Annotated in this window: 105 protein-coding genes, 1 tRNA gene and 2 pseudogenes (2 of these 108 running past the window's edge); 44 read left to right on the top strand and 64 right to left on the bottom strand. The window is 41.3% G+C overall.

Going from position 1 to position 115,343, the window contains the following annotated elements; translation table 11 throughout:
* From ACMX3D_RS25480 to ACMX3D_RS25440, 9 genes are all read right to left on the bottom strand, one after another.
* A protein-coding gene (locus ACMX3D_RS25480) for a cytochrome c oxidase subunit II (protein WP_482748573.1) crosses the window boundary here: on the bottom strand, positions 1 to 295 show its start. It extends 623 nt beyond the left edge of the window; only the first 295 of its 918 coding nucleotides appear in the window; it begins with the start codon at positions 293 to 295; its stop codon lies off the left edge, out of view.
* Between the two features lie 74 nt (positions 296 to 369).
* A complete protein-coding gene (locus ACMX3D_RS25475) occupies positions 370 to 975 on the bottom strand; it encodes a DUF2231 domain-containing protein (RefSeq protein WP_482748572.1) in 606 nt (201 codons plus the stop codon).
* A complete protein-coding gene (locus tag ACMX3D_RS25470; RefSeq protein WP_482748571.1) occupies positions 972 to 1,472 on the bottom strand; it encodes a DUF2231 domain-containing protein in 501 nt (166 codons plus the stop codon). The genes ACMX3D_RS25475 and ACMX3D_RS25470 overlap by 4 nt, the downstream gene beginning before the upstream one ends.
* 635 nt (positions 1,473 to 2,107) lie before the next feature.
* The gene (locus ACMX3D_RS25465; protein ID WP_482748570.1) at positions 2,108 to 3,952 is read right to left on the bottom strand and encodes an ATP-dependent nuclease; all 1,845 of its coding nucleotides are present in this window, start codon (positions 3,950 to 3,952) and stop codon (positions 2,108 to 2,110) included.
* Positions 3,953 to 4,099: 147 nt separating this feature from the next.
* Positions 4,100 to 5,071 (bottom strand): malate dehydrogenase, encoded by a 972-nt coding sequence (gene mdh / locus ACMX3D_RS25460; RefSeq protein WP_482748569.1) that lies wholly within the window; start codon positions 5,069 to 5,071, stop codon positions 4,100 to 4,102.
* 338 nt (positions 5,072 to 5,409) lie between these two features.
* The gene (ndhO, locus tag ACMX3D_RS25455) at positions 5,410 to 5,625 is read right to left on the bottom strand and encodes an NAD(P)H-quinone oxidoreductase subunit O (RefSeq protein ID WP_482748568.1); all 216 of its coding nucleotides are present in this window, start codon (positions 5,623 to 5,625) and stop codon (positions 5,410 to 5,412) included.
* 184 nt (positions 5,626 to 5,809) lie between these two features.
* Positions 5,810 to 6,646, bottom strand: coding sequence for a DNA-formamidopyrimidine glycosylase (locus ACMX3D_RS25450; protein ID WP_482748567.1), 837 nt, complete (start codon positions 6,644 to 6,646; stop codon positions 5,810 to 5,812).
* A 239-nt stretch (positions 6,647 to 6,885) separates the two neighbouring features.
* Entirely contained in the window at positions 6,886 to 7,098 is a 213-nt protein-coding gene (locus ACMX3D_RS25445; RefSeq protein ID WP_015111814.1) for a photosystem I reaction center subunit IV, read from the bottom strand.
* 295 nt (positions 7,099 to 7,393) lie between these two features.
* The gene (locus tag ACMX3D_RS25440) at positions 7,394 to 7,978 is read right to left on the bottom strand and encodes a PAP/fibrillin family protein (protein WP_482748566.1); all 585 of its coding nucleotides are present in this window, start codon (positions 7,976 to 7,978) and stop codon (positions 7,394 to 7,396) included.
* Positions 7,979 to 8,230: 252 nt separating this feature from the next.
* Here ACMX3D_RS25440 and ACMX3D_RS25435 point away from each other — a divergent pair, with 252 nt between their 5' ends.
* Both ACMX3D_RS25435 and mraY read left to right on the top strand, forming a co-directional pair.
* Positions 8,231 to 8,473 carry a DUF3134 domain-containing protein gene (locus tag ACMX3D_RS25435; protein WP_482748565.1) on the top strand — a complete coding sequence of 81 codons (243 nt, stop codon included), beginning with the start codon at positions 8,231 to 8,233 and terminating at the stop codon, positions 8,471 to 8,473.
* Between the two features lie 78 nt (positions 8,474 to 8,551).
* A complete protein-coding gene (gene mraY / locus ACMX3D_RS25430) occupies positions 8,552 to 9,658 on the top strand; it encodes a phospho-N-acetylmuramoyl-pentapeptide-transferase (protein ID WP_482748564.1) in 1,107 nt (368 codons plus the stop codon).
* 130 nt (positions 9,659 to 9,788) lie between these two features.
* Here the strand turns inward: mraY and ACMX3D_RS25425 are convergent.
* Together ACMX3D_RS25425 and ACMX3D_RS25420 are read right to left on the bottom strand one after the other, a co-directional pair.
* Positions 9,789 to 10,320, bottom strand: a pseudogene (locus ACMX3D_RS25425) (DnaJ C-terminal domain-containing protein); the annotation flags it as partial.
* Positions 10,321 to 10,490: 170 nt separating this feature from the next.
* Entirely contained in the window at positions 10,491 to 11,084 is a 594-nt protein-coding gene (locus ACMX3D_RS25420; protein ID WP_482748563.1) for a hypothetical protein, read from the bottom strand.
* A 172-nt stretch (positions 11,085 to 11,256) separates the two neighbouring features.
* On the opposite strand from ACMX3D_RS25420, the gene ACMX3D_RS25415 reads away from it, so the two are divergent.
* Positions 11,257 to 13,359: a S8 family serine peptidase gene (locus tag ACMX3D_RS25415; protein ID WP_482748562.1), complete on the top strand. Its 2,103-nt coding sequence runs from the start codon at positions 11,257 to 11,259 to the stop codon at positions 13,357 to 13,359.
* Between the two features lie 365 nt (positions 13,360 to 13,724).
* Complete coding sequence (locus ACMX3D_RS25410; RefSeq protein ID WP_482748561.1) at positions 13,725 to 14,366, top strand: hypothetical protein; 642 nt, start codon at positions 13,725 to 13,727, stop codon at positions 14,364 to 14,366.
* A 238-nt stretch (positions 14,367 to 14,604) separates the two neighbouring features.
* On the opposite strand, the gene ACMX3D_RS25405 is transcribed toward ACMX3D_RS25410, so the two are convergent.
* The 6 genes and pseudogenes from ACMX3D_RS25405 to tkt form a co-directional block, all read right to left on the bottom strand.
* Complete coding sequence (locus ACMX3D_RS25405; RefSeq protein WP_482748560.1) at positions 14,605 to 15,399, bottom strand: lysophospholipid acyltransferase family protein; 795 nt, start codon at positions 15,397 to 15,399, stop codon at positions 14,605 to 14,607.
* Between the two features lie 85 nt (positions 15,400 to 15,484).
* Positions 15,485 to 15,997 carry a tRNA adenosine(34) deaminase TadA gene (gene tadA / locus ACMX3D_RS25400; RefSeq protein WP_482752426.1) on the bottom strand — a complete coding sequence of 171 codons (513 nt, stop codon included), beginning with the start codon at positions 15,995 to 15,997 and terminating at the stop codon, positions 15,485 to 15,487.
* 121 nt (positions 15,998 to 16,118) lie between these two features.
* Positions 16,119 to 18,539 carry a CHAT domain-containing protein gene (locus tag ACMX3D_RS25395; protein WP_482752425.1) on the bottom strand — a complete coding sequence of 807 codons (2,421 nt, stop codon included), beginning with the start codon at positions 18,537 to 18,539 and terminating at the stop codon, positions 16,119 to 16,121.
* Positions 18,528 to 19,340, bottom strand: a pseudogene (locus ACMX3D_RS25390) (tetratricopeptide repeat protein); the annotation flags it as partial. The pseudogene ACMX3D_RS25390 and the gene ACMX3D_RS25395, both read right to left, overlap by 12 nt.
* A 100-nt stretch (positions 19,341 to 19,440) precedes the next feature.
* Complete coding sequence (locus tag ACMX3D_RS25385) at positions 19,441 to 19,992, bottom strand: hypothetical protein (protein ID WP_482748559.1); 552 nt, start codon at positions 19,990 to 19,992, stop codon at positions 19,441 to 19,443.
* 112 nt (positions 19,993 to 20,104) lie between these two features.
* The gene (gene tkt / locus ACMX3D_RS25380; protein ID WP_482748558.1) at positions 20,105 to 22,117 is read right to left on the bottom strand and encodes a transketolase; all 2,013 of its coding nucleotides are present in this window, start codon (positions 22,115 to 22,117) and stop codon (positions 20,105 to 20,107) included.
* Between the two features lie 34 nt (positions 22,118 to 22,151).
* On the opposite strand from tkt, the gene ACMX3D_RS25375 reads away from it, so the two are divergent.
* Positions 22,152 to 22,307 carry a hypothetical protein gene (locus ACMX3D_RS25375; RefSeq protein WP_482748557.1) on the top strand — a complete coding sequence of 52 codons (156 nt, stop codon included), beginning with the start codon at positions 22,152 to 22,154 and terminating at the stop codon, positions 22,305 to 22,307.
* A gap of 138 nt (positions 22,308 to 22,445) precedes the next feature.
* Here the strand turns inward: ACMX3D_RS25375 and fabF are convergent, their stop codons facing one another.
* Positions 22,446 to 23,693: a beta-ketoacyl-ACP synthase II gene (gene fabF, locus ACMX3D_RS25370; protein WP_482748556.1), complete on the bottom strand. Its 1,248-nt coding sequence runs from the start codon at positions 23,691 to 23,693 to the stop codon at positions 22,446 to 22,448.
* Positions 23,694 to 23,837: 144 nt separating this feature from the next.
* Positions 23,838 to 24,089, bottom strand: coding sequence for an acyl carrier protein (locus tag ACMX3D_RS25365; RefSeq protein WP_482748555.1), 252 nt, complete (start codon positions 24,087 to 24,089; stop codon positions 23,838 to 23,840).
* A 333-nt stretch (positions 24,090 to 24,422) separates the two neighbouring features.
* On the opposite strand from ACMX3D_RS25365, the gene ACMX3D_RS25360 reads away from it, so the two are divergent.
* On the top strand, positions 24,423 to 25,328 hold the full coding sequence (locus ACMX3D_RS25360; RefSeq protein ID WP_482748554.1) for a CoB--CoM heterodisulfide reductase iron-sulfur subunit B family protein: 906 nt from the start codon (positions 24,423 to 24,425) through the stop codon (positions 25,326 to 25,328).
* 209 nt (positions 25,329 to 25,537) lie between these two features.
* Here ACMX3D_RS25360 and lpxD read toward each other — a convergent pair whose 3' ends face one another.
* The 5 genes from lpxD to ACMX3D_RS25335 form a co-directional block, all read right to left on the bottom strand.
* A complete protein-coding gene (gene lpxD / locus ACMX3D_RS25355) occupies positions 25,538 to 26,572 on the bottom strand; it encodes a UDP-3-O-(3-hydroxymyristoyl)glucosamine N-acyltransferase (RefSeq protein WP_482748553.1) in 1,035 nt (344 codons plus the stop codon).
* 201 nt (positions 26,573 to 26,773) lie between these two features.
* Positions 26,774 to 27,847: a hypothetical protein gene (locus tag ACMX3D_RS25350; RefSeq protein WP_482748552.1), complete on the bottom strand. Its 1,074-nt coding sequence runs from the start codon at positions 27,845 to 27,847 to the stop codon at positions 26,774 to 26,776.
* A 210-nt stretch (positions 27,848 to 28,057) separates the two neighbouring features.
* Positions 28,058 to 29,314 (bottom strand): BaiN/RdsA family NAD(P)/FAD-dependent oxidoreductase, encoded by a 1,257-nt coding sequence (locus tag ACMX3D_RS25345; RefSeq protein WP_482752424.1) that lies wholly within the window; start codon positions 29,312 to 29,314, stop codon positions 28,058 to 28,060.
* A gap of 105 nt (positions 29,315 to 29,419) precedes the next feature.
* On the bottom strand, positions 29,420 to 29,584 hold the full coding sequence (gene rd, locus ACMX3D_RS25340) for a rubredoxin (protein WP_482748551.1): 165 nt from the start codon (positions 29,582 to 29,584) through the stop codon (positions 29,420 to 29,422).
* Between the two features lie 225 nt (positions 29,585 to 29,809).
* Positions 29,810 to 30,004 (bottom strand): hypothetical protein, encoded by a 195-nt coding sequence (locus tag ACMX3D_RS25335; protein ID WP_482748550.1) that lies wholly within the window; start codon positions 30,002 to 30,004, stop codon positions 29,810 to 29,812.
* Positions 30,005 to 30,274: 270 nt separating this feature from the next.
* Here ACMX3D_RS25335 and ACMX3D_RS25330 point away from each other — a divergent pair, with 270 nt between their 5' ends.
* Positions 30,275 to 30,829, top strand: a complete 555-nt coding sequence (locus ACMX3D_RS25330; protein WP_482748549.1) for an SRPBCC family protein — start codon at positions 30,275 to 30,277, stop codon at positions 30,827 to 30,829.
* A gap of 66 nt (positions 30,830 to 30,895) precedes the next feature.
* On the opposite strand, the gene crtO is transcribed toward ACMX3D_RS25330, so the two are convergent.
* Both crtO and ACMX3D_RS25320 read right to left on the bottom strand, forming a co-directional pair.
* Positions 30,896 to 32,590, bottom strand: coding sequence for a beta-carotene ketolase CrtO (crtO, locus tag ACMX3D_RS25325; protein WP_482748548.1), 1,695 nt, complete (start codon positions 32,588 to 32,590; stop codon positions 30,896 to 30,898).
* A 105-nt stretch (positions 32,591 to 32,695) separates the two neighbouring features.
* On the bottom strand, positions 32,696 to 33,454 hold the full coding sequence (locus tag ACMX3D_RS25320) for an LmeA family phospholipid-binding protein (RefSeq protein WP_482748547.1): 759 nt from the start codon (positions 33,452 to 33,454) through the stop codon (positions 32,696 to 32,698).
* A gap of 466 nt (positions 33,455 to 33,920) precedes the next feature.
* On the opposite strand from ACMX3D_RS25320, the gene ACMX3D_RS25315 reads away from it, so the two are divergent.
* Both ACMX3D_RS25315 and ACMX3D_RS25310 read left to right on the top strand, forming a co-directional pair.
* Positions 33,921 to 36,134: a phosphoketolase family protein gene (locus ACMX3D_RS25315; protein WP_482748546.1), complete on the top strand. Its 2,214-nt coding sequence runs from the start codon at positions 33,921 to 33,923 to the stop codon at positions 36,132 to 36,134.
* A gap of 91 nt (positions 36,135 to 36,225) precedes the next feature.
* The gene (locus tag ACMX3D_RS25310; protein WP_482748545.1) at positions 36,226 to 37,893 is read left to right on the top strand and encodes a DUF4435 domain-containing protein; all 1,668 of its coding nucleotides are present in this window, start codon (positions 36,226 to 36,228) and stop codon (positions 37,891 to 37,893) included.
* A gap of 88 nt (positions 37,894 to 37,981) precedes the next feature.
* On the opposite strand, the gene ACMX3D_RS25305 is transcribed toward ACMX3D_RS25310, so the two are convergent.
* Both ACMX3D_RS25305 and ACMX3D_RS25300 read right to left on the bottom strand, forming a co-directional pair.
* The gene (locus ACMX3D_RS25305) at positions 37,982 to 38,713 is read right to left on the bottom strand and encodes a ParB N-terminal domain-containing protein (RefSeq protein WP_482748544.1); all 732 of its coding nucleotides are present in this window, start codon (positions 38,711 to 38,713) and stop codon (positions 37,982 to 37,984) included.
* Complete coding sequence (locus ACMX3D_RS25300; RefSeq protein WP_482748543.1) at positions 38,713 to 40,077, bottom strand: ParA family protein; 1,365 nt, start codon at positions 40,075 to 40,077, stop codon at positions 38,713 to 38,715. Before ACMX3D_RS25300 ends, ACMX3D_RS25305 begins: the two co-directional genes overlap by 1 nt.
* Positions 40,078 to 40,388: 311 nt before the next feature.
* Between ACMX3D_RS25300 and ACMX3D_RS25295 the strand changes: the two genes are divergently transcribed.
* Positions 40,389 to 41,273, top strand: a complete 885-nt coding sequence (locus ACMX3D_RS25295) for a ParA family protein (RefSeq protein WP_482748542.1) — start codon at positions 40,389 to 40,391, stop codon at positions 41,271 to 41,273.
* Between the two features lie 249 nt (positions 41,274 to 41,522).
* Here the strand turns inward: ACMX3D_RS25295 and ACMX3D_RS25290 are convergent, their stop codons facing one another.
* Positions 41,523 to 42,128 (bottom strand): Uma2 family endonuclease, encoded by a 606-nt coding sequence (locus ACMX3D_RS25290; RefSeq protein WP_482752423.1) that lies wholly within the window; start codon positions 42,126 to 42,128, stop codon positions 41,523 to 41,525.
* A gap of 77 nt (positions 42,129 to 42,205) precedes the next feature.
* The gene (gene ileS, locus ACMX3D_RS25285) at positions 42,206 to 45,112 is read right to left on the bottom strand and encodes an isoleucine--tRNA ligase (protein ID WP_482748541.1); all 2,907 of its coding nucleotides are present in this window, start codon (positions 45,110 to 45,112) and stop codon (positions 42,206 to 42,208) included.
* A 155-nt stretch (positions 45,113 to 45,267) separates the two neighbouring features.
* On the opposite strand from ileS, the gene ACMX3D_RS25280 reads away from it, so the two are divergent.
* Positions 45,268 to 45,567, top strand: coding sequence for a type II toxin-antitoxin system HigB family toxin (locus tag ACMX3D_RS25280; protein WP_482748540.1), 300 nt, complete (start codon positions 45,268 to 45,270; stop codon positions 45,565 to 45,567).
* A 157-nt stretch (positions 45,568 to 45,724) separates the two neighbouring features.
* A complete protein-coding gene (locus ACMX3D_RS25275) occupies positions 45,725 to 46,123 on the top strand; it encodes a helix-turn-helix domain-containing protein (protein WP_482748539.1) in 399 nt (132 codons plus the stop codon).
* Positions 46,124 to 46,367: 244 nt separating this feature from the next.
* Here the strand turns inward: ACMX3D_RS25275 and ACMX3D_RS25270 are convergent, their stop codons facing one another.
* Positions 46,368 to 47,468: a DUF7453 family protein gene (locus ACMX3D_RS25270; RefSeq protein ID WP_482748538.1), complete on the bottom strand. Its 1,101-nt coding sequence runs from the start codon at positions 47,466 to 47,468 to the stop codon at positions 46,368 to 46,370.
* 486 nt (positions 47,469 to 47,954) lie between these two features.
* Complete coding sequence (locus tag ACMX3D_RS25265; protein ID WP_482748537.1) at positions 47,955 to 48,656, bottom strand: Ycf66 family protein; 702 nt, start codon at positions 48,654 to 48,656, stop codon at positions 47,955 to 47,957.
* Positions 48,657 to 48,970: 314 nt separating this feature from the next.
* Here ACMX3D_RS25265 and gndA point away from each other — a divergent pair, with 314 nt between their 5' ends.
* From gndA to ACMX3D_RS25250, 3 genes are all read left to right on the top strand, one after another.
* Positions 48,971 to 50,401 (top strand): NADP-dependent phosphogluconate dehydrogenase, encoded by a 1,431-nt coding sequence (gene gndA, locus ACMX3D_RS25260; protein ID WP_482748536.1) that lies wholly within the window; start codon positions 48,971 to 48,973, stop codon positions 50,399 to 50,401.
* 285 nt (positions 50,402 to 50,686) lie between these two features.
* Positions 50,687 to 53,593 carry a GAF domain-containing sensor histidine kinase gene (locus ACMX3D_RS25255; protein ID WP_482748535.1) on the top strand — a complete coding sequence of 969 codons (2,907 nt, stop codon included), beginning with the start codon at positions 50,687 to 50,689 and terminating at the stop codon, positions 53,591 to 53,593.
* A gap of 217 nt (positions 53,594 to 53,810) precedes the next feature.
* Entirely contained in the window at positions 53,811 to 54,440 is a 630-nt protein-coding gene (locus ACMX3D_RS25250) for a response regulator (RefSeq protein WP_482748534.1), read from the top strand.
* Positions 54,441 to 54,446: 6 nt separating this feature from the next.
* Here the strand turns inward: ACMX3D_RS25250 and ACMX3D_RS25245 are convergent.
* From ACMX3D_RS25245 to hisF, 3 genes are all read right to left on the bottom strand, one after another.
* Positions 54,447 to 54,519, bottom strand: a tRNA-Ala gene (locus ACMX3D_RS25245).
* A 96-nt stretch (positions 54,520 to 54,615) separates the two neighbouring features.
* Positions 54,616 to 54,807: a hypothetical protein gene (locus ACMX3D_RS25240; protein WP_015113328.1), complete on the bottom strand. Its 192-nt coding sequence runs from the start codon at positions 54,805 to 54,807 to the stop codon at positions 54,616 to 54,618.
* Between the two features lie 105 nt (positions 54,808 to 54,912).
* Positions 54,913 to 55,686, bottom strand: a complete 774-nt coding sequence (hisF, locus tag ACMX3D_RS25235) for an imidazole glycerol phosphate synthase subunit HisF (protein WP_482748533.1) — start codon at positions 55,684 to 55,686, stop codon at positions 54,913 to 54,915.
* 156 nt (positions 55,687 to 55,842) lie between these two features.
* Here hisF and ruvB point away from each other — a divergent pair, with 156 nt between their 5' ends.
* The 3 genes from ruvB (at position 55,843) to ACMX3D_RS25220 (ending at position 58,373) form a co-directional block, all read left to right on the top strand.
* The gene (ruvB, locus tag ACMX3D_RS25230; RefSeq protein WP_482748532.1) at positions 55,843 to 56,943 is read left to right on the top strand and encodes a Holliday junction branch migration DNA helicase RuvB; all 1,101 of its coding nucleotides are present in this window, start codon (positions 55,843 to 55,845) and stop codon (positions 56,941 to 56,943) included.
* An 83-nt stretch (positions 56,944 to 57,026) separates the two neighbouring features.
* Positions 57,027 to 57,431 carry a DUF4351 domain-containing protein gene (locus ACMX3D_RS25225; RefSeq protein WP_482748531.1) on the top strand — a complete coding sequence of 135 codons (405 nt, stop codon included), beginning with the start codon at positions 57,027 to 57,029 and terminating at the stop codon, positions 57,429 to 57,431.
* A 135-nt stretch (positions 57,432 to 57,566) separates the two neighbouring features.
* On the top strand, positions 57,567 to 58,373 hold the full coding sequence (locus ACMX3D_RS25220; RefSeq protein WP_482748530.1) for a tetratricopeptide repeat protein: 807 nt from the start codon (positions 57,567 to 57,569) through the stop codon (positions 58,371 to 58,373).
* A 10-nt stretch (positions 58,374 to 58,383) separates the two neighbouring features.
* Here the strand turns inward: ACMX3D_RS25220 and ACMX3D_RS25215 are convergent, their stop codons facing one another.
* Both ACMX3D_RS25215 and ACMX3D_RS25210 read right to left on the bottom strand, forming a co-directional pair.
* Positions 58,384 to 59,688: a phthiocerol/phthiodiolone dimycocerosyl transferase family protein gene (locus tag ACMX3D_RS25215; protein WP_482748529.1), complete on the bottom strand. Its 1,305-nt coding sequence runs from the start codon at positions 59,686 to 59,688 to the stop codon at positions 58,384 to 58,386.
* 104 nt (positions 59,689 to 59,792) lie between these two features.
* Positions 59,793 to 60,584 (bottom strand): TIGR01548 family HAD-type hydrolase, encoded by a 792-nt coding sequence (locus tag ACMX3D_RS25210; RefSeq protein WP_482748528.1) that lies wholly within the window; start codon positions 60,582 to 60,584, stop codon positions 59,793 to 59,795.
* A gap of 194 nt (positions 60,585 to 60,778) precedes the next feature.
* Between ACMX3D_RS25210 and ACMX3D_RS25205 the strand changes: the two genes are divergently transcribed.
* Positions 60,779 to 61,078, top strand: a complete 300-nt coding sequence (locus ACMX3D_RS25205) for a 30S ribosomal protein PSRP-3 (RefSeq protein WP_015113334.1) — start codon at positions 60,779 to 60,781, stop codon at positions 61,076 to 61,078.
* 375 nt (positions 61,079 to 61,453) lie between these two features.
* Positions 61,454 to 62,242, top strand: coding sequence for a hypothetical protein (locus tag ACMX3D_RS25200; protein ID WP_482748527.1), 789 nt, complete (start codon positions 61,454 to 61,456; stop codon positions 62,240 to 62,242).
* 43 nt (positions 62,243 to 62,285) lie between these two features.
* Here the strand turns inward: ACMX3D_RS25200 and psb29 are convergent, their stop codons facing one another.
* On the bottom strand, positions 62,286 to 62,993 hold the full coding sequence (gene psb29 / locus ACMX3D_RS25195; protein ID WP_482748526.1) for a photosystem II biogenesis protein Psp29: 708 nt from the start codon (positions 62,991 to 62,993) through the stop codon (positions 62,286 to 62,288).
* A 176-nt stretch (positions 62,994 to 63,169) separates the two neighbouring features.
* Between psb29 and ACMX3D_RS25190 the strand changes: the two genes are divergently transcribed.
* The gene (locus ACMX3D_RS25190) at positions 63,170 to 63,787 is read left to right on the top strand and encodes a CpcT/CpeT family chromophore lyase (RefSeq protein ID WP_482748525.1); all 618 of its coding nucleotides are present in this window, start codon (positions 63,170 to 63,172) and stop codon (positions 63,785 to 63,787) included.
* Positions 63,788 to 63,847: 60 nt separating this feature from the next.
* Here the strand turns inward: ACMX3D_RS25190 and ACMX3D_RS25185 are convergent, their stop codons facing one another.
* Both ACMX3D_RS25185 and hemF read right to left on the bottom strand, forming a co-directional pair.
* Positions 63,848 to 64,216 (bottom strand): STAS domain-containing protein, encoded by a 369-nt coding sequence (locus ACMX3D_RS25185; protein WP_193894915.1) that lies wholly within the window; start codon positions 64,214 to 64,216, stop codon positions 63,848 to 63,850.
* A gap of 400 nt (positions 64,217 to 64,616) precedes the next feature.
* Complete coding sequence (gene hemF / locus ACMX3D_RS25180) at positions 64,617 to 65,660, bottom strand: oxygen-dependent coproporphyrinogen oxidase (RefSeq protein ID WP_482748524.1); 1,044 nt, start codon at positions 65,658 to 65,660, stop codon at positions 64,617 to 64,619.
* Between the two features lie 441 nt (positions 65,661 to 66,101).
* Here hemF and ACMX3D_RS25175 point away from each other — a divergent pair, with 441 nt between their 5' ends.
* The 3 genes from ACMX3D_RS25175 to grxD all read left to right on the top strand — a co-directional run bounded on the left by ACMX3D_RS25175 (position 66,102) and on the right by grxD (position 67,411).
* Entirely contained in the window at positions 66,102 to 66,626 is a 525-nt protein-coding gene (locus ACMX3D_RS25175; RefSeq protein ID WP_482748523.1) for an SRPBCC family protein, read from the top strand.
* Between the two features lie 128 nt (positions 66,627 to 66,754).
* The gene (locus tag ACMX3D_RS25170) at positions 66,755 to 67,012 is read left to right on the top strand and encodes a BolA family protein (RefSeq protein WP_482748522.1); all 258 of its coding nucleotides are present in this window, start codon (positions 66,755 to 66,757) and stop codon (positions 67,010 to 67,012) included.
* Between the two features lie 75 nt (positions 67,013 to 67,087).
* Positions 67,088 to 67,411, top strand: a complete 324-nt coding sequence (gene grxD, locus ACMX3D_RS25165) for a Grx4 family monothiol glutaredoxin (protein ID WP_482748521.1) — start codon at positions 67,088 to 67,090, stop codon at positions 67,409 to 67,411.
* A 322-nt stretch (positions 67,412 to 67,733) separates the two neighbouring features.
* Here grxD and ACMX3D_RS25160 read toward each other — a convergent pair whose 3' ends face one another.
* Positions 67,734 to 67,982 (bottom strand): DUF6761 family protein, encoded by a 249-nt coding sequence (locus ACMX3D_RS25160; protein WP_062296854.1) that lies wholly within the window; start codon positions 67,980 to 67,982, stop codon positions 67,734 to 67,736.
* A gap of 85 nt (positions 67,983 to 68,067) precedes the next feature.
* Between ACMX3D_RS25160 and ACMX3D_RS25155 the strand changes: the two genes are divergently transcribed.
* Both ACMX3D_RS25155 and ACMX3D_RS25150 read left to right on the top strand, forming a co-directional pair.
* Positions 68,068 to 68,268: a hypothetical protein gene (locus ACMX3D_RS25155; RefSeq protein WP_482748520.1), complete on the top strand. Its 201-nt coding sequence runs from the start codon at positions 68,068 to 68,070 to the stop codon at positions 68,266 to 68,268.
* A 275-nt stretch (positions 68,269 to 68,543) separates the two neighbouring features.
* Positions 68,544 to 69,311, top strand: a complete 768-nt coding sequence (locus tag ACMX3D_RS25150) for a response regulator transcription factor (RefSeq protein ID WP_062296855.1) — start codon at positions 68,544 to 68,546, stop codon at positions 69,309 to 69,311.
* Positions 69,312 to 69,358: 47 nt separating this feature from the next.
* On the opposite strand, the gene ACMX3D_RS25145 is transcribed toward ACMX3D_RS25150, so the two are convergent.
* The 4 genes from ACMX3D_RS25145 to ACMX3D_RS25130 all read right to left on the bottom strand — a co-directional run bounded on the left by ACMX3D_RS25145 (position 69,359) and on the right by ACMX3D_RS25130 (position 71,842).
* The gene (locus ACMX3D_RS25145) at positions 69,359 to 70,129 is read right to left on the bottom strand and encodes an ABC transporter ATP-binding protein (RefSeq protein WP_482748519.1); all 771 of its coding nucleotides are present in this window, start codon (positions 70,127 to 70,129) and stop codon (positions 69,359 to 69,361) included.
* Positions 70,130 to 70,205: 76 nt separating this feature from the next.
* A complete protein-coding gene (locus tag ACMX3D_RS25140) occupies positions 70,206 to 70,763 on the bottom strand; it encodes a hypothetical protein (protein ID WP_482748518.1) in 558 nt (185 codons plus the stop codon).
* A 62-nt stretch (positions 70,764 to 70,825) separates the two neighbouring features.
* Positions 70,826 to 71,287 (bottom strand): DUF4079 domain-containing protein, encoded by a 462-nt coding sequence (locus tag ACMX3D_RS25135; protein ID WP_482748517.1) that lies wholly within the window; start codon positions 71,285 to 71,287, stop codon positions 70,826 to 70,828.
* A gap of 177 nt (positions 71,288 to 71,464) precedes the next feature.
* Entirely contained in the window at positions 71,465 to 71,842 is a 378-nt protein-coding gene (locus ACMX3D_RS25130) for a DUF1830 domain-containing protein (protein WP_482748516.1), read from the bottom strand.
* A 563-nt stretch (positions 71,843 to 72,405) separates the two neighbouring features.
* On the opposite strand from ACMX3D_RS25130, the gene ACMX3D_RS25125 reads away from it, so the two are divergent.
* The 4 genes from ACMX3D_RS25125 to ACMX3D_RS25110 all read left to right on the top strand — a co-directional run bounded on the left by ACMX3D_RS25125 (position 72,406) and on the right by ACMX3D_RS25110 (position 76,522).
* Complete coding sequence (locus tag ACMX3D_RS25125) at positions 72,406 to 73,998, top strand: photosystem II high light acclimation radical SAM protein (protein WP_482748515.1); 1,593 nt, start codon at positions 72,406 to 72,408, stop codon at positions 73,996 to 73,998.
* Positions 73,999 to 74,082: 84 nt separating this feature from the next.
* Positions 74,083 to 75,480, top strand: a complete 1,398-nt coding sequence (locus ACMX3D_RS25120; RefSeq protein WP_482748514.1) for a DICT sensory domain-containing protein — start codon at positions 74,083 to 74,085, stop codon at positions 75,478 to 75,480.
* Positions 75,477 to 76,115 carry a pentapeptide repeat-containing protein gene (locus tag ACMX3D_RS25115; protein ID WP_482748513.1) on the top strand — a complete coding sequence of 213 codons (639 nt, stop codon included), beginning with the start codon at positions 75,477 to 75,479 and terminating at the stop codon, positions 76,113 to 76,115. Before ACMX3D_RS25120 ends, ACMX3D_RS25115 begins: the two co-directional genes overlap by 4 nt.
* A 143-nt stretch (positions 76,116 to 76,258) precedes the next feature.
* Positions 76,259 to 76,522, top strand: coding sequence for a hypothetical protein (locus ACMX3D_RS25110; protein ID WP_482748512.1), 264 nt, complete (start codon positions 76,259 to 76,261; stop codon positions 76,520 to 76,522).
* A 120-nt stretch (positions 76,523 to 76,642) separates the two neighbouring features.
* Here ACMX3D_RS25110 and ACMX3D_RS25105 read toward each other — a convergent pair whose 3' ends face one another.
* Both ACMX3D_RS25105 and clpS read right to left on the bottom strand, forming a co-directional pair.
* Positions 76,643 to 77,479, bottom strand: a complete 837-nt coding sequence (locus ACMX3D_RS25105) for a CPBP family intramembrane glutamic endopeptidase (RefSeq protein ID WP_482748511.1) — start codon at positions 77,477 to 77,479, stop codon at positions 76,643 to 76,645.
* A 65-nt stretch (positions 77,480 to 77,544) separates the two neighbouring features.
* Positions 77,545 to 77,826, bottom strand: a complete 282-nt coding sequence (gene clpS, locus ACMX3D_RS25100; RefSeq protein WP_062297100.1) for an ATP-dependent Clp protease adapter ClpS — start codon at positions 77,824 to 77,826, stop codon at positions 77,545 to 77,547.
* Here clpS and ACMX3D_RS25095 point away from each other — a divergent pair.
* The 3 genes from ACMX3D_RS25095 to ACMX3D_RS25085 all read left to right on the top strand — a co-directional run bounded on the left by ACMX3D_RS25095 (position 77,810) and on the right by ACMX3D_RS25085 (position 79,107).
* Positions 77,810 to 78,034 (top strand): hypothetical protein, encoded by a 225-nt coding sequence (locus ACMX3D_RS25095; protein WP_482748510.1) that lies wholly within the window; start codon positions 77,810 to 77,812, stop codon positions 78,032 to 78,034. The two genes, clpS and ACMX3D_RS25095, sit on opposite strands and share 17 nt — an antisense overlap.
* Before the next feature lie 122 nt (positions 78,035 to 78,156).
* The gene (locus ACMX3D_RS25090) at positions 78,157 to 78,591 is read left to right on the top strand and encodes a pentapeptide repeat-containing protein (protein ID WP_482748509.1); all 435 of its coding nucleotides are present in this window, start codon (positions 78,157 to 78,159) and stop codon (positions 78,589 to 78,591) included.
* Between the two features lie 165 nt (positions 78,592 to 78,756).
* A complete protein-coding gene (locus tag ACMX3D_RS25085; RefSeq protein WP_482748508.1) occupies positions 78,757 to 79,107 on the top strand; it encodes a hypothetical protein in 351 nt (116 codons plus the stop codon).
* 186 nt (positions 79,108 to 79,293) lie between these two features.
* Here ACMX3D_RS25085 and ACMX3D_RS25080 read toward each other — a convergent pair whose 3' ends face one another.
* The gene (locus ACMX3D_RS25080) at positions 79,294 to 80,466 is read right to left on the bottom strand and encodes an LL-diaminopimelate aminotransferase (RefSeq protein WP_482748507.1); all 1,173 of its coding nucleotides are present in this window, start codon (positions 80,464 to 80,466) and stop codon (positions 79,294 to 79,296) included.
* Between the two features lie 173 nt (positions 80,467 to 80,639).
* Complete coding sequence (locus tag ACMX3D_RS25075) at positions 80,640 to 80,843, bottom strand: hypothetical protein (protein WP_482748506.1); 204 nt, start codon at positions 80,841 to 80,843, stop codon at positions 80,640 to 80,642.
* 457 nt (positions 80,844 to 81,300) lie between these two features.
* On the opposite strand from ACMX3D_RS25075, the gene ACMX3D_RS25070 reads away from it, so the two are divergent.
* The 4 genes from ACMX3D_RS25070 to ACMX3D_RS25055 all read left to right on the top strand — a co-directional run bounded on the left by ACMX3D_RS25070 (position 81,301) and on the right by ACMX3D_RS25055 (position 87,740).
* Positions 81,301 to 81,633 carry an STAS domain-containing protein gene (locus ACMX3D_RS25070; RefSeq protein ID WP_482748505.1) on the top strand — a complete coding sequence of 111 codons (333 nt, stop codon included), beginning with the start codon at positions 81,301 to 81,303 and terminating at the stop codon, positions 81,631 to 81,633.
* 141 nt (positions 81,634 to 81,774) lie between these two features.
* Positions 81,775 to 84,432, top strand: a complete 2,658-nt coding sequence (locus ACMX3D_RS25065) for a TIGR03960 family B12-binding radical SAM protein (RefSeq protein WP_482748504.1) — start codon at positions 81,775 to 81,777, stop codon at positions 84,430 to 84,432.
* A 561-nt stretch (positions 84,433 to 84,993) separates the two neighbouring features.
* Positions 84,994 to 87,066, top strand: coding sequence for a ribonuclease E (gene rne, locus ACMX3D_RS25060; RefSeq protein WP_482748503.1), 2,073 nt, complete (start codon positions 84,994 to 84,996; stop codon positions 87,064 to 87,066).
* Positions 87,067 to 87,074: 8 nt separating this feature from the next.
* The gene (locus ACMX3D_RS25055; protein WP_482748502.1) at positions 87,075 to 87,740 is read left to right on the top strand and encodes a ribonuclease HII; all 666 of its coding nucleotides are present in this window, start codon (positions 87,075 to 87,077) and stop codon (positions 87,738 to 87,740) included.
* 59 nt (positions 87,741 to 87,799) lie between these two features.
* Here the strand turns inward: ACMX3D_RS25055 and ACMX3D_RS25050 are convergent, their stop codons facing one another.
* Positions 87,800 to 88,387 (bottom strand): DUF1997 domain-containing protein, encoded by a 588-nt coding sequence (locus ACMX3D_RS25050; protein ID WP_482748501.1) that lies wholly within the window; start codon positions 88,385 to 88,387, stop codon positions 87,800 to 87,802.
* Between the two features lie 386 nt (positions 88,388 to 88,773).
* Here ACMX3D_RS25050 and ACMX3D_RS25045 point away from each other — a divergent pair, with 386 nt between their 5' ends.
* The 3 genes from ACMX3D_RS25045 to ACMX3D_RS25035 all read left to right on the top strand — a co-directional run bounded on the left by ACMX3D_RS25045 (position 88,774) and on the right by ACMX3D_RS25035 (position 93,222).
* On the top strand, positions 88,774 to 90,429 hold the full coding sequence (locus ACMX3D_RS25045; protein WP_482748500.1) for a glycosyltransferase family 39 protein: 1,656 nt from the start codon (positions 88,774 to 88,776) through the stop codon (positions 90,427 to 90,429).
* Between the two features lie 108 nt (positions 90,430 to 90,537).
* Positions 90,538 to 91,416 (top strand): prephenate dehydratase, encoded by an 879-nt coding sequence (gene pheA, locus ACMX3D_RS25040; protein ID WP_482748499.1) that lies wholly within the window; start codon positions 90,538 to 90,540, stop codon positions 91,414 to 91,416.
* A gap of 612 nt (positions 91,417 to 92,028) precedes the next feature.
* Complete coding sequence (locus ACMX3D_RS25035) at positions 92,029 to 93,222, top strand: DUF7453 family protein (protein WP_482748498.1); 1,194 nt, start codon at positions 92,029 to 92,031, stop codon at positions 93,220 to 93,222.
* 258 nt (positions 93,223 to 93,480) lie between these two features.
* Here the strand turns inward: ACMX3D_RS25035 and ACMX3D_RS25030 are convergent, their stop codons facing one another.
* The 9 genes from ACMX3D_RS25030 to ACMX3D_RS24990 form a co-directional block, all read right to left on the bottom strand.
* Positions 93,481 to 94,131: an LON peptidase substrate-binding domain-containing protein gene (locus ACMX3D_RS25030; RefSeq protein ID WP_482748497.1), complete on the bottom strand. Its 651-nt coding sequence runs from the start codon at positions 94,129 to 94,131 to the stop codon at positions 93,481 to 93,483.
* A 179-nt stretch (positions 94,132 to 94,310) separates the two neighbouring features.
* A complete protein-coding gene (gene rpsJ / locus ACMX3D_RS25025; RefSeq protein ID WP_015113498.1) occupies positions 94,311 to 94,628 on the bottom strand; it encodes a 30S ribosomal protein S10 in 318 nt (105 codons plus the stop codon).
* 149 nt (positions 94,629 to 94,777) lie between these two features.
* Positions 94,778 to 96,007, bottom strand: a complete 1,230-nt coding sequence (gene tuf / locus ACMX3D_RS25020) for an elongation factor Tu (protein WP_482748496.1) — start codon at positions 96,005 to 96,007, stop codon at positions 94,778 to 94,780.
* A gap of 22 nt (positions 96,008 to 96,029) precedes the next feature.
* Complete coding sequence (gene fusA / locus ACMX3D_RS25015) at positions 96,030 to 98,108, bottom strand: elongation factor G (RefSeq protein ID WP_482748495.1); 2,079 nt, start codon at positions 98,106 to 98,108, stop codon at positions 96,030 to 96,032.
* A 138-nt stretch (positions 98,109 to 98,246) separates the two neighbouring features.
* Entirely contained in the window at positions 98,247 to 98,717 is a 471-nt protein-coding gene (gene rpsG, locus ACMX3D_RS25010) for a 30S ribosomal protein S7 (RefSeq protein WP_482748494.1), read from the bottom strand.
* Positions 98,718 to 99,123: 406 nt separating this feature from the next.
* Complete coding sequence (gene rpsL, locus ACMX3D_RS25005) at positions 99,124 to 99,510, bottom strand: 30S ribosomal protein S12 (protein WP_066377879.1); 387 nt, start codon at positions 99,508 to 99,510, stop codon at positions 99,124 to 99,126.
* Between the two features lie 227 nt (positions 99,511 to 99,737).
* Positions 99,738 to 100,082, bottom strand: a complete 345-nt coding sequence (locus ACMX3D_RS25000; protein WP_482748493.1) for a HesB/IscA family protein — start codon at positions 100,080 to 100,082, stop codon at positions 99,738 to 99,740.
* 324 nt (positions 100,083 to 100,406) lie between these two features.
* Positions 100,407 to 100,826 (bottom strand): phosphomannose isomerase type II C-terminal cupin domain, encoded by a 420-nt coding sequence (locus tag ACMX3D_RS24995; RefSeq protein ID WP_482752422.1) that lies wholly within the window; start codon positions 100,824 to 100,826, stop codon positions 100,407 to 100,409.
* 291 nt (positions 100,827 to 101,117) lie between these two features.
* Positions 101,118 to 103,133 (bottom strand): phosphodiester glycosidase family protein, encoded by a 2,016-nt coding sequence (locus ACMX3D_RS24990; RefSeq protein WP_482748492.1) that lies wholly within the window; start codon positions 103,131 to 103,133, stop codon positions 101,118 to 101,120.
* A gap of 752 nt (positions 103,134 to 103,885) precedes the next feature.
* Here ACMX3D_RS24990 and gltB point away from each other — a divergent pair.
* Positions 103,886 to 108,559 carry a glutamate synthase large subunit gene (gltB, locus tag ACMX3D_RS24985; protein ID WP_482748491.1) on the top strand — a complete coding sequence of 1,558 codons (4,674 nt, stop codon included), beginning with the start codon at positions 103,886 to 103,888 and terminating at the stop codon, positions 108,557 to 108,559.
* A gap of 247 nt (positions 108,560 to 108,806) precedes the next feature.
* Here gltB and ACMX3D_RS24980 read toward each other — a convergent pair whose 3' ends face one another.
* The 3 genes from ACMX3D_RS24980 to ACMX3D_RS24970 all read right to left on the bottom strand — a co-directional run bounded on the left by ACMX3D_RS24980 (position 108,807) and on the right by ACMX3D_RS24970 (position 110,631).
* Positions 108,807 to 109,511, bottom strand: a complete 705-nt coding sequence (locus ACMX3D_RS24980) for a Holliday junction resolvase-like protein (RefSeq protein ID WP_482748490.1) — start codon at positions 109,509 to 109,511, stop codon at positions 108,807 to 108,809.
* A 158-nt stretch (positions 109,512 to 109,669) separates the two neighbouring features.
* A complete protein-coding gene (gene grxC / locus ACMX3D_RS24975) occupies positions 109,670 to 109,981 on the bottom strand; it encodes a glutaredoxin 3 (protein WP_482748489.1) in 312 nt (103 codons plus the stop codon).
* A gap of 101 nt (positions 109,982 to 110,082) precedes the next feature.
* Entirely contained in the window at positions 110,083 to 110,631 is a 549-nt protein-coding gene (locus tag ACMX3D_RS24970; RefSeq protein WP_482748488.1) for a DUF981 family protein, read from the bottom strand.
* A gap of 423 nt (positions 110,632 to 111,054) precedes the next feature.
* Here ACMX3D_RS24970 and glpX point away from each other — a divergent pair, with 423 nt between their 5' ends.
* Positions 111,055 to 112,092 (top strand): class II fructose-bisphosphatase, encoded by a 1,038-nt coding sequence (gene glpX / locus ACMX3D_RS24965; protein WP_482748487.1) that lies wholly within the window; start codon positions 111,055 to 111,057, stop codon positions 112,090 to 112,092.
* Between the two features lie 108 nt (positions 112,093 to 112,200).
* On the top strand, positions 112,201 to 113,487 hold the full coding sequence (locus ACMX3D_RS24960) for a glutamyl-tRNA reductase (protein ID WP_482748486.1): 1,287 nt from the start codon (positions 112,201 to 112,203) through the stop codon (positions 113,485 to 113,487).
* Positions 113,488 to 113,680: 193 nt separating this feature from the next.
* On the opposite strand, the gene ACMX3D_RS24955 is transcribed toward ACMX3D_RS24960, so the two are convergent.
* Positions 113,681 to 114,328: a Uma2 family endonuclease gene (locus tag ACMX3D_RS24955; RefSeq protein WP_482748485.1), complete on the bottom strand. Its 648-nt coding sequence runs from the start codon at positions 114,326 to 114,328 to the stop codon at positions 113,681 to 113,683.
* Between the two features lie 315 nt (positions 114,329 to 114,643).
* Positions 114,644 to 114,859 (bottom strand): helix-turn-helix domain-containing protein, encoded by a 216-nt coding sequence (locus ACMX3D_RS24950; RefSeq protein WP_482748484.1) that lies wholly within the window; start codon positions 114,857 to 114,859, stop codon positions 114,644 to 114,646.
* A 174-nt stretch (positions 114,860 to 115,033) separates the two neighbouring features.
* On the opposite strand from ACMX3D_RS24950, the gene ACMX3D_RS24945 reads away from it, so the two are divergent.
* A protein-coding gene (locus ACMX3D_RS24945; RefSeq protein ID WP_482748483.1) for a DUF2087 domain-containing protein crosses the window boundary here: on the top strand, positions 115,034 to 115,343 show its 5' portion. The gene runs 281 nt beyond the window's last position; 310 of the gene's 591 nt are visible here — the first part of the coding sequence; the start codon lies at positions 115,034 to 115,036; the stop codon falls past the right edge of the window.

Here is a 115,343-nt window from a genome sequence, read left to right as displayed (position 1 = left end):
CTGTCCAGACAACTTCTAGGGTGACGTTACCTTCAATGTGGGGGCCATCGCTGAAGTCGTCTTTCTTGGCGCGATGGAACATCACAGAGTACATTAAGGTGCTAGTGACACCAAGGAAAATAAACGCACCTAATGTGACTAAGAAGCTAATCAAATCATCAATCAGATGAGATTCGGCTGCTGCTTGGGGAGGTAGCCAAGTATAAGCTTGTTTACCTATCCACATACTGGTGACGCTAATAGCGATCGCACCAGTAATCAAGGTTAATATGTTTAAAATCTTTGAGAGTTTCATGGGTTTTGGTCAAGAGTCAAGAGTCAATGGTCAATAGTCAAAATTCAATACTTTAGACTTTTGACCTTGGACAGTTATTTGAGCATTGTGTTCAAGTCTTCGCCTAATTTCAGTAATCTATCTGCGGTGTTGTGAACACCAAATTCGGCAGCTAGTTGCGCTCCTAATGTGCCGTGGAGGAACATCACAAACATAATTGCAATTCCCGCCAACAAATAGCTCCACTGCACTTCTACTTCGGCATCTTGGCTCCAAGCAAAGCGCTGCCATCCTCTCCACATGGTCATCCCGACAAATAAAGCGAGGATGACGACACCACCAATACCGTGCCAAAGCATGGTTTCCATTGCTGGCATTCCCCATGCGCTCTTAACATCTGTTGGTGGGGATGCTAAAAGCATTTCGTAAAAGCCCGCTGCAACTGTAAAAAAGGTGATGGCAGTTGCGGCAACCATGTTGTACCAACCCACATCAAAGAAGTTGGCACGTTCCACTGTAATTGCCAAAAATTTGAACACCCATTTCTGAATGGGAAACAGAACACCGACAATATCAAAGGTAATGCCAATGATAAATAGACCGATGGTGAGATGCACTAAATTAGGGTGAATAGGCAGAGTATAAGGCAGTCCGTTAGCACCCAGTTCTACGTTTAATTGATTAATTAGTTCTGAATTCATGGCAGCATCCCATCCTTTACAGCTTCAACAACGGGTACTGTGTGCAATCCATATACCCAAACTAATTCATCACCGAAATACACTTGTACGCCGACAATTCCTACTAAAATCAATCCGGCTGCTAAATAATGAATTGGTAATTTTTGTGGGTTGCGCGAACGAATTACATAGCGCCATGCTGTGATGGCCGCAATGATGCCAGAAAGTGACCAACCAATCAGTGTATGGATATTTAAAACTGATTTAGCTACGTCGTAGGGGTGGGCTAAACCTGCTTCAAATTGTCCAAAAATAATCGCTACAAAAATTGCGATCGTAGCGACAAACATATTCCACCAACTCACCTCAAATAGGCGAACTTTGCCAGTAAAATAACCTACAACATCACAGAAAAACGCAAATAATACCATCGCAATTACAAAGTGAACAACGATGGGATGCAGCGTGTCTGGATAAGGTAGATTATGGTCGTTCAATGATGTAAAAAAATCAAGCATAGTTTACTGCACCTCAGCCAATGTTTAAGAATTAACAGACAAGCATTACCATCAATACAAACATTCACACCTGATTGGATTATTTTTATAACCGCGCAGCGAAATCCAATAAATCAGGTATTAGCTTTATTTCAACTAAATTGGTTGAAGTTACTATTTATGTTCAATGATCAAGTTCAATTCATTTGTTCATGCTGATACTTTATAACGACGATTTTGAATTTACCTCACAAAATCGCAGTTATTTGGTTGATAGTTGGTCACCTATCTATTAGCTTAAGGATTTTTTTAGTAGTTGTCAAAAGAAATATGTTAAAGGTTCTAAATTGGCGCTGCTAACAGAAAAACTATTATGATGGTGTAGCTTATCTACCTTTTATTTTGAGATATTGCACATGAAAAAATATTTGTATATGCAATTTTATACAATTTTCAAATATGTATTTGTAATTAAGATGACAAAATTAACGCAGAGATAAGTTGTGTAATAACAAAAAATAAATAAATTTCATGTTAAAATGAGGAAATGACTCAAATAATTATTTAGTTTTTGATTTTAATTCGCATTGATAGAGAAAATTATAACCCCAACTTCTCAAAGAAGTCGGGGTTATTTTTGTTGACACATATAGTTATCAAGATAATACTTTCTCTAACAGTTCAGATAACTCAGAAAGTTGCTCAGGAGCGTTATCTACTAACCACTGGGTAAGCTTGAAAGAATGTGTTGTCTTTGAAAAGACTAATCGTGTTTCACAAAAATATTCAAATAACTTTTTCAGAAGATTAGCGCTATCAACCTTGGATAACCATTCATTATCTGAAATTGTCTCAGTTTCTAAACCTTTTGGAAGATAAGCATTTTCTTGCTTCTTCTTTTCGAGCCATTGCTCAATCTTTACTACAGTAATTGGTACGTCTCGATTTTTATCAGCCTCATTGATAACTGCTGCGATCGCCTCTGGATAAAGTAGATAATTCTCATACATACGTCGAGGTAGAAATTCTACAGGGTTTTGACTTCTTCTCTTCAAGTCCTGTATTTTCGTTTCTGATTTTCCCTCACTATCAAATATAAATCCGATAGCTGGTGGAAATAAACTGGCTCCACCACTGAGCTTATCGTATATTTCAAAGATAATCTCAGCTCGTTTACCATCTAAATCACCAGTATTCTTAACCGAGAGAATTGTAGTACCTCTCAATGGCTTCTTCGCAACTTTCTGTAGTATTAGTGGGAAACATCTTTCTTCAGTTGGGCCTTCTACCCAGAGAATATTATCAGCACCAAATACATCTGATAAATTGGCCCCAACCTCTGCTAGAAGAGACCGTTGTTCTGTTGTCTCTTTTGCATCTAATTCTGAGGCTTTTGTTTCACTATCTTCATAGCGTAATATCACAATTTTAGAAGGATTAGCGGCAGAGATAATTGTAGGTGAATGAGTAGCTATAAAATATTGATGTTGTGGAAAGTCTTTTAAAATTTCAATAAGTTTTTTTGCTGCTCCAGGATGTAAAAATGATTGTGGTTCATCAATGATAATAGTTCTTGGATCTTGTGAGTTAAGAACTACATAAAGAATAGCCAAGACTTGACCAATCCCAGTCCCACATGATGATAGTGGAAAAGCTAAATCATCCCTTTCTGTTGAAGTATCTATATGCCAGACCATAATTTCAACCTGATTATTAGGTCTAGGTTGAAGAGCAATTCTTTTAATCTGAGGCAAAATTACAGATACAAGTTTATTAAATCTTTCAAAACGGCTGGGATTACTTCCTTGCAACACACCTAGAACTTCAGCCAGGTTAGAAGCATTTTGATTTAATTCAGAATTATATCCAACACTGCAAATTCCAACATTTAAGCGTTCAGCATAGAATCTATAAATTTTAGGTTTGATAACATTTAATATATTGAAAGCTAGATTATCATTCAAATTATTATTAGGAAATGAACCATAATAATCAAAAGGACTATCTATGGTATTTTTTATGGACATTAAAAGAAGTGGAATTTGTGGTTCATATATCCCAAAAGTTAAGTCGCTACTCGTTTCATATGTTTCCCAAAAGGTATTTCTGTTTGTTATGGATAAATTCAACTCTACAGGATGAGGAGAATTTATCCAGTCTTGGAATTTATAAGCAGTTTCATGTTCTGTAATAGTATGCTGTGCTGGATGCGGAACCTTAATTGGATACGTCATTAAATCTAAAAGAGATATAAATTCATCTTTGTTTATGAAAAATGAAACTCTAGCCCATGATTTTTCCTTTAACACTGAAGATTTTGTAGGTAATGTTTTAATACTCTTATGTGGAGTATGCTCGAAGTTAAGTGTTAAAGCTTCCAGCAGTGCTGTCTTACCTGCATTATTTTGACCAACAATAATATTTATACTCGGAGTAAATTTTAATAGTCCTGAATCTATAAAAGATTTATAGTGAAAGACTTGAAATTTAGAGATATACATATGATATAAACCAGTGTAAATTATGAGGAAGTTATTGCCTAAAAATAACTAAGATATATAAATTAGTATACATAATTTTAACATATATAAAATAGCTCCTCTTGTTCAAGGAACAAAGGATTTAACATATAATTAATAAATAAGATTTTAATTCATCAAGCTACGAGTTAAAATTTCTTGCGATCGCTCGATATTTTTCCGCACAGATTGAGCAGAAGTATGCAAAGCTTCTCTTTCACTATCACTTAAATTTAATTCCAAAATACTTTCAATACCACTGCAACCTAAGCGACAAGGCACACCAATTACCACATCATCTAAACCGTATTCACCTTTTAAATAAGTTGCTATTGGTAACAAGCGTGATTGATTTAATAATATTGATTCCACCATCACACTTGTTGCAGAAGCAGGAGCAAAAAATGCACCACCTGTCTGCATTAATTCCACAATTTCTGCGCCACCGTTGCGGGTTCTTTCTATTAAACGATCAATTGTCGGCGCGTCTAATAATTCTGTGATGGGAATGCCGTTAACTGTGGCATAACGTGATAGCGGAACCATTAAATCGCCATGACTACCTAACACCATCGCTTTCACATCCGCAGGTAAAACGCCCAATTCTAAAGCGATGAAAGTTTCAAAGCGGGCTGAGTCTAAAACGCCAGCCATACCCATGATGCGATCGCGTGGTAAACCTGTAGCTTGCCAAGCTAAATAAGTCATCACATCTAAAGGGTTAGTGACAACAATAAAAATAGCATTGGGAGAATGAGCGATCGCATTTTTCGCTGCTTCGACTACTATCTTGGCGTTGGTTCTCAGCAAATCATCCCGACTCATCCCTGGTTTACGCGGAAGTCCAGCAGTAATCACGACAATTTCGGAACCAGCCGTATCAGGATAATTATTTGTGCCAATAATCTGACGGTTATGCAGTTCTATTCCTCTAGCTTCCAATAAATCCAAAGCCAATCCTTGCGGCATACCCTCAATGATATCGAGTAACACCACATCTGCTAAATTTTTCTCAGCAATACGTTGGGCGAGAGTGCTACCAACTCTACCAGCACCAACGATGGTGACGCGCGGTAAATGGCAAGAGATATGGGTAGACATAATTAATTCCTAATCCGTCATTTAGGTTTTAGCACTCATTAGGCTAGTAAAACTTGGGGATCACTACTATATATATAGTGAAGAAATGCGATCGCCACTTGTAACTAAAAAGGTGGGCAATGCCCACCTATAATTGTGATTTATGAAAAGCTTCTCAACCACATCCTTTAGTCTGAGGATGAGAAGCTGACTTTGATTAACCTCTCCCCAACCCCTCTCCGACGCGGAAAGGGGCAGACATCTTTCACGTTTTCAACGAAAAAATAAAGCTTTTAAAGCCTCTCTCCCTGTGGGGGAGAGGTTTGGAGAGGGGTTTTTGATATTCGTCGAACTTACGTTTACTTAAATGCTTCTAGTTGATCTAAGCGTAACCAAATATTTGGGGTGGGTACTTGTCCGAACTTCACAAAGGCGTAATCACCTTTAATGTCTACCACTTCACCCTGACTTTCAAACAAGTAAGCTGGAAAACGTGTATCACTGGCTTTTGCTTCGACACTATTTTCTAGCTTTTCGCGGATAGCGCGAACTATGTCTCCTTTTTTGACTGGCATAAATTCCCCTCTCAAGGTTGCAGATTGTCTCATAGAGGATTTTAGCTTGCACCAATATGCCAAATCTCAGAGCGATCGCTTTTACACATTGAATTTATCCATTGGAATTTATATGAAATATTAATAACTCCCCTCTGACTGTTCAGATCACCGACTTCTTGAAGAAGTCGGTGATCTAAATCTACTAACGCTGACACTGCGGACAAAAATGACTAGAACGCCCAGCCAATCGAATTCGCTGGATAACGTTACTACAAACTCGGCAAGGTTCCCCAGCGCGGTTGTAAACCCAGGCGACACCACCATAGTTACCGTTGATCCCCTTAACGTTGAGGAAGTTACTAAAAGTTGTACCGCCAGCTGCAATGCTGGTTTCTAATACTTCAATGATGACTTGGCGTAACTGTTCAATTTGCTCTGATTTTAAATCTGTACACAGAGTTTCTGGTAACACACCACATTTAAATAAAGCTTCATCGGCATAGATGTTACCTAATCCCGCTACTACAGATTGATCTAACAATGCCGTTTTAATGGGACGACGGCGTTTTTGCAGTTTAGCGGCGAGATACTCGACAGTGAATTCTGGTGAAAATGGGTCTGCGGCTAGTTTTGCTAAACCAGTCATTACACTTTCTACCGCAACTTTTGGAGGAACCCACCATATTTGACCAAAGGTGCGTTGGTCAACAAAGCGCAATTCCTGTTGATCCCCAAAAAATATTCTGACTCGTGTGTGTTTGTGCAATGGTTCATCACGATGCAGCCATAATAATTGACCAGTCATCCGCAGATGCACACCCAGGTAGCCAGCAGCAGGCGATAGTTCAGCTAGGAGATATTTACCACGACGGTGCCAAGTCGTAATGGCACTGTCTTTAATTCCATGAATAAACTCGTCAACAGAAAACGGGTAGGCGATGGTGCGATTTAGCAACACATCTCCACCCGTAATGTTTTGATTCAGGGTCAATTGATTTAGACCCCGGCGGACTGTTTCAACTTCAGGCAGTTCAGGCATTGGAACTGATAAGTAAGCAATTTATCTAGGGGTCAGGAAAGATGAGAGGAAGTACTGTACGCACCTATCGGTGGATATCCATTCTCTCGACAAGAAACCGTAAATACCCGCAGGGCAGTTTCTATTACTTAGAGTAGGCTGAGAGGAAGCATGAAAGAATTGAAACTTTACGCTTCGTTCTACATACTTAAAGCTTCCCTTCATCATCCCATTAAAGAATCCCCTTTTGGCTTTGCTGCTTATTTTTTGGCTTTAGCCTTGGGTGCTTCAGTTTCGACTAATTCATCTAAGGCAAAGTTATTGGTATTGATACCAGAGTAATTTACCTTATCAAAACGGACGATGACTGGGTATTTGATGCCGCTTTGATCGATAGAAGCCACGGTGCCGACATCTTGGAACCAGTAGGATTCTGGGCGGAGAATACGTACTTTAGAACCACGTTGAACCATGATTATCTTCCCTTTTAGTTATCAATTGCCGATATATAGGGCTATTTGATTTCACTCTACAACCTGAAGGTCGCTGCTAGAGGGTTTGTTAAGTTATTTGTCATTAGTCATTGGTCAATGGTCAATAGTCAATAGTCAATAGTTGTCATCCCCTGCACTGCTGCACCCTGCTTTATCTCTACCTCACGTTAGGTTCTAAGAGAAAGGCACATACCTAAAATAGGGTCAGACCCTACTTGACAAAGCGTACATGATGGAATAATTTCGTTCGCAAATACACAATTTAAGGAAAAACTTATGTTCTACTTAAAACAAACACACTACCCTCGTTACCCCTGCCAATTCGGAGATCGTCATCTAGATAAGTAATGTCTAACCAGCCTTGTTGGTTTTCGCTATTGATAGGCACGTCAATTCCCGTAAACTTTTTACCTGATTCAATTTGGTGGATAAAATTTTCTGGAGAATTGTAGTTAATTAGACGTTGCAAACTGACGATAGATCGATTAAATTTTACCTGGACACGACGACCGGACACTGGATCAAATTTGGCTGCGACGCTGACTAAGCCTTCGAGATAAGGTAAGCCATAAATTTCAGCAATATTGTAAACGCTGGTAGTTTCTACCCGAATACACTGATAAATTTGACCAAGTTTACATAAAGGTAAACGATCTAGGTTTAAAAGAGCTTTGCTAGTGGTATAAAGTAATCGCCAATTGCCATTCAGCAAGTTACCAGCTTCCACTGGACGTGGTGTTGGATTGAGGTCTTCTAAATTGGCGATCGCAGCTAAAATCGCTTGTTTCTGTGGCTCAGTAGCCAGTAAACCGCGATTTGTTGGAGCGATCGCATTGATTAAAGCCGCCTTTCCCATCATGGTTTATTACCCTCAAATCAAGAATGTGCAAAATTCATCCACCTTAGGTTCAATATTGCTGCCCTATGAAGAAAGCTTTAAAAACTACTAAGAATTTATTTCTATCTGTATTACCAGTATTAAATAAAATATTTTTGCTAACTTACGGATTTCAGCAGGCAACACTTGAATCAATAAATAACTAAATTATTACGTTTCAAGTGATAGACTGCTTAATGTCTGGTAACATAAACACTTTGTTTCTCCGTCGATATGTTGAATTCTCCCTTACGTGAAGAACCCCGCAACCAACGCGCTGCTGTAATTCCATTAAAACAAGAGTCCTCTCTTTTAGACTGGTTGCAATCCCACGGTCGTCTGATAGCGCGTGATGTGCATGAACCTGATTTTTCTGAGGAAGAAAACGAAGAAATCTCAGATTTTCTCGGTGGAGAAGACGGCATTGCTGACTACCTTGATGATGATGACGACGATATAACTATTGACGAAGATTAGCCTTCTGGGGCTAGGGACTTGGTGATAGCTGTCGTCCCTGTAGTTAAATTTTGTAGTGTGGAGTGAAGGGAAGATCCTGTGGACGCTAAATTATCTCCTAACCAAGGATTCAATATTGTTTCTGGTATCGGACTTGCTTCTACCCTAGCCATCGGGCTAGGTGTAGCAGCAGTAATTTGTGATTGGATGGGCAACAGATTGCCTTGGCAAGGTATGTCACTCACCATGCCTTTGTTGTTGTGTGCGGTGATTTCGGCTGCTGTGGGCTATGTAGTAGTACCTCTATTACAAGCACTCAAAACTGGCCAAATTATCCGCGAAGATGGCCCCCAAGCGCATCTCAAAAAAGCAGGCACACCAACAATGGGAGGGATATTCTTCATCCCTGTTGCTGCGATCGTTGCCTGTATAATGTCTAATTTTGCCACAGAGGTTGTTGCTGTCTCCGCATTAACCCTCAGCTATGGCTTTATTGGTTGGATTGATGACTGGCAAATTCTCCGCCGGAAATCAAATAAAGGTATTTCTCCCAAAATGAAACTAGCTTTGCAAATTGGTTTTGCAGCGCTGTTTTGTGTATGGTTAATGTTTAATCAACCTTCTAATATTACAAATATTGCTTTGCCTTGGGTGAGCTTTGCACTGCCTTTAGGTTTCCTGTTTTGGCCGTTGGCAGGGTTTGTGCTGGTGGCAGAGAGTAATGCAACTAATTTAACTGACGGGATTGATGGACTGGCTGGTGGAACTGTAGCGATCGCACTTCTCGCTTTAGGTGCTGTAGTTGCCCCAACTTCCCTACCATTGATGGTTTTCTGTGCAGCTTTAAGCGGCAGTTGCTTGGGTTTCTTAGCACACAACCGCAACCCAGCCCGCGTATTCATGGGTGATACTGGTTCTTTAGCCTTGGGTGGCGCGTTAGCTGCTGTGGCACTGTTAACTAACAGCTTGGTAGCATTATTTATTCTCAGCGGTATCTTCTTTGTTGAAACTTTGTCTGTAATGGCGCAAGTTGCTTATTACAAAGCGACAAAAGGCCCCGATGGTAAAGGCAAACGGTTGTTTAGAATGGCTCCTTTACATCATCATTTAGAGTTAGGCGGCTGGTCAGAATTACAAGTTGTAGCGGTATTTTATGTAATAGCTGCAATGTTAGCCGTAATTTGTTTAGCGATCGCACCCTTCTAAAAATTGTTGAAAAACTGATTTAATAAAAAGAACCCTCGAAACTTCGAGGGTTTTTTATTGTGCATAAAAATTTTCAGCTTTTAACAATAACTGTTACCAAATGGTCGCCTCGACTAGCGGGATTTCCTCAGCGAGGCACACCGCGGTTTTTCAGCTTCATAATCCTATTAGGCCGGGTTTTGGGTGGAATAATAAGTTATACTAGCCCATCTATTGTGTTGACTTTTAAACGGCATCCAGGTGTGCTTGCTGCTGGTCAATTATGATTTCTGAGAGGATGTTAATGCCATCTCGCTTGAACTCCTCATCCTCATTCACAAACAAGTAGATGTACAAATCACCAGGAGTAACACCACGTTGACCAGCATCTCCTTGTTGGGCTATCCGCAAACGCGTACCAGTGTCTACTCCAGATGGAATCTCTATTTTGAGTTTCTTAGTGACTTGATTTCTACCTTTCCCATTGCAAAAGTCACATTCTTCTCCTATTACTTTGCCAGTACCTTCACAAGCTGTACAAGTGAGATGATAATGACCTGATTGAGTGCCAGATCCTTTACAGACTTTACAGGTTTCTAAATGAGAAATGCGAATTTCTTTTTCGCCACCAAATATCGCTTCTCGGAAGTCTAGTTTAAATCTAATCGTAAATCATCTCCTCTAGTTCTATCTCTTATTGTTTTTTCTTCTCCTAAAGTAACAAAAGCGGTCTAACTAACTTCACAATCTATTTTATTCGGCTGTGTTGACGATTTTTTTGCTTTAACTCCCCCTAATTACAAAAAACCTACACCTGTCAGGGGGAGCAGAGCAAATGACAAATGAGCAAGATTTATTTTTGAGAAGTTGAACCGCTACCACCTTGTCTTGGGTAGGGAGTATCAACAAAACCTAATTCAAATAACTGTTGATATGCTTTTTTGCCTAAATCTCGTGTGGGGTTTTGACTTTTAACAATTTGAATTAATAATGGTACGGCTAATTCTGGCTGGTTTTGGGCGCGATGTACCAGTGCTAACTGATAAGTGGCTTCATCTCGTTTTTGGGCAGTTAATAAAGCTTTTTGACGTTGAGAGTCAGATACTCTCAGGTCAATACCAGAAAAGCTAGAGTTTAGTTCTTGATAAAAATTAGATAGCTGATTATAAACTTGCCGTGCTTCTTGAAGTTTTTTGGCAGCTAAGGTGTAGTTTTGGGCGGAAACAGCTGCTTCTGCCTCTTTCATCAGTCGCTCTCCTCCCTCAATGCTTAACAGGCTATTGTTTTGGGTAGCAGGACGGAGATTATTGGGAGCATTGGGGTCAATGGGCTGTGCTTGTTGGCTGTAAAGTTGTACCTGAGCATTTGCAGGTGATAGCAAACTCAAGATGGCGATGACTGATAAGGAACTGAGGCCAATTAAAGGCGCAGTTGCAGCTATTTTCATGGATTAAACGGGTGCGACAAATATATACAAATACTAAGGGAAACTTTGGGTATCTTAACTTTGTTTTCGTTTTAAACAAAACACAGCTATATACTTGGTTTCTTTGTTTTAGACTGAAAATCGGTTTAATAGAGTTCCCAGTGCCTCTGTATACTAATTACCATCGTCCATTATGAGCGATCGCATCAATTCCTCTGATCTTCCAACCACAGGTGTACCAGCAAGCAATTTGGGAGTTGTTTTGCAACGCGGTGGTGAAGAATTAGTGTTAGAAAAAGCTATCGACCGTTTCACCATCCGCCCAGCTACCGATTTTACACCTCAACAATTATCTCAGGTAAGTTGGGGCATTTGGCAGCGAAGTATTCCCCAAGCACAACTAGAATTATTTACGGTTGCACCCGACCAATTACAGGCGGCGATGGCTCAAGCACGCGCAGCAGAAAATGTAGCTTTTGCCAGTCATGTTTACACTATCAAAAGTAATCCTGGCACTTTTGTTTACTTGAGCGACCAAATTACCATTCAATTTGTAGCCGACGTAGAAGCCACCAGAATTAATGCAATAGCCAGCACCTACAGTTTAATTCAAGATAAACCTGTTCTGGGTATACCTAACACTTTCGTATTTTTAGTTAGCAAACAAGCAACAGAAAACCCGATTAAAATTACTAACCAACTGCAAGGATTAAAAGAAGTTTTAGCTGCTGAACCTAACATTATTATTAACAGTGAGACACACTATAAACCCCGCGATGTGCTTTATACACAACAGTGGTACTTAAACCATAATGGCGGTGAGGAATTAGTGTTAGGTTCTCATATCTCTGTAGAAAAAGCTTGGGATATTACTCGTGGTGTACGTTCGGTAGTTGTGGCGGTGGTAGATGATTCTTTTGATTTGAATCATCCTGATTTTCAAGGTTCAGGTAAAGTTGTCGCCCCCAGAGATTTAAAACAAAATGATTTTTTACCTTTACCTGATGCTAAGGAAACTAGCCACGGGACAGCCTGTGCCGGGGTAGCGGTTGCAGAAGAAAATGGTGCAGGGATTGTTGGGGTTGCCCCTGGTTGTGCATTCATGCCCATTAGGACTACTGGCTATTTGGATGATGAATCTGTTGAGCAAATTTTTAATTGGGCAATTGACAAGGGTGCGAGTGTAATTTCTTGCAGTTGGGGAGCTTCGGCTGTTTACTTTCCCTTGTCGTTGCGCCAACGGGCTGCTATTACCCGTGCGGCGACCAAAGGACGTAATGGTAAAGGTTGCGTGATTTTATTTGCTGCTGGTAATGCTAACCGTCCCGTTAATGGGACTGTTGTGGAGCAGAATTGGCCTAATAAAATTTTACAAGGAAAAACTGAATGGCTCAGTGGTTTTGCGGTACATCCTGATGTGATGGCGATCGCTGCTTCTACTAGTATGAATCGAAAAGCGGCTTACAGTAATTGGGGCGATAGTATTGCTTTGTGTGCGCCCAGTAATAATGCGCCACCAGGAATGTCATTTCCAGAAAAGGGTTATGTGTACACTCAACCTGCGATCGCTTCTTATCTTAGCGGACGAGGTGTATTCACCACAGACCAATTAGGAGCCGCAGGCTACGACAAAGGCGATTTTACTAGTAACTTTGGTGGGACTTCTAGCGCTACACCCGTGGTTGCAGGGGTAGCGGCTTTAGTTTTATCGGCAAATCCTGATTTAACTGCCCAACAAGTTAAACGCATTTTACAAGAAACTGCCGATAAAATAGTTGACCCTAATGCTGACCCCCAATTAGGGTTAAAGGGCGGGACATACGATGGTAATGGTCATTCTCCCTGGTTTGGTTATGGCAAAGTCAACGCAGCTAAAGCTGTGCAAACAGCCAAGCAAATGCGAGAAACTGCATCACCGATTAGTCAACAATTGCGGCTAAGCAATACCAACTCCGTAGAAATTCCAGATAACAATCGCCAGGGAGTAAAAAGTGCGATCGCAATTACCCAATCTATCGGTGTTAGAGATATTCAAGTCAGTGTAAATATCAGTCACGAGTTTTTAGGTGATTTAGAAATTTATTTAATAGCACCGAATAATCAGCAAATTTTGTTACAAAGCCGCACTTTAGGCAGACGTACTAACTTGCAGACGAGTTATACTGTGCGATCGCATCCAGCCCTCAAACAGTTGTTATCTTTATCTGGTCAAGGACGTTGGCAATTATGGCTGATAGATTCTGCACCGCAAGACACAGGCAGATTAAATAGTTGGGAATTAGTCATTGGTTATTAATCAACGATTAGTTAATGTTTAGCGCTAAAGCGCAACTACAAGCCAAATACGAAGGACGCACAAGTCACAGAAAAATTAGATTTCCTGGAGATTTTTACGTAAGTTCTGAGTTCTATTAACTACAAAATTTTTACTGGAAATTTGAGCTAAAACAAGCTAATAAAGCGTGGTACATCTCCAAAATATTCGTAATGGCATTAATTTTGGAGCGCATTCTACGTCACACAAATAACATAGATTTTCATCAATACCCTTAAAGGTATGTTGAGAGATTTATAAATTTTCCGCAAACCCAAATATTTTAGTTGAGAGTTTTATGTGAAAAAGTTATGTTGATACATAAAGAAATTAAGGAGAAATACTGAATGATTAAAGCACTTCCACTTTTTGCCTCCTTAGCAATGGTTACTTTCAGTGGTGGTTCAGCTTTAGGGTTTACCTTAGTTGGGTCAGAGCTTAGACTTCGTACTGAGGCACAATCAACTTCAACAAGTCAACTATTTGTGACTTCATTTCCCGCATCTGCGATTATTAGCGAATCAACTGTGGAGTTCCCCAATGTAGCTAGTTTGTTTGACCCAAGTACAGGTGTTCCTCCAGGATTTGCTAGATCTCTTGTAGATGTTTCGATCGATGCTGGTGCGGATTACTTAGCTATTGACTTTGATAACGCAGGATTTAATAGATTTGCAACTGGGTTTCAGAATACTTATGTGTTTACATTCACTGCACCCACAGCTTTGCAAATTACAGATGTTTTGATAGACCCACAAACTACATTAGGTCTAACCGCCGATCGAGTCTCCTTTAACGGAAATGAATTGTTTGTAAATGTCCAAGGGCTGCCCTTTAATCCCAATTCATTTGCCCGTATCAATTTAAGTGGTACTACAGGTACTACAGTTCCACCAGTTCCCGAACCTAGCTTTATGTCTTCGCTGGGCATCGTGGCATTGGCTGGAACTATTCTCAAACGGCGTGCCAAGAAGCGTAAAGCTCTTCAATAGTTTGAGCAAGCTTGAGCAATGGGATGCTGCCAGAGCAATGGGCGGCTGATTGTCTTCATCGCTAGACTACCAACGCTTTTGGTAGTCTGGCACAGGATTAGGATTAGCGATCGCCCATCAAATTGTGATAGAAAATCATGCTGGGGGATCAAAGTAAATTCAAATGTGGGGCAAGGAACATTATTGACAATCAGCTTGCCTGTAAAAGTTTAAAACCCTGTGACTGTGGACAGATTCACTATTGACCATTGACCACTTGCCCTGAGCGTAGCCGAAGGGTTGACCATTGGCCGTCTGTAACTTCTGATTCTTGATGATTTAAGTTTTGCAATGTCTTTGCTAAATCTTCTGTGAGGCGTTTAGCATTTTGTTTTACTGTGCCATTGGTATATTCAGCAACATTAATTGCGTTGCCAATGTTAATACTCACATCTGTACCCCAGTTAGGATAGGGTTCGCTGTAATTAATGCTCATCGGTACAATTTTTACCCCTAGCCCTGGGTAGTTTAGTTCAGCACTCAAGGACAGACGAGCAATTCCTGGTTTTAAAGAATGAACCTCGCCATCACGAAAAATGCCGCCTTCAGGAAAAATTACCAAAGTTTTTCCTTCCTGAAGTAAGGAAACCCCGTGACGTAAAGTAGAAATTGTCGGGTGTTTAGGATCTACCGGAAACCCACCTAAGCGACGCACGAACCAGCCTTGTAGCCCTTGACATTCGCTAATAGTTACCATGAACCGCAAATTTGCACCGATAATCTTAGAAGTAGCATAAGGTACAAGCAAGGCATCCCAACGCGCCCGGTGAGTAGGTGCGAGGATAATAGGCCCTGTTTTGGGAAGATTTTGTTGCCCAGTGATTGTAATTCTGCCAAAAAATAAAGGTAAAACTAAATGCCGTCCCAAGAGATACGCCATCGGCCCTAATAAAGGAGAAACTTGTGAGGTTGCATCAGCCACCTGATGATTTACTACATTCTTTAGTATTGGCTTTGGCTCGTACGTATCTTTGGAAAAGTCAGATTTTATCATGTCGGTAGCTGCGAATTGCCCAGTACAAGGTAACGAAATAGTTATTAGTTCAACCGTAGATTCTCTTTTATAAATTGTGTAGTTGTTATTGGACAGTTTTACTGCTGTCTGTAGTTTTTTGTTGAAGTCTGCGAGTAGCAAACCAAGCTTGCAAATGTTGCCGACAAGCTGATTCTAGAATGCCTCCCAGGACTTGCAGACGATGATTAGAAGCAGCACTATCGGGTATGTTAAGAACAGTCCGAATTGCGCCAGTTTTTGTATCGTCCACTCCGTATACAAGCATTCCTAACCGTGATTGCACGATCGCACCGGCACACATCGGACAAGGTTCTAAAGTTACATATAAAATACAATCATGCAGTCGCCAGCTGTGTAATGTTTGAGATGCGGCTTTAATCGCTACAATTTCCGCGTGGGCTGTCGGGTCTTTGTCCCGCTCTTTGCGGTTTCCGCCCTCAGCAATCAATTTTCCCTTGGTATCAACAATGACAGCACCAACAGGAATTTCACCTGCATCTCCTGCGGTTTGTGCTATTTCTAAAGCACGACTCATCCATTGTCGGTGTGTCCAATATTCGGGCGATTCTATTAACATATCAAATCTAGTTTGACGGTTTGATGGATGCGATCGCTTTTTGTTTGTATTGTTGAGTCTTGATAATTTTAGACTATTCTTCAAAAAACAGAAAATGTAGAGACGTTGCATTGCAACGTCTCTACCAACGCAACGGTGTCCAATTACCAGAAGGGACAAACGCCGCCCAATATTGCGGATGCTGATAGTCTTGACTATTAAGCAAATCCAACTGTGCAGCACGTAAAGCCTCATGTCTTCCCTTACCAGCCTGCAAATTCTGGTAATACTTCACCATCAATTCTTTTGTTGCTTCATCATCCACTCGCCACAGACTTAATACCTGGCTTTGCGAACCAGCCATTACCAAAGCGCGACGCAAACCATAAACACCATCACCAACTTTCACATCACCATTACCAGTATCACAAGCAGACAGCACAACTAATTGATTAGAACGCAAATCTAAACCAGCCACCTCCAACGCCGTCAACACACCATCATCATTGTTATTTGGGGCTTGCTTACGTTGATTAAACCCAGCCAAGGCTAAACCAGAACGCAACAACGGATTTTCCACTTCTATAACTTCTTTTGGACGTGGTGTTAGTTCTAAATCTAGTGAAGCGTTGAGATTTTGTTCTACATCGGTAATGAAGAAACCGTGAGTCGCCAAGTGTAGAATACTAGGACTTTGTAGTTGTTTAACAGCCGTTTCCGTTGCATCTTTACCTAACAGTAACTTGGCATTTGGTAAAACCTTTTTAATCGCTGCTGCTTCCTCTTTAGTATTCTCTAATGGTAGAAATTCCAAAGTCGCCAACTCACCAGAACGGCGATTTTGGGAACCGCGTACACCAGATGGTTTTGCAGAGGCTATAGTTTGGGTTTGGTTGTTGTAGTCAATATCTGCCAACACCACAGGCACAGAAGCATTGTTAATATTGGATTGTAACCGCAACAAATCCCGCCCACTGGTGAGGTAAGAAAAAGCATAATTTTGAATGAGAAATTTATCTTGCTCATCTTTTAATGCTTCAAAGGGAATTAATGTTAATTGCCCATCGGGCGAAATTAAAATATGACGTGTATCACCCAACAAAGGGCGAATGGGTGCGATTAATTTCTCATCTAAAGTGCGGGCGAGTTTTTTAAATGGTCTTCCAGTAGCTAACTCTGCTCTAAAATCTATGGCTAACTTATCAATTTCTGCCGCTTCACCTAAATCAACCCACTTTGGTTCACCAGAAGAACGCAACACCGCCGCTGCATAACGAGGTTTACCGAATTTTTGAGCATCTGTTTTGGCTTTGGCGTTGAATGGTTCATACTGGACAATTTCTACCAAGGCTGCATCTTGAGGTATTTTAGTTTGGATTGCAGCTAACTCTACTGGTTGGGTTTGCTGACGAAACTCAGAGCTTTTACTACTAATTGCGGCTTCTAATTTTTCTCTTTGTGCTTCGAGTTGTTCTAGTTGAGTTTTGGGGTTAGCAGCTTGTTTTTCTGGCTGAGAGTAGATTAATGTTGAGAGTTGCTGTTGTACTTGCAGCCATTGAGCGAATAATTTTTGAGTTTCAGGATTTTTGTCGAGTTGAGCGCGTAAAATTTGGATGCTGTCGGCTATGGCATCTAACACCAGCCCTTTACGGCGAAGTACAGTAGTTAATGCTAGAGATGCAGCTGCTGGATTATTCCGAGCTTCTTGTAGTGATAGGGAAACAGTAGCATTGGTTGTACCTGAAAAAGTTCTAATGTAATCCTGTTTTCTTTGTTCCGAGCCAACAGCAAAAATCAAATTGAGATTTTGTGTTTCAACTTCTAACCCACGCCGTGAGAAATCAACAGCACGAGTGATATCCCCCTGTGCTTGATACAGTGCAGCCAAATTATTCAAGCTTTGGGTGATATCGGGGTGTTTTTTACCCAGCACCTTCTTTTGGATATTCAGAGCGCGGAGATGCAATGGTTCTGCTTGTTGATATTTCTCCTGTGCCTGATACAGTAGAGCCAAATTATTTAAGCTAGTGGCGACAAGGGGATGTTCCTGTCCCAGTACTTTCTCTAAAATAGCCAGAGCGCGGAGAAGCAACGGATCTGCCTGTTGATAATTTCCCTGTGCGCGATATATTGCTGCCAAATTATTCAAGCTTTTAGCGACATCAGGATGTTCCTTACCCAGCACTTTCTCTCTAATAGCCAAAGAGCGGAGATACAAAGGTTCCACCTGTTGATAATTTCCCTGTACTTGATACAGTATTGCCAAGTTATTTAAGCTTTGGGCGACATCAGGATGTTCCTTACCCAGCACCTTTTCTAAAATAGCCAGGGAGCGAAAATACAGTGATTCCGCTTGTTGATAGTTTCCCAGTTCTCGATATAATTCTGCCAAATTATTCAAGCTTTTAGCGACATCAGGATGTTCCTTACCCAGCACTTTCTCTCTAATAGCCAAAGAGCGGAGATACAAAGGTTCCGCCTGTTGATATTTTCCCTGTAACTGATACAGTATTGCCAAGTTATTTAAGCTTTGGGCGACATCAGGATGTTCTCTACTTAGCACCTTTTCTAAAATAGCCAGGGAGCGGAGATAGAGTGATTCCGCCTGTTGATAGTTTCCCAGTTCTCGATATAATTCTGCCAAGTTATTTAAGCTTTTAGCGATATCAGGATGTTCCTTACCCAGCACTTTCTCTCTAATAGCCAAAGAGCGGAGATACAAAGGTTCCGCCTGTTGATATTTTCCCTGTAACTGATACAGTATTGCCAAGTTATTTAAGCTTTGGGCGACATCAGGATGTTCTCTACTTAGCACCTTCTCTTGAATCGCCAGAGCGCGGAGATATAATGGTTCCGCCTTTTGATAGTTCCCCTGTTCTCGATATAATTCTGCCAAGTTATTCAAACTTTGGGCGACATCAGGATGTTCCTTACCCAGCACCTTCTCTTGAATCGCCAAAGCGCGGAGATATAATAATTCCGCTTGTTGATATTTCTTTTGTAAGCTATACAGTGCAGCCAAAATATTTAAGCTTGTGGCGACATTGGGGTGTTCTTTACCTAGCACTTTCTCCCTAATAGCCAGGGAGCGGAGATACAACCCTTCGGCTTGTCAATAATTCCCCTGTGCATAATACAGTACAGCCAAATTATTCAAGCTATTGGCGACATCAGGATGTTCTTTCCCCAGCACTTTCTCTCGGATAGCCAGGGAGCGCTCTGCTAAAGGGATAGCTGCACTGTATTTCCCTTCTTGATATAACTTGAGTATCTGTTGATTCAGTTCATCAGCTTCCTTTAAAGCTGCTTGTTGCTCTGGTGAATATGCAGGGGTTTGCTGTTGCGCTATTCCTGCGACTGGCATACTCAAAACTAACCCTGTTGTCATTGCACCCGCTACCATCCAAGGTACAAGACACATACCCGCAGTATTAATAGCGCTGAATAATTTTTTCACAGTCAACTTACAAGCTTATAGGTTTGGCTATGAAATAAATCATGCCGGACTCAGCACTTTTCGCAAAGCAGTTGTCAAAAAACTCAAAAACTCTCTTCTTTCTCTCCGCGCCTTTGCGCACGCCAGTCGCCTCAACGGGGGGAACCCCCGCACAGCGCTGGCTCCTCTGCGTGAGAAAATTCAACCTCCCACAACACCCAACGCAGAAAATTTCTTGACACTTCCACCTCAAAGTCTCAACGTTTACCCTCAGAACTTCAAAGTTCAAGCAAAAAGCCTCAACGTTTACCCTCTGAACCTCAATGTTCAAGCAAAAAGGCTCAACGTTTACCTTCTGAACCTCAATGTTCAAGCAAAAAGCCTTAACGTTTACCCTCTGAACCTCAATGTTCGAGTAAAAAGGCTCAACGTTTACCTTCTGAACTTCAATGTTCGAGTAAAAAGGCTCAACGTTTACCCTCTGAACCTCAATGTTCGAGCAAAAAGGCTGAAACTTCGCCTTCAGAACTCGAATTTTTATTGTTTGAACAGCAAATGTTGGGTTGCATTGTCGCTTCACCCTCTCCCCAAGCTGGATTTTTCGTTTTTATGCGTAAGTCATATAAAAAACAAAAAAAGGGCGGGTAATTTCCCCACCCTATCAAATTAAAAGCATATGTTGGCTGTTGCGATTAACCCAACAATTGTTTAGCCTTAGCTAACACATTATCAACACTAAAGCCAAACTTCTCTAAACAAACACCACCAGGAGCGGAAGCACCAAAGCGGTCAATTGTCACAGTATCGCCTTCTGTACCAATGTACTTGTGCCAACCAAAGCTAGAAGCTGCTTCTACAGCTAAACGCTTGGTAATAGCTTTAGGTAGAACTGATTCTTTGTAAGCTGCATCTTGTGCTTCAAACAGATCCCAAGCAGGTAAGGAGACTACGCGCACTTTTTTACCTTCAGCGGTGAGTTTCTCAGCAGCGGTGACGGCAAGGCTCACTTCTGAACCAGTAGCAATGATGATTAACTCTGGTGTACCTTCAGAATCGAAAATGGTGTATCCACCTTTTGTTACACCTTCAATTGATGTACCTGCTAAGTTGGGAACGTTTTGACGGGTAAACGCCAACAAAGTAGGATCATTTTGTTTTGCTCTTTCAATCGCTACTTTGTAAGCACCAGAGGTTTCGTTACCATCAGCAGGGCGAATCACGGTCAAGTTTGGAATAGCGCGGAGAGAAGCTAGGGTTTCAATTGGTTGGTGGGTAGGGCCGTCTTCACCTTGACCGATGGAGTCGTGAGTCATTACCCAAATCGCCCCAGCTTGAGACAGGGCCGATAAGCGGATAGCAGCCCGCATGTAGTCAGTGAAGATCAGGAAGGTAGCGCCGTAGGGAATCAAACCTGAACCATGCAAGGCAATACCATTACAGATTGCACCCATTGCATGTTCCCGCACACCAAAGTGAATATTGGGGTTTTGGTATTGTCCTTTTTGGAAGTCGCCCTTACCTTTGATTTCGGTGAGGTTGGAGTGAGTTAAGTCAGCAGAACCACCAATGAGTTCAGGTAGAACAGCTGCCAATTTGTTGAGGCAGGTTTCTGAGTGTTTACGGGTGGGAACGCCTTTATCTTCGGGGGTGTAGGTGGGGAGTACTTTATCCCAACCGTCAGCTAGTTTGCCGCTGAGGTAACGCTCAAATTCAGCAGCTTCTTGAGGATATTTAGCTTTGTAATCAGCAAAGGCTTTGTTCCATTCAGCTTCGTAGCCTGCACCGCGTTCTACTGCTTTGCGGGTATGGTTGAGAACGTCTTGAGGAATAACAAATGGCTCGTGTTCCCAACCCAGATTTTTGCGGGTTAATGCTACTTCATCTCCGCCCAAAGCCGCACCGTGAATTCCAGCAGTGTTGGCTTTGTTAGGAGAACCGTAACCAATAGTTGTTGTCACCTTAATCATTGATGGTTTATCGGTGACAGCTTTTGCTTCTTCAATAGCTTTGTGGATAGCTTCTAAATCGGTGTTGCCTTCTTTGACATGGAGAACATGCCAGCCATAAGCTTCAAAACGCTTAGAAACATCTTCTGTAAATGCCACATCTGTAGAACCATCAATAGAGATGTGGTTGTCGTCGTACAAAGCGATGAGTTTACCTAAGCCTAAGTGTCCAGCTAGGGAGGCAGCTTCACCAGAAACACCTTCCATGTTGCAACCATCACCGAGAATTACATAAGTGTAATGGTCGACAATTTTAGCATCGGGTTTGTTAAATTTAGCTGCCAAATGAGCTTCAGCTATGGCCAAACCGACTCCGTTGGCAATACCTTGTCCTAAAGGCCCGGTGGTAACTTCTACCCCAGCGGTCATGAAGTTTTCCGGGTGTCCAGGGGTTTTGGATTCCCACTGACGAAATTGCTTGATATCTTCGATGCTTACACTGTCATAACCTGTCAGGTAAAGCAGTGCATACTGCAACATTGAGCCATGACCGGCAGACAAGATAAAGCGATCGCGGTTAAACCATTTGGGATTTTTGGGGTTATACCGCATAAAGCGATCCCATAGCACAAATGCCATTGGAGCAGCGCCCATCGGCAGCCCTGGGTGTCCCGATTTTGCCTTTTCTATAGCGTCGACAGCCAAGAAGCGGATTGAGTTAATACACAGTTCTTCGAGGGATTGGGTTGCAACAGCCATAATAAGATTGTTTTTAACGACGGGTTAGCACTCTGTGAGCTTCTCATTTACCGGGGTTGTTCGATTCCCCTACAGTATCCTCATCATCCCATTCCCGATTGTCGATGGACAAGCGGGTTCTCCTGAGTTTCTGGTAATTAATCAAGCTGAGAATTTGGTCATGCTGAACCCTTGGTTCAGCTGGGAATGATTTCTATGATACTTTTGTCTGGCACATCTGAGGAAAAGTATGAAGTGTGAAGTATGAAGTGTGAATTATGAAATCTTAATTTTCAGACTTCTGCTTTTTAGCCATTGACTTCAGTACTCAGCACTCAGCACTCAGTACTCAGTACTTCTTGAAGACTAGGGTGACATTATGGCCACCAAAGCCAAAGGAATTAGATAAAGCTACTTCAATTTTTTGGGCGCGGCTGGTGTGAGGAACGTAATCTAAATCGCACTCAGCATCAGGATTTTCGAGATTGATAGTTGGGGGAATTTTCTCGTTGGCGATCGCTAGTACAGTGGCGACGGCTTCAATCCCACCAGAACCACCCAACAAATGACCTGTCATGGATTTAGTAGAGCTAACTGCTACTTTATACGCATGGTCGCCCAAGGCTGTTTTGATCGCTTTAGTTTCGTTGGAATCATTGGCTGGGGTACTAGTGCCATGCGCGTTGATGTAGGTTACTTGTTCTGGGGTAATGCCTGCATCCTTGAGTGCTAGTTGAATGGCTCTTGCTGCACCTTCTCCACCGGGAACTGGGGAGGTCATGTGGTAGGCATCACAGGTCATACCATAGCCCACAATTTCCCCATAAATACGCGCACCACGACTGAGGGCGTGTTGCAGTTCTTCTAGAATTAAAATTCCCGCACCTTCACCCATGACAAATCCATCGCGATCGCGGTCAAAGGGACGGCAAGCATGAGCCGGATCATCATTACGGAAAGAAAGAGCTTTACACGCAGCAAATCCAGCTACAGATAAGGGTGTAATTGCTGCTTCACAGCCACCGCAAATCATGGCTTGGGCGTACCCGCCTTGAATTAGGCGGAAAGCATCCCCGATGGCGTTGGAACCTGCGGCGCAAGCCGTAACGGTACAGTTGTTTGGCCCTTTCGCACCAGTATGAATTGCTGTTAATCCAGCTGCCATGTTGGCAATCATCATCGGGATCATAAAGGGACTACAGCGATCAGGGCCGCGGTTCAGGTAAACTGTTTGCTGGTCTTCCATTACCTTAATACCGCCTACCCCAGAACCGATAATTACCCCTACCTGTTCGGCGTTTAGCTCATTAATTACCAGTTTTGCATCAGCCAGTGCTTGTTTTGCTGCTGCAACCCCAAATTGCGAAAACCGATCCATGCGCTTCGCTTCTTTGCGCTCTAGATATTCGTGTGGATCGAAGTTTTTCACTTCACCAGCAATACGACAATCATGGCTGGACGCATCGAAATGAGTGATGTAATCAATGCCATTGCGGCCGCTGATCAATCCTTCCCAATATTCAGATGGTGTGTTGCCAATAGGTGTAATCGCGCCAACACCAGTTACAACAACGCGTTTACGTATATAATCTGTCATGACTCAGTTAAAGGTAGCGAGAAAGCTGCAAATTAGAGTGCTGAGTGCTGAGTGCTGAGTTTTTAAGTAGGAATACTAAGTTAAAAAGATTCGCAAAACAATTCTTGACTACTCAGCACTTTCTACTCAGCACTCAGCACTTTCTTATGCGGATGTGGCAACTTGCGTGTTAATGTAATCAACCGCATCTTGAACTGTCAAAATTTTCTCAGCGGCTTCATCAGGAATTTCGATATCGAATTCTTCTTCAAAAGCCATAACTAGTTCTACGAGATCGAGGGAATCTGCTCCCAGGTCATCGATAAAACTAGATTTGGGAGTAATCTTGTCAGCCTCCACACTGAGTTGATCGGCGACGGTTTTCTTGACCTTTTCAAAAGTTTCCGCTTGGCTCATACAATAAAATTCCTTGACCAGTTGCTATTAGCCGCTCTTTATGAGTGACATGGTTTTTGAGCATATACATCTTATCGGAAAGCGCGATCGCCCGTATACTACCGAGGTGTTTTCTTCTAGAAAACTTCTTTCCCTAGCCCCCTAGTGGAAAATAAAGTAGTTGGACAAATTAAGCGCTCGCACACACTGTATAAATGCTTCTGCTTTCCAATTGTTACTATTTTTTTGGCTAATGTCCAAATAAATTCTTAGTGCTGAGTACCGAATGCTGAGTGCTGAGGAGTGATACAACAGTATTGTCGGGGGCAACTACCCCAACTGCAACATAATTTTATGATTTCTCAAACGCTGAAATACGCTTACTTTCCTGGCTGTGTAGCCCAAGGTGCTTGTCGAGAACTTTATCAGTCTACTCAAGCCCTCACCCAAGCATTGGGTATTGAATTAATTGAACTTAAAAAAGCTGCTTGCTGTGGTTCCGGCACATTTAAAGAAGATTCCCAATTACTAGAAGATACCGTTAACGCCAGAAATATTGCCCTAGCAGAAGCATTAAATCTACCGCTACTCACCCATTGCAGTACTTGTCAAGGTGTGATTGGTCATGTCAATGAACGACTCAAAGATTGCCAAAATAGCAATCCGACTTACATTGACAAAGTTAATGGCTTGCTCAACAAAGAAGGTTGCTTACCTTATAGTGGCAGTACAGAAGTGAAACATCTGCTTTATGCTTTGGTAACAGATTATGGTTTGGCAGAAATTACTAAGCGGGTTACGCGTAAATTAACTAATTTAAAATGTGCAGCTTTTTATGGTTGCTATCTTCTCCGCGCCCAAAAATCCATGCCTTATGATGATCCTTTCCAACCTGAAGCAATGGAAAATGTATTTCGGGCTGTGGATGCAACCCCAATTTATTATCGTGGTCGCACTCAATGTTGCGGCTGGCCGCTTTCTAGTTACGCAACTACCGAATCTTTTCAAATGGCTGGAAAGCATATTCAAGAAGCTTTAGCCAATGGTGCTGATTGTTTAGTTACGCCTTGTCCATTGTGTCATTTGAATTTGGATTCTCGTCAACCAGAAGTAGAAAAAGTGATTGGGCAGAAATTAGGTTTGCCTGTACTACATTTACCGCAGTTGATTGCTTTGGCACTGGGAATTAGTCCTCAAGAACTTGGTTTAGACAGGCACATTGTTTCGACAAAACCAGTGTTAGAAAAATTGGGATTTTAATCAAGACAAAAGTAAAAAGGTAAAAGTAAAAAGAATGTAAGACTTCAAAATATAAAAGCCAAAAGTTAGAATTGCTCAGGTTTGCTCATTAGGAATATGAGACTAGGAAAATTTCTATCTAGCAGACTCCTGATTTATTCATACTTCTGACTTCTGACTTCTGAATTCGTACAAAAAAACTTTTACCTTTTTATTTTTTACTTTTAATTTTATTGGCGTTGCAAACGTTTTAATGCTTGATACATATCTGGTAGACGACTAGTAATAGCACTTACCTTGAGATAAATTTTGTGAGGAATGGCTGGAGTACCAGAAACAATTTCTTTGGGAGAAACATCGCTGTGAATACCACTTTGGGCAGAAGCGATCGCCCCATCACCAATTTTGACTTGGTTCGCAACTCCAACTTGACCCGCCAGAATCACGCGATTACCGACTTTGACACCGCCAGCCATCCCAGCTTGACCTGCGATTGCACAACCTGAACCAATTTGGCAACCATGACCAATTTGGACTAAGTTGTCAATTTTGGTATCGCGACCAATCCGTGTTTCGCCTACTGCTGGACGGTCAACAGCACTATTACAGCCAATTTCTACGCCATCTTCTAAAACTGTGTAGCCTGATTGTTCCATTTTGAACCAACCAGTCCTGGTAGGTACAAAGCCAAAACCTTCTGCACCAATAACAGCGCCACTATGAATGACGCAACCTACACCAATTTGAGTGCGTTCGTGAATTGTGCAGTTAGCGTGTAAGGTAGTGCGATCGCCAATTTTGGCATCGGGATAAATCACTACGTTGGGATGAATTACTACATTATTGCCAATTTCGGCTCTTTCTTGTACCACTGCATGAGGGCCAATATAAACATCACTACCAATTTTGGCTGTGGGATGAATCACCGCAGTCGGGTGAATTTCTGGGTTGGGGCGATATGGTTGATAAAAAAGCGTCAGAACTTTGGCAAACAACAGTCTTGGGTCGCGTGTGCTTACCCAAACAATACCCCGTTCTTGTGCTTGAGTCTGTAAAGTTTTATCTTCGGGCAAAATTAAAGCACTGGCGTTTGTCTGACTAATTAAAGATGCAAACTTTCCACCTTCTACATAACTGATAGTCCCAGTTGTGGCTTCATCAATCGCAGCTACCCCTGTGATCTCTATGTCATGGTCTGGGTGGGTTGTTAGGCTGTTATCAGTGGTGATGTCCCCAGATTGGTGGATGATTTCGCTGAATTTCATGTTTGGGTTGATTTAAAATTCGTCAAAGGCAAGATTATTGTCTCTCGTTTTTACCTTTGGCATTCTTTAAGGATAGAAGTGTTTCCCCGACTGGATGAAGAAACGGTGAAACACTACTCTCATATATTTCTATTTAATCGTCAGAAATAAAGTAGCGGGTTTAAATTCCTCACTTATTGATTCTGAATTTTACATTCTTCTTCAATGGCATTCTTCTGGTGATGGAGTTTTGCTGTGGAGATTCTGTCGCAGTAGAATTTTCAGTTGTTGATTATCTTCAGCAGAGATGGTCTCACCATAATGATGTAGTTGGAATAGTTGGCAATAACGATTTTGTTTGGCACAAATTAAACAACCGTAAGCATGATTGCCATTTGTACCGCACAGGCGATGTCCCATCACTGGGCCAAGGGAAATATTTTGTTCACTCGCCACTGTACTGAGAATAGAACGCAGTCGAGACTCAAACTCTGATGACAAAAGTTGCTTGCGTCCTGGTTGTTTACGATCCCATTGCGGCACAATTAATCCCTGTTTTAATAAACTCTCTTCAATTTCTGGCGACATAACAATCCCAGACAAAATTACATGATGGGAAACGTAGGGCAGAAGTGTGCGTGTTAATTCCCACATTAAAGCTTCGTCAAACCATTGTTCAACTAAGGGGCGGAGATACCAACAACAGGGAATACCAAGGTTAACTAAATCTTGTAGCAGCTTGACTCGTCCTTGAATGGAGGCTTGTTCATAGCCTGGTTTCAAGGGTGGTAAACTGACAAAAACTGTGACTCGCAGTGAGTTTGGTTGCGCTAAGGTAGCTTGAAGACGTTCGAGAAATGCTTTACCTGGATGGACTTTGGTTGTGATGTAGACCATGTTGGCTGCTTGACGGTCAATCAGTGCATTGAGGATTGATAGTACCCGTTCCCGATGCGCCCCAATGAAGGGGTCGGAGTAGTCGCATAGGGAAATCGGAAAGCCTTTTTGTCCTTCTGGGGTAGCAAAAATCCGGTCTAATAAACGCTCAAGCAAGTCAGAAGGCGTGAAATTATTCTCAAAGTTTTCTGGATGATGATGCCAATTACGGTCTTGGTGGCAGACACAATAAGCACATTCGACCGGACAACGATTCTGCGCATCTGGAAGAAATGGATTGAGACTGAAGTATTTGACTGCACGTTCTTGATCGGGAATTCCTAATACAGGAAAGTTATGCAGCATATACTGACTGCCCTGCAATGTAATTTCAGACAGAGTAGATTGATAGTTTGACATACACCCTTTAAAAAATAATACAGATGCGAAAAATCGCCTACTATAGGGTGACTGTTATAAATATCGAGTGGCAATGAGAGAAATGCTTGAAAATAAGTATTAACTGTTACTTTAAATATGCTTTATACTGAAGTAATATTGCTATCTCTTCACAGTAGAAAAAAAAATAAAGTATTCAGAATTTCCGCTTTCTGAATACTTTATTTTTTATTAATTTTCTGCCATTGCTAAACCGGCTAAATAAGCTGTTGTCCAAGCACTTTGGAAGTTAAAACCACCTGTAACACCATCAATATCTAAAATTTCGCCGGCAAAGTAAAGACCAGGAATTAATTTACTTTCCATAGTCTTAAAGTTGACTTCTTTGAGGCTGACACCGCCACAAGTGACAAATTCGTCTTTGAAAGCTCCTTTACCATTAACTAAGTATTTTCCCTGAGAAATTTCTTGAACTAGTTGATTGAGGATTTTGTTAGATATTTCTGCCCAACGAACTTCTGTATTAATACTGACACGGCTGATAAAGTATTGCCAAAGGCGGTGAGGTAAATCAACGCCACGATGTAAAGCGATCGCTTTTTTGCCCCATTCATTTTTGACTGCTAAAATCTTTTCCCGGATTTGGTCTTGATCCAAATCTGGTAGCCAGTTAATTAATAAAGTGGCTTGATAGCGGTTGTCATGAAGTATCCTGGCCCCCCAAGCCGAAAGTTTCAACACAGCGGGGCCGCTGACACCCCAATGAGTAATTAACAAAGGCCCAGTTTGTTCCAACACAGGTTTTTCTGGAACCAACAGCCGCAAGCGCACTGGGTTGACGCTAACGCCGCTTAACGCCCGCAAATTAGAATCAGCAATGTTAAAGGTAAATAATGATGGGACTGGCGGTTCAATTTGATGACCGAATTCTTGGGCGATTTTATAGCCTATGGGGTTACTACCTGTGGCTAATAGTAGGCGATCGCACTTTAGAGTTTCTCCAGACTTTAAATGAATTTCAAATTGAGTGCTGAGTGCTGAGTGCTGAGTGTTAAGGGGTAGTGTTTTAACTGAGATAACTGGTGTTCCAGTCCGCAGTTCTACGTCATTGTCTTCGGCTGCATTCATCAGACAGTTCACGATGGTTTCGGAATTATCTGTTACCGGAAACATCCGGCCATCAGCTTCTTTTTTCAGTGGCACTCCGTGATTGGCAAACCAAGATACTGTATCTTTAGCTTGGAAGCGACTAAAAGCACCTCGCAAAGCCTTGCCACCTCTGGGATAATTCGGCACTAAGCCAGCAGGTTCAAAACAAGCATGAGTTACATTGCAACGTCCACCACCAGAAATCCTGACTTTTGCTAGTGGTTGACGACTGGCTTCGAGTAATATGACATGAGCATGGGGGTTGGCATTAGCACAAGCGATCGCACCAAAAAATCCCGCAGCCCCACCCCCAATAACGACAATTGTTAACGGTTGCAATTTTAAAAAGTCTCTTTTGTCAATAGTCAATGGTCATTTGTCCAAAGGTAGGAGGCTAAAGGATAAAATTTCTTTCAGACTTCAGACTTCAGACTTCATACTTTATTAAACTTCCACTGGTTCAAATTGATCTTTGGTTGCGCCGCAAACTGGACACACCCAATCTTCTGGGATATCTTCAAATGGTGTTCCTGGGGTAATTCCACCATCAGGATCACCTACTTCTGGATCATACACGTAGCCACAAACAGTGCATTCGTAAGTTTCCATTGTTTTATCCCCTGATCAGTTATTTGGATGGTTTCTCGATAGCGTTTTGAATGGCAAGTTATAATCAGCACACTTTTACGTTCAAAGAGAAACCAATATCTCTGGGTTTTCTGCTAAAAATTACTAAGGTTTAAAAAAATACCTAAAGTTAGATTTCTGGCAAAGGAATAATCTTAATTAAGTGAGATTACACAATTGGTAAAGTAGGATTATGCTCAGTATAGATCAGAAACGCCACCATGTTCTCTGAGCAAAACTAATAACTCCCAGAGCGATCGCACCTAAAAAAAATAGCCAAATAATGCCTCCTGGCAGAAAGGTGAGAATACCAAAACCTCTGAGAATCCAAATGGCGATACCAATGCCGAGTAGAATACCAAAAGCTTGGGTTAGCCTACGATTTAAAGAAGATTGACTCATTTAATTTGCCTTTGATTCAAAATTTATTACACTTCTATATTAGAAGTAGGGCTATTTTTAGAACGGCTTAAATGTAGATTTTATTAAATGTAATCATAAATACGAATTTAGCAGTGATTTCACAGAAAAATGAACTGAAATGATATCAGTTCCGGAAAATTGAGTTAGAAAAGTGGAACTAAAATTTGAGTGAGCTGATCTAAAGCTTATTCGACGGTTGATGAGTGTCAACTCTGGAAGTGTGGCAAAGTGAGGAGTGAGTGTATTAATATGGCTGCGTCTCATATTTCAGACCCAATTATTGCAGGTTTAGATATGGCTTGGAGCGATGACAAGCGAAGATTGCTGATACAGGGCGAAATTTTGGTAGAAGCGCGATCGCACACGGCGTGGGGTGGTGCAGTTACTGCATGGATGTATGTGCCAATGGTGCGATCGCAGGTATGGCAGCAACTCACAGATTACCCTCGGTGGGTGCAATATTTTCCTGACATCACCAGAAGCGAAGTTTTGCACAGAGGTGAAGTTAAGCGCTTATACCAAGCTGCACAAAAAGCCTTTTTATTTTTCACAGCCCAAGTTGAAATTTACCTCAACGTTGTGGAAGTGATTGGACAACAAATCCACTTCCGCATGGAAAGAGGTACTTTTGATGATTTTACTGCCTGCGTAGATTTGAAAGATTTTGGTAACGGTACTTTGCTGGCTTATAACGTGCAAGCTACACCCAATATTCCCATCCCTTCAATTTTTATTCAACAAGCAATGAATTTTGAGCTACCTGCGAATATGCGTAGAATGCGACAGGTATTGTGTAAGCAGTAATAATTTATTTCACACAAAGGCGCAAAGGTACTAAGAAAAACTTTGCGCTTTTGCGCGAAACTATTCCTAAATAATCCCAAACACAGATCCAACAGTTGATTTAATTGAATCTCTGGCATCCTTCAATGTCTGAGTAATCGGATGCTTGGACTGTAAAAAGACACGCGCACAATTACGTCCTGGCATCCCGGAAATCGAACCACCTGGATGAGTCCCCGCACCAGTTAAAAAGAGATTATCAATGGGGGTTTTGTAGTTAGCGATTTCTGGCAAGGGACGGAAAAATACCATCTGATCTAGCGTCATATCAACGTGGTAGTAATTTCCTTTATACGCGCCTAATCTTTCTCCCAATTCTGCGGGACTTTCCACACGTCGGGCAATGGTAGCTGTTTTAACATTAGGTGCATAAGTAGCTAACTTATCAACTACCTTGTCAGCAACTTGATTTTTCAATTCATCAGTCCAACCAGTACCTTTTAAGCCTGTACCTTCAGCACCTGCAATTTGATAAGGTGCAAAAAACTCAATCCAGACAGTATGTTTGCCTGGGGGTGCTAATGTGGGGTCAAGGTAACTTGGCATGACCACATACATAGATGGATCAGAATCAGGGATTTCTCCCAAGGTACACTTACTATGAGCTTGTTCTACATGAGCAACGGAATCTGCAATTAAGATAGAACCAACAAGATACTCATCTTTGTGCGCGTGGAAAGGAAAGCGCAGTGGTTCATCTAAAGCTAAATCTATTTTGAGGATGGTTTCGTTGTTGTTAACAATGCGACGTTCTAATCTTTCCCACAAATCAGGATCAGCTGAGTCAATATCGCTTTTATCGGTCATTTGCAAGAACAACCGCTTGGCATCAATATTAGAAATTACACCATATTTCGCCCGATATTCTGTGCCACCAGCAACGCGGACACCAACAGCTTTACCATCATCAATCAACACTTTTTCGACGTGCTGATCTGTGAGAATTACACCACCTTTACTAGTAACTAAATTCACCAAAGCTTTGACTAATGCACCAGTCCCACCGCGCGGTCTCGCCATACCAGGATTATGACGCATTGCCATCATAATTGCACCGATCGCAATGGTTTTTTGTGATGGTGGCGCACCTAATTCTGATGCTAATCTTGCTAATGGCGCTTTTAAAAATTCGGAATCAAACCACTCATTGAGTAAATCTTCAGCACTGGTCATCATGTTGCGAATAAAATCCAGTGTTTTATTTGGTGAACCAATCACTGAAAATAAATCTCTGAGTTTGGTAATGTCGTAGTTACCAGCAATATCTATAATTGATTTTGGCGGTGCATTAAACATCGGAATCATTGCTCCGATCGCCCGTTGCCAGTAATCAGTAAATTCGGCATATTTCTTAGCATCTCGTTCGCTATAACGAGCAATTTCTGCACAAGTTTTCTCTAAAGATTTATGTGCTAAGAAATACTTGCCATCGGGATGAGGACAAAACACTACTGGGTCACATTCCAGATATTCTAAACCGTATTTCTTCAGTTCTAATTCTTCAACTACTGGCCCCAAGTGAATAAATTCGTGGTCAATAGCACACAAATTAAATTTAAATCCAGGGGCTTCTTTGGGTAAACATTCTTCAGTTGTTGCTGCACCACCAGGTACAGAACGTTTTTCTAACAGCAGAACGCTATAACCAGCTTTGAGCAAATATGCTGCACAAACTAGGCCGTTATGTCCTGCACCGATAATTACAACATCATACTCTTGCATATTGCTAGTTTAGAATAGAGTGGCTTGCTAATATTACAAAGGGTTAACAGAAATTACAACATTGATTGTGTTTAATCGTCTTCAACCAATATTGTGTTGGATTTTCTAATTAGAAATTTCCGATAGAGAAGCAGGTATTTGTTGCATTTTTGTTTCTATCAAAAGTATCAAATTATGCATTTTTAACTCCATATCGATAATTTTAAATTTAGTTCCTTCCCAAAGAAAATATGGTAAATTAACTAGTTCTTTAACTTTTTGCATCAAGGCTAAAACTAGTTCTAAAGTTACGCCCTCTCCTTGATAGCAATCGAAACTTTCTAGGATGATCGGGGATGAACGAGTTCGTGGGCGAAATCTGGCTGTAAAACCAAGTAGATGAGTAATACCCTTTGCTTTTATTTGTGTCAATCCCTGGAATTGAATTTTGTTATTTCCAGGTAAAGTTAATTGCATATTTTGCATTTCAAAGCTAATAATTTCGCCTTCTACATTCAAGCCGTAATTTTTTGCATAATTCCTTACAAATTCTGAGTTTAATGCTTGATTAATATCTGATTCTGTCATGACAATGCGGGCGATCGCATTTACTGGCTCATTCAGTTCAATCTGTCCAAAAATCGCACTTAAAGGATTTACCGTAATACTATCTGTTTGCAGTTTGATCTCTTGAACACGGATGTTTTCTTTAATAACTAATCCTTGTCCCTTCAGTGAAACTTTATCCGCTTGTCCTTGCACTATCTTGAACAAATCAGTCTGCACATCGACATCAATTTGTTCAGCTTCATCCAGTTGGTTGGATAGCCTGCGTTCGGCTTCCTGTGAGATTAACTGTTCTTCCAACCTGCGTTCTTCTGGCATGAATTTCTTATCTCATAGCGTTCCATAATGGTTACTTTAAACTTTACATAGCCAAAAATGGATCTATAGGATGGTATATACAGGTGGGATGAGAGGGAACAGGTAACAGGTGACAGTAATAGGGAAATTCCAATACTGAATGAAAGGTATTTGGATAATGAGATGAAATTAAAAAAGCAAATATTAACTTCACGAAAGCATAAAATATACGGGTTCAATTTGATTTTTGAATCAGTAAGGGTGAGTTGAAGAATATCATTAATTGCTAAAGATGTTTTTTGTGAACCTTCCTCTCATCTTGCTTTACTGTTTCCTGTTCCCTGTTCCCTATCACCTATAAATCATTTAAACTACTTATCCTGTGGTTGCAAAAATGCAATAAACTGTGACAACCCTAAAGATGTAAAATTTCTGTTAAATTCAACGGGCATCTACAGTTTCACTTCATCCTTATAAGGTATTCAGCATGACAGCAATTACACCAAAGGCATCTTCCGCGCTTCCTGATTTTTGCGAAGGAATTCAATATTTTGGCGAAGCGTTACCAGATTTTGCCACTTATGGTGCTACACCTGCGATAGATTCAGATAAAGTAGCGATCGCATCTCCTACAGATAGCGCAGCCGTATATCAAACTTTACTTGCTGCTGATGCCTTGCGTTACCTGACATTGCAAATCACTGGTAGTAAAGCATCAGGACATCCAGGCGGGTTTGCCAGCCAAGCGGAAGCATACGCAGCGTTAGTCATGCTGGGCTACAAAAATATTATTACGGAAGTCGGACACCACGCCCCTGGATTTTATAGTGCCATGTTTTTGGATCGTTCCTTAGAAGACATGGGCATTTTTACAGTACAACAATTGCGCGATCGCTTCCGCGAAAAGCACGGACTTTTAGGACATCTCTCCGGCTACATTCCTGGCATTCTCGCACCCGCCGGGCCTTTGGGACAAGGGCAACACTTTGCAATGGCGGCTGCACTCCTCCACCGTGACAAACTTTTCCCCTTCACCCTTGGTGATGGTGGACTGGGTGAACCATACATCATGAGTTCAATGGCACACTTTAACACCGCCTATCCCAGCGTCACCAACTTCTTACCTGTGCTGGTATGGAATGGGTACAGCCAAGAACATCACAGTATGGTTTCCCTCAAAACCAACGAAGAGATGAAAGCATACTGGCAAGGTAACGGTTTTGAGGAAGTCATTCTCGTAGATGCCAAAGAATTTGACGACCAAAATCAACCAGGAGACTATGTTGATAGTACCGCCTTTTCCTTTGAGAAACGCCTCGCCTTTACCCAAGCTGTATTAGTAGCTGTCGATAAAGCAGCACGTTCCGCACTTAGCGGTAAACTCACCGTATTTATTATCAAACAACTCAAAGGCGCAGGCGTTCACGCCAGAGGTGCAAAATCTCACAACTTATATCCTAAAGACACCCTAGATGCACCTCACATTGTCAGTGCATTGCAAGCACGCGCCTTATCACCAGAGGCTTGGCAAATAGTCAGAACCAACGCCGAACGTGCTGGTGGCGGCCCCGCAGCTAAAACTGTCGTGACAGAATTTGAATTAGAATTACCAGACTTAGGCGAATTGCCATTAGAAGAATATGCAGTTAGTGGTGAACCCAAAGTTTCCACAACTGCAATGGGAAGATTAGTTGGTATCGTCGGACAAAAAGATAAAAATTTCCTCGTCACCAACGCTGACGGTAACGAAGCATCAGGAATTGGCAACATCAACCAAGCCTTAAAAATTATTCACCCCACAACCGACGACTTATATAATCAAGCACCAAACGGTCAAGTTTATGAACCATTAAGTGAAGATGCTTGTGCAGGTTTAGCCGTTGGTTTATCACTCATGGGTGCGAGAAGTTTGTGGTGTTCTTATGAATCTTTTGCCATCAACGGGTTACCAATTTGGCAAACAGTCACCCAAGCAATGGCAGAATTACGCCGTCAAACTCCCTCAACAATTACATTATTTACTGCTGGCGCATTAGAACAAGGTCGTAACGGTTGGACACACCAACGTCCAGAAATTGAAGCCTACTTTGCATCAATGATGCGGAATGGAAATGTCTTCCCATTATTCCCACCCGATGCTAATAGTATTCAAGCGTGTTATGACTGGGCATTGAAAACAAGAAATAAGGGAATTGTCATTACTGCGAGTAAGTCACCTTTGCAAATTCGCACCACATTAAAACAAACTCAGCAAGGCTTAGAAGATGGTGCAATATTATTGCATGAAATTGCTGGTGATAAGCAAGTTGTCTTTGCTGTTGTTGGCGATATGACATTAATTCCTGTATTTGAAGCAGCAGCTTTCTTAGAAAATGAGGGTATCGGGGTGAAGATAGTTTCTATTATTAATCCCCGTCGTTTATATCGTCCTAATGATGTTGCTTGGGATACTTGTTCAGAAGCCGATGGTGGTTTTATTGATGATGCAAAATTTGCTGAATTATTTGGTGGTGATGTACTAATTGGTGTAACTGGTGGTGCTGCGGCAATGCTAGAACCAATTATGTTAAGAAGTAACAGCAAGCGCGATACTTTTGCCTGGAAACGTGGGGAAACTACAGCCAGTGCTGGTGAGTTGATGGCGTTTAATGGTTTGACTGCTGAGGCGTTGACTAAGCGGGCTATTGAGTTAGTGCATTAAATGTAATACCCCATCTAGGTTGACACTTGGATGGGGATTATAATTAACTAATAAATATTTATTGCATCATTTTGAAATCTTCAATATATTTATGGAAGGAAAATTTAAATTAGAGTTGCCTACAAGGACAGGTGGAAAAGAAGAGTTATCAACTAATAGTAGTTTGTTATTTATAGGTGCTAATGGCTCAGGAAAAACTCGATTAGGCGTTTGGATTGACTCAGAAAATCCAGAAAAGGTACATCGTATTTCAGCACAAAAATCATTATCAATGCCACACACAACAACACCTCTATCTATCAACCAAGCAAAGCTTACTTTGCTGTATGGATATGCAGATGTTAATGATGATAATTTTAGTGAAAGTTACAAATATTATAAACTGAATCAGCGATGGAATGACAAGCCAGCTATTTCGTTACTGAACGATTTTGACAAATTGATGAGTTATCTGTTTTCTGAACAAACGGAGAAGAATGCAGAATACCGGAACGCAGCACAAGCAAGTGAAGAACGTATAGAACCTCCTACGACTAAACTCGATAAAGTCAAAGAGGTTTGGGAGAAAATTCTTCCCCATCGACAATTAATTATTAGTGGTTTAGGAATAAAAACTAAAGTTCGAGACTCCTTAGACAACAGTTATAACTCTTCTGAAATGAGTGATGGAGAAAGGGTTATATTCTACCTGATTGGCCAATGTCTAGCAGCACCTGAAAATGGGATAATTGTTATTGACGAGCCGGAGATTCATTTACACAAATCTATTCAAGCTCCTTTGTGGGCTGAAATTGAAAAATTACGCCCAGACTGTCTTTTTGTATATCTTACTCATGACGTAGATTTTGCCACAGCACAAGAAAGTGCGGAAAAAATATGGCTGAAGTCCTATGATGGTAATAATTGGGATTGGCAACGGATTGAAAAGGTAGATGGTTTACCAGAAGAGTTGCTTATCCAAATCCTTGGTAGTAGAAAGAATGTCGTTTTCGTTGAAGGCGAAAATGGTAAGTTTGATGCAACCTTTTACAGATCACTACTTAGTAATTTTCTTGTGATTCCACTGGGTAGTTGTACACAAGTTATCCAATCTGTTAAAGCTCTTAGAGCTAGTAATCAACTCCATCATTTGGAGATTTATGGAATTATTGATAGAGACCGAAGAGTTGAAAATGAAATTAGACAACTTTTGAACGATGGCATTTACGTTCTAGAAGTCGCTGAAGTAGAAAACTTGTTTTTGACTCCTGAAATTTTAGACCTTGTTAGCCAAAGACTTGCAAGAAATCCCGACGATGATTTTAAAAAAGTTTCTGATTTGGTTTTCAAACAACTTAAATCAGAAATAGAAACGCAAATATCACTAATAACTGTTAGTGAAATCAAATTTAGATTAAATCTATTTGGCGACAAATCTAAACTTCAAGAAGTTGACGACAAATCTAAAGAGGAGATAAAACTTCAAAAAGCTTTGGATAATCTTGTTCAAGATATTAATATATCTGACATTTATAACTCTAGCAAGATCATTTTTGAAAAAATAATCGAAACGAAAAATTACAAAGATTTACTAAAGTATTTCAATCGTAAAACATTGGCTAAACAGGTGAGCGAGTGTTTCGAGTTCAAAAATGGTAAAAGCGATGAACCTGGTCAACTTATTGAATTTGTTGTTAGACTGGCCAAAAGTAGTGACCAAGATGAAATTAAAAATCGGCTGAAAAGATACTTTGGTGAGTTTTCTCAGCACATGTACTAAAGCTGAAAAATTGGGTTTCATAGTAACATTTATAAAATTTATATTGCACTTCTTAGTTACTACAATTTTGTAGTATTCATTCAGTAAACTAATCATCTAAGTATAAATTTTCTATGATCTCAAGCATTTTTTTCTCACCTATACCTTTCTGTATTTTTTTTCCATGAGGAATTTTAACTCTCTCTATCACATCTTGTAATGATTGAAACTGCTTTTTTTCGCGTTCATCTATTACTACTGCTGCGATCCGATTAGCTCTTTTTGGTTGCAATCCAGTATTCCGTAGTTTAGCAGCAATTTTCTCTACACTTAATTTTTTAAAAAACTCTAAAGGTTCAACCCTATCATTTAGCTTCTTTCTAAGCTCTTTGTTTTCATTTTCTAACTTTACTTTGGTTGTTGACTCCTCTAGTAATTGTTTAGCAAGCTTATCTAAGCGAGATTCTAAATTGTTTAAAAATTTCTCTAAATCTTCTGAAGTTAAATTTATCTTTTCTGAAGCCTCATCTTTTTGCTTTCTAAATAATTCAACTTGCTTAGTTAAATTTTCCTCATTTTCAGGCTCAATAATAAATACGCCAATCATCTCACCTTTACGTGGATCTATTTCTCTAGCTCTAGCCGCAGCATAATACTCAAAATCTCCATCTACAACCTCATAAGATTGCAAACCATTTCTACGAACTACAATAGGGTTAATGACTCCTTCAGAATCTAAAATCAATTGAGCAGCGTTTTCTAAATCATCCTCTGCAAAAAGAGAGCGAGGAGTATTAGAGGTAATTTTTTTGATAGCAACAAGTGATGTGGATAATTTCATTAAGCCATCCCGATTTTTTGTAATACTTCTATAGCTAGTAGCTGAAATTCCTGTGCTGATGTTGAATCAGGTTTAAAATCTAGTACTGAGATAGGATCAGCTATTTCCATATCTCCAATAATTTGAATTTTCTCGGCACACTTAGCCAAATCATCTCTTTCGTAAATCACAGTATCCATTACATCAACACCATATCGGCTAGAAATTTTTTCTATACGATTCTTTAATGTTGATTGCACAAACTTAGCGTTTGTCGAGATTTTACAAGGCAAAACTCCTATAACTTCAATTGTTGATTTTCTGATCTGTTTTCTAAACGCATTAATAGTTTTGACAAATTCTTTAACATTAGTTAGTCCTTGATTGGCAAATGGTTTTAAATCAGATGGAATAATAAGATAATCTGCGGCTATCAAGGCAATTTTGGCATACAAATTTAAAGAAGGCGGAGTGTCAATGAGTACAATATCATATTCATCTTTTACTTCTTCTAGTTTCTCAATTAGTATAAGTCGGCTGTAATCAAGTGCATTTAGTTCTGTTTCTTGCCTAATCAAGTCTATGTGTGCAGGAACAACATGAATTTCTGGATTACTAAAATTGGATTTTCTAGCAACTTCTGAAATGGGATAAAAATCTTCTGATGATAAGACATGAAAAATATTAGAGTCTTTAATATCATCAAACTCTTCGTCATCAAATTTAACTAAACCAGTAGCAAAGGTAGTATTCGCCTGACTATCTAAGTCAATTACTAAAACTTTTTTACCTTTCTTTCTAATAGCAGCGGCTAGATTCACTACAGTAGTAGTTTTTCCTACTCCGCCTTTATTATGGTAGACAGCAATAATTTTCATTGAATTTTGCTCCTTGATTTCAAGTTGATGAATATCTGGAATTACTGGAGTTTCTATTTTCTCCAGAGGTTCCTTATGCTTAAAACTATCTCTACCAATCAAAGCTTTAATTTCTTCTATTTTTATCTCTACTTCCTTCCCGGAACAAGAAAAAACTAACTTAATATCATCGCCTAATTTTTCATAAATTCTAATTTCTTTACCGTTGGTTAATAATCCATGTCTCACATTTAAGCTGGTTAAATAATGCCTAAGTCTCAGAAAGTGATTATTTAAGTTTTGTTTAGGATGCTTTGCTTCCATCACCACACTCAATGGCGAGTTAGCATCTATAACAAAGGGTAAGACTTGTGCTGCAAATGCTAGAAAATCTAAGCGGATGCTACCAACGGCGACTTCTTGATGCCAGGTATCGGGAGTATATCCTAGCTGTGGTAGCAAATATTGGACTATGAGTTTGCTTTCAACTTCGCTTTCGTTACGGCACAACTCAGGATTGAAAGCCAAGTTCTTTACCTCTATATAGTTTCGTTTATTGAATCATGCTTATACGTGTTTGATTCTGACACAAGATTACTTATAAAGGTAGTGTATAAATATTTTTTAAGTATTTGTAATCAAAAGAAATATGATTTAACTCTCGATATACCTAATTCATGGTGGCTTCTATAATTTTTCTAGCAAAACATACTGCGCTGCTAGAATCTGACAGTTTTTATTTTTGACTTCCCACAAATGTTAAATTTAACGGAAGTTTCAAGTGTTCAGGATGGGTGTACGCTACCTAGATGGGAATGCGTCATCAGAGGAATTAACCAATGGGATATGTAATTGCTACTGCCAATATGAAAGGCGGCGTTGGTAAAACAACAATTACCGTCAATTTAGCTACGTGTTTGGCGAAAAATCATGGTAAGCGGGTGCTTGTCTTAGATTTAGATACTCAAATCAGTGCCACACTCAGTCTGATGTCGCCTTTGGAATTTGCTAAGCGTCGCAAAAACAGAAAAACGTTTAGATATTTAATAGATGAAGTCATCAATCCAGAGTCCAACCCAACACAGACGATTAAAGATATTATTCAAGAACAAGTCTGCGGACTTCCAGGACTAAGTTTGTTACCAGGAGATATCGATTTATATGATGAGTTTGTTGTGTCAGAAATGCTGCATAAACAAACCATTGCTTTTGGTGAACAAAATTTTGAAGTAATTTGGAATCGCTTTGAGAGGGTGTTAATAAATAACATCCTCAAACCAGTGCGGGATGAATATGATTTTATTTTGTTAGATTGTGCGCCTGGTTATAATTTATTGACTCGTAGTGCTTTAGCGGCTAGTGATTTTTATATTCTGCCAGCCAAGCCAGAACCATTATCTGTAGTGGGTATTCAATTGTTAGAAAGACGCATTGCTCAATTAAAAGACAGTCACGAACATGAAGCGAAAATAGATATTAAAATGTTAGGAATTGTTTTTAGTATGTCTACTGCTAATTTGTTAAGTGGTAGATATTACAAACAAGTGATGCACCGCGTTGTAGAAGATTTTGGTGTAGAAAAAATTTGTAAGGCACAAATACCAGTTGATATCAATGTGGCGAAAGCTGTTGATAGTTTTATGCCTGCTGTTTTAAATGCACCGCAGTCGGCTGGTTCTAAGGCTTTTGTGCAGTTAACTCAAGAGTTGTTGCAGAAGTTGTAATCGTCATTTGTAGAGACGTTATATATAACGTCTCTACAGATTTACATGATTAGAAAGTTCTAGCTAAGGCAGAAACGCAACGTTCGCATAATAGGGGATGCTCTACTGATTCTTCCATATAGGTTAAGTAGTTCTAGTAACGTCAATCAAAGCTAACAGTTGAACTATTATGCAATAAAAAGCTATTTATTTGCCGACGTTAAAATAATGGATAGAGGCTTCCTCAAGTTTCTTTATAATATTATCCGCTTACCAAATTTGACTTAAATCTAAAATAAATCCTGGTAATATATCTTCACCGCTTAATGTCGAAGGATTATCTAATTCTTCTACAGTTTGTTCAGGATGATAAATAAATACTTTGTGTTGTTTTCTATCTATTAACCAACCTAATTCTGTACCATTAGCTATATATTCTGCCATTTTTTCTTGTAATGTTTTCAAATTATCTGTCTCTGAACGCAATTCCACTACAAATTCAGGACAAATAGGCGCAAACTTTTTTCTTTGTTCTAAAGGTATTGCTTCCCATCTTGCTTTTTTTATCCAGGCTGCATCAGGAGAACGCACTGCACCGTTAGGTAAGGTAAAACCAGCACTAGAACCAAAACCTACACCTGTACCATCTTGCTTTGTCCATATCCATAATTGACCAGTTAAATTAAAATTGCGTTCATCTGTTTCTGAACCTGTAGAGGGCATAATCAATAATTCTCCAAGGTGATTACGTTCAATGCGAAAATCACGGTTTACCTGACAGAAATCAAAAAATTGCTCGTCACTCACAATTATGTTTGGTTGCATTTTCAGCACCATTCCTAAGAAGTCTGTGGTTACAGGTGATTGGGTATTCATCATCTTGGAAAATATCAATTTATACATAAACGTAGAGACGTTTCATCAAACGCCCCTACATTCATGTTAAACCTGTTTTAAAACTCCCCAGCTAAGGCAGAAACGCACCTTTCGCACAATAAGGGATGTTCAGCTGATTCTCCCACATGGGTTGAGTAGTTCCAGCAGCGATCGCATTTTTCCCCATCTGCATTTACAACATTAATGGTTGTAAACTTCTCAGTACCTAGCAATTTAGATGCTTCTATCTGTTCTTCTGCCTGTTTAAGAGGAGAATCTGCTAGTTCAACTTGAGATACTAAAAACAGATAACGTAACTCATCTACGCCGTTACCTTGCTCAATTGAGTGAGGGTTAAGCGATTCTAGGTGTTTACGCAGTTCCAAATCAGAGACATATAACAAAACCTTAGCTTCCAGGGAAGAACCGATTAATTTTTCTACCCTCGCTCGCTCCAATTCCTGATTGACGCTAGTACGGATTTGCCGGAGTTGTTGCCAAAACTCTGCTAATTCGGGATTATGCCATTTATCCTCTACCTGTACCCAACCAGATTCAAACACTGATTTGTAGGGTGTTTTATAGGGGAGATATTGCCAGATATCTTCAGCAGTATGGCAGAGAACAGGTGCGATCGCTCGTGCTAAATTTTGTAGCGCGATGTGTATCACTGTCTGACAACTGCGGCGACGGAAAGCATTGGTTGCACTGATATAGAGTCTATCTTTGGCGATATCTAAATAAAAGTTAGATAAATCCACCACGCAGAAATTCTGCACTGTTTGGAAGAAACGGAAGAATTGGAAACTTTCAAACGCTTCCGTAACTTCTTGAAACACCTCACGAATGCGGTGCAGCATATACATATCTAAGTCTGGCAGTTCCTCGAAAGGTACTGCATCTTTGTCGGGGTCGAAATCATGCAAGCTTCCCAGCAAGAACCGCGCTGTATTACGAATCTTACCGCGCACATCGTTCAGTTGCTTGATGATATTTTTACCGATGCGGACATCACCGGAGTAGTCTACCGACGATACCCACAATCTCAGTACATCTGCACCATAAGCTGGGTCTGATTTTTGATTTTTCCCGCCTTCAATGATTGCATTGGGGTCAACTACATTCCCCTCAGACTTGCTCATCTTCCGCCCCTGCTCATCCAAAGCAAAGCCGTGAGTTAACACAGTTTTATAAGGCGCAATGTCATTTACCGCTACACTGGTAAGCAGACTCGACTGGAACCAACCGCGATGTTGATCGGAACCTTCTAAATATATATCGGCGGGGTAGCGTAACTCTGGACGTTGCTTAAGTACAGCCGCCCAAGATGAACCAGAATCAAACCATACGTCCATTGTGTCTGTACCTCTGCGGTAAGACTTGCCATTGTTGCGATAGGACTCTGGTAATAATTCCTCTACCGACAATTCCCACCAAGCATCCGAACCCTTCTCAGCAATGATTCCTTGAACGTGGGCGATAGTTTCCTCATTTAGCAGTGGTTCGCCTGTGGCTTCATCGTAGAACACCGGGATGGGAACACCCCAAGTCCGTTGACGAGAAATACACCAATCAGAACGTTCCGCCACCATTGGCGTGATGCGATTTTCACCTTGGGCTGGAATCCATTTTACCGATGCGATCGCCTTTAATGCTTCATCCCTAAATCCTTGCACCGAAGCAAACCACTGTTCCGTCGCCCGGAAAATCGTTGGTTTCTTCGTCCGCCAGTCGTAAGGATATTTATGTTGGTATGGTTCCTCCTTCAACAGCGAACCCGCCGCCGCCAGCGCATCAATTACCGCCTGATTTCCATCACCCAACACATTCAACCCAGCAAACTGTCCCGCTTCCTCGGTAAAGTTGCCGTTATCATCCACTGGCGCAAGGATGGGCAAACCGTAACGCTGACCCACAATGTAGTCTTCTTGACCATGACCTGGGGCAGTATGTACCAAGCCAGTACCCGACTCAGTAGTGATGTAATCACCACCAATTACAACCGGACTTTCGCGATCATATAAAGGATGACGGTAAGTAGTATGTTCTAACTCCTTACCCTTAAAAGTAGCCTTCACCGTCAACTCAGCAGAAATAGTCGCCGCCAACCGTTCCACCAAATCAGCCGCAACGATGAGATATTTGAAATTACTTTGCGCCTCCGCGTCTTTGCGTGAGACTTCCACAACCGCATAATTCAAATCCCCATTCACCGCCACAGCCAAGTTACCAGGAATTGTCCAAGGCGTAGTAGTCCAGACAGCCACACCCAACTCTGGCAAATACTCACCCAACGCTGATTTTGCGGACTCCGACAACCCAGTCACCGGAAAAGCCGCATAGATACTGCGGGAAGTATGACCTTCTGGATATTCCAACTCCGCCTCAGCTAACGCAGTTTTAGAACTCGGACTCCAATGAACAGGCTTCAACCCGCGATAGATGTATCCTTTTAATACCATCTGCCCGAATACACCAATCTGCGCCGCTTCATATTCCGGTTTCAGCGTTAGATATGGGTTATCCCAGTCACCCCAAACACCGTAGCGTTTGAAACTTTGGCGTTGGTCATCTACTGTTGCTAAAGCGAATTCTTTAGCTTTCTGCCGCAATTGCAAAGGCGTTAAACTTTGTCGTTCTGCTGACTTGAGATTTTGCAAAACTTTCAGTTCAATTGGTAAGCCGTGGCAGTCCCAACCAGGCACATAACGAACCTTACGCCCTTGTAACAACTGGTAGCGATTAATAATATCTTTGAGAATTTTATTTAAGGCATGACCAATATGCAGAGAGCCATTTGCGTAGGGAGGCCCATCATGCAGTATAAATAATTCGCCTGGATTTTCTTGTGATAGGCGTTCAAAAATTTGATTGTCTGCCCAAAACTTTTGAATTTCAGGTTCACGCTTGATGGCGTTAGCCCGCATATCAAAATTAGTTTTAGGTAGATTTACAGTGTCTTTGTAACTTCCAGTTTCCGTCACAGCTTCATGCCTAAGAATATATGTGCAGGTTTTATCAATTATAGAAGATGGTAGGAAGCGAAAAAAATGAACTTGACAACAAGTTCTCGTTTTGAGAACATAATGTGAGTTGTACACAATAACCAAATATTTAGTTTTAATATCAAAAATAAAAAATGCACCTAATCAGCATTCGTAATTTACGTGCTGATGCTGGTAAATATCCAGATGCAGTAGAGTCAGTGAACTCTTGGTATCAAGTAGTGAAATCTGCATCATGGCAAAACTTCAACGAAGTTAGACCATTTTACCCAACAGCAGATGTAGTAGGTAATTTTACAATCTTCAACATCAAAGGTAATACTTATCGCCTAATTGTTAGCATTGATTATGAAATCCAGACTGTTTATTATAAATATTTTTTGACTCACGCTGATTACGATAAAGAAAAATGGAAAAATGACCCTTTCTTTTGATATGTTTTAGATACAATTAATCTTAGGTTGCACTATTTGGTAGTAGCTAAAAGTCATACTTACTTTTGGTGATTGGGGTAAGTTATGAGACGGGTCTTCGCCGTTAACGGAAGTAAAACTTTTATTACAGGCCGCCGCTGATCGGGCGATAAGTTATATGACCACTTCTTTTGATACAACCACTTATAGCCAACTTTTGGTAGAGCTTCAACCTAAAGTTATCACAACAGAAGAAGAATACGATCGCACTCTAGAAACTGTTGAAAAATTAATGGCGTGTAAAAATCGTACACCAGAACAAACCGCCATACTACAGCTTTTAGTTACTCTCATTGAAGAGTTTGAAAACAAAAACTATCCCATTGAACCATCATCATCTCACGCAATCCTCAAGCATTTGATGGAATCACGAGGAATTAAACAATCTGATTTAGTAGGAATTATTGGTTCTAAAGGTGTAGTTTCTGAAGTTGTGAATGGCAATAGAGCAATTAGTAAAGCTCAAGCAAAAGCACTAGGAGAATTTTTTCATGTTTCTCCAGCATTGTTTATTTAGTAGTAAATATAGTACTGCTTTTAGCTAAATTATTATGTTTATAATCTGTGTCTGTTCTCAAAATTTTGGCTGATAAGAAAAATCGTGCCTCTGTGCCATCGTCAGTGGTTTGTGTATGTAAATGCCTGATTCCTACTAAAAACAAGATGGGTAGTTATCATAGGATATAGGCTGGCGATCGCTCCTACAATTTCAAAAACCAGGCAAGATTGGCACGATTTTTTGGTGTGGTCTATGGCTTTGCTTACTGTGGTATGGCATCAGGTTCAGGATCAGCACGGTAAATGCCAGTTGTACCATTTGCCAGCTTGGCATAAAAGACAATTTGATTGTTATTATTCAGGCTCTTACCAGAGACATAAACGTCTGTAACTGTCGAACCAAACAGTGTATCGCCTGTCGCAATCACTTTATCAGTCACAGGGTCTGGGCCAGTGAAGATACCCAAACTACCATTGTCCAAAACACCTTTAAAGGCAACATTACCTACATCGTTGATGGAGGGATTTTCAAAAGAGTAAAAAGGGCCGATGCTATCGGCAATTGTCATTGTATTTTGACCATCAGTAGTATAAACACCCTGGCCTCCTACTTTCAGTAGACCTTTAAATGCCACTGTGCCAAAAATGTTAATAGCTGGATTGTAGAGAAAGCTAAATGGGCTATACGGAGCCTTAGTGTAAATTAATTGATCTGTGACTCCATTAGTATTGACGCAAATAGCATAACCGCCGATTTTCAACTTAGCGACAAAGGCAGTACTGTTTGCATCATTGATTGCATATCCGCTGGGGAAATCGCTGAAGGCTCCCTGGGTGTCTGCAATAGTACTAGTCGTCCCACCAGTAGACATGACAATGGCAGAATTTGAATAATCTCTAAAAACAACAGTGTCATTATTATTGATTTTTGGCTCGTCAAAAGCACCTCTAGCAAGGCTACTTGTGGCGATAGAGTTCTCTGTTCCGTTACTAATACTGAAGATACCACTACCGATGCTATCTAGGTTAGCCTTGAATGCAACAGTTCCTAAGTCGTTGAGTACAGGAAAGTTGCCAAACAAGCTAAAAACATTACTAGTAGAAGCACTAGCTATGGTAGTGGTTTGCCCACCGCTACCAATTAGGATATCAGTTGTTCCTCCATCTGGAGATGGGTTAGCCCCAAACACAACATTCCCTCCATTATTAATAACGGGGTAATGGCTAAAGTCGGTAAAGGTGGAATTACTGTTGTCGGCGATTTTAGTGTAGGTGTAAGCACAAGCTTTACCTGTTGCCAGCCAACTCACGGCTAGGCTAACTGTTGTAGCTACCAAGCAACGTTTCAGTGTATTTACTGTCATTATGCGTTTTGTCCGCGACGTTCTGTTAATAATAATTGGTCAAAATTGATTTATCCACAGTGATATAACTGTGAATTTTCAAATTCATAATCTCGCAATATTGTGCATTTTGAAACATTTAAATCCACAATAAAGGTACAAATATTGTTAAATTTGATAATTTTTTGCTAAAAGCTAGATTTAAGCTGCTTATTAACTGTTTATTCGAGGTGAAGCAGCGAATCATGTCAGGAATTACGCACAAAGATTAATTTTTAAGATGCGGTGTAAGAGCGCACAGCCTACTGTGTACCCCTAGCAAACTATTTGTCAGATAAAACACATATTGATTAGATCTCCTGTAACAGGGAACAGAAAGAACTTGGGGCTACTCCCCGTTCCCCGTTCCCTGTTCTCGACTTCTGCAAGAAGTCTATTGCAGAATCACTTCATAAAATTGTTGACTGCTAACTGTCAACAGTCAACAACTTTTTAGTTTTAGTAAATTCAACTACCTTGATTATTCGGTGGTATTTGTTCTGGTGGTGCTTCTGCGGGGGGAGCTAGTACTGCATCGGGAGCAATTTCTTCTACAGGAATATGGGGTTTGGCTTCAGTTTCTGTTTGTGCTGCTTCTACCAATTCGGGAGACGGAGGTTGTGGCGGAGTTACTTCCGGGACACTCTCAGTTGTAGGTGCGCTGTCTGTAGTAACAGATACTTCTTCAAAAGGTTGTTCTGGTATGGGTGTAGTTTTGTCAATAATCTCAACAGTGGGTTTCTCTACTGGTGCATTTTTACTAGCAGATTGTTGTACCTTGCCTTTTACACCGCCAAAAGTGCTACTCAAACTTTGTTGCAACTTTCCTAAACGTTCTTGAAGCGATAACTTTGTTACTTGTTCTTGAATTGAAGTTTTCACTGCTTCCGAACTAGGTACTGGTGTTTGTTGTACCTGCGGCGTTAGCTGTCGCCGGAGTGATAAAGTTTGCCAACCAAACCACACTAAAAGAGCCACACTAGCCAGATGACCTAGTAATAAACCTCCCCAAATGCGTGGTGCAAATACCCATAATACTAAAGCGTAAAACAGCCCAATGCCACTCCAAATAAAATCATTCTTGCGATGGATTTCGGGAAAAAAGAAAGCTGATATGTAAAGTGCTAAACTACCAAGACCGACCACCAAAGCTAGGACGTATGCCAGCATTTTTGGTTACTCCTTAACTATTTTTCCTTGGGGATTGGGTACTGGATACTGGAAAAATTATCTTAATTTAATCAAAAATTATGCCTAATTTAATCCTTTATCCCTGCGGCCTAATCCCTAAACTAGATATTCCAATTTTGCAAATTTTCCAGCACAATTGTTGACTTAGATACAATTTAAAACTTGTTATATGTGATGTTAGTTCTGAGCTTTTACCAATCAAAGTAACTCTTAATGTCTTCTTTAGGGGATAAGAGAAACTCTCGGATTACCCTAAAAGATGAAAGAATCTGCAAGAGTTAGCCAAACTAGTTATGACACTACAAAGCTTTGGTGTGATTGGATTAGCCGTTATGGGCGAGAACATCGCTCTGAATGTAGAACGCAATGGCTTTCCAATTGCAGTATACAACCGCTCCCGCGAAAAAACCGATGCTTTCATGGCCGAGCGTGCGCCAGGGCGGAACGTTAAAGCAGCCTTTACTTTAGAAGAATTCGTTGCAGCATTAGAACGTCCCCGCAAAATTCTGGTAATGGTACAAGCTGGTAAACCAGTGGATGCGGTGATTCAGCAGCTAAAACCTTTGCTTGATGAAGGCGATATCATTATTGATGGTGGCAACTCTTGGTTTGAAGATACCCAAAGACGTACCGAAGAATTAGAACCCCTGGGTCTGCGGTTTCTCGGTATGGGTGTGAGTGGTGGTGAAGAAGGCGCATTAAACGGCCCTTCTCTCATGCCTGGTGGAACCCAAAGTTCTTATGAGTATCTCTCACCAATTTTCAATAAAATTGCTGCCCAAGTTGATGACGGCCCTTGTGTAACCTACGTTGGCCCTGGTGGTTCCGGTCACTATGTGAAGATGGTACACAACGGCATTGAGTACGGTGACATGCAGCTCATTGCTGAAGCCTACGACTTGTTGAAGAATGCCGGTGGACTTGACCACAATCAGCTTCACGAAGTGTTTGCTGAATGGAACACTACCGACGAACTCAACTCATTTTTGATTGAAATTACAGCTAATATCTTCCCTTACATTGACCCAGACACCAGTCTACCCCTAGTAGATTTGATTGTGGATGCAGCGGGTCAAAAGGGAACTGGTCGTTGGACTGTACAAACTGCTTTGGAATTAGGAGTTTCGATTCCCACAATTACAGCAGCAGTGAATGCTCGGATCATCTCTTCGATTAAAGACGAGCGGATAGCAGCATCTAAGCAACTCACAGGCCCCAGTGGCAAATATGACGGTACTACCAAAGAGTTTATTAACAAAGTCCGGGATGCTTTGTATTGCTCTAAGATTTGTTCTTATGCTCAAGGGATGGCATTGCTATCTACAGCTTCCAAAACATATAACTGGAATTTAGATTTGGGTGAATTAGCCCGGATTTGGAAAGGTGGCTGTATTATTCGTGCTGGCTTCTTGAATAAAATTAAGAAGGCATTTACCGAAAATCCTGCATTGCCTAACTTGCTCTTGGCTCCTGAATTTAAGCAAACAATTCTTGACAGACAAGCAGCTTGGCGGGAAGTCATCATTACTGCTGCAAAATTAGGTATTCCTGTACCAGCATTTAGCGCTTCTCTAGATTATTTTGACAGCTATCGCCGCGATCGCTTGCCCCAAAACCTTACTCAAGCACAACGCGATTACTTCGGCGCACACACTTATCTGCGTCTTGATAAGCCCGGTAGTTTCCACACTGAATGGGTTCCCATCACTGAAGCTAAAAAGTAAACTTTCATGTCTCTAAGTTATGAGCATATTGTGAAAGTTTAAATTGCGATCGGCTGCATATTTGAAAGTGACTCTGAAATTCAGAGTCACTTTCTTTTTACTGTTACACTATTTCACAAAAATCCTGATAGAAATTCATTGGTTGTTTACTCTTTCCCCCTGCGCCCTGCTTCCCTGCGGCCTATTTGTATCAAACTTAAAGTAAAACGGTATTACACCTCAAGCTTGCATATTTAATGGTGATGACCAATAATTCCTAAATGATCCAAGCTCCTAATTTTATCTATGGAGTCAATTCAAAATCACGCCATATTAGAAGCAACAGCAACCGCTACTAATGCATTACTCACCATTGATAACTTTGACGAAGCTGTAAATACCGCCCTGAAACTGATTGGTGAAAGTTTGGATTGCGATCGCGTTACGGTTATCGAGAATTTTTATCACCCATCTGCGCCTTTACACTGCTGGAAAATTTTGTATGAATGGGATTCACCTCACACAGTTTCCCAAATTTCCCATCTTCATGAAGCTCAAGGCATTTATGAAGAAGGAGGAATTGCAGAGTGGTATGAACTTATTAATCAGGGAAACAGCATTAGCTATCTACTAGAGGAAATGCCTGAGCCATTTCGTAGTGGACAAGCCTCACTGGGTGTCAAGGTACTGCACGTTGTCCCGATTTTTGTTGAAGGTCAGTGCTGGGGAGTATTTGGTTTTGATGACTGTCGTGAAGCCAAGCACCGGGGAGTAGCTGAATTGGCTTTGCTCAAAACTGTCGCCGCTTGTATTGGCAGTGCAATTCAGCGTCAACGTACACAACAAGCTGAACAAAGACGCATAGCAGAATTGGCGAAAGTTAATCAAGAGTTGCAACAGCGCGATCGCTTACTTTCTGTAGTTGCCCAAGTTACAAAAAATCTCTTAGACACGGAAGATATTGATGTCGCCATTCCAACAGCTTTACAAGCAGTTGGGGAGGTAGCAAACATGAGTCGCGTTTTGCTTATCCTCGAACGTCAAGACCAATCTACCCAAAAACTACAGCACTGTGTAGCCTATGAGTGGGTTGCATCAGGAATTGTCGATCATCACTCTTTTGATATGTCTGTGATGGACAATGATGATTTTCAAGTTTTAATTCAGCCACTTTATCAAGGACAATCTATCTGGCGAGTCATAGATGAATTGCCCAAGGTTACGCAGCTACGAATAGAAAAGCTGACAATCAAGTCAACAGGCGTTGTTCCCATCTTTATCGAAGGACGTTACATCGGCTGTGTGGCTTTCGATGATTGTATTACCCCGCGTCATTGGAGTCAGCAAGAGATTGATGTCCTCACCACAGCGGCGGAGAGTATTGGAGCCGCACTGCACCGTAAAATGTTAGTTGAGCGCTTGATTGCAGAACGTGCCAAATCTGCGGAAGAAAAAGTTGCAGAATTGTCTAAAGCTAATACAGCACTCAAAAATAGTCTTGATCGCCTTGCTGCTGACTCTGAACTTGATACATTTCTTGGTCATGTCATCTTAGAAATTCAACATCAACTGGGTGCAGAGCGATCGCATCTTTTCCTCTACGATTCTCCCTCCCACACCCTGCGGTTGCATTTAGGTTCTGAAGCAAATCAGGTATTTCCCAAAGACCAATTACAAAACATTGAACCTTTTCTAGAACCAATTCCCGCAGATATGACCAAGGCGTGGGAAATCATGATCCAAACGAAACAGCCATTAGAATTTGCGATTTGGGACAACGCTCATCCAGAACATTGGCCTGTAGCTTTGGCATGGCATCGCAGACGCGGACATCAGACAGCTATGTGCATTCCGCTGATGTTGGGTGACATCGCCTTGGGTTTTTTGGGATTAGCATTCACCCAAAAAGCTACCTTGAACCCGGAAGAATTTGAACTAGCTCAAGCCTTGGCACATCAGGCAACACTAGCAATTCAGCTGACTCAGTTAGCTGAAGCCGCAAAACAAGCCGCTATCCTCAAAGAACAAGAAAAAGCTGCCAAAAAACAAATTGCTGAACTTGTCAGAGCTAATGAATCATTGCGAGGCTGTGTCAATCGATTGGCAGATGAACCAGACTTAGAAACATTTTGGGAACATATTCTGCTAGAAGCCTCTGCTCAAGCTAAATCTTATGCGGCCGCACTGTTTCTCTACAATGAAACTTCCAATACAAAACTCATGAAACGATATGTGCGAGCAGGACGGGTGCTACCTATTAAAACATCTGCTGAACTAGAACAATTTAGAGTACCTGTAACAGGTAAACTTCTTTCTTTTTGGAAAGCAGCACTTTTTAAAGGCGAGGCGATTTTCTTTAATTTGGATGACTGGGATGAACAGGTTGATGCTGCAATTAAGTGGCATCGCAATCAAGGACATCGTTCTATTGTCCGTGTACCGTTGATTCTAGGTTCTCGTCCTTTAGGATTTATTGGTTTGTGCTTCCGCGAACCGAGAACTAGCTTACCGCAAAATATTGAATTGATTATGGCGTTGGCACAACAAGCGACATTAGCAATTCATTTGACTCATTTAGCCGAGCAGAGCCGCCAAGCTGCAATTTTAGAAGAACGTAACCGCATGGCGCGAGAAATCCATGATACCTTGGCTCAAGCTTTTACAGGTGTAATTGTACAGTTAGGGGCTGCCTCTAGAATAGTTCCGGGAGAATTGGCAGATGTGCAAGCACATATTACCCAAGCGCGAGATTTAGCGCGTGAAGGACTGGCTGAAGCACGGCGTTCAGTCAACGCCCTACGTCCCCAAATCTTAGAAACTAGTAATTTGTATGAAGCGTTTCACCGCCTTGCTACCCAAATGTCTGTTTCTAGTGACACGCAGACTAGCTGCACTGTTATCGGCAAGGAATATCCTCTAACAGTAGAGGTAGAAAATAACTTGCTACGTATTGGGCAAGAAGCATTGACAAATTCTATAAAACATGCATTTGCTAATAGAATCAAAATTGAACTGGTGTATGAACCGAGACAATTTCTTTTACGGGTCAAAGACAATGGACTAGGATTTCAAACAGATAGTTTGTCTACTATTCAAGGTTTTGGACTGATGGGTATCAAAGAACGTTGCGATCGCATCGGCGCACACTTAACAATCCAAAGTCTCCCAGGAAAAGGAACGGAAATTACAGTACTGATTAAAAGAAGTAAGTAATAATACAAAAAATACTGATACTGTATATAGTGCGATCGCCTGAGTCCAGAAATGTATCAATGTAATAATGTCGCAAAATTTCTAGTATCTCAAAGATAATCTTGCTGACTAATACTAAATTGGCATAAGTAGTCTTGTTTCAAACTTCTGTAATAGTTGATAAATCAAGGTTTTCAATCCAAAATCCAAAATCTAAAATCCAAAATTGGTATAAGGTATGACTTCGCAAAATCCAATCCGCATCTTGATTGTTGACGATCATCCCGTTGTTCGCCAGGGTTTAGCCGCAATGATTGATCGAGAACCAGACATGGCCGTTGTCGGACAGGTTTGTAACGGGTATGAAGCAGTTATCGCATTTCGTCAATATCAACCTGATGTTACTCTGATGGATTTGCGGATGCCAGCAATGGATGGAGTCGCAGCTATTACCGCCATCTGTAACGAGTTTGAAAACAGCCAAATTATTGTGTTGACTACCTACGACGGTGACGAAGACATCTATCGCGGGCTTAAGGCTGGAGCAAAAGGTTACTTGTTGAAAGATGCTGAACCTGATGAATTACTTGCCGCTATTCGCGTTGTGAATACTGGACAGAAGTACATTCCGCCTTCTGTAGGAGCCAAACTTGCAGAGCGAGTAGGTATTTTGCAACTGAGCGGACGTGAACTAGACGTAATCCGCCTCATGGCTACTGGCAAAACTAATCAGGAAATTGGTGCTGTTTTGCAAATATCAGAAGGGACTGTCAAGTATCATGTCAATAATATTCTCAGCAAGTTGGGAGTTGGCGATCGCATCCAGGCAGTTATTACAGCCTTAAAACGTGGAATTGTTAGTCTTTAAACTAAATGGAGCTAAGCGGATTCGAACCGCTGACCCCCTCAATGCCATTGAGGTGCTCTACCAACTGAGCTATAACCCCGGAAAGCCCATTTTTAATTTTGCCTTAATAATTTCTTACTTGTCAAGTATTTTTTATGGAATGAATTTAAATACCTAATTTATCCCACAAGTCTGTTTATGAAACTTGTAATAGGTAGGTCATACAGTGACCCATGAGAAAGTAGACTACTAACATGGCAGCAGCAGCGAGAGCTACCAATGTACCTGCCAACATCAGAGAAAATTCTTTGTTCTCGTAGGCTTTTTCCATTAGATGCAGTGACCATGCTACTAGTGCTACATCAAATAATAAAATAGGAATCAACATAATTCTTAATATTTATTAATACTTATAAACTAATATTAACATCGTTTTCGAGAACAGTATTCAATTTAGGTATCAGGTATCTAGATTTTAATGATATCTTTGAGCTTATGAGTACAAGCGTACTGGTATAGACCGCTTGCGCAAATAATTCTTAATTTCTGACACGCTTAATTGACCGTAGTGCAGTAATGACGCTAATAATGCGGCTTCTGCTTTACCTTCAGTGACAGCTTGGTAGATATGTTCACAATTGCCTGCACCCCCAGAGGCAATTACGGGAATTTGTACTGATTCGGCGATCGCTTTGGTTAACTCTAAGTCATAGCCTGCTTGAGTACCATCAGCATCCATACTTGTAACTAATAGTTCTCCTGCACCGCGTTGTTCAACTTCAGCCGCCCATTTGAGAGCATCTAAACCTGTGTTTTCCCTCCCTCCACGTACATACACATCCCAACCAGGATTTTCCGGTTCTATTCTGCGTCTGGCATCAATTGCAACAACTATACATTGATTACCAAAGCGATCGCTTGCACGATTAATTAAGTCTGGGTCACGTACTGCCGCAGAGTTAATACTAACCTTGTCGGCTCCGGCTCGTAACAAAGCTTTAACATTTTCTAAGGTTTGAATTCCGCCGCCTACAGTTAGCGGAATAAAGACCTGTTCAGCAGTACGATAAACCACATCAAGAATTGTATCCCGGTCTTCATGAGTCGCCGTAATATCCAGAAACACTAACTCATCTGCCCCAGCGTCGTTGTAAACCTTTGCCAACTCAACGGGATCACCTGCATCTTGGAGATTGACAAAGTTAACTCCTTTTACAACTCGTCCCGCCTTCACATCCAAGCAAGGTAAGATCCTTTTAGATAACATAATAAATTCTCCACTTCTTCTTCATTGCCCGGAATCTAAATTTTAAATTGGTACGTGTCTTTCCAAACCAAAATTTTCGCATCTGAGGATTATTCTCAAGTATTGCGATGTCGATGGCGCTCAACCAGTCCCCAAGTCAAAGTTAATAGCTGAATTATGGCGATAATCTCCTCGAAAAAACAGCCTCCAGAACCAAACAAACAACCCAAAGAGCAGCGGGAATCAGTAAAAGCATCTTCCCAAGAACATATTTTGCAACCTGAAGCCGCCTTTGATGAACAAGGAAAGCAAGAAGAGAGTATCCGACCACAGCGATTTGCCGATTACATTGGGCAGAAAGATTTAAAAGACGTTCTAGAGATTGCCATCAAAGCCGCAAAATCACGGGGTGAAGTGCTAGATCATTTGTTGTTATACGGCCCGCCGGGGTTGGGTAAAACAACAATGGCAATGATTTTAGCATCAGAAATGGGGGTCAACTATAAAATTACGAGTGCGCCAGCCTTAGAACGGCCAAGAGATATTGTCGGGTTATTAGTGAACCTTAAACCCGGAGACATCATATTCATAGACGAAATTCATCGTCTTTCCAGGATGACTGAGGAAATTCTTTATCCAGCTATGGAGGATTATCGCTTAGATATTACCATTGGCAAAGGTACAAGCGCCCGGATTAGAAGTTTACCATTGTCAAAATTTACTTTAGTAGGAGCTACAACCCGCGTTGGGGCTTTGACTTCACCTTTGCGCGATCGCTTTGGCTTAGTGCAGAAGTTACGCTTTTATGAAGTGGATGAACTTAGCCAAATTGTTCTCCGTAGTTCTCAACTATTGCAAACCAATGTTACACCTGATGGTGCGACAGAAATTGCTCGTCGTTCCAGAGGTACACCGCGAATTGCCAATCGATTACTTAAACGAGTACGTGATTATGCGGAAGTCAAACAACAATCAGAAATTACCAAAAGCGTAGCTGCTGAAGCACTCCAACTATTCCAAGTAGACCCATGCGGTTTAGATTGGACAGACCGCAAAATGCTAAGTGTAATTATTGAGCAATTTAATGGTGGCCCTGTAGGTTTAGAAACCATCGCCGCTGCTACAGGTGAAGATACCCAAACAATTGAAGAAGTTTACGAACCTTACCTGATGCAGATTGGCTATTTAAGTCGTACACCACGTGGTCGTATTGCCACTAAAGCTGCATATCAGCACATGGGATTCAATCCACCGAATCAGCAGTTGTCTATTTTGTGAAGGGATAGAGTGCGATCGCAATCACGCTTCGGGGGATGTGGGATGATGCGATCGCAAGCTGAACAAATTAAATAGAATGCTTCATGCGTCGAGATTCGATTTTTTACAAGCTATTTCAACAATCCCCCAATTTATTATTTGAGCTATTGACAAATAGTCCAAAAAATGCGTGTGTCTATAGGTTTGATTCGGTAGCTGTCAAAGAACCCAAATTTGAAATATTAAGTCGAGCCGAGGTAAAGTCGATGTTAGGAATAACACTTCAAGAAACAAGAGTTTACCGTGAAATTAAAGAAGAAGGACGAACGGAAGAAGCTGCTAACTTAATTAGGCGACAATTGACTAAGCGGTTTGGAGAGTTATCAGAGGAAATACGTTCGTCAATTTCTGGTTTACCTTTACCTGTTCTCGAAGATTTGAGCGAAGCACTGTTAGACTTTGGTAGCCTCGCGGATTTGCACGCTTGGTTAGAAGCGATTGGACAATAAATTAGTAGCGCCATCATCTGGTTTGAATTTTAGAGGTTGTGCAGAAAGTTTGGCGGTTCTGGCTTGCTGTATGAGACAGTTTTCGCCATGATAAATTGTGGACTCTCCACCGCAGATAGACACAGGTAAACCCAGATGATTAAGTTAATTAGTGTTGTTCTTTGTCTGTTACTTGTGTTTGGCTGGGGTCAACCAGTCATGGCACAATCCCAACAACCCAACTTCACACAAGAGGAACTGCAACAAGGTGAAGAATGGAAAAATCAAGCATTTGCAGCGACGAATAAGGGTGACTTTGCCACGGCTGAAAAATATTGGACAAAAATTATTGAGAAATTCCCTACCAATGCGGGTGCATGGAGTAATCGCGGAAATTCGCGGGTGAGTCAGAATAAACTGCAAGAAGCATTAGCAGACTACAACAAAGCTGTAGAATTGGCTCCAAAGGTGACAGACCCCTATTTGAATCGGGGTACAGCTTTAGAAGGTTTAGGTAAGTGGGAGGATGCGATCGCAGACTACAACCGCGTCTTAGAATTAGATCCTAAAGATGCAATGGGCTATAACAATCGTGGTAATGCCAAAGCAGGTTTAGGTAAGTGGGAGGATGCGATCGCAGATTATAAAAAATCTACCGAAGTTGCCCCAAATTTCGCCTTTGCCCGTGCTAATTATGCCATTGCTTTATATGAAACTGGTCAAATCGAGCAAGCAATCCGCGAAATGCGAAATATTGCCCGGAAATATCCCAAATTTGCCGATGTACGTGCTGCTTTAACCGCTGCTTATTGGGTAAATGGACAAAAAGGCGAAGCCGAAAGCAATTGGGTAGCCGCCTATGGACTGGATAACCGTTACAAAGATATCAACTGGGTGCAAAATATCCGCCGTTGGCCGCCTAGTCTAGTGGCTGCATTAGATAAGTTTTTGAAACTTCAATAATCAGGGAAACCTAAAACTCACAAGCATTCTTCAGGCAGGCAATTACATTGTCTGCCAATTCTTCCATCGAATTTTGACTAATTGATGGCAGAGAAAATATAAAATTCAAGTTCATTTTGCTGTCAAAAGTTGCCACAGCCGCACTCACAACACCACCAAACACTCCTTGTGCTGGCAAAAAACTAATTTGATCTAATTCAAATTCACCGTAAAATTTTGGAATTTTGACTTGTCCAATATTAGTAACAGCCACACTTGCAGGTGCTTGATTAGGTTGTGCCAGTAAGGTTTTGATAATCTGCTTGTACATCATCATGATGCCAAAGAGATGATCAGACTGTAAGCCTGCGATTAAATTTTGTCTGACTTCTCGTGCTAAATCCCAGAAGGATGTGTGAATTTTGAGAGTATGAAATGAAGTAATAGAAGAAACCAACATACTCAGATTATTTTCACTGATCAGCGATCGCAACCTTTGACGCAAGTTAACATATGACCAACAACTTAAACAAACATCTTTCCTTTTATCACCAGAGATTTTATTAGCTGCGGCAAACATCAACGCTGCACACAAAGCACCTTGTACTGTTGTGTTTTCCTTTCTGCAAAAATTCACCAGTTTTTCAGTTAATTCCTTGTCTAGCTGTCGGTGAACCATACCACTACGACGAGATTCTATCGGTACACACTGCTCAAAATCCAAGGCTTTTGGCTGATACCATAACTGCTTAAATTGCAAATTCAATAATAAGAAAATACCTTTCACCACACCCCGCCATCCTTGCATCGATTCTGGTAGCAGTTGTTGAATAGGCGGTAATTCAGGCAAACTATCAACTGAATTGATTAATTCACCAGCCGCAATTTTTTGGCAATAAGTTAATATCTCTGAATGCAGTTGGACGCTTGATAAACCGTCAGATATGGCGTGATGCAAGATTGTGATTAAATAATTGACATTATTTTCATTCCGAGGTTTGATTAGTACACATCGCGCTAAACCTACGTGACTCTCAATTTTTAAATTCATTTCTGCGACAACCACCTCTTTCCAATGTTGGTTATCGAGATTATTAACAATACGCAAAGGAATCTGAATCGCTTTTGTTGCAAAGCGGAAACTATTAAACGAATTAACTATCCGAGAGTTCAGCAGAGGATGACGACACTGTACTATATCAAGAGCTTGTCTTAAAATTCTTTCTTCTAAAGACCCAATAATTCGGCTAATTGTCACTACATTGAATGTACCACCAGTCTGATTTACTATTTCTAAACCCTCCTCAATGGGAGTAAGTTCACGATTGACTGCCATAAGTAGATTTTGAGCTATTGGGAATAAAAGCATTACGAAACAAGAAAATGCGATCGCTTTCTCTGCTTAAGTATTCCCAATGCCAGCCAGTGATTATTTCATCACTACAATAGTTCTGCTATCTTGACTGGATTTAACTCCTCGACATTACTCAAAACCACTTTTGCTCCCGCTTTTTGAAGTGTTTCACTATAAGCTTGAGAGCGTGCTGCTGTTTCTTGTACGTGAGGTGGTAACACTCCAACACCAATCCAAGGACGGTGCGGCTGCAATTCTCGTGCTTTACCTACTGTGTACATATCAGCAACAGTATCGCCCACATAAATGACAGTGGTGTTGGTTGTTTGTCCATTTTCTAACTTATCAACAGTAGCAAACAGCCCTGTAGGATCTGGTTTACCAGGTGCATCTTCCATTGCAATCAATACTGGAGATTGCAAACCCAAACGTTTTTCTAAAATGTAATTGGCAGAACCGCGAGTCGCACCGCTAAAAAATCCCCAAGCAATGTGGGCTTCAGTTAGCTGTTGTAAATAGCCTGAGCTTAACAATAAAGGTTCATCACAAATATATCCTGTGAAATGATTCGGGTCTGGGCCACGGTAACGAGATTGAAAGAAGGCAACAATAGTTTTGTAATCTAGCTTGAGTTGTACTCGTGGCTGTCCTTGAGATTCAAAGTAACGATAAATTAATTCTTGGGAAGCTTCCCAATCGTTGTTCCAAATTCCTTCAGACTTGAGTTGGTCAATATCTAACGGTGTGGGACGATATGCGGCGTTTGTAAACTCCTCTACAGTATCGGCGATCGCGCGGCGATAAGACCCGCTAACATCGCGCACAACGCCATCAATATCAAAAACAACAATTGCTCGTGCTAAAGCTTGTGCAGTCATGATTGCATCAATAAAGAAAGATTTAAGCTTTTCAGATTTTAAATGGGATAAGTATTCATGATGAATACTTCTTTCCTACTCCCTATTCCCCACTTCCCACTCCTTTAAAAGTTTGGTCATTGAGTGAGATATTAAGTTACAATAAGCAATCGCAAACTTAGTACGTAATGCCCGGATATTTCCCGGAGGTGTGATTGACCAAGTTCATTCTCAAAATTCTTTGGTTGGAAGATAACGTTGCCCTAGCAGTTGACCAAGTTGTAGGAAAAGGAACCAGTCCTTTAACGAAGTACTTTTTCTGGCCCAGAAATGATGCTTGGGAAGAGTTAAAAAAGGAACTCGAATCCAAACACTGGATTACTGAGCTAGATCGCGTTGAATTGCTCAATAAAGCAACAGAAGTGATTAACTACTGGCAAGAGGAAGGTAGAAACCGTCCAATGGCAGAAGCTCAGTTGAAGTTTCCCGAAGTCGCTTTCACAGGTAGTGCTTGATATTGCACAAGTAGCTCTTTTGCTGTTTTACAAGCCTTCACAGTTTGCTGCTCTTGTCCCTGCTGTCACAATCAAAAACTTGTGCAACAGGGCTAACAAACAGCAGCAACCAATGTTGAGTCAATATACTAGAATAATATTTCTACCTGAGCAATTGGCTTTTCTTGCCCAATTTGAAAAAAGAATGCAACAGATAGACTATCTGTAGAAAAATGATTCATCGCTGATATACAAGTGATGAATTTTGTTTAGTAACTAACTTTTGACAATTTTTAGTCAGTATCATAAATAACTTAGCAATTATTTAAATTAAATACTGAATACGAGTAACATTGCATACAATAGGGTGATTATAACTGCAAAAAATATCCCCGTATGCTGTTGCGTTTATCTTATCAAGCTTTAATTACGCCTTTGGTAGCCTGTTTCAGTGTATTAGGCGTTAGCGCCCTTCAATTTCCCCGACTACAATCGCTGTTAATTAACAAACAAACTGCTTCGTTAGAAATTCTAGAACAAGATATTCAAAAGGAACATCTCCGCCTGAGTTTACTGAAGGAATTACCAAGCTTTGGTTATAAAAACTTTATAGCTAATTGCGTTTATCTAAGTTTCTTACAATATTTTGGCGATGATGAAGTTCGAGAAAAAACAGGTTATAGTCTTAGCCCAGAATATTTTGAGATCATTATTAAAAATGATCCACGATTTTTAGGAGCTTACGTAAGTCTTTCTACTAGTATTTCCATGTATGCTGCTATGCCAGAACGCTCCATAAAATTAATTAATGAGGGTTTGCATTCCATGACTCCTCAAATTCCGGAAAAATCTTATTATGTGTGGCGTTACAAAGGAATTGACGAATTATTATTTTTAGGAAATTCTCAAGCCGCGCAAAATTCTTTCACTATGACAGCAAATTGGGCAAATAACTATTCAGATCTTGAAAGTAAATACATAGCACAGAATTCTCAGCAAACTGCTCTATTTTTGAGCCGTAATCCTGATGGTACATACGCACGCATTGCTACTTGGGCAATGGTATTAAACAATAATGTTGATGAAAAAACTCGCAAAAGAGTAGTCAGAGAAATTGAGGCCTTGGGAGGAAAGGTAATTAGCACTCCTGCGGGTAACAAAATTACTTTTCCTCCCAAGGATTAAATAAATTAATTGCTTTTGACGATGGATGATTTATTACAGTCAACTATTCGTTAGCAGTTGGGGGAGTAACTGGTGCAGTAGATTGTTGTTGGCGTTGTTCGCGTTTTTTACGGTCAGCAGACAGCATATCTGCCATTACCGCTAATGCTTGCGACATTTTCTCTAGATTAGAGCGATATAACTCTAAATCTTTGTTGAGTTTTTCGTCAGATAAATGCAAACCAGCCGCAATAGTTTTTATTGCTTCAGTGCGTTGCTTTTCATCTTTCACCAACTCTGAGTCAGACTGCTCCAATAAGGAGAATAAACCAATAGCGAACAAGCGATTGTATTTAAATTGGGGATTGTTGGCGATCGCCTGCAATTGTACTTGCAAATCAGCATCTTGTGCTAAATGATTTGTTTGGCTAAGCCAAGCAATTAAATCATTAGCTGCTAAACTTTTCGCCAAAGCTTGTAACCTTTCAGCATCCTGTCTATAGCGTTGCGGTTCTTGCTCTACAGCCTGACAGATAGCTTGAAAAATTGATTCTTTGTCTCGTTCCGGTTGATAGCCTTGCATAAAGCGGTCAAAGGTTGTGACAACGCCCAAGGCATAAATTGGATTGTAACTAAAATCAACATTTACTGATAGCAGATGCATTTCCACCATCAACTCTTCCACTACCCGACGATAGATTGTGTTGATGGGACGGGTATGTAAAGAATAGAAAGTTCGCTTTGTGTCAGAGACAGTACGGACGTTATTCACAAAGAAAATATTAAGAATGTTAAGGGCGAAGTTATTTTATTGTCTCCCTTAAAGGCTACTTTGCCAAGTTCGGGTTTCTCATCAGAATCTTGAGTTCATTTGGTAGCATAAGGGGGATCAATATTATTATGCTCAACAACCAGCTATAAAATATTTTGGATTGGGCATCGCAATTTATGAACCTTTCACCTCTTCTGATTACTCTGGGTAAATACATAGCTGGTGAATTTGACAATCGGGAACAGGCGTTAGCAGAACCTGCTTGGTATGTTCACCTACGTATGTGGCAAAGACCAGTTAACTTATTCGCAGAAGACAGTATTACCTTGTTTGCCGAACAAGCTAATATTGTCAACTTAGACCGCCCTTATCGCCAGCGAATTATGCGATTAATGGCAGGCAAAGATTCTAATGCACCTTTGCAAATCCAGTACTATATGCCAAAAGAGCCAAGTGCCTTAAGTGGCGCAGGCCGTAATCCTGCTTTACTCAAGACACTCACAGTCGAACAATTGGATTTGTTACCAGGGTGTATACTCACACTTACCCAGGAAGAGTTAGCTCCCAAAAACTACAAGTTTATCGCTACCCAACCAACCGAGACTCGTTGCAGCTTTAATTACCAAGGCAACAATATCCAAGTTTCCTTAGGTTTTGCAGCCACAGCAGCAGAATTTTACAGCTACGACAAAGGAATTGACCCGGAGACAGGAAAAGCAACTTGGGGAGCGATTTTAGGCCCTTATCGCTACACGAAACGAGAACAGTACTCACTTGATAGTATTGAGTGCTGAGTGCTGAGTGCTGAGTAAAAAATACTAGCCTAAGCACCTCTAGTCCCTAGCCTCTAGTTCTCAACTGGCAATACTACGAGGAACACCTTCTAAAGCTTCCTCTTCTGTTTCAAAAATTTCAAATACTGTGTCCATCATCGTGACTTCAAACACGAGTTTGGCTTCTGGATGTACGTTGCAGATGCGGAAACTGCCTTTGACTTTATCCGCATCACGCATCCCCGCAACTAAAGACGTGAGACCAGAACTATCAATAAAATTTACCTGACCAAGATTCACCACTACATGACGGCTGAGTTTAGAAATACATTCCTGCAACTTCAGGCGGAATTGCCAAGCTGTGGTTATATCTAGGCGACCAGCTGGTGTTAAAACTATGACGGTATTACCGTCCTGGGTTGTATAGGTTGTTTGTTCTATTTTTATCACTAAAAATCCCCGTGGCACTCATTTTCAAATTGACTATTGCTGGATTGAGCCTGAGGTTGGTAAGTCAAAGAACTTACTTATTTACTAATACTTACTTTCGCTTGAATGAAAGCTTTCCAGCATCTTGGTAAATTAATTGACTCACCATTTGAGAGGACTATCCAGTGCTGACACTTGAGATGAACAAGTTATAGCTAAAATAGTCACCTAATTACTAGGTGCTTACCTTTAGTAGTGTAACTCACTAAAAAAGTGCTGAGTGCTAATGAAAGTGCTGAGTTGAAAGCGCTGAGTGCCAAGTAACGAATATGAAAAATTTTATATTCCTATACAACGCACCCAACACTGAACTTGACTAGCAAATTAATCCAACTTCAGGGGGATTACAAAGCACCTTACCTTAGTCAATTGCTGTCCAATTTATCCAGTCTTGAGGCTTGAGGAAAGTATCGTACAACTCGGCTTCGGGGGAATTGGGTTCAGGCTGATAACCATATTCCCAGCGCACTAAGGGTGGTAAAGACATGAGAATGGATTCGGTGCGTCCGTTGGTTTGGAGTCCAAAAATTGTGCCACGGTCGTAAACTAAGTTAAATTCAACGTACCGACCACGACGGTAGAGTTGGAAATTCCGTTGGTGATCGCCATATTCTGTTTCATGTCGCCGTTGGACAATTGGTACATAGGCTGGTAGAAAAGCCCTACCACCGCTTTGGATAAAAGCAAATAAATCTTCCCAAGTCCGTTGTTCTACTACCCCTACTTGATCGCTGTAATTTGCTGCTGGGCCATTGGGGTCAGGGCCGCGATATAAAGTACCTTGACCATCTTGGTAATCAAAGAACAAACCGCCTACACCGCGTGTTTCATTGCGGTGTTTCAAATAAAAATATTCATCGCACCAACGCTTAAACACTGGGTAATACTCGGCGTGGTGTTGATCACAAGCCTGTTTCAAAGTTTGATGGAAATGGGCAGCATCTTCTGCGAAGGGGTAGTAAGGTGTCAAGTCAGCACCACCGCCAAACCACCATACTGGCCCAGCTTCAAAATAACGGTAGTTTAAGTGAACAGTGGGGACATAAGGATTTCGAGGATGTAGCACTAAGGAAGTGCCTGTAGCATAAAATTGGTGTCCCTCGGCTTCTGGGCGTTGCTTGAGAATCGAGGGCGGCAAATGAGAACCCCAAACTTCAGAAAAATTTACACCTGCTTGTTCAAAGATTTTACCCTCACGTAGCACACGCGATCGCCCACCACCACCCTCTGGACGTTCCCAAGCATCTTCTTGAAACTTACCGACACCATCTAATTCAGTCAAAGCCTGGGTAATTTCGTCTTGCAGCTGTTTCATAAACTGACTCACCCTAGCCTTAGCATCCGTTGGCGGTAAGAACTTGGATGATGCTGCTTTTACTGTTGGCGTGTGCGAATTAGTCAACATAGAGATTCCCGAACCTTAAATTACAATTGCCAAAAAGCCAGAAATTTTCAGTAAAAAATTTGTAAGCAGTCCGAACTGATTTCTTAGCTCGACTTGCTCAAATTAATGTTTGTTTGTCAAGTTTTTACACGATTGATGTGTATGACTAGAGTTATTTTCCCTCAAATGCGTATAGGCTTGTATATTGACTCAGTTTTTTTTGTACTTCTTGATGGGAACATTCTGGTGTTCAACCAGCTTCTGGCAAGTTAGTATATGCCGTACCGATGATGGCGATGCCCCGCAAGCCTCGGTTTCCAGCCTTAACAACCTTGTTGTCATCTGTGCCTAATCGGTGCCTGTTAAGTCAAAAGCAATATTGAGAAATGTTACGTAAGGGCAAACATAATTGCTCACCATACCAGAGTTACCAGCAAGTTTGTAGCGAGGAGGATAAGGCAAATGCGAGGTTGTTTATCTAAATTCATCCACCGCAAACGTCGTCGGTTTTGTGCATCTCTAGTACGGACGTATCGAGAGATTAGTTACGCTTCGGTAGATGAACTATGGCAAAAGGTAGTTGACTTAACAGATGTTTCTTGGCATCCTCTACTCAAAAGTACCAACGTCCCCTACGGATTAGTACCCAAACCAGGATTAATTTACCAAGCGGTCACACGCTTTTCGCCGTTTCCTATCCGCATTTTTGTGGAACGAGTAAATCCCAGAGAACTTTTGAGTGTGAGAGTGCTGGCAATTCCTGGCGTTGAAGAACGAATTACTTATCAAGTGGAATCTACTGTTTGTGGTACTTGTTTGTCTTATTCTGTAACACTGAAAGGCTGGTTATCCCCTTTGATTTGGTCATTCTCTCGTCCTTATGCAGACCGGGTTGCACGTTCTTTGGTGGAAGCTGTAGAAAATGCCGCAGTGCAAGCGGTATCCAGTAAGAAAAAATCCCTTAATGATAGTTGTTTTGATTTTTAAAGGCTAGAGGCTAGAAGCAAAATGGGATAATGTAAGAATTATTTTTAATTTCTAGTCCCTAGCCTTACTCCCTACTCCCACTCCCTAATCTGCTAATAATAGAGAAGTAACTTTTTTCAGGAATTGCGATGATTAGTCCGCAGCAGATTGAAGCTATGATCAAGGCGGAACTGCCAGACGCTCAGATACAAGTGCAAGACTTGACAGGTGGCGGTGACCACTATCAAGTTACAGTCGTATCATCGCAGTTTGCAGGTAAAGGACTGGTGCAACAACATCAGTTAATTTATGGTGCGTTGCGGCAAGCGATGTCAACTGAAGCAATTCACGCCTTGGCAGTTAAAACATATACGCCTGAAACTTGGCAGACAACAGCCACTTCCTAAAATCAATAGTTCCCAGTTATGTTGAGCATTGACTATTGATTTTTTTATATCAGTAACATAGGAAACAAGAATACCATGTCGCCAGAACTCAAAGAGAAAATCGATAACTTAGTCAAAGAAAACAAAATTTTGGTTTTCATGAAGGGAACTAAGTTAATGCCTCAATGTGGTTTTTCTAACAACGTTGTCCAAATTCTCAATACTTTGGGTGTTCCCTTCGAGACGGTTAATGTTCTTGATGACTACGAAATTCGTCAAGGTATTAAAGAATATTCCAACTGGCCGACCATTCCTCAAGTTTATATTGATGGTGAATTCATTGGCGGTTCCGACATCCTGATTGAAATGTACCAAAAGGGTGAATTGCAGCAAAAGGTGGAAGTTGCCCTAGCTTCGTAAATTAACTAAGCAGCAACTCAATTGATATTACAAAAAAGCCCCATAAACGGGGCTTTTTTGATGGACTACGCTTCCCAAAGCAGAAAATTACTCAATGGCTGATTAGCAAGTGGTAAATAAAAAACTTTCTGCTTTTTTAATTAAAATCACGATATTAAACACCCCTCAGCAGAATTAACTAAATCACAACGAGCATGAGGGGATGTTTCTCCTAATACAATCTCTCCCAAAAATCACACCACTACACGCTTGATCAATACAGATAATGTGTTATAATCATCTGCGTCAATCTACGGCTACTTTTAATGACTGAGCAAAGGCATTAGTAGTAATCGTGTTGTGGTTGTGGTTCCGGCATTGCAAAATTTGATGCATCGTACAAGTAGCGGCTGGCTTCCTCCTCTAGACGATGAATCAGATATGGCTCAATGGCGTTGCCATGTCGCAGTGCGGCTAGATATCCATCCAAATACATCCGCATATCGTCCATACGATAACCGCGATTCCATAGCTCGACGAAGGCGTCTGTGAGTCTTTGGTAATAGCGGATGGTTTGTGTGTCTTGAAGCATAACTGCTGTTTAGATCTCTTTGGAATGAGAATTGTAAATGATTAACGCTGAAATGTGAAGTGCCACTTTCGCCTTAAAAGCGTTTTTGGCATATAACTTATGCCAATTAGTCTGCTTTGCTCTGCCCCCTCCAGCAGCTACAGCGTATTTAGATCCTATTCCAGAAAACTGGGAAAGTGATTGTTTGGTAATTTATTCTTATGATTTTTTCTATCAACAGGTTGGTTTTGTGGCTGAGGGTCAGCTTGATCAAGCTGAATTTGAACTCCACATCACGACTGAATGATAGTTACAGTAAAAAACATTTAGTTGAGTATAAGTTCTTAATAAAGTTACATTTTGCTAAGAGCAAGATGATTGTTAAAAAGAACTTTTGATAAGTCTAACAAAAATTTAAGAAGATTAGTATTTAACCTCGGAAATAGGCGTAGGTTGAAGATATTCCAGCCATTTTTTTGAATAATTGTCAAACGAATTCCGATTAGAAGTAGCAAAAGCTACAAAACCTTGAGCATGAGCTTGTTACTTTGAAAGTCATCAACGCTAAGGGGTCTTACCGCCGTGGGTTCGGTTTGTATTGAAATCGTTGAGGGGAATCCCCATCTAAGGTCGTTGCTGGGTTGGCACTTGCAACAATTGGAGTATAGGGTAAATCAAGCTGCCAGCATTTATCAAGCAAGGGAAGTGTTTTTAACCCATCAACCTACTCTAGTAATTCTAGATGCGGATCTGCCTGATGGTGATGGTATCGAGTTTTGTCGTTGGTTGCATCGTCAACAGCAGCCTTTAATTTTAATGCTATCTGCACGTAGCAATGAAGCGGATGTTGTCGCAGGACTGAAGGCGGGGGCAGATGATTACCTCAGCAAACCTTTTGGAATGCAAGAGTTTTTGGCTAGGGTTGAGGCGTTAATTCGCCGCAAACGCACGCCTACTGCACCAGCCTATCTAGACTATGGCACGTTGCAAATTGATTTAGTGCAACGTCGTGTTCGCTTCCAAGGGGAGTTTATCGATTTAACACCCCAAGAATTTAGTTTGCTGTATGTTTTGGCGCAAGCTGGTGGAGTACCTTTGTCTCGGTCAGAATTGCTGCGTCGTGCTTGGCCAGATGCAATTGACAACCCGCGCACAATTGACACTCATGTTTTGTCGCTACGCAAAAAAGTAGAACTTGATCCCCGCCAACCTAGTTTGATTCAAACTATTCGGAATGTGGGATACCGATTTAACATGGAAATTTTGAATGCTAATCTTCCACAATCGCAAACAAAGTTAGCAAAAGAACGATTCAGCAATCAACGTCCAACACTTACTACTCAACGGTAATGAGATGTAGGTGTTGAGTTTAGGGTGATTTATCAGATCAGAAGTTTTTAAATCCATTCTTCTGTGGCTTGAGTTTCTGCTTGGATTAAACTTGCTTGTAAACTCGCTAGGTCTACCTCAGAGGCTGGCTTATCTGCTAACAACTGTCCTTGGTGCAGGTGTAATAGTCTTGTACAAAACATCTGGGCTAAGTCTAACTGGTGATTGACCATCAAAATTGTAGTTTGTTGGGTTTCAGCCAGTTGAATTAAGATTTGCATCAGATGAGAGGCTGTAGCCGCATCCAAGGCAGATGTTGGCTCATCTAATAGTAAGATTTTGGGTTGGATGATTAAAGCACGAGCGATCGCAACTAATTGCTTTTGTCCCGATGAAAGCTGTAACTCATTCTTGCCTAACCAATCGTTAGGGATATGCAGTTGTTCCAGCCAATGGCTAACTCGTTGCTGAATCGTCTGTTTGGGCATCCCGCGCAAAACTAAAGGATATTCCAAGGCTTGTTGAGCTGTCATCCCCAGTAGCTTCGACTCTTGCAACACCAGTGTCACCATTTGGCGTAATTGGATGGTAGGAATTTGGCGATACTCTTGATTTTCGAGATAGATTTTGCCGCTGCTGGGTTCACTCAAGCGATTTATTAGGCGTAGTAATGAGGTCTTTCCCGCACCAGTTACACCAACAATAGCAATTATTTCACCAGGGAATACTTGAAAAGAAATGTCCTGCAAGATGGGGTATCCCTGGTGATTGCTTTTTAGTTTTGTATAGAGATTAACTTGCTCAAGCCTAAGTTGGGCTTGTGGAGTGAAATTATCCACAGTGTAGAAATATATAGTTTTTTAATGCTCACGCAAAGGCGCAAAGAATTTTTTCGTCTTTGCATGAGCCTTTAATTTAAGATAGTGTCAAGGCTGTATTAATCGTCCAAGCATCGACTAACAGCAGCAGTAATGTAAATCCAAATAGAATCGCATACATCCAAGGCTGTGCTAAGGGACGGACATCTGTGGTGTCTATACCTGTTTTGGCTTGTACGATGTTCACTAAACGGGCAAATCCCGCCACTCGCATCGGTAATAAGTAAGCTTTACCATCTTTGCTGAGAAAATAATAAACTAGCCCTCCTTGTCCAGTAGAACGGGGTTTTAATCCTTTAACTTCTGACCAAGGTAAAGTCCAACCTTTACGAAAGAAGCGTGGAACCCAAACAGGGTAAGTTACCTGAATTTCTTGGTCATTGACTACTACTCTTTCAGTTAATACGGCATAAAGTCCTACAAAGCCGATACAAATTCCTACCCACAGTAAGGTTGGTGGTGTTGGTGCTGCTGTTGCTTCGGCTAAAAATGGCAATGGCACTGTGAGTGCTACATATAAACTCAACAGGGTAATCCGAATCAACGGAGATAGGCGAAAAACGGTAGTAGAGGTATTAGCTGAGTTTGCTGTCACGGTTCCATAAAGATTGTTGCTTTCAGTTTTATCCTAACTGGAAGGGCAATTTTCAGGCGACTCTATGGTAAATACTTTTGTACTACAGTCCAACCTGTTAGGGATACCCAAGCAAAGGCGGCGAAGAGAATAATATTTACAGTGATGTGTAAAGTTCTTACCCAAGGTCGTCTGGGGTTAATTTGAGTTGCACTGACAGCAGATAGCAAAACTAAAAATACTACTATTAGCCCAGCAGGTAAATGTGATGAATGTCCTAAAGAGCCAAAGTGTCCTAATGTGCCGATAATACCGATCGCCAGTAATAGTAACACTAAACTCACCATGCTAATGCCCATTGTATAGTGCAGCGATCGCACTCCCCCACGACTCAAAGGAAACCCAGGAAAGCTAGGCATAGACTGAGAAGTTCTGGCTTGCCACATCCATATACCTGTAATCGCTAACAGCACATAAGCCAATAGTGATAATCCCATCGACCAAGCGGCGATTTTCCACAGCCAGAGAAAAGAGGGTAGGTGCATAAATTTGGGGGGTGGGGACAAGAAGCAGAGGAGCAGGGGAGCGGAGGAGCAGAGGGGGGAGAACTAATGACAATTGACTCTTGACTATTGACTATTAAGCCACAAATAGAAAAGGTTGCTGATATCAGCAACCTTATATTTTTTTGAACAAATTTTTTATTTTAATCAAGGCAATGATTAACCAGCAACTGTTAAAGGTTTTGTTGTATCTCCGCTTTTGGTATTAATTGACTGGGCTATTGGTTTTTTACTGATGGGGTCGAGAGTCGCTGAGTCGGTATTAAAGTCACTACTGCTTGGTTCGTGAACCGCAAGGCGATCGCACGGAATCGTATCCGATAAAATTGCACTTGCCATCATCCCTGTATGAATCTCCATTTGAGCTTCCGGTGGGGCTTCAAACACGAGGCGCTGTCCAGGAAACACAACCCTTTCAAAGTACCAGTTAGAAATGTTAGAGATGCGAGCCACCTGGATTTTGCTCGTGGCATTAACGTAGCAGCAGAGAATTTTCCCCGATTGCTCAGGTGGTAGAGAGTCTAAGATTTGAGCCATAACTGCCGAGGAGCTTTACGCCACACATTGTATATTACACAAGCCAAGACTAGCACTGGCTGATCCCCAGCTACTGTAACTCCGACTACCAACTGAAAATTTCTACGTTATTTCTATCTAAAGATATGTTCAAGTTATGAAATTTTTATAAAAAAGATTCATTCTTAAAAAATTATACAGTATTAAGGAAAATTTTTAATTGTTTTCTTTGGTAACAAATTTGTCTTTGATGTTAATTAACTATCAATAGGCTATCTAAAACTATCTTCTGGCTTGTAGCCATTTTTCATGAGTTTGTGTTTTGTGCTATTCCCACCAAGATAGCAAGGGATCATCGCTTAATAGTTGAACTCAATGTTATGGTAAAGATATATGAACAATTTATTCATAAAACAATCTCTCCTGTTTGATGCCTAGCAAATTTAGCTATTTCCGCCACTCCCAACAGGAAAAGGTGAAATCACAAAGTTGCTTAAAAGTCAAGCTAGATTGTCATAAATAAGACTAAGCAAACTTCGTTTTAGAACTTACACTATCTCTCGCTTTCCTGAAAAAATGGCAAGATGGAGGTTAAAAAACCGATGATCGAAAATCGCATTCTCTACGTTCGCCTTCCTTGTAACCCCATCTTTCCCATTGGGGTGGTTTATCTTTGTGATCATGTCCACAAGCTATTCCCAAACATCGAACAGCGCATTTTCGATTTGGGAACAGTACCACCTTTAGACTACGCTGCGGCTTTAGATCGCTGTATCGATGAATTTAAACCCACACTGTTAGTATTTTCTTGGCGGGATATTCAGATTTATGCCCCAGTCGGGGGACGTGGTGGAAACCCGTTGCAAAACGCTTTTGAATTTTATTACGCCAAAAATCCTCTAATCAAACTACGTGGGGCATTGGGTGGATTAAGAATTTTCATTGCCTATTATGTAGAGTTATGGCGCAATTTGGGATTAATCAAACGCGGTTTAAAACGCGCCCAAAAATACAATACTGATGCGCGTGCAGTTGTTGGCGGTGGTGCAGTCAGTGTATTTTACGAACAGTTGGGTAAAAGCTTACCTTCAGGCACAATCATTTCAGTAGGTGAAGGCGAAACTTTACTCGATAAACTCTTAAGCGGAAAAGAATTCCGTGATGAACGCTGTTATGTAGTCGGAGAAGCTAAACCACGTCAACGCCTGATTCACGAACAACCTACCCCATTACAAAAAACCGCTTGTAACTACGACTATATTGAAAGCGTCTGGCCAGAGTTTAGTTATTATCTGCAAGACAAAGACTTTTATATCGGTGTACAAACCAAGCGTGGTTGTCCGCATAACTGCTGCTACTGTGTCTACACTGTTGTGGAAGGTAAACAAGTACGGATAAATCCAGCCGAGGAAGTTGTGGCTGAAATGCGGCAACTATATAATCGCGGGGTGCGGAACTTTTGGTTTACCGATGCTCAATTTATTCCAGCGCGGAGATATATCGATGATGCGGTAGAACTATTACAGGCGATCGTTGATTCTGGAATGACAGATATCCACTGGGCAGCATACATCAGAGCCGACAATTTAACACCCGAATTGTGCGACTTGATGGCTAAAACCGGGATGAACTATTTTGAAATTGGTATTACCAGCGGTTCTCAAGAACTTGTACGCAAAATGCGGATGGGGTACAACCTGCGGACTGTCTTACAAAACTGTCGTGATTTAAAAGCAGCTGGGTTTAACGATTTAGTTTCTGTCAATTATTCTTTTAACGTTATTGACGAACGTCCCGAAACTATTCGCCAAACCATCGCTTACCACCGCGAACTAGAAAGAATCTTTGGTGCAGATAAAGTCGAACCAGCAATTTTCTTTATTGGACTGCAACCACACACTCATTTAGAAGAATATGCCTTTAAAGAAGGCATCCTCAAACCAGGGTACAATCCTATGAGCTTGATGCCGTGGACAGCCAAAAAACTGCTTTGGAACCCCGAACCCCTTGGTTCTTTCTTTGGCGAAGTCTGCTTACAAGCTTGGCGACAAAATCCTAATGACTTCGGACGGGAAGTGATGAAGATTTTAGAAGAAAGGCTTGGTTGTGCCGATTTAGAACAAGCTCTGTCCGCACCAATCGAGACGAAAGAAAAACAATTAGCAGGCGTATCATAGAAGACAAATCAATAAGGGGATGGGGTACTAAAAAACCTTCCATATTCCCACTCCCCACTCCCTACTCCCTACTCCCAACCCCCTATGTTAGAAGGTTCGATTTTACAACAGCTGGAAACCGCCCATCGCCATAGCACTAGACCAATTCGATTTGGGGTGTATTATAAAAACACCCTGGTTTCTCTGTGCCATGCGCTAGAAGACCATATTATTGCTGATCAGGGTAAGCCTCTCGTAATCACAGCTTTCCAGCGGGGTAAATGGTATTTACAAGAGGCAGAAAGATATGCAGACATAGCCAAAAGCAGTCGTGAAATTGCCATCATGGCAGCACCAGATGCAGGCTTTGCTGAACATCCTACTAGCCAATTACCTAACGTAGACTTAGTAGGATTAGATTCATCTGATCCAGTGGCGCAGGAATGGCATTTGATTATTCTGTCGCCTGGATACACAGCAATGGTACTTTGTCAAGAACTATCGGAAGCTGATTATGGTGCAGGTGGGATACCAGCTTCAGACTTAGAACGCAAATTCTACGGGTTGTGGACATTTGAACCGGAGTTAGTGAAGGAAACAGCCCAGTTAGCGATCGCTCATATTCAACAATACAATCCAGAACTAGCCGCAAAACTCACTGCTCATAAAGAAGCTATTCAGTCTCGTCTAGCTACACCAGAAGACTTAAGTACAGTAGTCTCCCGTGTAGTCGATTACCTGCAAACTGGGCAAGAAAACTTATCTATTCCTACAGCACTACGGCAACAAGCGTTAGATCGCAACTTAGTTTCTAACGAAATCCAAGCATTTTTACGGATGGCGCAGTTGATAGATTTGGCAGATATCAACAACCCAATGGCAGCGGCGGAAGTTGTCGCCCTTTCCGAGGCGATGGGACAATTATTAGAACTACCAGCTTGGCAAATCAAAAGATTGAGGTTGGCAGGCTTATTACACCGCATAGATCCGTTACAGAAAGCCGAAAGTGTTCTGACTCCGGGAACATCTAGCAGTTACACAGAACAAGCCCCCAGTTGTCCCTTAACCTGTCCCTTAGTACCAGGCGCACAGGTATTGCGAACCATGCCTCGACTCCGGGCTGTTGCCCAAATTATCACACACCAAACCGAGTGGTGGGATGGTACAGGAGAACCCGCAGGTTTAGCTGCCGATGAAATTCCCTTAGAGTCGAGAATTTTGGCATTAGTCGCCGAATTTCAATGGCGAGTCAATCAAATTAAATCAGCTAATCAAAGTCGGGAAGAAATATTTGCTCAAGCTTTAGAACAATGCCGACAGCAACAATCAACCCGCTTTGACCCTAAACTAATAGATGCCCTAACTTTGTTAGTCATGGGTTTGCAACAAGGGCTAGACTTACCTGTGATGACAACCAAAGCCAGCAACGGTATGTGGTTACTTGATTCTCGCTGGGATAGCCATAGCAAGAGTAGTGAGGAGATTGGTAGTTACCCCCAATGAACATTGAAGCTATTAAATCAGGAACCCTTAAACAACTCCCAGGGGTAAACTTAGAAGACGAGGAACTCTGTAAACTCGATTTAAGCCGGATAAATTTTGCAGGTGCTACCCTGGTTGGCACTAATTTTAGTGGTTCCAAACTCGAAGGTGGGCATTTAGAAGGAGCCAATTTAATGGGGGCGAACCTGCAAGAAACAGACTTGCGGGCGAACCTGATGGGCGCAAACTTGATGCAAGCCGACTTAACTAGTGCTGATTTGCGTGGTAGTAATTTGCGCGGTGCGAACCTCATGGGCGCAACACTTACTGATGTATCTTTAGCGGGTGCTTTTTTGAGTGGCGCGAATTTAATGAATGTCAACTTGCAAGGCGTTGATTTACGCGGTGCTGACTTGCGTGGTGCTAACTTGAGTGGGGCAAATCTCAAAGGTGCAGACTTAAGCCGTGCTGACTTGCAAGGAACACTGTTGAGTGAGGCGAATCTTGAAGAAGTTGACTTACGGGGTGCGAATTTAGCTGGGGCAAATTTTACAGGTGCTAACTTGCTGTGTGCAGAGTTAGAAGGCGCTAATTTAAGCGGTGTGAAGTTAGATAAAGCGTGTTTGGTGGGTACAGTTATTGAGAAGGGTTTGTAATGACAAAAAGTTAAATTATGAAGTTCTAGAAGACTATTTATACTTTCGGGTTTGATTGTTCCAGCAGCTTTAGAGTAACTATTCAGTTTCAGTGAATTTTTGAGTAAGCTTCTATGGTAAACAATTAGTAAAACGGGCATTGAATGCAACCTCTTATCTTACAAATGGAACAACTTGCCGTCGGGGAGCAAATCGCTGTTAAATGTTTGATTCCTCTAAACTCACATTTTGTATTTAAAGCAGAAGTTATAGAAATAAACAGTCAAAAACAAGCTAAAAAATTGAAAATAATTGAAGCACCAGTAGAAAAATTTACAAATGATAGCTTCAATCTAGGCAAAATACTTGATGTATCAAGACTAAACAGAATGAGTACCGTAGAAATATCTTACCTGATGCGTTCTTAAAAAAATTATGGTTTAGTCAGAGAGGCTTCTTCTGTATTTATTCTGCAAAAGAAGCCTCTTTGCATTCTTACGTAATTTCCTAAAATATTATGTATATACATATGCATAATATTTTAGAAACTAATCAGTAATCCTAATTTTTACTGTTTGTCTGCTCATCCATAACGCCAAAATACTCATCAAAAATAACCCCATCACACCCATTAAAGGATTTTGATAAACTCCAGTTACCCAATCAGGCACTACACCTGTATATTTAACTAATCCGCCGACATTAATAATGTAGAAGCCTCCAACTAAACCACCATGCAAACCAATTGGTAAGCCTAAACGTCCTCTACGCCAACGCTTTGCCCATACCTGCGTTAACCCCAAAACTACTAAAGCCGGAAACTGCGGCAGAGTTTGAATAATTGCCTCTAATGGCTTAATAAAATGCAACGTAGCAAAGACAATAGCATCCGTCCATAGTGCTACACGCTGGTTGTAGTCGCGTTCTAATTCATCAAGCAACCAGCCGCGAAATAATAATTCCTCGGCGAAACCAACAGCCAAGCCAACAATTAAACCTTCTATAACTATTTTTAATAAAAAAACTTTGGGCTGTTGCCATACCAGCCAGCCTAAAAGACTTTCTATACCGAATAGAATCCAAATATTAGTAATACCTATAGCCAAGCCACGCAGCAAATCTATTCTGTTGTGTGGCGTAGTGTCTAAGCCATAATGCTGCAATATCTGAGGTTGCTGGTAGACATATTTACCCCATAGCTTCAACAGCACAATAAATTCTATGTATAGCAAAACCATTGTCAAAATACTTACTAAGTTTGCATCACGCACTAGTAAGTAAATTGGTGCAGCAAAAGGCAACCATAGCAGCAACAGCATTAAAATAAAACAACCCAGCCGAATAGGGGCAGGGTGTTGAGCTAAACGGACAAGGTTGTTTTTCATACCAAGTAAGTCAAAAGTCATCAGTCAATATTCTAGATGTTAGACGAATGACAAATGACCAATAATTATTCATCAGGTTCAATACTGCTGGATAAACCGTGAGTTTTCAATGTTTCACAGTAAAATTCAGCGTGTTCTAGAGCGCAGGTAATGACTAAAGCTAACCCGTTTGTATGGGCTTCCATCATGATGCTCACAGCTTGGGGCTGAGTGAGACTCGGTACGGTGGTTAATAGTACCTGCACCACATACTCCATAGAGTTGTAGTCGTCGTTATGGAGCAAAACGCGATACCGAGGGGCGAGCTTGCGGGATGTAGAACTCTTCTCAATGGTTTCGACAGACACGGTTCTTTGCTCTTGTTTCGATGATTTACTACAACGGAATGCCTATAGGCGATCGCTTAACAGCTTAACAGTTATTCACTTATTTTATAACATTAAATTCCAAACTCTCTCTTACCCAAAGGTTGGTTCTCAAGACAACCCCTACATCATTAGCGCCATTGTCGCTGAGGATGTGCCACTGTTAGGGAGAGAAAGCCTTATCTGGTAATTTAAACTTCCTTTGGCTAGTTATTTGGTGGACAGGTCGATGATTTGAGCTTTAGGTTAAAGGTGATAGATCAAAAGTTCACTGTATTATCTTTATGCGTTATCTAATTGGAGAAATGAATTATGGATGCCGAAGAGTTGCTCCAGCGTTACTTTACTGGTGAGAGAAATTTTATAGGAATTATGCTAGTACCTTGTGCTGACTTGAGTGGTGCTAACTTAAGCGGTGCTAATTTCAGTAGAGCTAGTTTGAGAGAAATTAACCTGAGTAGAGCTAATTTAGAGAAAGCTACTTTGGAGGAGACTGATTTATCTTTCTCCAGTTTGGTAAAAGCTAATCTTAGGCAAGCTAACTTGAAAGGAGCCTTGCTTCAAGAAACTGCCTTGGCTGAAACTATTTTCGAGGAAGCTAATCTTAGAAATGCTCAAATTGCTTTGTGTTCTATGCTGAGAACCAATTTTAGAGGAGCTACTTTGGATAATACATCTTTTACTGAGTGTATATGCCGAGATACTATCTGGTCTGATGGCAAAGTTATTAACGATACCATTAACTAGGCATAAGTTATGATCGCAATCTCCTGTAACTTGGGTGAAACGCAGTGAACCCCAACAAATGATAACGACAAAAATATCTCAACTCAATGAATAAAACTCACACTACTTTTCTTCGTTTCAGACTTCATACTTCATACTTCATATTTTTGTACTAGCTACGTGATTATGGATACACACCCAGAATTTCAACCAGGACAAATTGTATCTTTAGAGCATGGTGACAAAAATTTGTACGCGGAAGTGATTGAAGTTGTTGTGTCCCGTCAGTTGTGTTGGGTGCGTCCTTTACTGCTGGCTAACCATACTCAAGAACCGCCATTAATTACAGACTTGCGAGACGCATCTGACTTACTTTGGCCTATCCAATTATTTCGCCCTGCTTTAGACACAGAAGTCATTACCCTGTTGAGTCAGGTTTTAGTCAAAGAACCAAAAGGCGAACCAGATTTTGTTGCTAAACAGCAACTGCATCAATTTATTCAGCAGATGTGGCAATCTCAAAAGTCTGAAGTGTGAAGTATGAAGTCTGAAATTTGATACTTTTGCGTTGCATCTCAAACCTAACCCCCAACCCCTTCCCTTGTAGGGAAGGGGAGCAAGACTTAAAGCCTCTCCCCGCGTCGGGGAGAGGTTTGGAGAGGGGTTTTAAAATAAGTCGCACACCACGTTAATTCAGGCTTCAGACTTCACACTTCATACTTTTCAAGCGTAGCGAATACCAGCATCCTTCATTCGCTCGATTGCTTCTTGCATACGTTCCTCAGAAATAGTTAAAGCAATGCGGAAGAAACCTTCACCAGATGCACCGTAACCGTTACCGGGAGCTACCATAATGCCACATTTGTCAAGCAATAAATTTACAAATTCCGCAGAAGTATAGCCAGCAGGAACAGGAACCCAAACGTAAAGAGTAGCTTTTGGCGGCTGAATCGGCCATCCTAAAGATTGCAAACCTTTAACAATAGTGTCGCGGCGATTTTGGTAAACAGACATCAAAGTTTGCAGTTCGGCTTCTGAAGTATTGTAAGCTGCGATCGCTGCTTTTTGAATTGCCTTAAACACTCCCGAATCAACGTTCGTTTTAACCTGTCTTAAACCTTGAATACCTAGTGCATTACCAGCTACAAAACCAACCCGCCAGCCTGTCATATTGTAAGACTTAGACAAACTGTGAAACTCAATGGCGATATCTTTTGCCCCAGGAACTTGCAACACACTTGGCGGTTTGTAGCCATCATAAGCCATTTCTGAGTAAGCATTGTCATGACACAGCAAGATGTTGTACTGCTTACAGAAATCTACTAATTCTGCAAAAAATTCTAGTGTTGCTACTCCCCCAGTTGGGTTATTTGGGTAGTTAATCCACAACAGTTTGGCTTTTTGAGCAATTTCTTCAGGAATTGCGCTTAAATCTGGTAAAAACTGGTTTTCTGCCTTCAGTGGCATGGTGAAAGGCACACCATCAGCAAAAATTGTGGAAGTGCGATATACCGGATAACCAGGATCGGGGATGAGTGTATAATCTCCTGCTTCCACAAAAGCTAAAAAAGTATTATGTATTGCTTCTTTAGAACCAATAGACGCTACAACCTCTGTATCCGGGTTTAACCCAGTTACCCCAAACCGACGTTCCATCCACTTAGCAGCCGCCTGACGAAATTCTTGCATACCTTCGTAAGGCGGATAGTTGTGAGTAGCAGCGTCATCAATCGCCTCATGCATTACCTGGAGAATGTGTGCAGGAGTCGGTTTATCAGGGTCGCCTATTGCCATATTAATGATGTCAACTCCCTCGGCGACGAGTTTTTCTCGTTTACGGTTAATTTCAGCAAAGAGGTAGGGAGGAATTTTTTCTAGGCGTTTAGCGAATTGCATGGCGACTTAATACTAATGCAAACATTAATGCTGATTAGCACAGTTTACGCCACACCAGGTAACTAAACAGTAAATCTCACAGAAAAATACAGGTCATCATCAAAAAACCGCTTCCACAATACACAAGACACCAGAAGCAAGAATAACAAATGACCAATGACCAATGACAAAAATTAATATCCCCAGCTTGGAACTAGCTTGACTCGGCCAGCATCCATTTCTGCCATTAATAATTCCAAAGCTTCAAAGTCTACATCCGAGATATAGCCCATTTGGGTTAATTCGGAATTGATTTCATTTTCTATCTCTGGAGTTAATTTTTTAATGTCAAGGGCTTTTTCTACCAGTTGGCGAATAGCGTACTTACTCCTACTCATATTTATTAACCCATTTTAGGTAATACTAAATTATCCGGGATAGAGCTAAGTATAAATTGTGATCTAAACGCTAAAATTTAGTGATTTAGATCACATATTTTTTGTTGAAAAATTTACCCTTAACTCCATCTTATTCTTTCCAAATGACCGTATTTACTCTCATACTTAGCTATAGCTGAATAGGCTTAAGTATCCACAAATTAAGCTTTCCCAGCAAAGTTACGGATGAGTGATTTATTCCGTGGCTGTCTATGTTGATTGTTTTAGAACCGATGTTTAAAAAAAGTATATATAATTACATTTTACCCTGTATTTATGACAATCTTTAAGGATATACCCTTTAGCCATAAAGATTCAGCAAAGAGATGTAAGACGTATGGTCGATGCCTGAAAAAAGAGATTATGTTCAAATAAATCTCAGGTTAAAGGTTTAATAACTCTAATTTAGGATGTCAATATGCAAGCAGTGCTGGAATGCCCAAAAATTACAGTTATTCGTCAACAGGGCAACCTCAATGCGGCAAACGCATTGGAATTTGAACGAGATTTGACCGCAGCATTAACACAAAATGATGTCTCAATCTTGCTTGTGGACTTGGCAGCGGTAGAATCATTAGACAGCGCAGGGTTAATGGCATTAGTATCTGCACTGAAGTTGGCTCAAAACTTGGGACGGAGTTTAAAGCTATGTTCTGTGTCTCCAGCCATTAAAATTATCTTTGAATTGACCCAACTTGATGGGGTATTTGAGTTTGAAGATAATGCTGAGTCGGTTACTGTAAGCCCATAATTGTAACACAAAATTTATCTTTGCTACAAAATTGTGTAAAGGATATTGTCAGTTGCAAAGATAAACCTATGGTTAGACCAGATAAATGCTAAGGTTGGAGGTGGTTATCTGTAAATAATAAAAAAGCTAGAAGATAGCACAGTGGCTGTTGCAGTTGAAAAATTAATCACATCGGATATTTTAAAACCCGCGCGTTACCTCGGTAACGAACGCCTAGCAGTACATAAGCCTTGGGATACGGCAGTGATTAGGTGGGTATTAACATACCCAGAAGTCTATGAAGTTGGCTCGTCTAACTTGGGGCATATCATTCTCTATAACATTTTGAATGCCCAACCGCGCCAATTATGCGATCGCGCTTACCTCCCAGGTACAGACTTAGCAGCTAAACTCCGGGAAACAAACACCCCCTTGTTTGCTGTAGAGTCAAAGCGATCGCTAAAAGAATTTGACATCTTAGGTTTTAGTCTTAGTTACGAATTAGGTGCAACCAACATCTTAGAAATGTTGGATTTAGCTGGAATTCCCCTGACATGGCAAGAACGAGCAACAGGGAATTACCCGCTCATCTTCGCCGGAGGACAAACGGCAACCTCAAACCCGGAACCATACGCCGACTTTTTTGACTTCTTCGCTTTAGGTGATGGCGAAGAACTCTTGCCAGAAATCGGCATGGTATTAGAAGAAGGTAAACAAGCCAATTTGAGTCGCCGCGATTTACTCTTCGACTTGGCACAAATACCAGGGGTATACGTACCGCAGTTTTACGACATGGCCGCAGATGGTTCAGTCCATCCTAACTCCCCAGATATACCAAAACACATTCTCAGAAGAGTTGCGACCCCCATCCCCGCCTATTCCATTGGGTTAGTTCCCTACGTCCAAACAGTACATGATCGCTTAACAATTGAAATTCGCCGTGGCTGTACTCGTGGCTGTCGCTTTTGCCAACCAGGAATGCTTACCCGTCCAGCGCGAGATGTGGAACCAGAAAAAGTTGTAGATGCCATCGAGCAAGGAATGCGGGCGACTGGTTACAATGAATTTTCCTTACTATCCCTGAGTTGTTCTGATTATTTAGCCCTACCAGCGGTAGGGATGGAAATTAAAAATCGGTTAAAAAATGAAAATATTTCCCTGTCGTTGCCAAGTCAGCGTGTAGATAGATTTGATGAGAACATTGCCAACATCCTCGGTGGTACGCGCCAAGGTGGATTAACTTTTGCACCAGAAGCCGGAACCCAAAGGATGCGGGATATCGTTAACAAAGGTTTGACGAATGAAGAACTCTTAAGAGGCGTGAAAACAGCTTGGGAACAAGGCTGGGATAAAATCAAACTCTATTTCATGATTGGCTTGCCAGGTGAAACAGATGCAGATGTTTTAGGCATCGCAGAAACGGTACGCTGGTTACAACGAGAATGTCGAGGTAAAGGCAGAAGACCGCTAAACTTTAACCTCACAATTTCCAACTTTACGCCCAAACCGCATACACCATTTCAATGGCACTCAGTAGGTACTGCGGAATTTGAACGCAAGCAAGACCTACTGCGCCAAGAATTCCGCCGGATGAGGGGAGTGAAGGTGAATTACACCGATGTCCGGATTTCGGCAATGGAAGACTTTATTGGCAGAGGCGATCGCACATTGGGTAAAGTCGTCCGTCGCGCCTGGGAATTAGGTGCAGGTATGGATTCTTGGTATGACAGTTTAGATAAAGCTTTCACCGCTTGGGGTCAGGCGATCGCAGAAGCAGGTCTAGACTGGAAATACCGCCAAGTCGAAAACGGCGAATGGAACTTGTTTCCACAAGAAACTACGAAGACACAAGAACAAGGAGACAACTTAGCAACGCCACTTGCTTCAACGGAGGAAACCTCCGCAACGCAGTGGCTCCTCAGCACTCCCCTTCCTTGGGATCATATTGATACCGGAATCGACAAAAAATGGTTGAAAGAAGACTTACAACGCGCCTTAGAAGCAGCAATTGTCCCCGATTGCTCTTTTGAAGGATGTTCGCATTGCGGTGTCTGCGGCACAGACTTCGGCCACAATATTGTGATTGAACCACCGCCTATCCCCCAATTTGCAGGTGAGTTTGTCCCGAACACAACCAAAGTACAAAGATTGCGTGTCTGGTTTGGTAAGCAAGGTGACATGGCTTTGCTAGGTCATCTGGATTTGCTGCGTTTGCTTGACAGAGTTGTGCGCCGCGCGAGTTTGCCAGTGGCTTATACAGGTGGATTTCACCCAAACCCACGCATTATGATTGCTAGTGCTTTACCTTTAGGTGCTACTAGCAATGGCGAAATCGTCGATTTTGAGTTAACTACAACTGTAGACATCAAAACTTTTCAAGCAAAGTTAGTGCAGGAACTTCCTACAGATATACCTGTGTATCGTGTAGCAGAGATAGATTTAAAATCTCCATCTGCTAACCAAGCCTTAGCAGCAGCCGAGTACCTGATTACGGTAGCAGTACAGACTGAAGCTACACCTGCACAATGGCAAGATTGGATGGATGCTATTTTAGCCAAGGACGAAATTAACGTAGAGCAAATAACAAAGTCAGGCAAAACTCAGGTAGTAAATCTGCGCGATCGCATGTTTGAATTGGCATTAGTAGAAGCTCACAATAGCACAGCAGAATCTACCGCCATTCTGCGTTATCTAGGTAGTTGCCGCAATGACGGCGTTTCCTTGCGTCCTGAGCAAATCCTATCTATGCTAGAAGTAGTTGCAAACCGAGAATTTCAACTTCTGCAAATTCACCGCAATCAGTTAGTTTTAGGAGTATAATCCCTAAAGGGTAACTTGCCAGTAGTTGCCCTGATGTAGCACATCATGGGAATTGATTTTTAGCAAGGTTGCGTTAGAATGAGGTGAAGAGAAATTTTCTGGCGCTGCATTGAATTAACTAGTTCACTACCCTTATACTCAGGGAGCGAAAGCAAAGATACTAGAGAGCAACTTCTAGGATTTTATCCCAGACAAGCTGAAGCGGATTAAAAAACAACCTCTCTTGATAGCAACTTGAGTGAACTATTAACTTAAAAGCAGGCTCCGTCGGCAACTCTTACTCTATTTTTTTTTAAACAACTGCTGAATGCCCAATCCCTAGGTGGTGCGGGTATCGCATCAAAAATCAACCACGGACGGTTGATTTATTTACTTAAACAATATGCAACCGTTCTGTAATAAACAGGCGTGTAAACGCGATTACTCAGTCATTAGCTCTTTAACTTTGAAGCTCAGCTTCACAAATTTTATTATCAGCAGTACCTTTAGTAGCTGGCAGAGGCGAGGGACATGACCAACCGCCAGAACTACATCTGTGCTGCCAATTTTTGAGGAAATTGAATGCCAAAACAAATTATCATCGCAGAGCAGCATCAAATAGCTGCCGTATTTTCTGAAGATCAAATACAAGAACTCGTTGTAGCCACAGGCCATCACCAAATTGGTGATATCTACTTAGGTGTAGTAGAAAACGTATTGCCCGGAATTGACGCGGCTTTTGTAAATATTGGCGATCCGGAACGTAATGGCTTTATTCATGTAACCGACTTAGGCCCATTAAGGCTAAAGCGGACAGCAGCAGCCATTACAGAACTCCTAACACCACAGCAAAAAGTGCTGGTGCAAGTAATGAAGGAGCCTACGGGTACTAAAGGGCCGAGGCTAACTGGTAACATTACTTTACCTGGACGCTATGTAGTACTGATGCCCTATGGTCGGGGCGTGAATTTATCTCGCCGAATTAAAAGTGAAAATGAGCGCAACCGGCTCCGGGCGTTAGCAATCTTAATCAAGCCGGCGGGAATGGGTTTGCTAGTGCGTACAGAAGCAGAAGGTAAACCAGAAGAAGCCATCATGGAAGACTTAGAATTGCTACAAAAACAATGGGAAGCAATTCAACAAGAAGCACAATCGACCCGTGCGCCCGCCCTGTTGAACCGAGATGATGACTTTATTCAGCGCGTATTGCGGGATATGTACGGTGCAGATGTCAACCGGATTGTAGTTGATTCCAGCACTGGACTGAAGCGGGTGAAACAGTATTTGCAAAACTGGAGTGGCGGACAGACACCACAAGGATTGTTGATTGATCATCACCGCGATCGCTCACCCATATTAGAATATTTCCGCATCAATGCGGCGATTCGAGAAGCCCTGAAACCAAGAGTAGATTTACCTTCTGGTGGCTACATTATTATTGAACCCACAGAAGCACTTACAGTAATTGATGTTAACTCCGGTTCGTTCACGCGATCGGCAACAGCCAGAGAAACAGTATTGTGGACAAACTGCGAAGCCGCCACAGAAATTGCCCGACAATTGCGACTGCGGAATATTGCTGGGGTAATTGTTGTTGACTTCATCGATATGGAATCACGGCGCGACCAATTGCACGTCTTGGAGCATTTCAACAAAGCCCTGAAAGCAGACAAAGCCCGTCCTCAAATTGCCCAACTCACAGAACTTGGCTTAGTAGAACTGACTCGGAAGCGCCAAGGTCAAAACATTTACGAATTATTTGGTGGAACTTGTCAAACCTGTGGTGGTTTAGGACACGTTGTCCATCTGCCTGGAGAAACCGAAACTCGCTTACCTACCCCAGCAGAACTGCCAGAACGTTTTGTACCCTTACCGCAAAGAGAACCCCGTTTGCCCGTAGCGCGGATTTCAGAACCAAGAGAAAGCTTTGATAGCTTTGGTGATAATTTTGATACTGATTCTGACTTAAGCGCCTTGAATTTAGTGAACCATCCTAGTTATCACGAATTAGGGGATAACAATAAGCGTGGTAGTCGCACTAACCGTCGTAGAAGAATTGGTATCAATGGCGCAAATGGTAAAGATGAATCACGGTTGGCTCCTAACTCTCTAGGTTTTGATCCTGATACCGAACTAGACCTGGACAACGAAGTAGACTTAAGCCCAACACCAGAAATTCCCACACCCAGCTTAGGCAAATCAGGTTGGACAGAAAGAGTCGAACGCAATAAAGTCATCAAAACAGAACCTGTAAAACCAGTGGTTGAACCACCGGAAATTAGAACTGTAGAAATGACTTTAGAAGAACAAGATGTTTTTGCCTTAATGGGAATATCTCCCTTAGTGAAATTAGATCGGGAAGTAAAAAATCCCAAGTCGGTGATTATTAACATTGTGCAGCCCGGACAAGGGACAAGTACACCACCAGAACCACCCTCAGATATAACTATTCCCGAAACACTTCCTAAGACAGTAAATACATTGCCTATAGAACCAGAGCCAAAATCCTTACCAGAAGAACCAATTGATTCAGAAGGATTCACCGCGCCCACTGCTGAAGAAACTGAGGCAAGTCTTACGGCCACAGGTAGCCGTCGCCGTCGTCGTCGTTCCTCGGCTGTAGAATCAGGTAATTCCACTTTTGAGGAAAGTTAATATGCTCTATGGTAGAGATAAAAAAAACTGCTGCTAATTCGTCACTAAATTTAGGTGAACTGAATTGGCTGGAGTTTTCCCCCCCTTTATCTGGGGTTTCTGGGCTAGTTGCCGGAATCGATGAAGTTGGGCGTGGTGCTTTATTTGGCCCCGTAGTTGCAGCAGCCGTCATCCTACCAGCTGATGCTTTTTCAGAATTGATAGCGGCTGGGATTAAAGATAGTAAAAAGCTATCTAGTTCTCGCAGAAAATATTTAGCAGAACAGATTGGTCAGCTGGCAACAGATTGGAAAATCGGTTTTGCTGCAACTGCTGAAATTGATCAAATCAATATTTTGCAGGCAACGCTGTTAGCCATGAAACGGGCTGTACTCAAATTGAAAGTACAGCCTGTAATCTGCTTGGTTGATGGTAATCAGCTAATTAAAGACTTGCAAATACCTCAGCAAACAATAGTGAAAGGGGATGAGCGATCGCTTTCCATCGCAGCTGCTAGTATTGTGGCTAAAGTTTGGCGTGACGAATTGATACTGCGTTTAGCATCAAAGTACCCTCAATACGACTTAGAGCGTAATAAAGGATACGGTAGCCCAAAACATTTACTAGCATTGCGACAATATGGGCCTTCATCCCTGCATCGCAAATCCTTTAGCCCTTGCCAAATTAGCCATTAGTTCTTTGTTATTTATCCTTAGTTATTTATGTTACTAAAGATAAATAACAATTCAATAAATTACTCCAAATTCAATATTGATAACTCTTGACTATCTTCTTCTAGGGATTTTACTTGCATTTGTGATATTACCCAATGACGATAATCCGCCAGTAATTGATGTAACAATCTTTGCTTAACTGTCATCAATACACTCTTGAGTAAGCCATTGCCAGTAGCTTCTAAAATCGGTTTTGGGGTAAGAGAAAATGGTGGAGGTAATTCTACTTGTACTTCCAAATCGGCTCTTCCTTCTAAACGAGTACCGCTACTGTGGTGATAAGGAGATAAATGTCCTTGTAAATTGAGAGCAAAACGCTGGTTAATATATTCAAATCCAAGAATTTCACAACCTACCGATCGCAAATAAATTATGCCACTGGATTCTGCCCAAACTCTCATATCTACAGTAGGTTGAATGCTGAGTGTCATAAAAGATAGAGGACGCATTTTTAAACGAAATACTTCCTCAGAAAGCTGTTGAACACGGCTATTATCAACTAAAGCATTCACCAACCTTTGAGGCTGCCGCAAGTAATGTTGAATAGGAATAGGCTGTTGCGGTACAGCAATTTTTACCGATTGAGAAGCAGTAAATCTTGTAGGCATGATTTGCAGACAGCAATTATTTGATACTTTTATATAGTAATAAATTTAGTGTAATTCTTATTTTAATGGAATAAATAAGCCTGAGTTTAAGTTAAATTTTTAATGATAGATTTGCTGAATAAGTTATTACTATTTTTAAATTATAAATCAATTCACAACTATTTTATGAAAATATTTTTTTAAAAACAGATATAAAAAGTATAAAAAATTATACCAGTATGAACAAAGAATGCGATCAATAAGAGAACACGTTGATTTCTTCTGCGCCTCTGCTTTCTTGCTCAAATAATGCCTAAATGTACAATTTAGGTTTGTAACAGCTTAGTGTCTATTAACTTTTTGTATGCTGAGGTAATCCCTACTCACAAAGAGTTGATTTTGCGTTCATGAAGCACCACTTTCACATATTGCTACTGTTGTTTTGGTTAGCTATTGGTACAGCCCTACGCTTTGTGCGTCTAGCATCTTTACCACCTTGGACTGATGAGTGTGCCACGATGGTTTTTAGCCTGGGAAATAGCTTTCGCACAGTACCACTTAATGAAATTATTAGTTCAGATATACTGTTGCAGCCATTACAAGTTAACCCAACAATTGAAATTAATACTGTTATTGAACGGCTGCTGACTGAGAGTACTCATCCTCCTGTTTATTTTGTATTAGCCCATTTGTGGATGAAAATTTTCTCATCCACAGGGGAAATCGCCTCAATTTGGGTAGCGCGATCGCTCAGTGCTATGTTAGGTGTGATATCCATTCCCGCTATGTTTGGCCTTGGCTATCTTACCTTTCGTTCTAAGTTAGTAGGGCAAATGGCAGCTGCAATGATGGCAGTTTCTCCATACGCTGTTTTTCTCGGTAGGGAAGCGCGACATTATACTTTGGCGATGTTATTAATCATCGCTTCTTTATGTTGTTGTGTGAAAGCAATTCAAAATATCGATCGTCAGCAATCTCTGCCTATATGGATAATCTTAACTTGGGTAGTAATCAATAGTTTCGGAGTAGCAACCCATTATTTTTTTGCACTAACTTTGGCTGCTGAAGCCTTGATATTATTCGTGCATCTTTGGCGTAACAGTCAGCAAAATACTAGGCAAACTTATTGGCGCATTTGCATACTTGTTTTAGGTACGCTGATTGGATGTGTTGTTTGGATACCATTGCTGCACAGTATACCCAATAACGACCTAACAACCTGGGTTGCTATTAGTAACCCCCATACCAGATGGTTAGAACCAATAGGACGATTACTGTTGTGGAATATGAGTATGCTGTTGCTTCTGCCTTCAGCACTGACCAGCGTACCTTTAGAAGTTATTATTATTTCCGGTGTAGCAACTTTGCTGTTTTTGTTGTGGAGCTTACCTAAACTCCATTATGGTCTAAAAACTCTCAAAGATAATCTTAATAGAGTTTTAGCAAGACAAATCTTGGATAGTTATATTCTCACAGCAGTTTTTTTAATTTTATTTTTTACCTACGTTTTAGGTAAAGATCTAACTCTAGCCGCCAGATTTCAATTTGTGTATGCACCAGCAGTAATTTTGTTTTTAGGTGCTGCATTAGCAGGTTATTGGCAACATCAGGTAAATGGCAAAGTTGCGGTGAAAATAATTTTGCTGATAGCACTATTGGGAGGAGTAACTGTAGGTTGGAATATCGGTTATCTGCAAAACCAACGCCCAGATATCTTAGCCTCACTCATACATAAAGCATCTCAAAGTAAGGTGTTAATCGCTACAACACATATCCATCACGGGCAAACTGGTAGGATGATGGGATTAGCTTGGGAACTTCAACAAAGACCTGATCTCAATGCACAGTTTTTCCTAACTGGTAAAGATGCAGACAATCAAAGTTACACTCAAGCAGTGCAAGTATTACAAGAAAAAATAGCTACAATTGGGCGACCTCTGGATTTATGGTTAGTTGAATTCCGTACACCAATCAATTTAGAATCTCAGCAATGTTTTCCTGATACACAATACGGTAAATCTGCTGGTGAATATAATTACAAACTGTATCGTTGTACAACATAAAACGGCAGTATAAGGTCAAACAAAGCGATTTAAATCAATGTTCTCTTTTAAGCTAGGTTTGCCTGCGGTATAGTCTATGAATCTGACAGTAATTACAGTTCCAACGCGATGTCTTTATCTATTGCTCATTTAGGCCCTCCAGGCACTTACGCAGAACAAGCAGCAGTTTTGTATGTCAACTGGTTGACCAAAACAACGGGAATTGAAGCTACTTTATGCCCGTACCCTAGCATAGCTCAGTCACTCCAAGCGGTTGCTGCTGGAAAAACTCAGTTAGCAGTTGTGCCAGTAGAAAATTCCATTGAAGGTAGTGTCACCATGACTATGGATGCGCTGTGGCAATTGGACAGTTTACAAATTCAGTTAGCTTTAGTCATGCCTATTGCCCATAACTTAATTTCTTGCGCTACTGGCTTGGATAGCCTTCAGAAGGTTTATTCACATCCCCAGGCTTTAGCACAATGTCAAAATTGGTTAGGTAAATTCCTGCCAACTGTACAAATCATTCCGAGCAATTCCACCACAGAAGCCCTACAATCGCTACAAGAAGATTTAACAGCAGCTGCGATCGCATCTTTTAGAGCCGCCCAACTCTATAATCTGCCGATTCTCGCTCAAGGCATTAATGACTATCCAGAAAACTGTACTCGCTTTTGGGTAGTTAGTCAAAATAACCCTACATCTGAATATCACAGAAATACACTAAATCCTACCCATAGCTCTTTAGCTTTTAGCGTACCTGCAAACATCCCTGGTGCGTTAATCAAGCCTCTAAAAGTATTTGCTGAGCTAGGAATTAATCTTAGCAGAATAGAATCTCGCCCTACCAAGCGATCGCTCGGAGAATATTTATTTTTTATTGACCTAGAGGCAGATATTAATGAACCAAAAATGCAATCTGCCATAGCAGATTTAACGAAGTACACCGAAATTTTAAAGATTTTTGGTAGCTATGCTGTCTTATCAGTCAACTCTCTGGCAGCATAATTCAAAAATTAACATTATTATTTGCCTTATCCCTTACAATATTGATATTTAACAGTTACTTGATGCAATTCTTGCATCTACATGAGGTAGATTACACTAGCCTCCTTTTCGTGATCAAAATATACTTTATTCAATTGCAAACCGCTGTAAGTAGCTATAGCAATTTCTGGTTAAATTTAGACATATTCTAATCATAAAATAAATATTCCAACAGACTTGTAAGCCTATTTACTGTTACCTATTCTCTGAAATATCATAAACTGCATACACTATCATGAATAAAGGTTTAATTCAATAACTCATTAATTTTTACTCAGAAATTAGCACTTCTAGCTAGGTCTTAGTGAATAATTATTTTCAGGATAAGGCAGCAAGCAGAAACAAAAAGGATTTTATAATATTTAATTTTTATTTACATATTTTGGTTATTTATAGCCCTGCTATTTTTAAGCATGTTACAAGTAGAGATTGTATAAGATTTTAAATTTAAAATAGAAAAATTTTTTAAACATAATTAAACTTTGATGACTATATATTTCAGTTATTCTCCATCAATAATATAATTTTGATACTTCATTAATAGTTGATTTTTTACTACTACAACAGCTTTCTATGACAATTAATAAATACTTATGCTTAGCAACTACAAGCGGTCTATTTTTGAGCCTACTGAATGCAGAGCCTAGCCTAGCCTTTTCTTTTACTAAAATTGCTGATAACCAAGATACCTTTAATTCTTTAGGTTTATTTCCTGCAATTAATAACGAAGGTGTTGTCGTCTTTTCAACTAACCTAGAATCTAACGGAAAAGCCACTGGTATCTTTATTGGTAACGGTAGGGTAACTACTAAAATAGCGGACAATAGTAGTGCTTTTAGTGTCTTCTCTCCAGTTCCTGCAATTAATAACACAGGGACTGTTGCGTTCTCAGCTAATTTAGATGACACAAGTAGTGGAATTTTTACTATTAATAGAGGAATAACCACAACTATTGCCAATAGCCCCTATTCTCGTGACTTTGGAAATCCAGTTATTAACAATTTAGGACAGGTAGTATTCTCTGCACCCGTAAATACAGAACGTATTGGCATTTTCATGAGTAATGGAGTCGAGACTTCTTTGATTGCTGAAACTAATGATGTTTATACTACTTTGGATGGATATGCAATCAACGATCACAACACCATAGCTTTTGTAGCTAGTTTGAATGCTGGCGGACGTGAGATATTTTTTCATCAAGGTGAAACTACAACGCCTGTAGTTGAAACTAATGGAGAGTTTAACTTCTTGTTCACACCTTCACTGAATAACGAAAACACAATTGCTTTTCAAGGTGTTTTAGATAATTACACAACTGAAGGAATATTCACGGTTCAAAATGGAAATCTCAGCACTATTGCTGATACTAGCGGCCCCTTTAGTTTCTTCGATAACCCTGCCATCAATAATGAAGGCATAGTTGCTTTTAGGGGTGCTTTAGATACAGGAGGTTTTGGTATTTATACAGGCCCAGACACAGTAAATGATAAAGTAATTGCTGTGGGCGATTCTTTATTTGGCTCAACAGTAGTAGACCTTTATTTTTCCAATCAAGGTCTAAATGATGCTAATCAACTAGCTTTTTATGCCAAACTAGCAAATGGTACTACTGGTATCTTCCGTGCTAATCCCACTCAGTCTTCGGCACCCGTCCCTACACCTACTTTGTTGCCAGGAATCTTGATTTTAGGAATTTTTGGGAAGATACTCCGTTCAAAAACCAAGCGCATAAAGCATGAGCAGGACTTATGCAATCAAAAAGCTTAATTTGTCGAACTACCCTTTGGGCTTCAGCTAAAACACATATTCATTGGATAATAACTTCATGATGGCGTTGACCCTTGATAGTTACCAGTAAACGGTCAACACCATTAAATACGCAAGCTTTATGTGCAACAGCATACCAGTTAGCTAATGATGTTTTTCCACCCTAGGCGTTGGTTAGCTCAGCCATATTAGCCAAAAAGTAGTTGACCATAGTGTAGAACAATCTTAGAGTCTGCGTCAGCTCTCATAAATCTTAGCTTATGACTTTTGATTAAAAGTATCTTTCAGTACAGAACGGGCAGCTAAATGATTACGGGTAGAAGTTAAAATTTCTGCCTCTCGTTCTAACCTAGCAGCTGTATCTTGCATTTCTAGTAAGGACTGCTGTTCGGCAGCAACACCATAGAGGTTACTGGCTACCCAATAAGATAGCTCTATTGGCAAGTCTGGTAATTCTTCTGGCAGTTCAATGTTTTGTTCAGTCAACTTAGCAGAGAGGCGTACTACATCTTTAAGTAGCTGTTCAACTTGAGCACCTAAAGGGCGTAAATCTTTGGTTGGTGGTTCATCTTCTATCCACTGTACCAAACCTACGCGATAAGGCTTTTCACGCACATACTCCAAAACACGAAACCTTTGTTGCCCCAAGGTCAACATCTTCATCCGGTCGTCTGGTAAGCGCTGGTAGTGGATAATTTCTGCACAACAACCAACATTGGCAATTGTACCTTTTACTGGATCGACCATTAATACCCCAAACCTGCGATCGCTTTCCAAAATCGTGTTCATCATGATTCGGTAGCGAAATTCAAAGATATGTAAAGGTAGTGGTCTAGTAGGAAAAAGAACTACTTCGGGTAACGGGAACAGAGGTAGTTCACGAACAGCAATTCTCGAAGAAGATGTCATTGTTTCCTTAGAATAAATTTAATTTTAAAAATTTATTGTTCTCTGCTTTCCCGTACTTTGTTTACATTCTATCACTAAATAAAAAGCCCTGAGATCAATTTTCTCAGGGCTAACTCAGTATTCACACTATAGTCGTTGGTCAATAATAATTTTTTTTATAACTATTGACACTTGACTAACTACAGTTTGACTTCAATATCCACACCCGATGGCAAATCTAGCTTCATTAAGGCATCAATAGTTTTAGAGGAAGGCTGGTAGATGTCAATAATTCGGCGATGAGTGCGGGTTTCAAAGTGTTCGCGCGAATCTTTGTCTACGTGAGGCGATCGCAGCACGCAGTAGATTTTCCGTTTTGTGGGTAAGGGAATTGGGCCTATAGCTGTAGCGTTAGTTCGGTTAGCTGTGTCTACAATCTTCTCGCAAGATGTATCCAATAATCGACGGTCAAAAGCTTTTAAACGAATTCTAATCTTCTGCTGTTGTAGAGTTGCCATCTTTAATTTTCCAGGTTCTGTTTTATTGGGAGTGGGGAGTGGGGAATAGAAAACCTACTTCCTATTCTTCATTTCCTTTGATCGGGTCAGATAAAAGAGCAGAGAGGCATTTTACCATCTCTGCTCTGAGTTATTGGGGTAAAAAGGTACTACTTGAGGATTTTGGAGACGACACCAGCACCGATGGTGCGGCCACCTTCACGAATCGCAAAACGCATACCTTGTTCAATTGCGATCGGGTTGATCAATTCTACAGTCATTTTGATGCGATCGCCTGGCATTACCATTTCTGCTTCACTACCATCATCAGAGGTGAATGCGGTAATTGTGCCTGTTACATCAGTTGTCCGCACATAGAATTGAGGACGGTAGCCAGAGAAGAATGGTGTTTTCCGACCACCTTCTTTTTCGGTGAGTACATAAACTTCACCTTCAAATTGGGTGTGAGGGGTAATAGAACCGGGTTTAGCAATTACCATACCCCGTTCAATATCAGCCTTTTGGATACCACGTAGTAGTACACCTGCGTTATCCCCAGCCATACCTTCATCGAGACTCTTCTTGAACATCTCGATACCAGTTACGGTAGTGTTACGAGTGTCTCTGATACCTACTAGTTCTACAACATCACCGACTTTTACCTTACCGCGCTCAATCCTGCCGGTAGCTACGGTACCACGACCTGTGATGGAGAATACGTCTTCTACTGCCATCAGGAAGGGTTTGTCAATGTCACGCTCTGGGTCGGGGATGTAAGAGTCTACAGCATCCATCAAGTCGTAGATTTTATCAACCCACTTGTTCTCGCCGCGTTGGGTTTTGGGGTTCTTGACCATTGCTTCTAGAGCTTGCAGACCGGAACCTCTAATTACGGGAATATTGTCGCCATCGAAGTCATAGCTAGAAAGTAGTTCACGAACTTCTAGTTCAACTAACTCTAGCAATTCTTCGTCGTCTACCATGTCTTCTTTATTTAAGAAGACTACTAGTTTAGGAACCCCTACCTGACGAGCTAACAGAATGTGTTCACGAGTTTGAGGCATGGGGCCATCGGTAGCAGCTACTACGAGGATGGCTCCGTCCATTTGTGCTGCACCAGTGATCATGTTTTTCACATAGTCAGCGTGTCCAGGACAGTCAACGTGAGCATAGTGACGCTTGTCAGTTTCATACTCAACGTGAGCGGTATTAATAGTAATACCCCGTGCTTTTTCTTCGGGTGCGTTGTCAATTTGGTCGTAAGCTTTAGCTTCAGCTTTACCCAAAGCAGCCAAGGTCATGGTAATAGCTGCTGTTAAAGTGGTTTTACCGTGGTCAACGTGGCCAACAGTACCGATGTTAACGTGGGGTTTATTTCTTTCAAACTTTGCGCGTGCCATGAATGCTCGTTTCCTTTTTTAATTAAGCGTTCCCTTTGCTTTTTGCGATAATTGCCTCAGCCACGTTGCGAGGTACTTCATCGTAATGGCTAAATTCCATCGAGAAGATGCCCCGTCCTTGGGTCTTCGACCGAATATCAGTGGCATAGCCGAACATTTCAGCCAATGGGACTTTAGCAGTCACTTTGGCAATGCCTTGTTCAGATCCCATCCCTTCAATTTGCCCACGACGGGAATTGAGGTCGCCCATTACATCCCCAAGGAAGTTTTCGGGAACTTCCACCTCAACTTTCATCATAGGCTCTAAGAGGACTGGTGAAGCTTTGGTTGTTGCTTCTTTCATCGCCATTGAGCCAGCGATTTTGAAAGCCATTTCCGAAGAGTCTACGTCGTGATAAGAACCATCGACTAAGGTGGCTTTCACATCAATTAATGGATATCCAGCTAAAACGCCAGATTCGCAGCATTCTTTCATTCCTTGTTCTGCGGGGCTAATGTACTCTTTGGGTACAACACCACCAACAATCTTAGAAACGAATTCAAAGCCGCTACCAGGTTCACCTGGTTCCAAATCGATCACGACGTGACCGTATTGACCTTTACCACCACTTTGGCGGATGAATTTACCTTCAACTCTGGTGACGGCTTTGCGAATGGTTTCACGGTAAGCTACCTGTGGCGCACCCACGTTTGCTTCCACTTTAAATTCGCGTAACATCCGGTCTACGAGAATTTCTAGGTGTAATTCTCCCATCCCTGCAATCACTGTTTGGTTGGTTTCTGGGTCAACACTGACGCGGAAGGTCGGGTCTTCTTCCGAGAGAGATTGCAGAGCCTTGGACAATTTGTCCATGTCGTTCTTGGTTTTGGGTTCAACCGCAACCGAGATTACAGGCTCAGGAATAAACAGGGATTCGAGAATAACTGCTGCACCTTCGTCACAAAGAGTGTCACCTGTCAAGGTATCTTTTAAGCCTACTGCTGCGCCTAAGTCACCTGCTCGCAGTTCATCAACATCTTGACGCTCGTCGGCTTTCATCAGCACTAAGCGAGAAATCCGTTCTTTTTTATCTTTGGTCGCGTTCAGGACGTAACTACCCTTTTTCAGTACGCCAGAGTAGACACGAACGAAGGTGAGGCGGCCGTAGGGGTCAGCCATAATCTTAAATGCCAAAGCCGCTAGAGGTTCGTTGTCATCAGAACGGCGCTCTACGGTTTCACCATTTGGCAATGTCCCTTGAATTGGTGGAACATCAATGGGCGCTGGCAGATAATCAACTACCGCATCCAGCATCAATTGCACGCCTTTGTTTTTGAAAGCTGAACCACAAAGTACAGGCACAATAGTACCGGCAATTGTACCTTTACGCAGAGCTGCACGAATTTCATCTTCTGTGAGTGCTTCACCCTCGAAGTACTTAGTCATCAAATCGTCATCGGTTTCGGCGACGGCTTCGACTAGTTTGGTGTAGTACTCTTCGGCTTGCTCTTGCATATCAGCCGGGATATCTGTTTCTTGGATATCCGTTCCTTGGTCGTTGTTGTAAATATAGGCACGTTTACGTACCAAGTCCACAATGCCTTTGAAGTCGTTCTCGCTACCGATGGGCAGTTGAATTGCAATGGCATTAGCCCGTAGGCGATCGCGCATTTGCTCATGAACTCTGTAAAAGTTCGCGCCTGTGCGATCCATTTTGTTAATGAAGGCAATCCGAGGCACTTTGTAGCGGTCTGCTTGCCGCCAAACTGTCTCTGATTGCGGTTGCACACCACCTACAGAACAAAATACTGCTATTACTCCATCCAATACCCGCATGGAGCGTTCTACTTCAATTGTGAAGTCTACGTGACCTGGAGTATCGATAATGTTAATTTGATGATCTTTCCAACTGGTACTGATCGCAGCAGCAGTGATGGTAATTCCCCGCTCCCGCTCTTGCTCCATCCAGTCTGTTACAGCCGTTCCTTCGTGAACTTCACCAATTTTATGAATTATCCCAGAGTAAAATAATATTCGCTCTGTTGTTGTGGTTTTGCCCGCATCTATGTGCGCCGCAATACCGATATTGCGTACTTTCTCTAGCGGGTTAGTACGTGCCACAGTAGCCTCCTATAGTTTTTGCCTCATGATATCTTGTATATTACTCTTTGTTAAGATTCTATACTTTTACGGATTACCGTCTGGGTTTTTAAGTTGGCGATATATCGCTTCTAGAGGCAGGATATATCGCTGTTTTGCTTAATAACGATAGTGTGCAAAGGCCTTGTTCGCTTCTGCCATCCGGTGCGTTTCTTCACGCTTACGGATTGCGTTTCCGGTTTCATTGGCTGCATCCATTAATTCATTCGCCAATTTGCCGGCCATGGTGCGCCCTGGACGAGAGCGAGAAAATTGTACCAACCAACGCAACGCCAAGGTAGTACCCCGTTCTGAACGCACTTCCATTGGTACTTGGTAAGTTGCACCACCAACGCGGCGTGCTTTTACTTCTACTAAAGGTGTGGCATTACGCACAGCTCTTTCAAAGGTTTCTATTGCAGGATTCCCAGTGCGCTCCTCAATAGTTTTCATTGCATCATAAACAATGCGGGCGGCTAGGGATTTCTTTCCGTGACGCATGATCCGGCGAATCATCATGCTCACCAGACGACTATTATAAACGGAGTCAGGCGGAACTGGCCGCCTTTGAACTACACCTCGACGAGACATACTTTACCCTTAATTCGGAATTTGGCAACGAAATTATATGCTATCAGACAGCGCAGTATCGGAGTGGTGGAAGCTGCCACTCAGACTGCTGCAATTTTTTTACACTACAGTTGCAGCGACCCTGAATTGCTGATTTGCTATCCTTAATGGGACATGCAAAGCGACAACATCACAGGTATTAATTGCTAGATGAAAATGCTGCTGTCGCTTACAACAATTTCAATAAAACCTACACTTGCTCGCTGAGCGCAGGCTGGCAGTGGTAACTTAACTAATTTAACTTTTGAAAACAGACAATTTTATCTATTTTCACAACTGTTTGAGAGTGATCGCTAACTTTTTATATTTTTTAGCGCTTCCAGACAAAGCGACTAATCGCAATTAGGCACGACTAATCGCCTCTGCCTTATTTTTTAGCGCCTTCTTTCGGGCGCTTGGTTCCATACTTGGAACGGCCTTGCTTGCGGTCTTTTACGCCCGCTGTATCTAAGGTGCCACGGATGATATGGTATCTTACCCCTGGCAAGTCCTTAACCCGACCGCCACGAATCATGACCACGGAGTGTTCTTGTAAGTTGTGACCAATCCCTGGAATGTAGGCTGTCACCTCAAATCCAGATGTCAGTCTTACCCTTGCTACCTTGCGTAGGGCTGAGTTAGGCTTTTTAGGTGTAGTTGTGTAGACTCTTGTACAAACACCCCGGCGTTGCGGGCATTGCTTGAGAGCTGGAGATTTGGTTTTCTGACGCGCTTTTTCGCGTTCGCTACGTATTAGTTGCTGTATGGTTGGCATGAGTCACAGCGCGTGAAGCTGCTTAGGGGTCTAAGTTTTAACAAATCCTAATTATATCTTTTTTCGTGCTTTTCTGTCAAACTACTTTAACAAGGCAATTATCTAGATAGGCTTTCAGAAGCTAGGAGTGAGATTTCAAGGTAAATTCTGTACCAGTGACAGATTAATTTCAGGGTTTAAATCCTTACTTAATTCATTCTAATTCCTGAATTTTGACTTCTCGATTCTTATTCCTGGATTATGGACTCTTGAGTAATCGAAAATGAATTACCACAGCTACAGGTAGCAAAAGCTTGAGGATTGTGGAAACGAAAGCCTCCACCCATCAAATCTTCTGAATAATCTAATACTAAACCACTAACATATTGTAAGCTTTGATTGTCTACAAGAACTTGCAGACCACTCACCTCAAAAGTGCGATCGCTTTCTTGGATAATTTCATCAAATGACAAATCATAAAATAAATCAGAGCATCCCCCTGGTTTAACAGCTAACCTGACCAAGGCGTTGGGCTGTTGCTTTGACTTTAAGCGTTCAATTTCAATTTTTGCGGCTGGACTCAGTTGAATCATTGAATTTGTTTTGGCAATTGAAAGCCCACCTTAAACTATGACAGATGGTGTGACAAGAAACCTAAAAAACTGGTTTTTGCTATTCCATTTTAAATGAAGAGGTTTATTTGCAAAACCAGTGTGGGATTTATTCATTATCTGGGAATGTAAACTCACCTGAGTACTTAAGTCTTTGAATAATTCAGATTTTTTGCGTTAAAAGTACAAGCTAAAGTTTAGATTAAACATTTTGGCTATCGCTCCTCCGTAAATTTCTGGATGCTGCCGTCAGAAATTTACGGGGTGCAATTTCTAGTTTGCTAAATCCCTGTTCACCTAGTGGGATTAGTTTTCTGTCCGAGCATAATCATCTTGGTAGCGAATAATATCATCTTCACCTAAGTATTCGCCATTTTGTACTTCAATTAGCACTAAGGGGATCACGCCAGGATTCTCAAGACGATGAGATGTACACTGGGGTACATAAGTTGACTGGTTATTACCCAACAGCACTTCTTTATCCCCACAAGTTACTCTCGCTGTGCCAGAGACAACAATCCAGTGTTCACTGCGATGGTGGTGCATTTGCAAGCTGAGGCGGTGTCCGGGCTTGACTTCGATGCGCTTGATTTTATATCCACGTCCTTCTTCCAAAACTGTAAAAGAACCCCAAGGGCGCAACTCAGTTGCAGCAACGCCTCGATTAGCGATCGCAGCAGGTAGGGGTAAAGTCTTATTTGGTGCGGTTTCTTGATATTGAGCCATAGTTACCTCATTTGGAGACATAACAAGCTGTCCTTACTCTTAACCATTGATGGAAAAATCTGGCGCAATCTTGCAACCGTGAAAATCAGCAATTCAATTACACCTTGCTCACCATAGCAAAATCAAACTTTAGGGTGTAAAGAGTCACGGCTAAACTATGGTGAATACACAAACTCTTTATTTAGCAACCTAGGAGCTTATTCTAATCTTTAAAAAAAGGAAATTAGGATTAAAGGCTAGTATTAAGCCTATTTCACTAATAGGCTTTCATTTCTAGTCCCTAGCGCCTAATCATCTTTGTTGAAAGAAAATACCGATACCGTTATGTACACGAGCCGCAGTATTCGGAGAACGATCAAGTAATTGTCCTCCCAGGTAAAGACTGGTTGAACTGCCACCATCTAAATTGAGAGCATTAACACAGCCAAGCTGTTTCATCAATTGAGCATGTTCCGCTAGTGTCGGCCCTGCACCGCCTGCACGATTCTGTACAGCAGCGATCATCAGTGTACCTGAGGCATTGGTGCAAATACCACTGCGAACAGCCTTTTCAGCAATAAAAGCATTGCTGAATTTTTCCGCTTTAGCATCAAGAACAATTTGGCCGTTTTGGATTAACAGCGGCCCGGCTCCGACAATGTTGGGGTAACGGCTAAAATCAATGGGAGTTGTAGCACTAGACAGACTAACTTTTGTGCCTATAGGTAGTTGTGTAGCGGCAGTTGCAGCAGTGCCGCGTAAGGTTAGCAAGTAGCCATCCTGGGGAATGGGAATAGGAGTCTCACCAGCTTTCCCGCCAGTTAATTGACTGGTAACTTGGTCTTTTTGAACTATGAGGATAATTTCATTGTCTGTGAGGGGTGTATAACTTTGTCCCCAACTGGGAGTGTAACGAGCAATGCCGCTTTGAACATAACCGCTATTGAGAAATAGAATCGGCAAGCGTAAATTGTTAGGAGTGATTAAAGTTTCCTGTAAGGTTAAACGGCCTACGTAAAATTGCCCAGAATTATTCCAAGCGATCGCACCTCGGTTAAGAATCGGGCTAGATAACCACTGCCCATCCCGACGAATCGCGCCCAAAGGCAATCGATTGTTACGGTTAAAATAACCACCGTTAATTGCGGCTAATGCTAAGTACTGTTGTGCTGTTTGAATTAAAGGAGCAGTGCCAATCAAAGTCTCAGGACTTGTCCAAATTGGTTTTAAAGTTACTGCACGAGGGTTAGCTTCTAACCACACTACGGGGAAATGTTCTGAACCTAAACTGATAAATTGCTGTCGCCAGCGTAATCCTGATGCCCAAGCAATATTTCGCTCTACCATTGCATCGGGGCGAATTTCAATAATGAGGCGATTAGGGTTAGCTAATGTAGTGACACGAGGAGCCGAACCAAAGGGAACGCTGAGACTAATGATAGTTTGATTCTTAACCACCTCCACTTTTTGAATCAAGGTATCAGGGTCTGGTTGTGGTGGTGCTGCTTCTGGTATTAATTGTTTGAGTGGGTTGGGCAGTGATGGCGGTGGTGGTGCAGGTGTATAACGTTGAATTAAGGTAGGATCAGCTACAGCATCCAGAGTAATTGTCCATTCCCTATTAGGTGGTGTATTGACTTTAGGTGCGATCGCATCAGGATCATCTGGTGGTGGCGTTTGAGCTTGTTTAATGGGTAATCCTTGTCTGACAAACCAAGGTGTAGGGCGGTCTAAATCAACTAAAATACGGTTTTCTCGATGAGTAGCAATACTGGAACCTAATGATTGCTGGCTGGGAACAATATTTTTGATTTGAGATTGGGGCGTAACAATCACCAAAGTGCTACCATTGGTCTGTAACTGCCAATTTGCTTGTTTTGCAAAGTTAGTAATATCAAGATAGCGATATCCACCTTGTAGCTGAGTTACCAAAACCAGTGGGTTTGTAGCTGATGAAAACCATTGTATTGGTTGCCTGCTTGGGTTATTGGTATTTAAAAAATCGACTCCTATTATTTGTCGAAATACCCCATCACTAATATGTGTTGTCACTCGACCAGCTTTGCCTGGGCGCAGAAACCAAGTGCCTGGTATGGTACGACCATTGAGCGAAATTTGATTACCAGAAGATGGCGCTTTTAACACAGATGGTGCTGGTGCTGGTTGAGTATTGATGGGAGACGGTTGAGCTAAGGCAACCCAGGTAGGAGATAAACTCAGTATTGTGGCAAGGATTGGTAAGACATTTGCCTGCAAAACTTTGTGTTTCCTAGGCTTGGTCACAGCAGTATCAGATTTTTTTCGGCAACGGTTGGGCATTTTTACCATATTTTATTCAGTACTTTTGCAAGTTATCACCTCAGGGACAGACTGACTAATTGTGGGAAAATCTTTAAATAAGATGATTTAACTTTTAAAGAAACGTGATAATCTATATATTGGCTTGTTGTCTCTTATCAAGATCAACTAGTCATCTTCCCGCCAAAACCACTGTAACTGACTGTTTTAACTAGCACTAGTTCCCACCAAACTATATATATAGCTTTGGTCGTCAAATTTAAATTTAAAATACTCTTTCCTCACTCATAGTTGCTATTGTGTTACTTAGATGTGAGGCTCAACTGTTAGTAACAAAAGTGGCAACGGGTAATCAGCAAATATAGACAAAAACAAAAATGTTTAGGAATTGTCAAATGGGTATATAGTGTAATACGCTGATTTTGTTGCTGAATCAGGAATTTTGCAGCTTTTAGAATGGTAAATTTTTCAGTTTGAGTTTTGTGTCAGGTAAGCTGAGGCTGTCTACCTGAAAGACATCTATCATCTGAAAAAATTTAGAAAATACTTAGTTTTTGAATACAAAATAGATAATTCCAGGACAAAATGTAATTTGTCTAACCTAGCATAAACACATAAGAATTAACGCAACAATTTTAACACGGGTAAACTAATAATTAACCGCAGTTAAAATTTTTTTTCCCTAAATTCCAGTGATTTATGTATTGCTACGACGCGAAATTGAGAAATTTTTCCTCACAAGCAGTGGCAAAATTTGTGACTCAACTTCTCAGGAATAGGCTATGAACGATCAACGGGTGAATCAATTGCAAAACATGACATTTTCGGATAAAGACTCTAGGGATACCTACCAAGGACAAAGGTGGTTAGTAGAGGAAAGAGATGCCTGTGGTGTAGGTTTTATTGCACATCGCCAGAATATTGCCAGCCATGAAATCGTCACCAAAGCCTTAGCCGCATTAACCTGCTTGGAACACCGGGGTGGTTGTAGCGCCGACCAAGACTCTGGTGATGGTGCAGGGATATTGACAGCTATTCCTTGGGAGTTGTTACAAAAAGAATATTTCTCAGGAAGGATGAAAATTTCATCTACCAGCAATATTGCTGTAGGGATGATATTTTTACCGCAAGACCCAGAAGTAGCACAAAAAGCGAAAGCTCAAGTTGAGCAAGTTGCTGCTGAAGAAAAATTTACTGTATTGGGCTGGCGAGAAGTACCAGTACATCCTCATTTATTGGGAATCCAAGCCAAAGAAAATCAACCTCAAATAGAACAAGTTTTTCTCGCTGCTGACAAAACTGGTGATGAACTAGAAAGACAGTTGTACATTACCCGCAAGCGCATTTTCAAAGCAGCAAAACCGATTTCCGAAGACTTTTACATTTGCTCTTTATCCAGCCGCACAATTGTATATAAAGGCATGGTGCGTTCTGCTGTTTTGGGAGACTTTTATGCGGATTTAAAAAATCCTGAATATAAGAGTGCTTTTGCAGTTTATCATCGTCGCTTTAGTACCAACACATTGCCTAAATGGCCTTTAGCGCAGCCAATGCGGCTGTTAGGACATAACGGGGAAATTAATACTTTGTTGGGTAATATCAACTGGATGATGGCTAGGGAAGCCAGCATTAGTCATTCAGTATGGGGCGATCGCAATGATGAACTCAAGCCCTTAGTTATTTTAGATAGCAGCGACTCTGCCACCCTAGACAATGTACTAGAACTACTAGTACGTTCGGGACGCAGCCCCTTGGAAGCCTTGATGATTATGGTGCCAGAGGCTTACCAAAATCAGCCATCATTGCAGAATTATCCTGAAATTACTGATTTCTACGAATATTACAGTGGTTTGCAAGAAGCTTGGGATGGCCCAGCACTGTTAGTCTTTGGTGATGGCAAGAAAGTTGGTGCGACTCTCGACCGCAACGGCTTAAGACCAGCACGCTACGTAATTACCAAAGATGATTACATTGTTGTGGCATCGGAAGCAGGCGTAGTTGAATTTCCAGAAGCCGATATTGTTGAAAAAGGCAGACTGGGGCCAGGGCAAATGATTGCCGTGGATTTAGAAAGCCATGAAATCCTCAAAAACTGGGAAATTAAACAAAGAATTGCCAAACAGCTTCCTTACGGGGAATGGTTGCAAAAGTATCGCCAAGATTTAAAGTCATTAGTCAACAATCATGAGACAAATGGCAACGGCAATGGTAATGGCAACGGCAAAGGACAATTTACAGTTGACAGACAAGCTTTACTCCAGAAGCAAATAGCCTTTGGTTACACCACCGAAGATGTGGAAATGGTGATTCAACCAATGGCCAGCAATGGTGCAGAGCCAACTTTCTGCATGGGTGATGATATTCCCTTAGCAGTGCTGTCCGACAAACCCCACTTGCTGTATGACTATTTCAAACAGCGGTTTGCGCAAGTAACTAACCCACCAATTGACCCCCTGCGCGAAAAGCTGGTGATGTCTTTGAAAGTGGAATTAGGTGAACGGGGTAATTTATTAGAACCGAAACCAGAATATGCTAAGAGGCTGAAGTTAGATTCGCCAGTCTTGACAGAGGCAGAATTAGATGCAATTAAGTTGTCTGGTTTTGCGACAGCCGAATTGTCAACTGTATTTCCTATTGCTAACGGCCCAGGAGGATTAAAAGCTGCTGTGCAAGCTTTACAAGCACAAGCAGCTGAGTCAGTCCGTGCAGGGGCGAAGATATTAATCTTGAGCGATCGCGCAGGAGTTGGCATTAGCTCAGAATACAGCTACATTCCGCCTTTATTGGCAGTGGGTGCAGTGCATCACCACCTGATCCGCGAAGGCTTGCGGATGAAGACATCGCTGATTGTTGATACTGCTCAGTGCTGGAGTACCCATCACTTTGCTTGCTTGATTGGCTATGGCGCAGGTGCTGTTTGTCCTTACATGGCTTTAGATACAGTCCGGGATTGGTGGTTTGACCCGAAAACACAGCAGTTCATGGAACGAGGTAAATTGACCAGCATCAGCTTAGAACAAGCGATTGGCAATTACCGCAAAGCTGTAGAGTCAGGATTGTTGAAAATCCTCTCCAAGATGGGGATATCTTTGTTATCTAGCTATCAAGCAGCACAAATCTTTGAAGCCATTGGGATTGGCGGAGACTTATTAGAACTCGGCTTCAAAGGTACAGCTTCCAGAATTAGCGGTTTGAGTGTCAGCGAACTGGCACAAGAAGTGCTTTCCATCCACAGCAAAGCCTTCCCAGAACTCACAGCTAAGAAGTTGGATAACTTGGGGTTTGTCAATTACCGTCCTGGTGGCGAGTACCACATGAACACCCCGGAAATGTCCAAGGCGTTGCATGAAGCGGTTAAAACCAAGCAATACGACCATTACGAAGTTTACAAACAGTATCTCCAAGGCAGACCAATTACTGCATTGAGAGACTTGCTAGACTTCCAAAGTGATCGCCCATCAATTCCTCTAGAAGAAGTGGAAGCGGCAGAAGAAATTCTCAAACGCTTCTGTACTGGTGGGATGTCCTTAGGTGCATTGTCACGGGAAGCCCATGAAGTTTTAGCGATCGCCATGAATCGGATTGGCGGTAGATCCAACTCTGGAGAAGGTGGCGAAGATCCTGTACGTTACAAAGTATTGGATGATGTAGACGCATCTGGCAACTCACCCACACTACCCCATCTAAAAGGTTTGCGGAATGGTGATACTGCTTCTAGTGCTATCAAGCAAGTTGCATCAGGACGTTTTGGTGTCACACCAGGGTATTTAGCTAGTGCAAAACAAATCGAAATCAAAATTGCCCAAGGTGCAAAACCAGGGGAAGGCGGACAACTACCAGGAGCAAAAGTCAGTCCTTACATTGCGATGTTGAGGCGTTCCAAGCCCGGTGTAACCTTGATTTCACCACCACCGCACCACGATATCTACTCCATTGAAGACTTAGCACAGCTAATTTTTGACCTGCACCAAATCAACCCGAAAGCGCAGGTATCAGTGAAGTTAGTAGCGGAAATCGGCATTGGCACAATTGCGGCGGGTGTAGCGAAAGCCAACGCTGATATCATTCAAATTTCTGGGCATGACGGTGGTACAGGTGCATCACCATTGAGTTCGATTAAACACGCTGGTTCACCGTGGGAACTCGGTTTAAGTGAAGTGCATCGGGTGCTGATGCAAAATAGTTTGCGCGATCGCGTCATTTTACGCGTAGACGGCGGATTAAAGACTGGTTGGGATGTCTTGATGGCTGCGTTGATGGGTGGCGAAGAATTCGGCTTTGGTTCCATTGCGATGATTGCCGAAGGTTGCCAAATGGCGAGAGTTTGCCATAAAAACACCTGTCCTGTAGGTGTAGCAACTCAAGATGAAAAACTGCGCCTGCGGTTCAAAGGTATCCCCGAACACGTCGTCAACTTCTTCTACTTCGTTGCAGAAGAAGTGCGGAGTTTGTTAGCAAAACTGGGCTACCGTTCCTTATCAGAAATTATCGGTCGTGCAGACTTGTTAACAGTACGTCCCGAAGCGAAACTAGCCAAAACCCAAGCATTGAATCTCAACTGCTTACTGCAACTACCAGATACTAAAGAAAACCGTAACTGGTTAGTGCATGAAGAAGTTCATAGCAACGGCCCGGTAATCGATGATCAATTGCTGGCTGATGGAGATATTCAATTAGCCATTCGCAACCAATCTACTGTGACTAAGACTTTAAAGATAGTCAATACCGATAGAACAGTAGGCGCAAGATTAGCAGGTGCGATCGCATCTCAATACGGCGACGGTGGCTTTGAAGGACAAATCAATCTCAACTTCCAAGGTAGCGTAGGTCAAAGCTTTGGTGCTTTTAACCTCCCTGGTATCACTTTAACCTTGGAAGGCGAAGCCAACGACTACGTAGGCAAAGGGATGCACGGTGGTGAAATCATCATCAAACCCCCAGCAGAGGCTACCTATGACCCATCCAAGAACGTGATTGTAGGTAATACCTGCCTCTACGGTGCTACTGGTGGATTCTTATTTGCCAACGGTTTAGCAGGTGAACGCTTTGCAGTCCGTAACTCCAAAGCCACAGCTGTAGTAGAAGGTGCAGGTGATCACTGCTGCGAATATATGACTGGTGGTGTCATAGTTGTCCTTGGCAAAGTAGGACGTAACGTAGCTGCGGGGATGACTGGCGGTTTGGCATACTTCCTTGATGAATACGGTTCATTCCCTGAGTTAGTCAACCGGGAAAATGTCAAAATTCAGCGAGTCTTGACAGAAGCCGGACAGAAGCAACTGCAAGATTTAATTAGAACTCATGCAGAACGCACTGGTTCACCAAAAGCGAAATTAATTTTGCAAAATTGGCAAGAATTCGTGTCTAAGTTCTGGCAATTAGTACCACCTTCAGAAGCGGATAGTCCAGAGGCTAACCCGCAAGCAGTGGTAGAAAAACACCTGAGTTCGGTGTAGTGAATAGCTATACTTAAGTTTTTGAATAAGAAGGACATGGCACCACCATGTCCTTTTTTAATATCACTTAAAAATCAATATCGTTCAAATAAAAATCAGAGGAGAAAATAAAATTTCATTTACTCAAATTGAAAATTCTTAATTTTCTCTGAACCTCTGTATGAGAAATATTATTCTGTAATGTGATGTGGCGATCACATTAACAAATATTTTTACTATCAACTTCATCAATTTTTTAGGGCACAGACTATTGTATTAATCCTAGCTTTTTTAGGCGTGAACGAATTCCACCTGGTTGCCGATGAAACTCAACAGCCAAATTATTGATTGTCACCCCTTGTTTGTAGCGTTGTCTTAGTCGTTCATCTTCGTCCTTACTCCAACCATGATAAGCGCGTGAATGTGTTTTACGAATATCTTTAATACTGCATGTTTTTTGAGTTAAATCTTGTTGTAAAGATTGATTTTGATGTTTTAGATGCTGTTGATCAGATGTTTCGGGTCGAACTACTTCAAAGCGTACTCGCCCTGTGTTAATCGCTTTAGCAATTGCTTGTTGAAATTGAGACAAAGACGCATTACCTGTCTTGATATCCAGAATTACAACTTCTAAATTACTCTCAACGCCTCCATTATCTTTAAGTTCCGTATAGCCATTGAAAACAATGTAGTCAACAGGATCACCTATGAATCTGGCATCTGATGGTAAATATTTAAAGTTTGGGAGAACTGGCGCTAACTGCTCTGCAATTTTGCCTTTAATTACAGCACGGCTTCCATCTATGCTTCTATTTCTTGCTTCTTTGAGAGCTTGTTGATGCTCTTCCTTCAAAAGTTGAATTTGAGCTTCATATTCTCTAATTGTTTTTCTTTGCTGTGATTTCTGCAAAATGTAATAGGTGATTGCACTACCAACAATAATGCCAATAAGTAATGAAACTATAATTTCCATTATTCAAGTCCGATTGCTTTTTACACCCTCCTTAGTAGTACCCAAACGATCACTTTAAATAACCATTCTAAGATTCAAGCAGCCTAAATATTTATTCCCCAAGTGATTTAGACAGAGAAATGCTGACAAGTAACAATGCCTAAAAATGCGGATGCTATTTATACTGACTGAGTTAACAAAGGGTCGAGTTGACCTTTGGTGTCTAGCTGATAAAGGTCATCACAACCGCCAATGTGTTGATTATTAATGAAAATCTGCGGTACTGTGCGACGACCGTTAGCACGTTCTGCCATTTTGGCTCTAGCTGCTTCATCACCATCAATTTTATATTCGGTGAAGTTTACGCCTTTCCACCACAGCAGCATTTTGGCACGGATGCAGTAAGGGCAAGTTTGCCAAGTGTAGATTTCGACGTTAGCTTTGATTTTTTCTGGATGTCGGCCAAGTAGAGGATTGAGGAAGTCCAACATAATTCTGAACTGTGAAGTGTAAAGTATGAAAGATGAAATTTTATATTGCTCTGAAAATTCTATTTTAGAAGTAAACTCTTTAATTTTTATCTTCTTTTGGGTTAGCGCATAGGTGTGGGAACCCACTGTTGGAAGGTTTCAAGATGATTCCAGTAACCTATGTATCCAATAAACGCCCAAATCAAAGCAGCGATAATTAGTACAAAAGCGCCAGTTAATCGCAAAGTACGGTTAGCTTTCCAATATAAAGCGGGTGCAGCACAGATACCGCCCAAGCCTGTGAGGATAAAACCTATGCCTGAGAGTACAGGTGTTTTAGTAATGTTTAAATTGATGATGCGGATACCAACAACAACAGCTACTAATCCAGCAAAGAAAGCGTAAATTGCTACTGTCCACAAATCCCAATTTAAAGCTAAAGCGATCGCGGCTGCTATAAACAAAGTTCCGAAAAGGACGGTTGTTTCCCCATAAGCGATGTTGAAGCTACCACGCACAGGCCAAGTGAAAGTCATGTGTAGCCCTGTTGCTAAGGCGATTCCGCCTGTAATCCCAAACCCAGGAATCCATTGTTTTTGATTTGCACTAACTAAGCCTCGATTCACGTAATCACCTAGGAGAACTAACCCAGCGACCATATTGATCAACATAAGTGTGATGTAATCAATAAACACGCTTAACCTCGTCTTTGTTTTTGGATATAGTCATTTTTTTTTCGTAAACTTATACGCAGTTTTCTTTACTCTATCTAGTTAGATGCACACACAATAAAAACGTACTTATTATACTTACAGGCTAATTCATGAATCATATTAGACTGAATAAGTATGCCTTAAAGTCTTGTACAGTAATAACTTTAGACATTTTATCTACTAAGTTAAGACTGATGAGTTAGTAGTACAAAAGCACTGTACATTTAAGCCTACTGGTATTAATTGACATCAAACGGCAGCAAAAATTAACAATTGTGTGAGTGAATACTATTTTCCATAGGTATCGGCACTTTGGTAGACTTGAAAACTGAAAAGGCCAGATGAAATAACGCAATAGAGAGCAGTTGAGAGGGCGACTCTGTGGAAAATACACTTGGGTTAGAGATTATTGAGGTAGTAGAACAAGCCGCGATCGCATCCGCTAAGTGGATGGGTAAAGGCGAAAAAAACACGGCTGACCAAGTAGCAGTAGAAGCTATGCGGGAGCGTATGAACAAAATCTATATGCGCGGTCGCATCGTGATTGGGGAAGGGGAACGTGATGACGCTCCCATGTTGTATATCGGTGAAGAAGTTGGTATCTGTTCTCGTCCAGATGCGAAAGACTTCTGTAACCCTGATGAATTAATCGAAATTGACATTGCCGTAGACCCCTGCGAAGGTACAAACTTGGTAGCCTACGGACAGCCTGGTTCAATGGCTGTATTGGCAATTTCTGAAAAAGGTGGCTTGTTTGCTGCACCTGACTTCTACATGAAGAAACTAGCAGCACCTCCAGCCGCTAAAGGTAAGGTTGATATTAATAAGTCAGCCACCGAAAACCTCAAAATTCTCTCTGAGTGTCTAGATCGCTCGATTGATGAACTCGTAGTAGTTGTCATGAAGCGCGAACGCCACAACGATTTGATTAAAGAAATCCGCGAAGCGGGAGCTAGAGTCCAACTCATTTCTGATGGCGACGTGGGTGCAGCTATATCTTGTGGTTTTGCTGGAACAAATATCCACGCACTGATGGGTATTGGTGCAGCACCTGAAGGTGTAATATCTGCCGCAGCTATGCGGGCGATGGGTGGACATTTCCAAGGTCAGTTGATCTACGATCCAGAAGTAGTAAAAACCGGGTTAATTGGCGAAAGCAAAGAAGCTAACATTGAGCGTTTGCAGTCTATGAATATCACTGACCCTGATAAGGTCTACGATGCTCATGAACTTGCATCTGGTGAAAATGTTCTATTTGCTGCTTGCGGTATTACCTCTGGTAACTTAATGCAAGGTGTCCGGTTCTTCCACGGTGGTGCAAGAACTCAAAGCTTGGTTATTTCTACCCAGTCTAAGACAGCTAGATTTGTCGATACAATCCACATGTTCGACCAGCCTAAGACTCTGCAATTGCACTAGAAATCAGGGAATAGGGAGTCGGGAGTAGGGAGTGGGTATTTACTACTCCCCACTCACTACTCACTACTCACCAATTGTTAATAATCCATTACTAATTATTGATAAGAAATGAATATTGCAGTGGTGGGGTTAAGTCACAAAACAGCCCCTGTCGAAATTCGGGAAAAGCTGAGTATTCCAGAACCACAAACTGAAAGCGCGATCGCTCATTTAAACAGCTATCCCCACATTGACGAAGTAGCTATACTCAGCACTTGCAACCGTTTGGAAATTTACATTGTTGCTAGTGAAACTGATCAAGGTGTCCGCGAAGTTACTCAGTTTCTTTCAGAACACAGCAAATTACCAGTTACTTCCCTCAGACAACACTTGTTTGTCTTGCTGCACGAGGATGCTGTGATGCACGTTATGCGCGTAGCAGCAGGTTTAGATAGCTTGGTGCTGGGAGAAGGACAGATTCTGGCTCAGGTGAAGAATACTCACAAACTGGGACAGCAATACAGTGGTATAAAAACAATTTTGAATCGATTATTTAAACAAGCCATTACCGCTGGTAAGCGGGTACGCACCGAAACAAGTATTGGAACTGGCGCTGTCTCTATTAGTTCAGCAGCTGTGGAATTGGCACAAATTAAAGTAGCAAATTTAGCTGCTTGTCGAGTTGCAATTCTTGGTGCTGGCAAAATGTCGCGGTTGTTGGTACAACATTTAGTTTCTAAAGGTGCGACACAAATTAGTATTGTGAATCGTTCACGCGATCGCGCCCAGGAATTAGCACAACAGTTCTCTGAACACCCAATCCGCACTCATGTACTTTCGGAAATGATGACAGTAATTTCCGAAAGTGATTTAATATTTACTAGCACGTCGGCAACTGAGCCAATACTTGACCGCGCCAAGTTAGAAGCAGTTTTAGAACCTGGCCGTCCTTTGATGTTGTTTGATATTTCTGTACCGCGTAACGTTCATTCAGACGTAAACGAATTGGCACATGTCCAGGCGTTTAATGTCGATGATTTAAAAGCAGTGGTGGCGCAAAACTACGAAAGCCGCCGGAAAATGGCTCAAGAAGCCGAAAAACTTTTAGAAGAAGAAGTAGAAGCTTTTGATGTTTGGTGGCGCAGTTTAGAAACTGTCTCTACTATTAGCTGTCTGCGAAATAAAATCGAAACCATCCGCGAACAAGAGTTGGAAAAAGCTTTGTCGCGCTTGGGTTCAGAATTTGGTGACAAACATCAGGAAGTAATTGAAGCTTTAACAAGAGGCATTGTTAACAAAATTTTACACGATCCGATGGTGCAATTGCGAGCGCAGCAGGATGTGGAGGCGAGACGACGTTGTATGCAAACGCTGCAAATGTTGTTTAACCTAGATGTTGAAGAGCAGTTCAGCTAAAAATTTTAGGTTGTAGGGGTACAAGGGTATGTGGGTGTAGGGGTAGAAGAAGCGATAATTCTTTCGCCGTTTTTATAATCATTACTCATTCGAGTTAAATTAGTTAATTTAACTTTGTTACACTATTACCCTACATCCTTACACTTCCAAACCCCTACACCCAGACTCCACAGATAAGCTTTGTGCTGAAGTTTTATAATTTTGCGATCGCACTTTCAAATTCCTCCAAAGCCTGAAGATTGCCTACTTGCCAAGCACGTTCCACAAAAGTAGGAATGATTTGCTTGATGGGTATATCTTCAAATAGAGGGCTGGTATCAGAAATTAGATAAATCTCATCTCTTAATACATAAATAGTCAGCGTGCCGCTATCATAAACCCAGAGTTCAGGTACACCAACTGCTCTATAAGCATCAAGTTTAGTTTTAGAAGTGACATCGCTTTGAATTGCTAAATCTGGTGGGGGATCGTCTGGTTCCAACCGACGACGACCAATCATGCGCTGGTAATTTTGGATATAAAAGCAAGGGTCGGGTTCAACTCCGGCTATTCCTTCCCTTTTGAAGGTGGTAAAGCCAAAAGGTTGATATTTAAGATTTTTTACCTTTAGCAATATTTTGACAATATCTGAAAGTAGGTCTCTGGGTATTTCATGCTCAGGTAAAGGAACCATAATTTCTAAAGTACCCTGGCTATAAGCTACTCTTGCACGCCGCTTGTGTCCCAATTCCTCTAAAATCGCTTCAAATTCTGACCAACTCACATCTGGTATGGTGACTGTACTACCAGGAGCCAATTGCATCTGGCTAACAGGTTTCACAACGGGAATAACAGCAGTCATAATTTAAAGAAGGGAAATATTATATTTTACATTATCAAATAAATCTGGTTGGCTGTTTTTTGTAGAGCGATCGCCAAATCTGATTTTTTAAAATTTTTAAATAAAAATAAACACAGATAACTATCTGTGTTTGTTTAAAATATAATTTATTGCCAGAAATATTGTCTGCCTGCACAACTTTTTACTTGCTATCTTAGATTTGTTTTGATTACGCTAGACTAGTATTTTATGTCAATTAAACATTTATATTGTCTAGGCGATCGCTACTCAATAGCGAAATTATTTTGAATTTTTAATCATTGAGATTTTAATTCCTTATAGGAGAGGTCTTGTCCTGACTTGATAATCCATTAAGGCTCCTTGACTAATAACAATCCGTCCATTTCTTGTAGTTGTAGGAATTTGCCCTCTTTGAACAGCTACGTACAAGGTACTCTGGTCTATGCCTAGGAATTTAGCCGCTTGTACCAAAGAAGTACCTTGTTTAATAATCCTGTTTCTTTTTTGTCTAACTAATGAATGTTTCAGCATAGCGAAATGTAAAGAACAACTTAAGAAATTTGAATTTTTTTCTAAACAAATCGCAAAATTGACATTAATTCAGAATTTAATCGATAGGAATTTAGCGCTGCATCGTAGGAGGACAGCACGACTAATTCGATTTCTTTCTAATTAGATTGGGGTCGAATTGATTATAACAAAATTATGAGAAAAGAACAGTTTCAGACCCTGCTACAGTTTTTTAAAGTGTTAGCAGACGAAAGTCGATTGAAGATAGTAGGTATTTTGGCAAATCAGGAGTGTAGCGTGGAAGAATTAGCAGCACTCATGCAACTTAAAGAACCAACAGTATCTCACCATTTGGCGAAACTTAAGGAAGTAAATTTGGTGACTATGCGCCCTGATGGTAACAGTCGTTTGTATCAACTAGATAGCGCAGCTTTAGAAAAAATTAGCAAAGAAATTTTTACACCTGGGAAGATAGCATCGTTAATCGAGTATGTAGATACTGAAG

The organism is Anabaena sp. TISTR 8404, from assembly GCF_056847745.1.
Note: the sequence above shows the minus strand (reverse complement) of the source record. Positions and strands in the feature narration are given on the sequence as shown.

What these genes read in the sequence shown, in the direction of transcription:
- ACMX3D_RS25475 (WP_482748572.1), bottom strand. Translation starts at nt 975, where the DNA reads ATGAATTCAGAACTAATTAATCAATTAAACGTAGAACTGGGTGCTAAC.
- ACMX3D_RS25470 (WP_482748571.1), bottom strand. Translation starts at nt 1,472, where the DNA reads ATGCTTGATTTTTTTACATCATTGAACGACCATAATCTACCTTATCCA.
- ACMX3D_RS25465 (WP_482748570.1), bottom strand. Translation starts at nt 3,952, where the DNA reads ATGTATATCTCTAAATTTCAAGTCTTTCACTATAAATCTTTTATAGAT.
- mdh (WP_482748569.1), bottom strand. Translation starts at nt 5,071, where the DNA reads ATGTCTACCCATATCTCTTGCCATTTACCGCGCGTCACCATCGTTGGT.
- ndhO (WP_482748568.1), bottom strand. Translation starts at nt 5,625, where the DNA reads ATGCCAGTCAAAAAAGGAGACATAGTTCGCGCTATCCGCGAAAAGCTA.
- ACMX3D_RS25450 (WP_482748567.1), bottom strand. Translation starts at nt 6,646, where the DNA reads ATGCCTGAACTGCCTGAAGTTGAAACAGTCCGCCGGGGTCTAAATCAA.
- ACMX3D_RS25445 (WP_015111814.1), bottom strand. Translation starts at nt 7,098, where the DNA reads ATGGTTCAACGTGGTTCTAAAGTACGTATTCTCCGCCCAGAATCCTAC.
- ACMX3D_RS25440 (WP_482748566.1), bottom strand. Translation starts at nt 7,978, where the DNA reads ATGATGGGAAAGGCGGCTTTAATCAATGCGATCGCTCCAACAAATCGC.
- ACMX3D_RS25435 (WP_482748565.1), top strand. Translation starts at nt 8,231, where the DNA reads ATGTTGAATTCTCCCTTACGTGAAGAACCCCGCAACCAACGCGCTGCT.
- ACMX3D_RS25420 (WP_482748563.1), bottom strand. Translation starts at nt 11,084, where the DNA reads ATGAAAATAGCTGCAACTGCGCCTTTAATTGGCCTCAGTTCCTTATCA.
- ACMX3D_RS25415 (WP_482748562.1), top strand. Translation starts at nt 11,257, where the DNA reads ATGAGCGATCGCATCAATTCCTCTGATCTTCCAACCACAGGTGTACCA.
- ACMX3D_RS25410 (WP_482748561.1), top strand. Translation starts at nt 13,725, where the DNA reads ATGATTAAAGCACTTCCACTTTTTGCCTCCTTAGCAATGGTTACTTTC.
- ACMX3D_RS25405 (WP_482748560.1), bottom strand. Translation starts at nt 15,399, where the DNA reads ATGATAAAATCTGACTTTTCCAAAGATACGTACGAGCCAAAGCCAATA.
- tadA (WP_482752426.1), bottom strand. Translation starts at nt 15,997, where the DNA reads ATGTTAATAGAATCGCCCGAATATTGGACACACCGACAATGGATGAGT.
- tkt (WP_482748558.1), bottom strand. Translation starts at nt 22,117, where the DNA reads ATGGCTGTTGCAACCCAATCCCTCGAAGAACTGTGTATTAACTCAATC.
- fabF (WP_482748556.1), bottom strand. Translation starts at nt 23,693, where the DNA reads ATGACAGATTATATACGTAAACGCGTTGTTGTAACTGGTGTTGGCGCG.
- ACMX3D_RS25365 (WP_482748555.1), bottom strand. Translation starts at nt 24,089, where the DNA reads ATGAGCCAAGCGGAAACTTTTGAAAAGGTCAAGAAAACCGTCGCCGAT.
- ACMX3D_RS25360 (WP_482748554.1), top strand. Translation starts at nt 24,423, where the DNA reads ATGATTTCTCAAACGCTGAAATACGCTTACTTTCCTGGCTGTGTAGCC.
- lpxD (WP_482748553.1), bottom strand. Translation starts at nt 26,572, where the DNA reads ATGAAATTCAGCGAAATCATCCACCAATCTGGGGACATCACCACTGAT.
- ACMX3D_RS25350 (WP_482748552.1), bottom strand. Translation starts at nt 27,847, where the DNA reads ATGTCAAACTATCAATCTACTCTGTCTGAAATTACATTGCAGGGCAGT.
- rd (WP_482748551.1), bottom strand. Translation starts at nt 29,584, where the DNA reads ATGGAAACTTACGAATGCACTGTTTGTGGCTACGTGTATGATCCAGAA.
- ACMX3D_RS25335 (WP_482748550.1), bottom strand. Translation starts at nt 30,004, where the DNA reads ATGAGTCAATCTTCTTTAAATCGTAGGCTAACCCAAGCTTTTGGTATT.
- ACMX3D_RS25330 (WP_482748549.1), top strand. Translation starts at nt 30,275, where the DNA reads ATGGCTGCGTCTCATATTTCAGACCCAATTATTGCAGGTTTAGATATG.
- crtO (WP_482748548.1), bottom strand. Translation starts at nt 32,590, where the DNA reads ATGCAAGAGTATGATGTTGTAATTATCGGTGCAGGACATAACGGCCTA.
- ACMX3D_RS25320 (WP_482748547.1), bottom strand. Translation starts at nt 33,454, where the DNA reads ATGCCAGAAGAACGCAGGTTGGAAGAACAGTTAATCTCACAGGAAGCC.
- ACMX3D_RS25315 (WP_482748546.1), top strand. Translation starts at nt 33,921, where the DNA reads ATGACAGCAATTACACCAAAGGCATCTTCCGCGCTTCCTGATTTTTGC.
- ACMX3D_RS25310 (WP_482748545.1), top strand. Translation starts at nt 36,226, where the DNA reads ATGGAAGGAAAATTTAAATTAGAGTTGCCTACAAGGACAGGTGGAAAA.
- ACMX3D_RS25305 (WP_482748544.1), bottom strand. Translation starts at nt 38,713, where the DNA reads ATGAAATTATCCACATCACTTGTTGCTATCAAAAAAATTACCTCTAAT.
- ACMX3D_RS25295 (WP_482748542.1), top strand. Translation starts at nt 40,389, where the DNA reads ATGGGATATGTAATTGCTACTGCCAATATGAAAGGCGGCGTTGGTAAA.
- ACMX3D_RS25290 (WP_482752423.1), bottom strand. Translation starts at nt 42,128, where the DNA reads ATGAATACCCAATCACCTGTAACCACAGACTTCTTAGGAATGGTGCTG.
- ACMX3D_RS25280 (WP_482748540.1), top strand. Translation starts at nt 45,268, where the DNA reads ATGCACCTAATCAGCATTCGTAATTTACGTGCTGATGCTGGTAAATAT.
- ACMX3D_RS25275 (WP_482748539.1), top strand. Translation starts at nt 45,725, where the DNA reads ATGACCACTTCTTTTGATACAACCACTTATAGCCAACTTTTGGTAGAG.
- ACMX3D_RS25270 (WP_482748538.1), bottom strand. Translation starts at nt 47,468, where the DNA reads ATGACAGTAAATACACTGAAACGTTGCTTGGTAGCTACAACAGTTAGC.
- ACMX3D_RS25265 (WP_482748537.1), bottom strand. Translation starts at nt 48,656, where the DNA reads ATGCTGGCATACGTCCTAGCTTTGGTGGTCGGTCTTGGTAGTTTAGCA.
- gndA (WP_482748536.1), top strand. Translation starts at nt 48,971, where the DNA reads ATGACACTACAAAGCTTTGGTGTGATTGGATTAGCCGTTATGGGCGAG.
- ACMX3D_RS25255 (WP_482748535.1), top strand. Translation starts at nt 50,687, where the DNA reads ATGGAGTCAATTCAAAATCACGCCATATTAGAAGCAACAGCAACCGCT.
- ACMX3D_RS25250 (WP_482748534.1), top strand. Translation starts at nt 53,811, where the DNA reads ATGACTTCGCAAAATCCAATCCGCATCTTGATTGTTGACGATCATCCC.
- ACMX3D_RS25240 (WP_015113328.1), bottom strand. Translation starts at nt 54,807, where the DNA reads ATGTTGATTCCTATTTTATTATTTGATGTAGCACTAGTAGCATGGTCA.
- hisF (WP_482748533.1), bottom strand. Translation starts at nt 55,686, where the DNA reads ATGTTATCTAAAAGGATCTTACCTTGCTTGGATGTGAAGGCGGGACGA.
- ruvB (WP_482748532.1), top strand. Translation starts at nt 55,843, where the DNA reads ATGGCGATAATCTCCTCGAAAAAACAGCCTCCAGAACCAAACAAACAA.
- ACMX3D_RS25225 (WP_482748531.1), top strand. Translation starts at nt 57,027, where the DNA reads ATGCGTCGAGATTCGATTTTTTACAAGCTATTTCAACAATCCCCCAAT.
- ACMX3D_RS25220 (WP_482748530.1), top strand. Translation starts at nt 57,567, where the DNA reads ATGATTAAGTTAATTAGTGTTGTTCTTTGTCTGTTACTTGTGTTTGGC.
- ACMX3D_RS25215 (WP_482748529.1), bottom strand. Translation starts at nt 59,688, where the DNA reads ATGGCAGTCAATCGTGAACTTACTCCCATTGAGGAGGGTTTAGAAATA.
- ACMX3D_RS25210 (WP_482748528.1), bottom strand. Translation starts at nt 60,584, where the DNA reads ATGACTGCACAAGCTTTAGCACGAGCAATTGTTGTTTTTGATATTGAT.
- ACMX3D_RS25200 (WP_482748527.1), top strand. Translation starts at nt 61,454, where the DNA reads ATGCTGTTGCGTTTATCTTATCAAGCTTTAATTACGCCTTTGGTAGCC.
- ACMX3D_RS25190 (WP_482748525.1), top strand. Translation starts at nt 63,170, where the DNA reads ATGAACCTTTCACCTCTTCTGATTACTCTGGGTAAATACATAGCTGGT.
- hemF (WP_482748524.1), bottom strand. Translation starts at nt 65,660, where the DNA reads ATGTTGACTAATTCGCACACGCCAACAGTAAAAGCAGCATCATCCAAG.
- ACMX3D_RS25175 (WP_482748523.1), top strand. Translation starts at nt 66,102, where the DNA reads ATGCGAGGTTGTTTATCTAAATTCATCCACCGCAAACGTCGTCGGTTT.
- ACMX3D_RS25170 (WP_482748522.1), top strand. Translation starts at nt 66,755, where the DNA reads ATGATTAGTCCGCAGCAGATTGAAGCTATGATCAAGGCGGAACTGCCA.
- grxD (WP_482748521.1), top strand. Translation starts at nt 67,088, where the DNA reads ATGTCGCCAGAACTCAAAGAGAAAATCGATAACTTAGTCAAAGAAAAC.
- ACMX3D_RS25160 (WP_062296854.1), bottom strand. Translation starts at nt 67,982, where the DNA reads ATGCTTCAAGACACACAAACCATCCGCTATTACCAAAGACTCACAGAC.
- ACMX3D_RS25135 (WP_482748517.1), bottom strand. Translation starts at nt 71,287, where the DNA reads ATGCACCTACCCTCTTTTCTCTGGCTGTGGAAAATCGCCGCTTGGTCG.
- ACMX3D_RS25130 (WP_482748516.1), bottom strand. Translation starts at nt 71,842, where the DNA reads ATGGCTCAAATCTTAGACTCTCTACCACCTGAGCAATCGGGGAAAATT.
- ACMX3D_RS25125 (WP_482748515.1), top strand. Translation starts at nt 72,406, where the DNA reads ATGGAGGTTAAAAAACCGATGATCGAAAATCGCATTCTCTACGTTCGC.
- ACMX3D_RS25120 (WP_482748514.1), top strand. Translation starts at nt 74,083, where the DNA reads ATGTTAGAAGGTTCGATTTTACAACAGCTGGAAACCGCCCATCGCCAT.
- ACMX3D_RS25115 (WP_482748513.1), top strand. Translation starts at nt 75,477, where the DNA reads ATGAACATTGAAGCTATTAAATCAGGAACCCTTAAACAACTCCCAGGG.
- ACMX3D_RS25110 (WP_482748512.1), top strand. Translation starts at nt 76,259, where the DNA reads ATGCAACCTCTTATCTTACAAATGGAACAACTTGCCGTCGGGGAGCAA.
- ACMX3D_RS25105 (WP_482748511.1), bottom strand. Translation starts at nt 77,479, where the DNA reads ATGAAAAACAACCTTGTCCGTTTAGCTCAACACCCTGCCCCTATTCGG.
- ACMX3D_RS25095 (WP_482748510.1), top strand. Translation starts at nt 77,810, where the DNA reads ATGGTTTCGACAGACACGGTTCTTTGCTCTTGTTTCGATGATTTACTA.
- ACMX3D_RS25090 (WP_482748509.1), top strand. Translation starts at nt 78,157, where the DNA reads ATGGATGCCGAAGAGTTGCTCCAGCGTTACTTTACTGGTGAGAGAAAT.
- ACMX3D_RS25085 (WP_482748508.1), top strand. Translation starts at nt 78,757, where the DNA reads ATGGATACACACCCAGAATTTCAACCAGGACAAATTGTATCTTTAGAG.
- ACMX3D_RS25080 (WP_482748507.1), bottom strand. Translation starts at nt 80,466, where the DNA reads ATGCAATTCGCTAAACGCCTAGAAAAAATTCCTCCCTACCTCTTTGCT.
- ACMX3D_RS25075 (WP_482748506.1), bottom strand. Translation starts at nt 80,843, where the DNA reads ATGAGTAGGAGTAAGTACGCTATTCGCCAACTGGTAGAAAAAGCCCTT.
- ACMX3D_RS25070 (WP_482748505.1), top strand. Translation starts at nt 81,301, where the DNA reads ATGCAAGCAGTGCTGGAATGCCCAAAAATTACAGTTATTCGTCAACAG.
- rne (WP_482748503.1), top strand. Translation starts at nt 84,994, where the DNA reads ATGCCAAAACAAATTATCATCGCAGAGCAGCATCAAATAGCTGCCGTA.
- ACMX3D_RS25055 (WP_482748502.1), top strand. Translation starts at nt 87,075, where the DNA reads ATGGTAGAGATAAAAAAAACTGCTGCTAATTCGTCACTAAATTTAGGT.
- ACMX3D_RS25050 (WP_482748501.1), bottom strand. Translation starts at nt 88,387, where the DNA reads ATGCCTACAAGATTTACTGCTTCTCAATCGGTAAAAATTGCTGTACCG.
- ACMX3D_RS25045 (WP_482748500.1), top strand. Translation starts at nt 88,774, where the DNA reads ATGAAGCACCACTTTCACATATTGCTACTGTTGTTTTGGTTAGCTATT.
- pheA (WP_482748499.1), top strand. Translation starts at nt 90,538, where the DNA reads ATGTCTTTATCTATTGCTCATTTAGGCCCTCCAGGCACTTACGCAGAA.
- ACMX3D_RS25035 (WP_482748498.1), top strand. Translation starts at nt 92,029, where the DNA reads ATGACAATTAATAAATACTTATGCTTAGCAACTACAAGCGGTCTATTT.
- ACMX3D_RS25030 (WP_482748497.1), bottom strand. Translation starts at nt 94,131, where the DNA reads ATGACATCTTCTTCGAGAATTGCTGTTCGTGAACTACCTCTGTTCCCG.
- rpsJ (WP_015113498.1), bottom strand. Translation starts at nt 94,628, where the DNA reads ATGGCAACTCTACAACAGCAGAAGATTAGAATTCGTTTAAAAGCTTTT.
- tuf (WP_482748496.1), bottom strand. Translation starts at nt 96,007, where the DNA reads ATGGCACGCGCAAAGTTTGAAAGAAATAAACCCCACGTTAACATCGGT.
- rpsG (WP_482748494.1), bottom strand. Translation starts at nt 98,717, where the DNA reads ATGTCTCGTCGAGGTGTAGTTCAAAGGCGGCCAGTTCCGCCTGACTCC.
- rpsL (WP_066377879.1), bottom strand. Translation starts at nt 99,510, where the DNA reads ATGCCAACCATACAGCAACTAATACGTAGCGAACGCGAAAAAGCGCGT.
- ACMX3D_RS25000 (WP_482748493.1), bottom strand. Translation starts at nt 100,082, where the DNA reads ATGATTCAACTGAGTCCAGCCGCAAAAATTGAAATTGAACGCTTAAAG.
- ACMX3D_RS24995 (WP_482752422.1), bottom strand. Translation starts at nt 100,826, where the DNA reads ATGGCTCAATATCAAGAAACCGCACCAAATAAGACTTTACCCCTACCT.
- ACMX3D_RS24990 (WP_482748492.1), bottom strand. Translation starts at nt 103,133, where the DNA reads ATGGTAAAAATGCCCAACCGTTGCCGAAAAAAATCTGATACTGCTGTG.
- gltB (WP_482748491.1), top strand. Translation starts at nt 103,886, where the DNA reads ATGAACGATCAACGGGTGAATCAATTGCAAAACATGACATTTTCGGAT.
- ACMX3D_RS24980 (WP_482748490.1), bottom strand. Translation starts at nt 109,511, where the DNA reads ATGGAAATTATAGTTTCATTACTTATTGGCATTATTGTTGGTAGTGCA.
- grxC (WP_482748489.1), bottom strand. Translation starts at nt 109,981, where the DNA reads ATGTTGGACTTCCTCAATCCTCTACTTGGCCGACATCCAGAAAAAATC.
- ACMX3D_RS24970 (WP_482748488.1), bottom strand. Translation starts at nt 110,631, where the DNA reads ATGTTGATCAATATGGTCGCTGGGTTAGTTCTCCTAGGTGATTACGTG.
- ACMX3D_RS24960 (WP_482748486.1), top strand. Translation starts at nt 112,201, where the DNA reads ATGAATATTGCAGTGGTGGGGTTAAGTCACAAAACAGCCCCTGTCGAA.
- ACMX3D_RS24955 (WP_482748485.1), bottom strand. Translation starts at nt 114,328, where the DNA reads ATGACTGCTGTTATTCCCGTTGTGAAACCTGTTAGCCAGATGCAATTG.
- ACMX3D_RS24950 (WP_482748484.1), bottom strand. Translation starts at nt 114,859, where the DNA reads ATGCTGAAACATTCATTAGTTAGACAAAAAAGAAACAGGATTATTAAA.